Raw genomic sequence first — 98,840 nt, 5'->3', positions numbered from 1 at the left:
CTTGGATCTGTTATTTGTGGTGTTGGATTAACTATTAAAACTAAGTCCACAAACGTCGCACAGTCCGTAGCTATTGTAGTGCTTTCTACGCGTACATATATAACCTGTGTATTGGCTACAATATTATTATATGGACTAACTAATGGGTTTACGTTATTGGTTGCATCACTTGAGGTTTCGTGATAAGTAACGGTTAATCCTGGTGCTCCTCCTGTAATTTCGGCTGTTGCATCACTTAATGTGAATATTCCAAATCCATCACTATCTGGATCACAATACTCTAAAGCTGTTGGTGTAAAAGCAATTGGTGCTTGTACTACGTCTAACTGTAACGTCGTGGTTGTAAAACATCCTGTAGTCACATCTTCTACTCTTACATAAACTATTTGTGGATTAGCGATGTTTGTATAGGGTATAGCTAATGGGTTACTCTCTGTTTCAGCATCTAATTGGGTTAAATAATAACTTACCGCATAGTCTGGGTTACCTCCACTAATCTCATTGTTTTTAAGACTTAAATCTATACTTGTAAATCCGTCTGGTGTACCATCATCACAAACTTCTAGTGGTGTTGGTGTTACTGCTGTAGGCTCTGGAAAAGATGTAACAGACTGGTTAGTAGTTGTTGGACAAGGTCCATTAGTAGTATAGTCAACACTATATGTTGTATTTGGATTACCTCCAGAGATTAAACCTGTAGCCGAATCTAACATAGCACTATCACCTACTGCAGGCGGTGTATTAAATACAAATGTTCCACCTGCCAAACCATCAATTGTTGCAATAGCACCATCACATGTAGGCAAATAACTAAATGAGGAATCATCAGCTGTTAATACATTTAATACTTGTGTACTTGAATTAACACAAGCTCCAGCTGTAGTATATAATATTGTATAACTTGCTCCTGGAGTAGCCAAGGTAACTGTTCCTGTAGCTGCATCAATTACTGCTGTATCTGTTACAGGAGTATCAAAAGCAAATGTTCCACCTGGAGTAGCTACAAAATCAACAGTTCCACCATTACAATCTGCAATTAATGTAAATGCAGGATCGTCTTGGTTTAAAACTGTAATATTTTGGAAACTATTATCTGGACAAGGTCCAGATGTAGTATACTCTACTGTGTAGGTTACACCTGAAACTCCATTAGTTACTTCACCTGTTACTGGATCGATAGACGCGCCATCTGTAACAGCAGGATTAAATGTAAATGTTCCTCCTAAGTCTCCAATAATAGTAGCAGTACCACCATCACAATTTTCAAAGACAGAAAATGTTGCATCTTCTGTTGGATAAACAGTAACATCTTGAGTAGAGCTAGCAGAACAAACTCCTCCTGTAGTGTATTCTACTGTATAAGTTGTTCCCGGAACACCATTAGTAATAGTTCCCGTTGCTGGGTCTATAGTTTCAGTCCCAGTTGGCACTGGGTTGAAAGCAAAAGTTCCTCCTGTTGTCGCTATTGTATCTACCACTGCTCCATCACAAGTTGGCAACATTGTAAACGATGGATCATCTGTTGACAACATTGTTAATGATTGTTCTGAAGACGATGGACAAGCTCCTGCTGTTAGATATTGAATTGTATAATTAGTACCTTCAACACCATTAGTAACTTCCCCTGTAACTGGATCGATTACTGCTCCATCTGCTAAATCTGGATTAAATGAAAACGTTCCACCTGCTGTACTTACTGAAGTGACTGTACCACCATCACAAGTAGGGTCGATAGTAAAAGAAGAATCGTCTACAGCATTAACAATCAAGTTAAAAACTGGTAAAGGCGAAGCTATATAACAAGTATCGTCCCCAATTACTTGTACTCTAACATATATTGGTTGAGGATTAACTGTATTTGTATAGTCGCTAACTAAAGCTGTACTTGCTAAACCAGCATCTGCATCTGCAAATGACAGATAATAAGTAACAACAAAATTAGCAGGTGATTGTGTCCCTAATATAGCTAGATTTTGACTTTCTAAATCAAAAGGTTCAAAACCATCATTTGAAGCATCATCACAAACCTCCATATCTGGAGCTGGATTTATAGTTGGTTGTGTTGTAATGTTTAGTGTAAAAGATTCTACTTCATAACATCCTGAACTCAAATACTCAACTCTTACATATATAGTCTGAGGAACTCCTAACACTGCAGACGAGGTGTAATTAGTTGGTGTTGCTATAGCAGCTGTATCTCCATCCGCATCTGCTAAAGTTTCGTGATAAGTAATAACTAGATCTCCAGGAATAGCTGAAGGACCAGAAATAGCTGGATCATTTTCTGTTAAATCAAAAATATATGGTGGTGCTCCTGGATTACATAAAAATAAATCATTAGGTAAACCATTGTCAATTTCTGGTAAAACATCAATACACACTACTTCTGTATATTCACAACCAAAGTCATCTGTTGTTCTATAAGTATAACAATGCGTTCCAGCTGTTGTTGGCTGAACAGTAATATCATTACCTGATGTGCTTATAATTGATGGATCTGCATCCCAAGCTTCAGTTACTGTTACTGGAGTAAATGATAATTCAGGAGGTTGTAAAGCTGGGTCAAATTCAATTCCCCAAGAAAATATATAACCATTATCAACATTTAAATTATCAATAATTTGAATACACCAATCTCCATTTAATGGACTCCCTAATAAGGTATTTAAAGAGCCTTCAGGAAGATAAGTTCCTGGTGCGTATGATGCTCCTGGAGGATTAGATCCTGCTGTAATTGTAGGAGCGTTTTCCAAAATAACTGTCCCACTTGCAGAAAAACAATAATCTGCTCCAACACCTGGTGTTGTAGAGTTATCATCATTAGCACCTCCAAGATAAGTACCACCTCCACCTGGATATTCTTTTAAAACAGCTATTTGTCCTGTTGGACTAATAATATTAATATCTAAATCTCCTGCAAAAGAGTGTTCCATATTTACACATATAGAAACAATTTGATTTATATCTGTTAAGGTCTGACCTGAATCATAACAATCTACAGTAACACATGTCTGATAAACAGCTCCTCCACCATCTGGTAAAAAAGTTGTGCCACTAATAGGTGGTGTACAATCATTAATAAATTCGGTCGGAGTTACAACTCCATTTAATGTTGTCGAGTCTCCAAAACAAATCACACTATCTACAGCTTGTGTACCTGTAAAATCAGGTTCTGTTCCGACTTGAATAACTTGATTGATTAAATTTGTATTAGAACAACCTGCAGGATCTGGATCTGTGTTTGTATCTGTTACATTTAAATTAACAATGTAAACTCCTGGTGTTGCGTATGAAAAGGTTGCATTTTCACCACTAATAAAGTTACCATCACCTAAATCCCATTCATAAGTAGCTCCTGTACCATCATTTGAAAAAGTTGCACTTCCGTTTAAAGTAATATTTTCACCTGGACATACCCAAATATAACCATCTCCATTTGGAGCTGGCGATGCACTATCAATTTGAGATACAATAGTCTGACAAGGCTCATAACAAGAAACTGTTGCTGCCCAACCGGAAGTATTTGCACTTCCATCTGAGGTAAACTCAATGGTTAAACATCCTGTTGGGTTAGTTGGAGTTGCAGAGAACATTCCAGGATTTGCTGCTGCTCCACCTCCAGAAAAGGTTCCAAAAGCGTTTGCAGTAACATCATCTCCATCATATACCGTTAATTCATCCGCTCCTAATTGCGTACTAAAAGCAGTAAAATCTAATTGTACTTGTTGTCCGGGAGAATCTGGACAAATCGTTAAAATAAAATTTTCTCCATCTGCATAATTTGCAGAAGGTCCTCCTGAATCATAAAAAACGCCACCACATTGACTGACTGTCGTTGTTTGCATCAAAATATCCTGAGAAAAGGATATAAACGAATTTAAAAATAATAGTGCTAGTAAAAATTTTTTCATTGGTATGTGTTTAAAATACAACGTTAAAAAAAAACGTAAATATTATTTTTTAAAGGTTTGAGGTTTTATAATAATAAAGTAATTGGTTCCGTCTATCTTATATATTATTGAGCCCATTCTATAAAACTCTAAATTATATTTTAAAGGATTAAAGGTTGCTTTATTATAAGAAGCGTCTCTTTTTAAATTTTTATTGTAGATATCAAATAATTCTATTTCTGACAATAATGTGTACTTATCATCATCCTTTAGATTTGTAATTTCTTTAATTACAATTCTGTTTCTTAAAAGGTGTTTTAAGTTTTTAACTTTTTGTGGCTTACTTAAAACATATGCCTCCAATTTATCTTGATACACTTCTGTAAGCATTGACAACTCTTGAGCTGTAAATGGTGCATCTACATTTTTACCAAATTTAACTAATTGCGTATTTTGTTTTTTTTGAGTTTGAGCAGTTCCGTTTTGTGTAAACATCACAAATCCAAATAAAAGGGCTAAGAAGATTCTAAGAGTCATTGTTTTTAGGATAAAATTAAGTGGGAAAATTAAGAAAATTTTAATAAAGTAAATGTTAATATAGGCATCTAATTCAGTTTTTTTTGATTTATAATAGTATAACAGTCATAATTAATAAAACCCTACCCTAATTCAAATTTATTTATTGTTTATCTTTGCAAACTATTTTAAACACCATTTACAGACTTTATTTAAATGAAGATTGATAACAATATAGATAATACAGATGCTATTGGAGATAACCATATTAGCACTAATCACGATACGCCTTTAAGAGCTGATGCTTTTGAATTATCAGATACCGATAAAATTAATAGCATTAAAAAAGACGTTACTAATATTATGCAAACATTAGGTTTAGACCTTACAGATGACAGTTTAAAAGGCACTCCTAATCGTGTTGCAAAAATGTTTGTCAACGAAATCTTTGGAGGCTTAAATCCAGACAAAAAGCCAAAAGCTTCAACTTTTGACAATAAATACCAATATGGCGAAATGCTTGTAGAAAAAAACATTACGGTTTATTCTACCTGTGAGCATCACTTACTACCAATAGTTGGACGTGCACACGTAGCATACATTTCTAATGGAACCGTAGTTGGCCTATCTAAAATGAACCGTATTGTTGATTATTATGCAAAACGTCCACAAGTACAAGAGCGTTTAACAATACAGATTGTAAAAGAATTACAAAAAGCTTTAGGTACAGAGGATGTTGCTTGTGTTATAGATGCTAAGCACCTATGTGTAAACTCTAGAGGAATTAGAGATATCGAAAGCAGTACAGTAACTTCAGAATTTGGAGGACAGTTTAAAAAGAAAGCAACAAGACGCGAATTTTTGGATTACATCAATTTAGAAACAAAATTTTAGAACAACAGTAATGGAACTTTACAAACAACAACACATAAAAATATATAATTCGCTTTCTGGCGAAAAGGACAATTTTAAGCCTATTAACGATGGTTATGTTGGTATGTACGTTTGTGGTCCTACTGTTTATAGCAATGTACATTTAGGTAATGTCAGAACGTTTATGTCCTTTGACGTTATTTTTAGATATTTAAAACACTTAGGTTACAAAGTACGCTACGTTAGAAACATTACCGATGCTGGACATTTAGAAAACGATGCAGATGTAGGAGAAGATAGAATTGCAAAAAAAGCAAGACTAGAAGAGATTGAGCCAATGGAAGTCGTACAACGTTACACAGTAGATTTTCATAATATATTAAACACATTCAATTTTCTTCCTCCAAGTATAGAGCCTACAGCAACAGGACATATTATAGAGCAAATAGAACTTATAAAAACCATTATAGACAATGGTTTTGGTTACGAGGTTAATGGATCTGTATATTTTGACGTTCATAAATATAACAAAACCAACAATTACGGAATTTTAAGTAAACGTAAACTAGAGGATTTAATCCATAACACCAGAGAATTAGAAGGACAATCTGACAAGAAAAATCCTCAAGATTTTGCACTATGGAAAAAAGCCGAACCTACTCATATTATGCGTTGGCCCTCTCCTTGGAGTGACGGATTTCCTGGATGGCATTTAGAGTGTACAGCAATGAGCACCAAATATTTAGGAGAACACTTTGATATACATGGTGGTGGAATGGATTTAAAATTTCCACATCACGAATGTGAGATTGCACAAAACCAAGCTGCCAAAGGAAAAACACCTGTTAACTATTGGATGCATGCCAATATGCTAATCATGAATGGTAAAAAAATGGCAAAATCCACTGGTAATTTCATACTACCAACCGAGATTTTTACAGGAGATAACAAAAACATTACCAAAGCTTTTACACCAAGTGTTGCTAGATTTTTTATGTTGCAAGCACATTACAGAAGCATTTTAGACTTTACAAACGATGGCTTACTAGCTAGCGAGAAAGGCTATAACAGATTAATGGAAGCAATAGGTCAATTACAGGATTTAAAAACATCAGAGACCTCTACATTAGACATTCAAGCATGGATACAAAAATGTTACGATGCCATGAATGATGATTTTAATACACCTATCCTAATTGCTAATTTATTTGAAGGTGTTAAATACATCAATCAAATTAAAGAAGGAAGCGAAACTATTTCTTTAAAAGATTTAGAAAATTTCAAAAATACCATCAACGCGTTTGTTTATGATATTTTAGGATTAAAAAACGACAAAACAAATGCTGCAAACGGAACAGATAAATTATCAGGAGCAGTACAATTATTAATAAAACTACGTCAAGAAGCCAGAATTAATAAAGATTTTGCTTTATCTGACCAAATCAGAGACGAGCTAGCAGAAGCTGGTATACAACTTAATGATGGTAAAGAAGGTACAACCTTTTCTACTAATTAAAATTAATTAAGTCCTCTCCATTAGAGAGGACTTTTTTATTATGAAAAAGATACTAATCGCTCCATTTTTATTTTTAATAAAGGTTTATCAAACCTTTATATCACCATTTACACCTGCCACTTGCAGGTACCAACCAACCTGCTCACATTACACCAAAGAAGCCCTACTAAAACACGGTTTATTAAAAGGTCTTAAACTAAGCATAAAACGTATTTTTAGTTGTCATCCTTGGGGAGGAAGCGGTTATGATCCAGTACCATAATTACATTTTTTTTAATTTGGGCGTTTTAACAGGCTGTCCGTTATATCTTTTTTAAGAAAAATAAAAAAGGATGCCACTTCCATCCTTAACGCACTTGCGCCAAGAATTAGCATAAACATTAATTTATTGCTAAACCTTTGTCAAGTAATTCTAATAAATAAAGCATAAATACTATATTTACACTTACAAAAATTAAACTATGTACTTACTTAAATTCGATTGGAATCCTTTAACAGGAATCGATATTATAGGAAATTTTAAAATACACTTTTACAGCGTCATGTGGATTGCAGCATTTGTAATTGGACACGCTATAATGAAACGTATTTTTAAACGCGAAAAAATAAATATAGAATTTTTAGATCCTTTATTTATATACACCGTTTTAGCCACAATGCTTGGTGCACGATTAGGACACGTAATTTTTTACCAACCAGAATTAATTGCTCAAGATCCTTTAAGTGTTATTTTACCATTTAGGTTTTCTGGCGGATTTGAGTTTACAGGATTTCAAGGATTAGCTAGTCATGGTGCAGCAATAGGAATAATTATAGGTATGATTTTGTATCGTAAAAAATACAATTACAAATCATTAATGTGGATATTAGATCGTATAGTAATACCTGTAGCATCTGGAGCAGTATTTATTAGAATAGGTAACTTTATAAATTCTGAAATTATTGGTAAAATAACAGACTCTGATTTGGGTGTTAGATTTGTGCAAGAGTATTATAATAAGTATGAGATTGTACAAAAAACAGGAATTAAAGACGTAAAAAAAGCCTACGCATCTATAACGGATAACCCAAATATGGCACCACTTTTAGAAGCCATACCTTATAGACATGCTGCACAACTTTACGAGTCGTTTTGCTACATTTTTGTGTTTTTAATTTTATGGTTTGTATACACTAAAACGACTAAAAAAGATCAAACTGGATTTTTATTCGGATTGTTTTTAATACTACTTTGGAGTGTTAGATTTTTTGTTGAATTTGTTAAAGAGCCACAAGGAGAAGAATTTATTAATTGGTTTGGTCTTAACACTGGACAGTGGTTAAGCATTCCTTTTATATTAATTGGACTATATTTTATGTTTTTATTTAAGCCAAAAACGACTATTAAATAATGAAAAATTTAAAAAACTACACTACTCTATTTTTAAGCTTATTGCTTGTTTTAAGTATTACTTCTTGTAAAGAAGATAAAGCCATTACACCTGTTAAGGTAGACTTTAAAAAAGAAGGTGAGTTAACTCTTTTTAAAGGTACAACAGACACTATAATTAAAGTATTTAATATAGAAATTGCAAAGACAGATTACGAAATCCAAACTGGGTTAATGTATCGTGATAGCATGAAAGATGACCAAGGAATGTTATTTGTTTTTAATGACGTGCAAATGCGATCGTTTTACATGAAAAACACACGTATTCCATTAGATCTTATCTTTTTTGATCATAACAAACGTATTGTTAGTTTTCAGGAAAACGCCAAGCCTATGGACGAAAACAGCTTACCGTCTAATACTCCTGCTCAATTTGTTTTAGAGGTTAATGCAGGAACTGCACAAAAGCTATTACTGGATGTTGGTGATAAAATGGATTACTTTGAATATTTATTAGAAAAATAAAATACCAACGCTATATTTAATTTAAAAGCTAATTGTAACTATTTGCAATTAGCTTTTTTTTTATGTCCTAAATTAGTTAAAAGCTGCCCTATAACACTAGTGTTACAATAAACCCACTTATCAACTTTACTGTAATCTATTATAGCTTGTCCTTTTTATAACAATACAATAAGACTTAGTTAATTATTAAATAGTACCATTTATTTATTGCGTTGTTTTAAGGTTGAGTTTGCGTTAAGGATTGATGTGGAAATCCTTTTTGTGAGGCACGAGCAAAAAGATTGTAACGGAAAGCCTGACACATTTTTGCTATTAAAAAGCAAAAGTGTGTAACGCCCAAAAAAAATCATATGGATTGATTTAAATAGATTGCTTCGCTATACTGCAATTCTGTAAAACAAAAAAGCCTTTCTAAATTAATAGAAAGGCTTTTTTTTTATTAGATATAGTGTTTGACTACTTAACTACTGTTTCGTCAATTACTTCTTCTTTCTTTTTTAATGCGTCTGCTGCATTTCCTTTTTTAACAAAATCAAACATGATTGGTGTTGCGATAAATAAAGATGAGTATGTACCTACTACTACACCTACAATTAAGGCAAACATAAATCCTCTGATTGACTCTCCACCAAAGATAAAGATTGCTAATAACACCACTAATGTTGTTAAAGACGTATTTAATGTACGACTTAAAGTACTGCTTAATGAGCTATCAATTACTTTGTCAAATGGCCAGTTTGTGTGCTCGTTAAAAAACTCACGAATTCTGTCAAATACTACAACCGTATCATTTAACGAGTATCCAATTACTGTTAGGATTGCTGCAATAAATGCTTGGTCGATTTCCATTGAAAATGGCATAAACTTGTATGTTAAAGAGAATACTCCTAATACGATGATAACATCATGGAATACTGCTGCTACTGCACCAAGTGAGAATTGCCATCTCTTGAAACGGAATAAGATATATAAGAACACAACTACTAATGACCCTAAGACAGCCCAGAATGATGCTTGCTTAATATCGTCTGCAATAGATGGACTTACTTTATATTGATCCATAATACCTACTTGCTTGTTTGCTTTGGATAGGTCTTTAAAATCTTCAAACGATACACCTTTTAAATAAGGTTGTAATGCATCATACATTTTAACTCTTACTTCTTCGTCAATTTCGTTTGCAGTTTCGTTAATTTTATATTTAGTAGATATTTTTAAGTTGTTATCGTCTCCAACAGTTTTTACTGTTGCACTTCCAAAGACATCTTGAGAGGCTAAAAGTCCTTCAATCTCCACTGCGCTTACAGGCTCTGCAAATCTAACTTGCGTTGTACGTCCACCAACAAAATCAATACCTTGATCTAACCCGTTTGTAAATAAAGACCCTAAACTTACTACTAATGCTACTGCAGAAATGATGTAAGCCACTTTACGTTTTTTAAGAAACTCTATATTAATGTTTCTAAATAAGTTTTTAGTTAATCCAGTTGAGAAGTCTAATTTACCACCTTTGTTAGCGTACCAATCTACTAATAATCTTGTAATAAAGATTGCAGTAAATAATGATGTACCAATACCAATTAATAATGTTGTTGCAAATCCTTTAATTGGTCCTGTACCAAAAATAAATAAGATTAAAGCTGTTAAACCAGTGGTGATGTTAGCATCTAAAATTGATGATAATGCATTACTAAATCCATCTTGGATAGCTGATTTTTGATCTTTACCTTTAGATAACTCTTCCCTTATACGTTCAAAGATAAGTACGTTTGCATCCACAGACATACCAATTGTTAAAACAATACCTGCAATACCAGGAAGTGTTAATACTGCGCCAATACCAGATAATACACCAAAGATTAATAAGATGTTAAATAACATAGCGATGTCTGCAAATAATCCAGCCTTACCATAATAAAATGCCATCCAAACTAACACTAAAGCTAAAGCAATACCAAATGACATTGTACCACTATCAATAGCTTCTTGTCCTAAAGATGGTCCAACAATACTACTTTGAATAATCTCTGCACGAGCTGGTAATTTACCTGCACGTAATACGTTTGCTAAATCCGTCGCCTCACTTAATTTAAAGCTTCCTGAAATCTCTGTACTACCACCTGCAATTGGTCCTGAAGACGATGTTGGTGCAGAATATACTGTGTTATCTAAAACAACTGCAATTTGGCTTTGTGTTTTAAAAGCCTCACCAGTCATTTTTTCCCAGATTTTTGCTCCTTTACTATTCATTTGCATGCTAACTACAACCTTGTTTGCTTGGTTGTAAGATTGACGTGCATCTGTAACTACTGCTCCATTTAATGGTGGCTCGTTATCTCTGTTTCCTTTTAAAACAAATAAGTCTACTACTTCACTATCTTCTGCTGGTTTACCAAATAAAAATTTAGTATACTTTAATTCAGATGGTAATAATGCCATTACTTCTGGCATTGATAAGTAACTTAATACTTTGTCTTTATCTTCAATATTAAATTGTGCTAAAGTTGCTCCAAAACCAGGACCTACAATAAGGTCTAATAATGGGTTAACTTCATTTACTGTTTCGTTTTCTTCACCTGTAAGCGCAGCAATTGCTTTCTCTTCATCAGTCATTTCAGTTTCTGCTGCAGGTGTTTCGCTATCTGTAGTTTTAGTTTCTAGCTTAGCTTTTAACAAGTCATTAGCCTGAACTAAAAATTGATTAAACTGCTCTGCTTTTAAACCTTCCCAAAACTCTAATTGAGCTGTAGTAGTAATTAACTCTGTAGCACGTGCTACATCTTTAACACCTGGTAATTCTAATAATACACGTCCTGAGTTACCTAAACGTTGGATATTTGGAGAAGTTACACCAAACTCATCAATACGCTTACGTAATACTTCAAAAGCAGAAACGATTGACTCGTCTACTTTAGTAGCTAATACAGCTTTTGCATCACTGTCTGACATGTTTAAATCAATTTCTCCTACTAAAGATCTGTTTGCAAAAATATCTGGAGAGGCTAATTTTTTGTCTCCTTTGATTGCATCAAATGCAGTGAAAAAATCATCTAGATAGGTATTTTGACTATCTTTTTGCATTTCGTCAGCATCATCTAATGCTTTTCTGAATGTAGGATCTTTACTATCGTTAGATAATCCCATTAATAAATCTCTAACAGAGATTTGAAGTATCGCTTCTAAACCTCCTTTAAGGTCAAGACCTAACTTCATTGCATTTTGCTTAACATCTGCATAAGTGTTTCCTAAAAAAACATTTTCTTTAGATGTTTCTAACGAGTCTAAATACTTAGTAGCAAACTCGCTTACTTGGTTTTTACGGTCATCTGCTGAAGCGTCAATTTTGCTTTCAGCTACTTGTGCTGCATTGTTTTCAATCGCATTATTTTTAAATGTGAAAGACAATTGGTAAATACTTACCAATCCAAACAATACTGCAAATAGTTTTACTAATCCTTTATTTTGCATGGTTTTGTTTATTTAATCAAATTTTTAGTCGCGCAAATATATAGTTTACACGAAGATTTGACAATTATTTTTAATGGTTTAAAATGAATTGTTTAACGCCTAAATAGCAAGTACTATACAGCGAAAAATGTTTTGATATAAAAGATTAAGCTTTTGGTCCTGCTCTACCTTCAGGAATATTGAAACTTCCTTTATCTATACTAATAGAGTTAGTAGTATTTACTTTATGAGTTACATTTGCAGGTAATGTTAATTGTATTATGCTTTCTGTAATTGCAGAAAATGATAATACAATCTGAGATACTCTGGTATATTCTTGTTTTGCTTCAACAATAAACTTACCATCAAATCCAACACCTGACTCTGTGGCTGGTTTAATTTCAAAAACATCTACGTTATAACTGCTATCTAAAGGATTATCATTTTGGGTTCCTTTAGTGTTATTAAAGATTAGTTTTTCGTTTAATAAAATTGATTTTACCTCAGCTATTGCTATATCACTATAATAGCTAATTTTTAAGATTCCGTTTTGCTCAAAAACTTGCGTGTTTTTTACACCTATGTTTTGAAGCTGAGCTTTTATAGCTTGTATTGCTTTTTCTGTTTGAGAAACAGTTGCTTGATTATCGGAAAATTGAAATACTATTTCTTGATTAGGTACAGTGATTTGTTGTTGACTAACAACAAAAAATGTAAGTGCAGTAATTACAATGCCAAAGTACCATTTAGACTTCATGCGTCAAATATAAAAAATAAGACTTTATTTGTATAGTCTTTAAGTAATTAAATAAGTGTTTAGAGCAAAAAAAAGAGTGCCTATAAAAAGGCACTCTTTTAAATATCTAATAAAATGTAAATTTTACATTCCTTCCATTAACTCGTATCCTTCTGGAGGCGTCATAGAAAACTTTTCGTCTGCAACAGTTTCTTTTTTAACTTCTGTTACTTCGTAAGTCATTGACATATCCATACCAGCTTGATTTACATTAATATTCATTAATAACGGAAACCCTTTAAAATCTTCTCCAAACTCAACTGTTTGTTGGTTTGCAGCAACAATAGCTTCTGTAGTATAAACATCCATTTTCATGTCTACACCATCTTGATTCATTACCACGTTGTACTCTTGACACTCATAACCTAAAATAGTCTTAGTCTCGTCACCTTTAGTAATTTTTACACCAGAATTATCAGGAGAATCTGCTATATCTGTTAACGAATACATTTTACCCATCATTGGGTTGTTAAGTAAAGTTAACATCTTTTTTTCTTGAGTATCAATAATAGATACCGTTTCTCCAGACATTGGATTGTTTGTCTCAGATCTTGTTTTGTCTGCTTTAAAATAAGTCACAATAGCAATATCTCCAATCATAGCAAACTGCTCGTTCATTTGCTCGTTGCTACTTGACATTGTCATTTTAGAAGACACTACACCTTCTGTAATCTGCTCTTGCGCAACCATAGATAAACTAAAAGTTGCCACTAATAAGAATACTAATTTTTTCATTTTGTAAAATTTGTTAAGGTTAATTGATTTTTTGTTGTTTTGACTTATTATAGGCAATTACCTTGCCATAACAAATTTTACAACTGGTATAGAAAATTAAAGTTCTAACAATCCATTGGTTGCAGATACTCCTTTTGCACTTTCCTGCATGTGAGCTTTTTCTGCCTCACTAAGGTTTATCTCTACAATTTTTTCGATTCCATTACGACCTAAAATTACTGGAACCCCAATACATAAGTCTTTTAATCCGTATTCACCATCTAATAAAACAGAACAAGGGAACATTTTTTTCTGGTCACACGCAATTGCTTGAACCAATCCACTTACAGCTGCTCCTGGTGCATACCAAGCAGAAGTACCTAATAATTTAGTTAATGTTGCTCCACCTACTTTAGTATCTTCTTTTACTTGATCTAATCTTTCTTCAGATAAAAACTCAGATACTTTAACACTGTTTCTAGTTGCGTGTGCAGTTAATGGTACCATCCCTTTATCAGAGTGCCCACCAATTACCATACCGTCAACATCACTAATAGGTGCTCCTAAAGCCTCTGCTAATCTATATTTAAAACGTGCAGAATCTAAAGCTCCACCCATTCCGATGATTCTATTTTTTGGTAAACCTGTAGTTTTGTGAACTAAATAAGTCATTGTATCCATTGGATTACTAACAACTATAATTATTGTATCTGGCGAGTTTTTTATTAAACTAGCTGATACTGTTTTAACAATTCCTGCATTAATCCCAATTAACTCTTCACGAGTCATCCCTGGTTTTCTTGGAATACCTGAAGTAATAACACAAATATCACTTCCTGCTGTTTGACTATAATCATTAGTCACACCTGTTATTTTTGTATCAAAACCGTTTAAAGATGCTGTTTGCATTAAATCCATTGCTTTACCTTCTGCAAAACCTTCTTTAATGTCTAATAAAACAACTTCTGACGCAAAGTTTTTAATGGCAATATATTCTGCACAACTTGCTCCAACTGCTCCTGCTCCAACTACTGTTACTTTCATATGTATTTTGTATTTAAAAAATTAATTGTGTTTGTTTTAAGTTTTACAAAATTAACATTTTAAAATTACTTTTTATTAAGAAAATAATAATTCTAGAACATGAAATTAATTCCTAGAGATGCTGTGTCAAAATCCGCTAATGTGTAAGAAGCATTTATGCCAAAAAAACCAGCCTTAACATTTGCGCCAAGCGTTGCTGTTACTCCGTTTGCCTTAGAATCTACCGAAAAAGGATCAACAATTTCTTCTGAAAATAAAATACCATCAGACACTCTGTAAGTACCTAACAAATCTGTTTCTGAGGTTGCACTTAAGTAACCAACTGCACCATAAAAATTTAAAACCTTAAAATTTGTACCTGCTATTAACTGAAACAATAAACTGTTAACATTGGTTTGTACTTGTTGATTTTCGCCATCCACTACTTCGGTATTTGTAAAATCATAATTTGCATCTAAATGTGTGTAGGACACTAAACCTGATATGGCTAAAGGAAAATTACTATCCTCTGGTAACCATGTGGTAAATTCTTGCTGTACACCAATACCATATAATCCTATTTTAACGTCTTCAGTTTCTACTTTTGGAAAAAAACGTCCTTTGATTTGTGTGCCTTCAAACAAAGTAAAGCTACCTTGTAAAAAAGCAGTTGGAATTAAATTTACATTTGATGAACCAATTCCGGTTGGTAAAGTTAATTCTACTTCTTGATTACCAAATATTGGATCTTGATACGTAACTAAAACAGTAACCTCTGGGTCATTGTGGCCTAATGCTGTAGCTACATTTTTTGAAGGACTATTGTCCGGAAATCTAATGTTTTCATAATCTGAAACATTTAAATTAAAACTTTTATTTTCATCTTTAATGAAAGAAGTATTACCAATAATAGACAGTTCAAAGCCATACTTTTTTGGTGTTTTTGCATTATTAAACCAGCCTGAGCTTATCCCATAAGCCAAACCATTTGTTGCTGGCAATAAGTAGCCTTCAGAGAATCTTTTTGCATCATTAACACCTGCTGCTAATAAATCGTTTAAGTTTTGCTGAGCAAAATTGCTTTGAGAAAAAAATATAAAACTTATTAGTATGACTAATTTTTTCATTTTAAAAATATTTTTGTTTACTATATTTTACGAAAATTTTGATGAATTGGTTCTAAATAAAATTATAATTTAAACCAACCACAATATTGGAGAAATTTCCAAAGGTCAACATGGAATTTATTGAAAAATTATTTAAGTTGTAATTAACGGACAAATCTGATTTAAAATTTGTTTTACTTTTACTTAACGTTTCTAAACCTGTATTAAGTATATCCAACAATAAATCGCCTTCTCCTCCAACCTTATATTCAAAATTTGATGTTGTCAAACCCAACCCTAATGATACGTCAAAATTATTAAAGGTTTTGGACGATATAAGATTAAACCCATACGATTGACCATCTACTTTTATTGCGTTAATCTTACCAATTATTAAATCTGCTACGTTAAAATCTTCGTCAACTGAGTAATTAGAATATGTCCCTAAAAAAGCAAAATTAAAACTACTATTATTTAACACAGCAAACCATTGATTTAGATTGTGCATTACACCAAAACCTAAAGACTTATAGACAGAGCTATTAATTTTTATACTTGGTGCCAACCTGACAATTACATTTGTTTTTTTCCATAAACCAACGCTTGCTTGGACTTGACCATGTTGTACTGTATTGGCATTTATACCTTCTGGTGCATCAAATTCAAAAACCTCATCGTTTATAGAGCCTTCTAAAACTACAATATTATCGTCTCCTAATGCAGATGGTATTAATGATGAACTAGCATTACCTTGAATTCCTATATTTTGAAGCTGTGCTTCATTTACTAAAAAGGCCTTTTGATTATTCGGAATTAACAAAACGTTATATTGCATTGACAACTCTACATCAAATTTATCTTTAGGTTTGACGCTTGTATACCAACCTCCTGAAGCCTGAAATACTGATGCATTTGCTGCTGGAGTGATGTATTGATCTGTTAAAAATATTAAATCTTCGGCTACAGCTTTAACATCTTCAAACTGAGAAAATACTGAATTACAACATATTACAGACACTATTAATAATAGCTTGTATTTAATCATGCTAAGTCAAGGTTAAGTTAAATTTAGGCATAAAAAAAAGGAAACATTTTAATAATGTTTCCTTTGCAATATAAAATTATATTTAATATTTACGCGTCGATGTTTGCGTAAATAGCATTTTTCTCAATAAAATCACGTCTTGGTGGCACTTCGTCACCCATTAACATAGAGAACACACGATCTGCTTCTACACCATTATCGATTTGGATTTGACGTAGCGTTCTAAATTCAGGATTCATTGTTGTGTCCCAAAGTTGTTCTGCATTCATCTCTCCAAGACCTTTATAACGTTGGATTTTTGCTGACTCTCCAAAATCTTTCATAATAGCAATACGCTCTTCATCTGACCAAGCATATTGTTTTTTAGCACCTTTTTTAACTAAATATAAAGGTGGAGTAGCAATGTAAATGTGCCCATTTTCAATTAACTCTTTCATGAATCTAAAGAAGAACGTCAATATAAGTGTTTCAATGTGCGAACCATCAATATCGGCATCACACATGATTACTATTTTATGGTATCTTAATTTAGAAAGGTTTAACGCCTTACTATCTTCTTCGGTACCTATAGTTACACCTAAAGCTGTAAAGATATTTTTAATCTCTTCGTTTTCAAACACTTTATGTGTCATGGCTTTTTCAACATTCAATATCTTACCACGTAAAGGTAAAATGGCTTGAAATGCACGATCACGACCTTGTTTTGCTGTTCCACCTGCCGAATCTCCCTCGACAAGGTAAACCTCACATTTAGATGGGTCTTGTTCTGAACAATCCGATAATTTTCCAGGTAATCCACCTATACTCATTACTGTTTTACGCTGTACCATTTCACGCGCTTTTTGAGCTGCATGCCTTGCTTGTGCTGCAAGAATTACTTTTTGCACAATGGTTTTAGCGTCTTCTGGATGCTCCTCTAAATAATCTGATAACATTTCTGATACTGCCTGACTTACAGATGCAGACACTTCACGGTTACCTAATTTAGTTTTTGTTTGTCCTTCAAATTGTGGCTCTTGTACTTTTACAGATACAATTGCTGTAAGACCTTCACGGAAGTCATCTCCTGCAATATCAAACTTTAATTTGTCCAACATTCCAGACTCGTCAGCATATTTTTTAAGTGTATGCGTTAATCCACGTCTAAAACCTGAAAGGTGTGTACCTCCTTCGTGAGTATTAATATTATTTACGTAAGAGTGTAAGTTTTCTGCATAACTAGTATTATATACCATTGCAACCTCAACAGGCACTCCATTTTTTTCTCCTTCAAAAGAAATCACATCTTTCATTAAAGGCTCTCTGTTTCCGTCTAGAAACTTGATAAACTCTTTAAGACCTTCTTCACTATGAAACGTTTCTCCTTCAAAAGAACCATCTTCTTTAGTAAATCTTTTATCTACTAAATGGATTGTAATTCCTTTGTTTAAGTATGCCAATTCGCGCATTCTACTAGCTAACGTATCATAATTATACTCTAGCGTTTGTGTAAAAATTGTTGAATCTGGTTTAAAAGTTACTGTAGTACCTCTCTTATCTGTATCACCAATTGCTTTTACAGGATATAAAGACTTACCTCTTTCGTATTCTTGTTCCCATATTTTACCGTCTCTATAAACGGTTGCTGTTAGGTGCTCTGATAATGCATTAACACAACTTACACCAACACCGTGAAGTCCTCCAGAAACCTTATAGGAATCTTTATCAAATTTACCTCCAGCACCAATTTTAGTCATTACAACTTCTAATGCAGAAATACCTTCTTTTTTGTGAAGATCAACAGGAATACCACGTCCATCATCTTCTGTAGTGATTGAGTTATCCTCGTTAATTGTTACTGTGATGTTATCACAATGACCAGCTAAAGCTTCGTCAATCGAGTTATCTACAACTTCATATACTAAATGGTGTAAACCACGTACACCAACATCTCCAATATACATAGAAGGACGCATACGTACGTGCTCCATCCCTTCTAGCGCTTGGATACTATCAGCAGAATAATTGTGTTTGTTAAACTCTTCCTTTTTTTCGCTCATATTTATATTGTTTATGATCTATTTCTGTTATTAAGGCATAAAAAAAGATGCGATTAGGCATCCTTTTGAATACAAACAAATATACACAATTAAAAACGTTTTTCAAGTGTATTTAAGCGCTTAGCTTAAAAATTATTAACATTTGTTAATTATTAAAAAAGTGTCTTAAAAGGCTTAAAAACCACTTTAAAATAGATTTTGACAATTTTAATTGTTTCTTTTAAGACCGAAAAACACAAAACCTCGCCTAAGCGAGGTTTTGAAGCTATTATTATATATACTTTCTGCTAATTTTATGCTTAATTATGAAGTAGCATAAGACTTATCATGGACATTTGCTATTGCACGACCACTTGGCTCATTCATGTTTTTAAAAGCCTCATCCCACTCTAACGCAGTTGCTGTACTACAAGCCACACTTGCTTCTTGAGGCACGCTTAAAGCTGCTGCATCACTTGGGAAGTGTTCTTCAAAAATAGAACGATAGTAAAACTCTTCTTTGTTTTGTGGTGTTTGAATTGGGAATCTAAATTTTGCATTAGCCATTTGATCATCTGTTACCGCTTCATTAACCACTTCTTTTAATGTATCTATCCAGCTGTAGCCAACTCCATCGCTAAATTGTTCTTTTTGTCTCCAGGCTACACTTTCTGGTAACATATCCTCAAATGCTTTACGTACGACCCATTTTTCCATACGTTCTCCATTAATCATTTTATCTTGTGGGTTAATACGCATAGCTACATCCATAAACTCTTTATCCAAAAATGGGACACGTCCTTCAATTCCCCAAGCAGCTAAACTTTTGTTTGCTCTTAAACAATCGTACATATGTAATTTATTAAGCTTGCGCACTGTTTCTTCATGAAATTCTTTTGCATTTGGTGCTTTATGAAAGTATAAGTATCCACCAAAAATTTCATCTGCTCCTTCACCTGATAACACCATTTTAATTCCCATAGATTTAATAACTCTTGCCATTAAATACATTGGTGTTGATGATCGGATTGTTGTAATATCATAAGTTTCGATGTTATAAATTACATCCTTAATAGCATCTAAACCTTCTTGAATTGTAAATTTAATTTCATGGTGAACTGTCCCGATATGATCTGCAACTTTTTGTGCTGCAGCTAAATCTGGAGAGCCTTCTAACCCAACAGAAAAGCTATGTAATTGCGGATACCAAGCATCCGACTGGTCATCTGACTCGATGCGTTTTTGTGCGTATTTTTTTGCAATTGCAGAAGTTACAGAACTATCTAATCCACCTGAAAGCAAAACTCCGTAAGGCACATCACTCATTAACTGTCTATGTACAGCAGCTTCTAAAGCTTCTTTAACCTCTGCAATACTCGTTTCGTTATCTTTTACAGCATCATAATCTGCCCAATCTCTGTTATACCATTTTACAAACTCACCATCTTTGCTAGACATATAATGTCCTGGAGGAAATAATTCAATTTTAGTACAAATACCTTCTAAAGCCTTTAATTCTGAAGCTACATAAAATGTTCCGTTTTGATCCCAGCCAATATATAATGGAATAATTCCCATGTGATCACGAGCGATAAAGTATTCATCTTTTTCTACATCATAAATTGCAAATCCAAAAATCCCGTTCATTTCATCCACAAAATCAACACCTTTTTCTTGATATAATGCTAAGATTACTTCGCAGTCACTTTGTGTTTGAAAATCATATTTCCCTTCAAACTGCTTACGCAAATCTCTGTGATTGTATATTTCGCCATTTGCAGCTAAAACCAATTTATTATCAGGACTAAATAAAGGTTGTTTTCCTGAAGCAGGATCAACAATTGCTAAACGTTCATGTGCTAAAATAGCTTTATCATCACTATAAATACCTGACCAATCTGGTCCACGATGACGAATAGTTTTAGACATTTCTAACACTTGAGGTCTTAAATCTTCACTTTTTTGTTTTAGGTCGAAAGCACATACAATTCCACACATAATTTTATATTTTAAATTCTTTAATTCTAATTGATGAAGCAAATATTAGCTTTATGTTTCATAATTAAAACACTAAACGTATTAATGCTTACATATTTATACAAATAAATAATATTATGTTATAAAATATCATTTTTTAGTTAGTTAAAAGTATTCTTAACTTTACAAACTGATAGTTAACCCCAAACCATAATGAGATTATTTGTCCTTTTTTTTATTTTAATAAGCTTAAAACTTACTGCACAAGCTACTTGGCAACCACTACCCAATATTATTTCTAATCCTAACAACCAACGTTTTGACGATGTGTTTTTTTTAGATGATAATTTAGGTTGGGCTGCAAATGGATTTTACGCAGCTGTATATAAAACCACAGATGGTGGTTTAACTTGGTCAGAACAACTAAATCAAACAGATTTAGGCAGTAGTCATTATTTTAGAAATATTGAATTTTTAAATGAAGATGTAGGATTTTTAGGCACTTTAAATGGTCTGTTTTACAAAACCACAGATGGTGGAGTCACGTGGACATCTGTAACTAATATTACACCAAATCCAGTTGCTATTTGCGGATTAGATGCTGTTGGAACCTCTACAATTTATGGTTGTGGTGCTTACTTTAGTCCTGCTTTTATAATTAAATCTTCAGATAGTGGTAACAACTGGACAATTATAGACATGTCTGCTTTTGCTGATGCTTTAGTCGAAATTTATTTTGTAACCGAAAACCTAGGCTATGCTTCAGGAAAAAGTGCAACAGGTGGTGTTATTTTAAAAACCATGGATGGTGGAACTACTTGGACAGAGATATACAACTCTAACATTATTGGAGATTACGTTTGGAAAATACAAATATTAGAAAGTAATACAAATGTAATTTTTGGAGCTGTGGAGTCCACAGCAACTACATTAGGTCAGTTTATTAAGTCTACAGATAGTGGTGCAACTTGGTTTAGTACCAACGCACCAGAAACCCACTTACAAGCAGTTGGATTTACATCCGAAACTCATGGATGGATTGGAGGACACACAACCGGATTTTATGAAACTATTGATGGAGGTGTAACTTGGACTAACTTAAACATTGGCAATAATTTAAATCGAATATTTGTCACCTCATCAGGTCAAGCTTACGCATCTGGCACTACCCTTTATAAATACACAGATCAAACTTTAAATACCGAAGATTTCTCTATACCATCAAAATCGCCACTACAGATTACATTACTAAAAAATCCAGTTGAAAACAATCTTGAATTTTCAATAGATTTTAAAAGTGATGATAATTTATTAATTGAACTTTATGATTCCAACAGTCGTTTTATAAAACAACTATCCAGAGAAATTATTAAAGCTAGTAGTACAGAAAGACATTATAAGTTTCAGGTTACGGACTTAGCAACTGGAATCTATTTCTTAGATTTTCATAATAATAGTGGACGACAAACAATTAAGTTTATCAAACAATAGTTACACTTTTACATGTCCCCAATTTTCGCCAGTTTTAATACGATGTAATTGCATTTCTGAAACTCCAAATTGTCGCGCTAAAATCTTTAATCTAGTGCGTCTATTTGGATCAAAAAGACGCTTTTTGAGTCTAATCACCTCTGTTTCGGTTAACTTAGAGGTTGTTATCACTTTTTTTCTAGTAAGATAATGCGGATTTTTAAATTGATGGATTTCCTTTTCACGTTTAGTTGCCCATTTTAAATTTTCGACTGCATTATTACTTTTATCGTAATCTAAGTGGATCACAAATTTTGCGTCTTCTGGTTTGTTTAAATGGTGTTGTGCAACTAATTTGTGAATATATCTTGCTGTACGTTTACCGTCTTTTTTTAAAACAGGAACTGTACTATACCCATTAATAGGATATTGTTTTTCTATCAAAACATCTACGCCATCTTCAACTTTTATAAGTCGTCCATAGTTAGATATTTTAAAAATCATTTTATCAGAAACATTGTCATCAAATTGGACAGGTTTCCATTTTTCGTTGTAAAAATTTCTAATCATAATGTAAAGTTTATAAGGATTACTTACGCTATGATTAATAGCTATATCACAAAAATACAACTATTTTACGGAATATTAAGATACTTGTGGGTTTGTAGCGATACTTTCCATTTTGGATTAGCCATTACGTAATCTACAATCATTGGTATCATTGTATCACGCTTGCTCCACTCTGGTTGTAAATATAAAATACAATCTTTGTTTACTTTGGCTGCTTGCGCTTCAGCAAATTTAAAATCATCTTTATTATAAATAATACACTTTAACTCGTGTGCTTTATCATAAACACCTTGAGTAGGCAGTTTCATTTTTTTTGGTGACAAGCAAATCCAATCCCATTGACCAGTTAACTCGTAAGCTCCTGAGGTTTCAATATGAATTTTACAACCTTCAGCTTTAAGCTTATTTGTTAAGGCTGTCATATCCCATGTTAATGGTTCTCCTCCTGTTACAACTACAGTATCGCTATACTTTTTAGCATTAGCAACAATAACATCTGTACTAGTTGGAGGATGTAAATCGGCATTCCAACTTTCTTTAACATCACACCAATGACAACCAACATCGCAACCACCAATTCTTATAAAATAAGCAGCTGTTCCTTTATGATATCCTTCTCCTTGAATGGTGTAAAACTCCTCCATTAAAGGCAACATTAATCCTTTGTTAACTAAATCTTGTGTCTCTTGCTTCATAGCTTGCAAATATAATCTTATCTAACGGAAAATTTAAGCATTTAAAGTTGAAAGTTTTCAATGATTTGCGCTAAGATTAGTATTTTTACATCAAATTTTTTTAGAATGAGTAGACAAGACGAATTTTTCAATCACATCATAGAAGGAAACACTTGTAAAGGCGATTACATCACATTAGGTTCGGCTATGTTAGATGGTCAAACCATAAAAGATGCTTTTGTAAACGTACCATTAAAAACTATGAACAGACATGGTTTAATAGCTGGTGCAACTGGAACAGGAAAAACAAAAACACTTCAAGTGTTGGCAGAAAACCTTAGTGACAAAGGGATTCCGGTCTTGCTTATGGATATAAAAGGAGATTTAAGTGGTATTGCACAACCTAGTCCAGGACATGCTAAAATTGACGAACGTCATGCTAAAATAGGCTTACCGTTTGAAGCCAAAGGATTTCCTGTAGAAATCATGAGCTTATCCGAACAAAATGGTGTAAGATTACGTGCTACTGTTAGCGAGTTTGGCCCTGTATTGTTATCTAGAATTTTGGATCTTACAGACACACAATCTGGCGTTGTAGCAGTAATTTTTAAATATTGTGACGACAACAAATTGCCTTTATTAGATTTAAAAGATTTTAAAAAAATATTACAATACTGCACTAACGAAGGTAAAGAAGAGTTTCAGGACGAGTATGGTCGCATCTCGTCTGCTTCAACAGGAGCAATTTTAAGAAAGGTTATCGAAATTGAGCAACAAGGTGGCGATTTATTTTTTGGCGAAAAAAGTTTTGAGGTAGAAGATTTACTACGCACCACTAGAGATGGTCGTGGTTACATAAACATTATTAGACTTACAGATATACAAGACAGACCAAAATTATTCTCGACATTTATGTTAAGTTTATTGGCCGAAATATATGAGACTTTACCAGAACAAGGTGACTCTGGAAAACCAGAATTAATCATGTTTATAGACGAAGCGCATTTGATTTTTAACGAAGCTTCAAAAGCCTTATTAAATCAAATAGAAAGCATTGTTAAACTAATACGTAGTAAAGGTGTTGGTTTATACTTTGTAACACAAAATCCAACAGATGTACCAGAAGGTGTATTAAGCCAATTAGGGTTAAAAATCCAACATGCTTTACGTGCGTTTACTGCAAAAGACAGAAAAGCTATTAAGCTAACAGCACAAAATTATCCAGACACAGCGTATTATGACACTGCAGATGTATTAACCTCATTAGGTACTGGAGAAGCGTTAGTGTCTGCTTTAGACGAAAAAGGAAGACCAACACCATTAGCTGCCACAATGATGCGTGCACCAATGAGTAGAATGGATGTGTTAACAGACGTCGAGTTGCAAAACCTATTGGACGATTCTAAGTTAGTTTTAAAATATAACGAAACTATAGATCGTGAAAGTGCTTATGAACTTTTAAATAAAAAAATAGAAACTGCTGAAGCGTTACAGCTTGAAGAAGATAAAAAGGCCGAAAAAGAAAAAGCCGAAAAACAATCTAGATCAACAACCACTAGAAGACGTAGCACTGCTCAAAACCCAATTATTAAAGTATTAACAAGTGCTACATTTATTAGAAGCGTTTTTGGAATTTTAAAACGCGTGATGAAATAATCAATTTAAAAACAGAATAACAAACAAAATAATTTCGCTTAAGCGAAAACAAAACCCACATAACCTCAATGAAAAAAACAATAGTAACCTTAGGTCTTTTAGCTGTGCTAGTAACGTCATGTAACAAAGCTGCAGATCCATATTTAGTGCAGAACCAAAATATTGGATTATTAACAGACTCTACTCAAGTCAAAGATTTAAAAACTATCTTTATAAACGACTCAGTAATAAGTCCAATTGCTGGAGACGAGTTTACAGGTGCTTTAAATACTATTGAAATTTATGAAAAAGGAGGCAAACACCTATTAAGCTTAACGCCAAAACAAGCATTAGACTCTACTGCAACAATCGCTAGTATTAAAATAAAAGACTCAAGATTTAAAACAGACAAAGGGATAACTAGCAACAGTACGTTTGGAGATATTAAAGCAAAGTATACAATAACAAGCATTCAGAATTCATTTAAAAGCGCATCTATTTTTGTTAAAGAAACTGATGCCTTTTTCTTAATTGATAAAAATGAATTACCGTCAGAGTTTAGATTTGATATGACCAAAAAAATAGAAGAAGCTAACATACCAGAAACCGCTAAGATTAAACACTTTATTTTAGGTTGGTAGGTTTTAGATAATATGGAGTTCAAGAATATAAAAAAAAGAAAAGCAGATATTTTATCTGCTGTACTTTGGATGGCATTTGGATTGTCTTTCTTTTTAATTGATAATCAGAAAAACCAAACTTTACAACTATTAGCCATACCAATGGTGCTTTTTTATTTGTATTCTTATTTTTTGGATAAAAGAAATTTATATAAAATAGAAAACGATACTATTAAAACCGTTGGTTTATTTGTTAAATCTTTTAATTTAAAAGAATTAAATAGAGTTAATCGAAATGATTTTGGATTAAAATTAGTATCAGATAATCAAAATGATTTTTTAATTGACGGAAGATTATTATCTATTCAGGACTTTAAAACTATTGAAGACATTATAGTTAAATATGAGTCTAAGATTTAAGACATTTATCAAAGTAATAGTAACTGATTAGGCTATTTAAACTATAAATTCAGGTTAATATTTTTGATACTAATCTTAATTATTGCATATTAAATACTTATGCAAAGTAATTTACATAATTTTTTAAAATGAAAAACAAAAAATATAAAATCCAAAACAGCCCATTTGTTGTACCTACAACTGATGGTAAAGTTATTGAAGAACACTTTGGGTTAGCCACAGATGGTAATAAAGATATTAGCATAGCACATATGATTGCTCCAGCAGGTTGGAGTGAGCCTTTTCAAACACCAGCGTTTGATGAGTACACTTATATTATTAAAGGTAAAAAACAGTTTATTATTGAAGGTGAAGAAATAATCCTTGAAGCTGGACAATCCATTAAAATTGAAAAAAATACTCGTGTACAATACTCCAATCCTTTTACAATTGCTTGCGAGTATATTGCAATTTGTACTCCAGCATTTTCAATGGATTTGGTAAACAGAGAAGACTAAAAAAAATGAAAAAGAAAATCGCAAAAGTACTTCCTAAAATAATTGGTAACGGTTTAAATGCGGTTAGTTATGTTGCACCTAAATTTGCTAGCACAAAAGCATTAGACATTTTTGCAACACCTAGACAAGGACGTTTTAAAGACAAACATCAACCGTTTTTAAATACAGCTAACCAAAACACTTTAAACTACCAAGACCACACTATACAAACTTACCATTGGGTAGGTACAAAAAAAACCATCTTACTTGCACATGGTTGGGAAAGCAATACTTTTAGATGGAAAAAATTAGTCGAAGCTTTACAAGATTTAGATTACAATGTGGTGTCTTTAGATGGTCCTGCTCACGGTAAATCTAGTGGTACGCAGTTTAATGCTATTTTGTATTCCGAGTTTTTAAATGTTGTTGCAAAACATTACAAGGCTAACGTAATTGTTGGCCATTCGGTTGGTGGAATGGCATCTGTGTTTTTTCAACATAAATATCAAAATGACGCTTTACAAAAAATGATTTTACTTGGCGCACCTTCAGAGTTTACAAATGTTTTTAAAAACTATGTTAACATGTTAGGATTTAATAAACGCATTGAAAATGGACTAAATCAGCTAGTTTTAGAACGTTTTAATTATATGCCTTCACATTTTTCGGCAGCTAAATTTTCAAAAGAAATTAATTTAGAAGGACTTATCATCCACGATAAAGGTGATAAGATTATACAATATGATGAGGCTGAGCTAATTTCATCTAACTTTAAAAATTCAACATTACTAACTACAGATGGTTTTGGTCATGGATTACGTGACGATAGCGTAAACAAAGCTGTTATTAATTTTATTAAAGCGTAATATATTTTGGAAGAAAAATTAACAAGACTCAATAAATACCTTAGCGAAGCTGGTTTTTGCTCGCGTCGTGAAGGTGATAAATTAATTGACGCTGGACGTGTTACAATTAATGGCGTTGTGCCAGAAATGGGTACAAAAGTAAGTCCAAATGATGTTGTTGCTGTAGATGGTGAAATTATTAAAAACAATACTGACAAGCCAATTTACTTAGCTTTTAACAAACCTGTAGGTATTGTTTGTACTACAGATACCTCTGTTGAAAAAGACAATATTATAGATTACATAAACTATCCCAAACGTATTTTTCCTATTGGTCGTTTAGATAAGTTAAGTGATGGATTAATTTTTATGACTGACGATGGTGATATTGTAAACAAAATTTTACGTGCTAGTAACAATCACGACAAAGAGTATATTGTTACTGTAGACAAACCAATATCACAAACCTTTATAAACAGAATGGCAAGTGGTATTTATCTAGAAGATTTAGATCGTACGACTAAAAAATGTTCGGTTAAAAAAATAGACTCGCATACCTTCAGGATTATTTTGACACAAGGTTTAAATAGGCAGATTAGACGTATGTGCGAATATTTAACTTATGAAGTCACTTCATTAAGACGTGTTAGAATCATGAATATTAAGTTGGATGTTCCTGTTGGAGAATACAGAGAGTTTACAGAAAAAGAGCTAAAAACATTGCACTTGCTTTTAGAGGATTCGACCAAGATACACGAAGCTAAAACAGCAAAAGACAGTCTCTCTAGATCTAGTAAACCTGTTAAAGACACACCAACTAAAGACAGAGTCAAACCAAAAGATCAACCTAATAGAGAATCGTTTAAAGGAGAGCGACCTAATCGTGAGCGACCAATTAGAAACAGACGCAAAGACCATTAAATAATGAGTACAGTATCACCTTTTCATTTAGCCATTCCTGTTTACAACCTAGAGGAGTGTCGTCTGTTTTACAGAGATGTTTTAAACTGCAAAGAAGGAAGAAGTAGCGACCATTGGGTAGACTTTAACTTTTTTGGCCACCAATTAGTAATTCATTATAAAGCTAAAACTAACGACGTTGAAGCTGCTAACCAAGTGGATGGTAAACACGTACCAGTACCACATTTTGGTGTGGTTTTAGATTGGGACGCTTTCGCGGAATTTGAAGCGCATTTAAAAAATAAAAATATTCAGTTTATTATTGAACCTTATGTTAGATTTGAAGGTTTAGTTGGCGAGCAAAAAACAATGTTTTTTAAAGACCCTTCTGGTAATGCTTTAGAGTTTAAAACATTTAGAGATCAGTCACAGTTGTTTGCAAAGTAACTTTCACTGGTTCTAGGCAAACCCAACTAGTATTATAAAATTTAGACCTTACAGATTTTAAAAACTGTGAGGTCTTTTTTTAATTATTGAAGTGGTTAGTATTTTAAGTCCAAACAAAATATTCGATTTTTGTTATAAATCCAGACTCGTTTGTTTCTAAAACAAATGCACAACAATCACCAGACAGTTTAGTGAATATAATAGATTTTGTACCATCATTATTATTTCTAATTTAAAGTGGACTTCCTAAAATAGAATAGTGATTATTTATACTTATGCTAATACTTTTTATTTCAATAGTATCCGTTTTTAAATAGAATAACTCGGGATTAAATTCATCTGAGTTTATATTAGTAAAAACAAATTCTAAATCTGAATTAACTAATACTTTTTTGTTCCTTCTCCATTTGAATCATCATTATTGTCAATAAAAGTAATATTAGGGCCCAATATGTTTGTTAACAACGTCTCATTTCCATTAGTGTTTTTAATATCAGTAAATAATACATCACTAATTTCTATTGATTCAAATTCCTCGATAGTCAGTTCATTGTTTTGTGCTACACCATATTGTGTGCCCATAATCAATAGTTATATAAATAATTTTTCATTTTAAGTAATATTAATATATGTTGTTATTGTTGTTTTCTGTCTTAAAATATTTATTAGACCAAAAAAAAGGTAAGTAAATAAGCAAAAACAATGGTAATAAAGCTAATTGGACTACAATTACATAGTTTGGCCAATCACCCAACAAATCCAGTACTGATCCAGAAAGTGGTTTATTATTTAAATAAGAATAGTTGGCATCCAACAGGTAGTTAATTACCATAATTATTAAAACATAAACCTGCAGTACTACAAAAGATTTAAATACACTTTTAAATTTTGGTCGCATTTTTAAGACCACTATAGCATAGGCTATAATAGTTAAAAGTCCAAGATGAACAATCCAATACCTTATATAATCATAACTAGGAAAACCTACCTCAATATCTGGTGTAATAACGCCTTGAGATGTACCTACTATAGTCCAAAAAAATAAGATTTCGAAGAGTAAAAACCGTCTTGTAAAAGTGAATATAAAAATAAACAAAGCCATAAAGCTACATAAAAACAAGGGTAAATCTGTTTGTAAACTATAACCACCTTGTCCAATTTTATACAAGTGAAAAATAGCCATAAAACCAGACACAAAAATACCTAAGCCTTTAAACACTTTAAACTTTAGATGATCTGATTGTGTTTTGATTAGATAAAATAAAAACCAACACAAAATAATAGCCCCAATTATTGGTAGAAGATGCTCTAAACTTCCAAACTGAACACGAGATAGTATTTGCATAAAAAAACCTGAAATGATTAATTTCAGGTTTAAAAATAAGTAATTAATTTTTATTAGATTTTCTGTGACGTTCTCTAGCTAATAAGGTGTTTTTTAATAACATGGCTATAGTCATTGGTCCTACTCCACCAGGAACAGGTGTGATGTGACTAGCTTTTTTACTAACATTTTCAAAATCAACATCACCAGTAATACGGTAACCTCTTTCTTTAGTGTCGTCAGGTACTCTAGTAATACCTACATCAATAATAACAGCATCATCTTTTACCATTTCTGCTTTTAAAAAGTTTGGTACACCTAACGCAGAAATTATAATGTCTGCTTGACTTGTAATTTGTGTAATATTTTTAGTGTGACTATGTGTTAAGGTTACTGTACTGTTACCAGGAAACCCTTTACGACCCATTAAAATACTCATTGGTCTTCCTACAATATGAGAACGACCAATAACCACTGTGTGCTTACCTTTAGTGTCTACGTTATATCTATCTAATAGCTCTAAAATACCAAATGGTGTTGCTGGAATAAAGGTAGACATGTCTAATGCCATTTTACCAAAATTCATTGGATGAAACCCATCCACATCCTTATCTGGATGCACAGCCATTAATACCTTTTGTGTATCTATTTGGTCTGGTAATGGCAACTGAATAATAAAGCCATCAATATCAGGATTATTATTAAGCTCGTCAATTTTATCTAACAATTCAACTTCACTGGTTGTATTAGACAATCTAACCATTGTAGACTCAAACCCTACACGCTCGCAAGCTCTAACTTTACTACCAACGTAAGTCAAACTTGCACCATCGTTACCTACTATTACAGCAGCAAGATGTGGCACTTTCTCGCCATTAGCTTTCATCTTATCGACTTCAGCTTTGATTTCGTTTTTAATGTCGTTACTAACTTTTTTTCCGTCTAGAATTGTCATTGTTGGTTGCTTTGTGTTTTGAATTTATTGTAAATAAAAAAACATGAGTTACCTCATGTTTTTCATAGCTTGCATCATTGCTTTTCCTTTTCCTCCTTGCATCATTTTCATCATCTTGCTCATCTGATTAAATTGCTTAAGTAATTGGTTTACTTCCTGTACAGAAGTACCTGATCCTTTACCAATTCGTTTTTTACGACTTGCATCGATAATAGAAGGATTTGTTCTTTCTTTTACAGTCATGGAATGGATAATGGCTTCAATACCTTTAAAGGCATCGTCGTCTATATCTATATCTTTCATCATTTTTCCAGCACCAGGAATCATTCCAATAAGGTCTTTCATGTTACCCATTTTCTTGATTTGCTGAATTTGCTTTAAGAAGTCGTCAAAACCAAATTGATTTTTAGCGATTTTCTTTTGTAATTTTCTAGCTTCTACCTCATCAAATTGTTCCTGAGCACGCTCTACTAAAGATACAACATCTCCCATTCCAAGAATACGATCTGCCATACGAGAAGGATAGAATACATCAATCGCTTCCATCTTCTCTCCTGTACCAATAAACTTAATTGGTTTATTTACTACAGATTTAATAGATATTGCTGCTCCACCACGTGTATCACCATCTAATTTGGTTAAAATAACACCATCAAAGTTTAAGACATCATTAAAGGCTTTTGCTGTATTTACAGCATCTTGACCAGTCATAGAGTCTACTACAAATAATGTTTCTTGTGGTTGAATGGCTTTGTGAATGTTAGAAATTTCTTTCATCATCGCTTCATCCACAGCTAAACGACCAGCTGTATCAATTATAACGACGTTATGTCCATTTTGCTTTGCATGTGCAATACCTGCTTGTGCAATAGCTACTGGATCTGTGTTTCCTTTATCACTATAAACATCAACTTTTATTTGATCTCCTACAACATGTAATTGATCAACAGCTGCTGGACGATAAACGTCACAGGCTACTAATAAAGGTTTTTTAGTTTTTTTGGTTTTTAAAAAGTTGGCTAATTTACCTGAAAAAGTAGTTTTACCAGACCCTTGTAAACCAGACATTAATATAATAGTTGGCGTACCAGACATGTTAATGCCTTCTACATCTCCTCCCATTAGCTCAGTTAATTCGTCTTTAACGATTTTAACCATTAATTGTCCTGGTTGTAACGTTGTTAATACGTTTTGACCTAGTGCTTTTTCTTTTACTTTATTAGTAAATTCTTTAGCAATTTTAAAGTTAACATCGGCATCTAAAAGTGCTCTACGTACTTCTTTTAGGGTTTCAGCAACGTTTACTTCTGTAATGCTACCATGTCCTTTTAGTACGTGTAACGCTTTATCTAACTTTTCGCTTAAATTATTAAACATAATTTTTTCTGTTTTTAAGAAGCACAAAAATAGCAATTTGAAGCGTATTTACGAAGTTTCATATATAAATAATTCCATAAAAAAAGGCTACCAAAATTAGCAACCTTTTAAACATGATAATAATTAACTTAACTAAAACTAAATTTTTAATAGTACGACTGTTTAATGACTATCTTATTTTTTTTGATTATTTAATTATGTACAGTCTTCAACCGTTACATCTTTTGTAAATATTTGATATATATCAGGATTACTATACTGCTCAACCCTAACATAAATGGTTTGTGGATTTGTAACATTTGTAAAGGTCGACACCAATGGATTGACGTTGTTAGCAGCATCTTCATAAGATATATGATAACTAACACCAACAATACTTTGATTGCAGTCTTGATAAAATCCGTCTAAATTAAAAGTTACTATTAAATCGTCATCATCATCACAGACTGTGTAAGTCATATCTTCAAAACAACTAAATGGATTTGAATTACAACTTTGGATAAATATCAACACTGAATCATTTTGTTCTAAAACTAATTGTTCTGATTCACATTGTACAACTTCCCATTGTCCATTATAATTGTCCAATCCATTTATGGTAATAAATACATAAACATTACCATCTATAGTCGTAATATCCCAAACACCATTAAATAACAAATCCCCTTCGTATAAAATAGTAATGTTATTGTCTTCCAGAAAATTAAAATGAGTTAAGTAAGGTGAAAATCCATTTATTGTTGGTAATTGGTTACAATCCATTAAATAATTAACTACATCTGTTTGGGTACAATTACTTATATTATTACAGCTATTACCTTCTAGGGTAATACTAGTTTGTAACGCTTGATTAGAATTTACTTCTATTTGTTGCTGATCAGGCAAAACTATTGTGATTGGAAAGTTTAAACTAGCTACAATAGAGGTGTCTAAAGTTTGTAAAAATAAATATAATGCGTCATCATTATTTATAGTTACGACATCTGTTAACTGAAAATCTGCATCATAAATAGAAACAGTCAATGGATATTCAAAATCCAAGCAATTGATGTCTTCATCCAATGCAATTGCGCTAATTAAATTAAACAAAGTAGAATTATATTCTAGTGTTTCACTTTGTTGATCAACGCTATTTACAGTTTCATTTTGACAATTAAAAAACAAGCCAAACACTAGTAATAATCCAAAAAGAGGTTGTTTAATTTTCATTGATATTACATTTTTAATACACTAGTAGTCAGCATATGTTTAACATGGTTTCAAATATAAAACAGTTGTTTATTTAAAATTCCTACCTGATTTTCAAAAAAAATAGTTCTATTTTGTAGTACTTTAAAAAAATTATGTCAAAACAGTTATATAAAAATATTTGTGATAAATCCCGATTCGAGGCATTTTTTAAAAAGCACGCTAAAAGCTTACATAGCTTTTTATATTACAAATTTGGAGACCGTTTAAATCCCGAAGATAAAACCCAAGAAGCTTTTATAAAGCTCTGGGAAAATTGTAAAAAAGTAAGTCCAGATAAAGCTAAAAGTTATGTATTTACAATTGCAAATAACTTAATGCTAAATGAGGTTGCACACCAAAAAGTAGTCCTAAAACACCAACAAACAAAAACGACACATCAGACCAATTTATCTCCAGAATTTTTAATGGAGGAAGATGAATACCGTCAAAAACTAGAACAAGCAATTGCTAATTTAACTGAAGCACAACGGGTTGCCTTTTTAATGAATCGTGTGGAAGGTAAACGCTTTAAAGAAATAGCTACACTTTTGGACATTAGCACTAAAGCTGTAGAAAAACGTATTTATGGTGCTTTAAAAAAATTAAGACAAGACATTGATGAGTTATAAATTTTATTTTATGGACATGTGGGTAGGAATTTTCCGGATAGTCTTGTTATATAATTGAATAAAGGTTATGAATAAAGAAGTACTAATATTAAAATGGTTGGACAACGACCTATCACCTGAAGAACTTGAAGCTTTTAAAGCGCTTGAGGACTATGAGGCTATAATTAAGTTATCTAACTACAGTAAGGGTTTTAAAGCACCAGAGTTTAATACGGACGAGGCTTTACAAACCGTCCTTACTAACATTAAAAAACAACCCAATAGACAAACTAATTGGTTATCTCCATTACTTAAAATAGCAGCTATTTTAGCTATTTGTTTTGGAGCCTATTATTATACCACAACTTTAGACACTACTATCAATACACATTACGCAGAAAAGTCATTAATCCAACTTCCTGACCACTCTGAAGTTAATTTAAATGCGTTATCTAAAATCACCTATAATCCAAAACAATGGACAGACAATACACGCAGTCTTAAATTGGAAGGCGAAGCCTTTTTTAAAGTTAAAAAAGGAAGCACCTTTAATGTTGTTACAACATCAGGAATAGTAACCGTTGTTGGAACAGAATTTAATGTTAAGCAACGTCAAAATTATTTTGAAGTTACCTGCTATGAAGGCATGGTTAATGTGACTTTTAACAGTGCTGAAACCAAATTAAAAGCAGGAGACTCCTTTTTAATAATTAATAATAAGCCTATTGAGCGGTTAACTTTAAGTGCAAAAAAACCAGATTGGTTAAACAATGTAAGTAGTTTTATTAGCGTACCTTTAAGCGAAGTTTTAGATGAGTTTGAAAGACAGTATAATGTAAAGATTGATGCTAAAACGATTAAACAAGACGAATTGTTTTCGGGTAAGTTTACACACAATGACATTAATATTGCATTACAGTCCATAACACAACCACTACAATTACGCTATAAAAAAGTTAACAAAACCATTATTTTAACGCGTGAATAAATCGTTAAAAAAGACCCTATTATTAATTATTGCATTAGCCTTTAGCTTTTCTTTTTATGCCCAAAATAAAAAATTTCCTTTATTAGATGTCCTATCTACAATAGAGTATCAGTATAAAGTTAGTTTTTCTTATGCAGACAAAGTAATTAAGGGTGTTTTTGTGACGTTTGACAGTAAAGATTCTCTGGATGATATGTTATCAAAAATAGAAATCGAAACTGACATAAAATTCAACAAATTAGACGACCATTTTATTACCGTTACAGGCAATATAAATGGTTTTTCTTTTCAAAAATTAGACGAAATTACTATCTCTAATTACTTAACCACTGGTATTGACAAAAACAAATCTGGTCATATAACCATATCACCAAAATCCTTTGAAATTTTACCTGGTTTAATTGAACCTGATATATTACAAACCATTCAAGCCATACCTGGTGTTTTAAGTGTAGATGAAACGGTATCTAACATTAATGTTAGAGGAGGAACGCATGATCAAAACCTTATTTTATATGATGGAATAAAAATGTATCAATCCGGACACTTTTTTGGTCTAATATCTGCCTTTAACCCATATTTAACCAAACATGTAGCTGTTATAAAAAACGGAACAAGCGCACGTTTTGGTGACGGAATTAGCAGCATGATTGACATGAAATTATCGGATAATATAGATGCCGATTTTAGCGCTGGAATAGGCATAAATATGATTACTGCAGATGGTTTTGCTATTATACCCTTAACATCAAAAACACAATTACAATTAGCAACACGTCGTGCTATTACAGACGTATTAAACACACCAACTTACAACCAATATTTTAAACGCGTCTTTCAAGACTCTGAAGTGTCAGACACAGAAAATTCTTTTACAGATAATCAAACTTTTAGGTTTAGTGACATTTCATTAAAACTATTACACGATATTACTGAAAAAGATAAATTACGTTTTACATTACTAAATGTATTTAATCAATTAGATTTTGAAGAGTCCTCTAATACTGATGCTTCACAAAACAATAGCAATCAACTTAAGCAACAAAACAGAGCATCTGCTATACAGTATGAGCGCTTTTGGAATAATAAATTTAATACCACAATTAAAGGGTATTACTCTAATTACGATTTAAGATCCTCGGATTATAATATGGCAAATAACCAACGATTAATACAAGAAAATAAAGTTGTTGACAATGGGTTTAATATTGATGCTAATTATAATTTTAATAACGCCTTTACAATTAATGGAGGTTATCAATTTAATGAAGTTTCGGTAAGCAATTTAGAAGAAACAAATGACCCATTTTTAAATATAAACTTAAAGCGAATCTTAACAGCACATAGTGTATACGCTGAAACGGTATTACAATCCAAAAATAAAAATTCTTTAATCAAACTAGGGTTTCGTCATAATTACTTCAAAAACTTTAAAATAGGTGTTTTAGAACCAAGGTTACATATTAGTCAACGCTTTTTAAAAAATTTTAGAGCCGAACTTTCTGGGGAATACAAAAGTCAAACCACATCACAGTTAATAGATTTACAAAACGACTTTTTAGGTGTAGAAAATCGTCGATGGGTTTTAGCTAACAATAATACCATTCCAATTCAAAAAAGCAAGCAGTTAGGTTTAGGCATAACTTATAATAAAAACAAATTATTATTAAGTATTGAAGGCTATTACAAAACGGTTAATGGAGTAACTACCCGAAGTCAGGGCTTACAAAACCAATACCAATTTATAAATGTTAATGGAGGTTATGATGTTAAGGGTATTGATGTATTAATTAATAAACAAATTAACCAATTTAGTACATGGATAGGTTATAGTTATAGTAATAATAATTATACGTTTAAAGACTTAAACAACAGCAACGCTTTCCCTAGTAATTTTGATATAAAACATCAAATTAATTATGGTAGCACTTATAGTTGGCAACAACTAAAATTAGCTTTTGGTGTCAATTGGCATTCTGGTAAACCCTACACTCAAGTCAATGACAATACGCCAATTATTAATAACACTATTAATTATAATGCTCCAAACAGTAGTAGGTTAAGCTCCTATATTAGAGCAGACTTATCTGCAACTTATCAATTTAAATTAGGCGAAAATAATGCAGTTGTTGGAGCTTCAGTTTGGAATATTCTTAACAGAGAAAATATACTTAACACCTATTATACTATTGATAGTAATCAAGTCAATACAATTGAAAACACTTCATTAGGATTAACACCAAATGTTAGTTTTAGAGTTACATTTTAGTTTGACTTTCTGATAAAAATCCTATAATTTCGTTAACTCTTATAATAGTCTCCATATTATCCTGAGGCTAAACATATTATAAAAACATACAGATATTAAATCAATTATGGAACATTTAAAAAATAGAAAAGCAATAATTACAGGAGGAAGTAAAGGTTTAGGTAAAGCTACAGCAATTGCCTTTGCTAAGGAAGGTATTGATGTTGCTATTACTGGAAGAAATGAAGCTGACTTACAAGAAACCGTAACCCAATTAAAAGCTTTAGGTGTTAATGCAATTTACGCTGTTTTTGACGTAGGTAATTACGAGGCTGTTAAAACCGGAATCAAAACTATTATAGACCAATTAGGAAAAGTAGACATTTTAGTTAACAATGCAGGAATAGCTGCTTTTGGATCTTTAAATGACATGGAGGTTGACCAATGGAGTAAAATTATTCAAACCAACGTTATGGGAATGTATTACGTCACTAAAGAGGTTTTACCATATTTAATAAATCAAAACGAAGGAGATATTATTAATATATCATCAACTGCTGGATTAAATGGTAACGCTAACACGTCTGCCTATTCTGCATCAAAATTTGCTGTGATTGGTATGTCTGAGTCCTTAATGAAAGAGGTTAGAAAAAATAACATTAGAGTTTGTACTTTGACACCAAGTACTATAGCTTCAGACATGTCTATTAACTTAGGCATTGCAGATAAAAACTCTGAAGATAGTGTATTACAACCTGATGATTTTGCCGAATTAATTGTAGCTGGATTAAAATTACCTAGAAGAGCAATGCTTAAAAGTGCTGCGTTATGGTCTACAAATCCATAATATCTATTTTATTAAAAATAAAAAAAGCCTCTTTTAATTAAAGAGGCTTTTTGTTTATAAATATCGTCTTTTAATCCCTAATTAAAGGCATTGTGCTGCATCTTAGTAAACCTTCTTGTTTTGCTATTTCAGCATAAGGTACTTCTTCAACTGTAAACCCTTTTTCTCGCAACCAAGTATTAAGTCTAGTAAAGTTTTTTTCTGAAATTATAACGTCTTCAGAGATACTAAATATGTTACTATTCATGTTAAACATTTCTTCTTTAGTAATTATAAAACAATTCTCTTTTCCGAAGTAATTTAACAACCATTCATACTCAGTTTCATCTCTAAATCCCTCTTTATGTAAAATCGCTTTATTAGTTCCTATAGGCTGGAAACAACAGTCTAAATGCAAGGCATTGTCATATGGATTTGTTTGTGATTTATTTAAATCAAAACTTTTAATTTTTTTATGCGGAAATTGTTGTGTTATATAATCAACACCTGCTTGATTTGTTCTGGCTACGATGTAGTCTGAATAATCATCACCTCTATAAGTCCCAATGAAGATATAGTCGTTGCATAGCATTACGTCTCCTCCTTCAATGTGCACTTCCTCTGGTGGACGTATCACTTTTTTAGGATCTATTGTATCAATTAAATATTGAATAGCATCAAGTTCGTTTTCTCTTTCAGGAAGGATGTTAGCTTTTACAAACACATCATCAATTACAAAAGCAATATCTCTAGCAAAAATCTGATTACAATCCTTTATTAATTCTGGTCTGTAAACTTTAACATCGTATTTTTCAAAAATTTTAGCAACCGACTCCATTTCATTGACCATATCTGCTTCAATTGGGTAAGTACCTGCTTTGATATGTAAATAAGATTTTGGGTCGTATGCTTCTTCTAGTTTTGGTGTTGGACCATTACTAACTGCTGTTCCTAAAACGACTGCTCTTAATCTAGAGGTTTCGTTTTTTACGTTTAGTTTTAACATAAAGTAAAGATATAAAAAAGCTCCATAATAATTTATGAAGCTTTTTTTATATTAATAATTGAAATCTATCTTTCAGAAATTGATTTGAAAGATCTTAAATTTTCTCCAATATATATTTGTCTTGGACGTCCAATTGGCTCCTTACGGTTACGCATTTCTTTCCATTGTGCAATCCAACCTGGTAAACGTCCTAAAGCAAACATTACTGTAAACATCTCTGTTGGGATTCCCATACCTCTATAAATAATACCAGAATAGAAATCTACGTTTGGATATAACTTACGATCTACAAAATATGGATCACTTAAAGCTTCTTCAGCTAATCCTTTAGCAATGTCTAATACAGGATCTTCAATTCCTAAATCTCCTAATACTTCATCAGCAGCTTTTTTAATAATTTTTGCTCTTGGATCAAAGTTTTTGTAAACTCTGTGTCCAAAGCCCATTAAACGGAAAGGATCTTCTTTGTCCTTAGCTTTAGCCATATACTTTTTAGTATCTCCACCATCTTCTTTAATAGCTTCTAGCATTTCTAATACTGCTTGGTTTGCTCCACCATGTAATGGTCCCCAAAGTGCTGAAATACCTGAAGATAAAGAAGCAAATAAACCTGCGTGAGATGATCCTACTATTCTAACTGTAGATGTAGAACAGTTTTGCTCATGATCTGCATGTAAAATTAATAACTTATCTAAAGCATTAACTAAGATTGGGTTTTGAGTATACTCTTGATTAGGTTTTTTAAACATCATTTTTAGGATGTTTTCAACATATCCTAAATTGTCATCTCCATAATCTAATGGTAAACCTTTTTGCTTACGCATTGTCCATGCTACTAACACCGGAAATTTACCCATTATTTTACATACAGTTTTGTACATATCCTCCTCTGAGTCTACGTTTACTGATGATGGGTTAAACGCTGTTAATGCACTTGTTAAAGAAGAAAGAACACCCATTGGATGTGCTGACTTAGGGAATGCATCTAAAATTTTCTTTACATCGTCATCAACAACAGACTGCTCCTTAATATCATTTTCAAATTTATTAAGTTGCTCTTTAGTTGGTAATTCACCAAAAATTAATAAAAACGCTACTTCAAGGAAATCCGCTTTTTCAGCTAATTCTTCAATAGAATAACCTCTGTATCTTAAAATTCCTTTTTCTCCATCTAAAAAAGTAATAGCACTCTCACATGATCCTGTATTTTTGTATCCTGGATCAATAGTTGTCACACCACCTGTAACAGCTCTAAGATTTTTAATATCTATTCCTATTTCATTTTCAGTACCTACAATTAAGGGAAATTCATGTTTTTCTCCATTAATTTCAAGCGTTGCTTTATTTGACATGTATATTGATTTATTGTATGTTTATTTAGAATTGTAAATTTACAAAAACTATAACGATTTAGAAAGGGTATTTATAATGGTTTTAACAATTTTAATATAGGTTTAATTTATATAGATGATTTAAATAAAAAAAGCCTTTCAACTAACGCTGAAAGGCTTTGTATTTGTGATAGTAAAACACCTATCTTTTTATTTTGAATGCTTTATCTTTTGGATAATATGCAACATCTCCTAACTCTTCTTCAATACGAAGTAATTGGTTGTATTTAGCCATACGATCACTACGAGATGCAGATCCTGTTTTAATCTGTCCACAATTAAGTGCTACAGCTAAATCTGCAATTGTATTATCCTCAGTCTCTCCTGATCTATGAGACATTACTGAAGTATAACCTGCGTTATGTGCCATATTTACAGCAGCAATAGTTTCGGTTAATGTACCAATTTGATTTACTTTAATTAAGATAGAATTAGCAATATCTTCTTTAATTCCTCTTGATAATCTTTCTACGTTAGTAACAAATAAATCATCACCTACTAATTGCACTTTATCTCCAACTTGTTCAGTTAAATATTTCCATCCTTCCCAGTCATTTTCATCCATACCATCTTCAATAGAAATAATTGGATAGTTTCTTGATAATTCTGCTAAGTAATCTGCTTGCTCTTTACTTGAACGTACTTTACCAGTTTCGCCTTCAAATTTAGAATAATCGTAGTTTCCGTTTACATAAAATTCTGCAGCAGCACAATCCAATGCAATCATTACGTCATCTCCAAGCGTATATCCTGCATTTTTAACAGCTATAGCTATAGTGTCTAAAGCATCCTCTGTACCATCTAATGTTGGCGCAAATCCACCTTCATCTCCAACAGCTGTACTTAAACCTCTGTCGTGTAATACCTTTTTAAGGTTGTGAAAAATTTCAGTTCCCATTTGTAACGCATGAGAAAAGTTTTTGGCTTTAACTGGCATAACCATAAACTCTTGAAATGCGATTGGTGCATCACTATGTGATCCTCCATTAATAATATTCATCATTGGGACTGGTAATGTATTAGCACTAACACCTCCAATGTATCTATATAATGGCATACCTAATTCTGCAGCAGCAGCTTTAGCCACAGCTAAAGATACTCCTAAAATAGCATTAGCACCTAACTTAGATTTATTAGGTGTTCCGTCTATTTTACACATTAGTGTATCTACATAATTTTGTTCAAAAACATTAACTCCTAAAAGTTCTTCAGCTAGAATATTATTAACGTTATCTACAGCTTTACTAACTCCTTTACCCATGTATTTAGGTCCTCCATCACGTAATTCTACAGCTTCATGTTCTCCTGTTGAAGCTCCAGAAGGGACTGCTGCTCTACCAACATAACCATTTTCTGTTTCAACATCTACTTCTACCGTTGGATTACCTCTGGAATCAAAAATTTGTCTTGCGTGAACATTAATTATAATACTCATATGTGTGTGATTTTAGTTTATTAATTTCAAATTTAATGTTTAATTTTCAGCTATATATAGGTTTTATAACAGAAATACATAAAATTCTATCTATAACGTTTTAGTAAAATAAAAAAGACAACGAAACTTTAAAATCGTTGTCTTTTTAATATTATTTATTTTTTATATTACTTATAAATTGGTCAAATAAATAGGAAGAGTCATGTGGTCCTGGACTTGCTTCTGGGTGATATTGTACAGAGAACACGTTTTTTGATTTCATTTTTAATCCTGCAACAGTGTTATCATTAAGATGTACATGAGTAATCTCAATATCTGGATGTGCTTCTGCTTCTTCTCTATTTACTGCAAATCCATGGTTTTGAGATGTTATTTCACCTTTACCTGTAATTAGGTTTTTTACTGGGTGATTTATACCTCTGTGTCCATTATGCATTTTGTAGGTTGAGATTCCGTTAGCTAAAGCTATAACTTGATGTCCTAAACAAATACCAAATAAAGGTAAATCTCTTTTTATTATTTCTTTAGCTAATGCTTGCGCTTCCACTAATGGTTCTGGATCACCAGGTCCATTAGATAAGAAATATCCATCTGGATTCCATGAATTTAAATCTTCGAATGTTGAATTATAAGGATATACTTTAACGTACGCATCTCTTTTAACTAGATTACGTAAAATATTCTTTTTAATTCCTATGTCTAAAGCTGCTATTTTTATTGGTGCGTTTTCATCTCCAATAAAATATGGCTCTTTAGTAGATACTTTGGATGCTAACTCTAAACCACTCATAGAAGGCACTTCTTCTAATTGTTGCTTTAAGCTGTCAATGTTATCTACGTCTGTCGAAATGATAGCATTCATCACACCATTGTCTCTAATGTAACTAACTAATGCTCTTGTATCCACATCAGATATAGCTAAAAGGTTATGCTTGTTAAGAAAGTCTTCTAATGAACCGTTTGAATCAACTCTTGAAAAATCATAACTAAAATTTTTACAGATTAATCCCGAAATTTTAATCGAGTCCGATTCGTTTTCGTTATCGTTAACACCATAGTTACCAATATGTGCATTGGTAGTTACCATAAGTTGACCAAAATATGAAGGATCGGTGAAAATTTCTTGATATCCAGTCATTCCTGTGTTGAAGCAAATTTCTCCAAATGCTGTTCCTTCTTTTCCTACAGCTTTTCCATGAAAAATGGTGCCATCCTCTAATAAGATCAGAGCTTTTTTTAATCTTTGATATTTCATAATTCTAAAAGTTTCACAAAATTGCATAAAAAAAAGGATAATCTAAAATAGATTACCCTTTTTTAATGTCTTGCATCTTAATTAATGCTATAATAATTAAAAATCTTGACAACATCTGCTTCCTCTTTGTAGGATAGATCATTATCGTCAACAAATTTTTCAATTAACTTTTTCTTATCTTCAAGTAATTTTAATATTGATTTCTTTTTTAATTTAAACTCTTCAGTTGTTACTCCATCTTTAGAAATCGCATAACTATCATTAACAACATATTTATCTGGAGAAGTTTTTTGCTTGGTCATAACATTAATCTGTCCATCTTTAATTATCGCTTCATATCTTTTTAATAGCTTAACTGTTGTATGTGGTGTTAATTCAAAAAAGAATTTGGCTTTGCTATCTTCATCTCTATAAATTTTAGCAACATATTTATCAAATTTAACAGACTCTATTGCTTTTGCATCGAAAACAAAAGAAGAATCTTTAGCGAAATTTGAAACGATTTGGTTTGATTTAGCATTATAATTACCATTTGGCACTTTATATACTTTACCTTCTTTTGAAGTGATTTCAATTGTAGCATCCTCAAAAGCAAATGGCGTCCCTATTACAGCACTTGATTTTCCATTAGCCAAGTAAGCGCCTTGATAATTAACTGCATTAAACATATTTTGCTGGGTATTATCATTTGTTGCAGCTGATAAGTTAGAGCTAAAATTGTTACTTCCTTGTGCAATGGAAAAAGTTGACAATAATAAGGTAAAAATAAATAAGTAGTTTTTCATGTGTGTGTTTTTGAATGAATTTGTGTGTGTGTGTGTGTGTATATTATATTTAATTTAATTTTGAAATAACACTGTAATAATTTAGGATTCTTATAATGTCATATTCTTCTTTGTATGATAAATTTTCTTTTTTAACGAAATCTTGAATCAACTTTTTATGACTTGCTAGAAGTTTTAAAACTGACTTTTTATTTAGTTTAAAATCTGTTACTGTTTTACCATCAATAGTTATGCCATAGCTATCTGATAAACTAAACATATCAGGGGATGTTTTTTGTTTTGTTAAAACATTAATTTGACCATCAATGATTTTAGCTGAATATTTTTTTAATAGTTTAATAGACGCATGTGGCGTTAATTCAAAATAAAAATGGTCTTTATCGTTTATATCTTTATATCGTGTAGCTGTATATTTCTCAAACTTTACACTTTTAATAGTTTTGGATTGAAATACAAAAGAAGAGTCTTTTGCAAAATTAGATACAACTTCATCTGTACTTGCATTATAATTACCGTTTGGTACTTTATATGCTTTACCATCAATAGTGCTAATTATAATTACAGCATCTTCAAATGGAAAAGGAGAACCAGACACATCAGGTAAACTTGCATTAGACAGATAATAACCTTGATAATTAACAGCATTAGAGTTGTCTTGTAAACTTGAATTTAAATCTACCAAAGGAAGATTTGAATGCTTAGCTTGACCTGTAGAAACCTCGTTTTTAATAACTTGTCCAGACATAGAAGTCATGACAAAAAAAGCAAGAAATAGCAAGATAGGTTTCATATAAAAAGTTTGCTTAAATGTAAAAAAAAAGAGATAAACTTATAAAGCTTATCTCTTTTTTAATAATAATTTAACAGCAAATTAAGAAACTATTCTTCTTCATTTGAAGCAACTGGAGGAGTAACAGTAGTGCTACTACCACCTCTACGACTTCTACGTGTAGTTTTCTTAGCTTTTTTATCTGCATTGTAGATTTCGTTGTAATCTACTAATTCAATCATTGCCATATCTGCGTTATCACCTAAACGGTTTCCTAACTTGATAATTCTAGTATATCCACCTGGACGATCACCAATTTTAGCAGCAACATCTCTAAAAAGTTCTGTTACAGCTTCTTTTTGACGTAATCTAGAAAATACAATACGTCTATTATGTGTTGTATCGTCTTTAGCCTTAGTGATTAATGGCTCAATAAACCCTTTTAAAGCTTTCGCTTTAGCTACAGTTGTATTAATACGTTTGTGCTCTATTAAAGAACAACCCATATTTGCTAACATTGATTTTCTGTGAGCAGTTTTTCTACCTAAATGGTTTACTTTTTTTCCGTGTCTCATGACATTTGTTTTTAATCATCATCTTGCTCAAACTCTTTATGAGGAGCAAAATATGATGTATTAGTCTTTATCTAGTTTGTATTTTGAAAGATCCATTCCGAAATTTAATCCTTTAACATTTACAAGCTCTTCTAGCTCTGTTAAAGATTTCTTTCCAAAATTACGGAACTTCATTAAATCATTTTTATTAAAAGACACTAGGTCTCCTAAAGTATCTACCTCTGCTGCTTTTAAACAATTTAAAGCACGAACCGAAAGGTCCATATCTACTAATTTAGTTTTTAACAACTGTCTCATATGAAGTGATTCTTCATCATAAGTTTCAGTTTGAGCAATCTCATCCGCTTCTAATGTGATACGCTCATCAGAGAATAACATGAAGTGGTGAATAAGAGTTTTTGCAGCTTCTGTTAAAGCATCTTGAGGTGTTATAGAACCATCAGTTTGAATTTCGAAAACTAATTTTTCGTAATCCGTTTTTTGTTCTACACGATAATTCTCGATACTGTACTTAACATTTTTAATTGGTGTATAGATTGAATCAGTAAAAATTGTTCCAATTGGTGCTGAAGCTTTTTTGTTTTCTTCTGCTGGAACATATCCTCTACCTTTTTCAACAGTAATTTCCATATTGATGTTTACTTTAGAATCTAAGTTACAAATCACTTGATCTGTATTTAATACTTGGAATCCAGAAATAAACTTTTGGAAATCTCCTGCTACAATTTTATCTTGACCAGAAATTGAAATTGAAATAGATTCGTTATCTACATCTTCAATCTGACGCTTAAAGCGTACTTGCTTTAAGTTTAAAATAATTTCTGTAACGTCTTCAACAACACCTGCTATTGTTGAAAATTCATGATCTACACTTTCTATTCTAACAGATGTTATAGCAAATCCTTCTAATGAAGATAATAAAACTCTTCTTAAAGCATTTCCTACTGTTAGTCCATAACCTGGCTCTAGAGGTCTGAATTCGAATTTACCTTCGAAATCAGTTGAATCAATCATGATTACCTTGTCAGGCTTTTGGAAATTAAATACTGCCATAATTTTTCTTCGTTTGAATTGTTATTTAGTTGCGCGGTTTAAAAGTTTGAAGAAATACTGACAAACCCTTTGGCTAAATACCAATGTTAGTAATTTATTATTTAGAGTATAATTCTACGATGAATTGCTCATTTATATTTTCTGGAATTTGGATTCTAGCAGGAACAGATACATAAGTACCTTCTTTTTTCTCACTATTCCAAGTTATCCATTCATAGACATTGCTAGAATTAGATAAAGATCTATCAATAGTTTCTAATGACTTAGATTTTTCTCTAACAGCAACAACATCACCAGCATTAAGTTGGTAAGATGGAATGTTTACTAACTCACCATTAACGGTAATATGTCTGTGTGATACAAGTTGTCTTGCTCCACTTCTAGAAGGAGAAATTCCCATTCTGTACACTACATTATCTAATCTTGATTCACATAATTGAAGTAAAACTTCACCTGTAATTCCTTGAGCAGCTGTAGCTCTTTTAAACATGTTTCTGAATTGACGTTCTAAAATACCATAAGTATATTTAGCTTTTTGCTTCTCCATTAATTGGATAGCATATTCAGATTTTTTACCACGTCTTCTGTTGTTTCCATGTTGACCTGGTGGGTAATTTCTTTTTTCAAAAGACTTATCGTCTCCGAATATAGCTTCACCAAATTTACGAGCTATTTTAGTTTTAGGACCAGTATATCTTGCCATTTTCTAATTGTTTTAAGAGTGATTATGAATTAAGGTCTAAATCTTATCCTTCGATAATCGTTAATCTCTTTGTTGATACTTGTTTTAAATTTCAGTTTGCAAATTTATACAAAAAATTAATACCATCTGATAAACAGATGATATTAATTTAATTATTGCTTAAGTTAAGTATATTTTAAATACTTATACTCTTCTTCTTTTTGGAGGACGACAACCATTGTGAGGTAAAGGTGTAACATCAATAATTTCTGTTACTTCAATTCCTGCATTATGGATAGATCTTATAGCAGATTCTCTACCATTTCCAGGTCCTTTAACATAAACTTTAACCTTTTTTAATCCAGCTTCTTTAGCTACTTCAGAAGCATCTTCCGCTGCTAATTGTGCTGCATAAGGTGTGTTTTTTTTAGACCCTCTAAATCCCATCTTACCTGCAGAAGACCATGAAATGACATCTCCTTTTTTGTTAGTAAGTGAAATAATGATATTGTTGAAAGAAGCAGTAATGTGAGCTTCTCCAACAGCGTCAATAATAACTTTACGTTTTTTTGTGCTTTTAGCGTTTGTCTTTGCCATACTACTTATTATTTAGTTGCTTTTTTCTTGTTAGCAACTGTTTTTCTTCTTCCTTTTCTTGTTCTAGAGTTATTCTTAGTACGTTGACCTCTTAAAGGTAAACCAACTCTATGACGAATACCTCTGTAACACCCTATATCCATCAAACGTTTAATGTTTAATTGTGTTTCAGAACGTAATTCACCTTCAATAGTATAAGTACCTACAGTTTCACGGATTGCTCCAATTTGATCATCTGTCCAGTCTTGTACTTTGATGTTTTCGTCAACTTTAGCTTCTGCTAAAATTTCTTGAGCTCTACTTCTACCTACTCCATAGATATAAGTTAACGAGATCACTCCTCTTTTTTGTTTTGGTATGTCTACACCTGCGATTCTTGCCATAATTACCCTTGTCTTTGTTTGAATCTAGGATTCTTTTTGTTAATGACGTAAAGTCTACCTTTTCTGCGTACGATTTTACAATCCGCACTTCTTTTTTTAATTGATGCTCTTACTTTCATCGTATTAGTATCTATAGGTTATACGAGCCTTAGTTAAATCGTAAGGACTCATTTCTAATTTAACTTTATCTCCTGGTAACAACTTAATATAATGCATACGCATCTTACCCGAAATATGTGCGGTCACAATATGACCATTTTCTAATTCAACACGAAACATAGCATTTGATAATGCTTCAATGATAGTTCCATCTTGTTCTATTGCTGCTTGTTTTGCCATAGTGAAAATATTAAGCTACTGCTTTTCTGTTTTTACCAGTCTTCATCAAGCCATCATAATGTCTATTTAACAAGTAACTGTTTACTTGTTGCATAGTGTCAATTGCAACTCCAACCATAATTAATAAAGATGTACCTCCGAAAAATAAAGCCCAACCAGATTGAACATTAAGCAACTTAACAATAAACGCTGGGAACACAGCTATTAATGCAAGAAAAATAGAACCTGGTAAAGTTATTTGAGACATAATTTTGTCTAGATATTCAGAAGTTTCTGATCCTGGACGAATACCTGGAATGAATCCACCGCTTCGTTTTAGATCGTCAGCCATTTTATTAGTCGGAACAGTAATTGCTGTATAAAAATATGTAAATATAATTATTAATAGAGCAAATACTAAGTTATACCAAAATCCAAAAATATCAGAAAAATTTGATTGTAGCCATAATCCTGAGGCTGTATCTTTTAGTAAAGACGATCCACCAATTAGACCAGGAACAAACATAATAGCCTGAGCAAATATGATTGGCATTACTCCAGATGCATTAAGCTTTAATGGAATATATTGTCTTGATCCGAATACATTTTTCTCATAACCTCCAGTAGCTGAACGTCTGGCATACTGTACTGCTATCTTACGAACTGCCATTACTAACAAGATTGAAAGTAAAATAATAACAAACCATATAACGATTTCAAATAAAATCATCATAACATTATTACCTCGAGAAGCAGCATTCTGTAAGAAAGATTTTGGAAGAGTTGCAATAATACCTACCATTATTAATAATGAAATACCATTCCCAATACCTTTATCAGTTATTTTCTCTCCTAACCACATTGCGAATATACAACCTGTTACAAGTATAACTATTGATGAGAAATAGAAAACACCACCTTGACCTAATAAAAAGGCTGAATTTGGTATACCAAACATAGGTTGTAAACTAGCCAAATAACCTGGTGCTTGCACTAAACATATTGCTATAGTTAACCAACGCGTTATTTGTGTTATTTTTTTCTGACCACTAGCACCTTCTTTTTGTAGCTTTTGCAAATAAGGAATAGCTATTCCCATTAATTGAACTACAATAGAAGCAGAAATATATGGCATAATTCCAAGTGCAAATACAGAAGCATTAGCAAATGCACCTCCTGTGAAGGCATTTAATATCCCAAAAATACCTTCTGATGTTCCAGTTTGTAGGCTTTCTAATTGGGTTGCGTCAATACCTGGTAATACTACTTGTGCTCCGAAACGATAAACTAATAGTAGACCTAGTGTTACTAGAATTCTATTTCTTAGTTCCTCAATTTTCCAAACATTTTTTAATGTCTCTATAAATTTCATGCGTTCGATTGTTCTTATAAAGTTACAGCTTCTCCTCCTGCAGCTTCAATAGCAGCTTTTGCAGTAGCAGTAAATTTATGAGCTGTTACACTTAATTTTGATTTTAATTCACCTCTTCCAAGAATTTTAACTAGTTCGTTTTTACCAACTAATCCTAAACCTACTAGAGTATCAAAATCTAATGTATCTTTTATTATCTTATCGTCAACTAATTGTTGAATAACATCAAGATTTACACCTTGATATTCTTTACGATTTATGTTAGTAAAGCCAAACTTAGGTACTCTACGTTGAAGTGGCATTTGCCCTCCTTCAAAACCGACCTTCTTAGAATAACCAGATCTAGACTTTGCTCCTTTGTGACCACGTGTTGCAGTACCACCTTTACCAGAACCTTGTCCTCTACCTATTCTTTTACCTTGACTTTTAACTGAACCTTCTGCAGGTTTTAAATTACTTAAATCCATTTTCAGTATTATTATTTAGTTTCCTCTACAGAAACTAAGTGGTTTACTTTTGCTACCATACCTAATATGTTAGGAGTAGCCTCGTGTTCTATAGTTTGTCCAATCTTCTTAAGACCAAGAGCCAATAAAGTTCTTTTTTGTCTTTGAGTTCTGTTGATTGCACTTTTAACTTTTGTTACTTTTATCTTCGACATTGCTGTTGTGATTATCCGTTAAAAACTTTTTCTAAAGAAACACCTCTTTCACGAGCAATCGTTCTAGGGTCTCTTAATTGTAATAAAGCATCAAAAGTAGCCTTAACAACATTATGAGGATTTGATGAACCTTGAGATTTAGATAAAACATCGTGTACACCTACTGCTTCTAAAACTGTTCTTACAGCTCCACCAGCAATAACTCCTGTACCAGGAGCTGCAGGTATAATATTTACTCTTGCACCACCAAATTTTCCTTTTTGTTCATGAGGTAAAGTTCCTTTCATGATAGGAATACGAACTAAGTTTTTCTTAGCATCTTCTATTGCTTTTGCAATTGCACTAGCAACATCTTTTGATTTTCCTAAACCTTGACCTACAACACCAGCTTCATCTCCAACCACTACGATTGCAGAAAAACCGAATGCTCTACCTCCTTTAGTTACCTTAGTAACTCTTTGCACACCAACTAAACGATCTTTAAGATCTAATCCACTTGGTTTTACTAACTCTGCGCTTTTGTATTTTTGATACATAATTTCTTAGAATTTAAGTCCTCCTTCTCTAGCTCCTTCAGCTAATGATTTGATTCTACCATGATATAAATAACCACCTCTATCAAAAGCGATTGTCTCAACACCAGCCTTTAAGGCTTTTTCCGCGATAGACTTACCTACTAATGCAGCTAGTTCTACTTTGTTTCCTTTTGCAGCAATATCTTTATCTCTAGAAGATGAAGCAGCTAATGTTTTACCAGTAACGTCATCTACTAATTGAGCATAAATTTCTTTATTACTTCTAAAAACAGCTAATCTAGGTCTTGCTTCTGTACCAGAAACAACCTTACGGATTCTGTTTTTAATTCTTATTCGTCTTTCGTTTTTTGTTAACGCCATAACTAATTATTATGCTGATTTACCTGCTTTTCTTCTTAATACTTCTCCAACAAACTTAATACCTTTTCCTTTGTATGGTTCTGGTCTTCTAAATCCTCTGATTTTAGCAGCAACTTGTCCTACTAATTGTTTATCATGAGATGTTAATTTTATTATTGGATTTTTTCCTTTATCAGAAACAGTTTCTACTTTAATTTCTGGAGCTAAATCTAAAATGATGTTGTGTGAAAAACCTAAAGCTAGCTCAAGGACGTTACCTTGGTTTGAAGCTCTATAACCTACACCAACTAATTCTAATTCTTTAGTCCATCCTTTAGAAACACCTTCAATCATATTAAAAACTAATGAACGATATAAACCATGCTTAGCTTTTTGATCTTTAGTATCTGTAGAACGTGTTACTAATACATTTCCTTCTTCAACTTTTACTTCAACAGTATCAAATTCTTGAGTTAACTCACCTAATTTTCCTTTTACTGTTATTGTATTATTATCAACTGTTACAGTTACTCCTTCTGGAATGGCAACTGGATTATTTCCTATTCTTGACATTTTCTTCTGGATTTAAAATTAGTAAACGTAACATAAAACTTCACCACCAACGTTTTCTCTTTGTGCTTGCTTTCCAGTCATAACACCATGGGATGTAGAAACGATTGCAATACCTAAACCATTAAGTATACGTGGTAATTCAGTTGAACTAGAGTACTTACGTAAACCAGGCTTACTGATTCTTTGTAATTTTCTAATTACAGGTTCTTTTGTTTCCTTATTGTATTTTAAGGCAATTTTGATTGTACCTTGTACGGTAGAATCATCGAACTTATAACTTAAAATATATCCTTGATCGAATAATATTTTAGTAATGTCCTTTTTTAAATTTGAAGCAGGAATTTCTACAACTCTGTGATTAGCACGCACTGCGTTTCTAATTCTAGTCAAGTAATCTGCTATTGGATCTGTATACATATGTATTTATTTGCGGACTTGGTTTTCGGACTATTCCGAACCTAAGACCAATTAAAATTTTACCAACTTGCTTTTTTAACACCTGGAATTAAACCTTGGTTAGCCATTTCTCTAAACATAACACGAGAAAGTCCAAAGGTACGCATATATCCCTTTGGTCTACCAGTTAATTTACATCTATTATGTTGGCGGATAGGTGATGCATTTTTAGGTAACTTTTGTAACGCTTGATAATCTCCAGCTTCTTTAAGAGCCTTACGTTTTTCAGCATATTTAGCTACTGTCTTTGATCTTTTAACCTCGCGGGCTTTCATTGATTCTTTAGCCATAACTTAGTTTTTTTGAAAAGGTAACCCTAATTCTGTTAATAATGATTTTGCTTCTTTATCTGTTTCGGCAGAAGTTACAAATGTAATATCCATTCCGTCAATTTTATTAACTTTGTCAATATTTATTTCTGGAAAGATAATTTGTTCGGTAACACCTAAATTGTAGTTACCTCTTCCGTCAAAACCTGTAGCTTTTATTCCGTTAAAATCTCTAACACGTGGAAGTGCAGAAGTGATTAAACGATCTAAAAACTCATACATTCTTTCTCCTCTTAACGTAACTTTAGCACCAATTGGCATTCCTTTACGTAATTTGAAAGTTGCAACATCTTTTTTAGATAAAGTAGATACAGCTTTTTGACCAGTAATAGCCGTAAGTTCGTCAACTGCATAGTCAACAAGCTTTTTATCAGCAACAGCTGCTCCAACACCTCTAGATAAAACTATCTTTTCTAGTTTTGGTACTTGCATTACATTACTGTATCCAAATTCTTCTGTAAGAGCAGCAATTACTTTGCTTTTATACTCTTCTTTTAGTCTCGGTGAATATCCCATAACTATATTACTTCATTAGATTTTTTAGAAAATCTGACTTTCTTATCACCTTCCATTCTATAACCTACTCTAGTTTCTTCACCTTTTGAAGTTAATAAAGATAAGTTTGAAATGTTGATAGATGCCTCTTTTTCTACAATACCACCTTGAGGGTTTTGTGCACTTGGTTTAGTATGTTTCTTAACCATGTTTACTCCTTCAACTATAGCTTTGTTCTTCTCAGTAAATACTTTTTGTACTTTACCTTCAGATCCTTTATGATCACCAGCTATAACCTTGACGATATCTCCTGTTTTTATTTTTAGCTTTGTCATTTTTTTATCAATTAAAGCACCTCTGGTGCTAATGATACAATTTTCATGAATTGTTTATCACGAAGTTCTCTAGCTACAGGTCCAAAAACACGTGTACCTCTCATTTCTCCAGTAGGATTTAAAAGGACACAAGCGTTATCATCAAATCTGATATAAGATCCGTCTGGACGTCTAACTTCTTTTTTAGTACGTACAACTACTGCTGTAGACACAGCTCCTTTTTTAATGTTTCCATTAGGAGTCGCATCTTTTACAGTGACAACAATTTTGTCACCTACAGAAGCGTATCTTCTTTTAGTACCACCTAGAACACGGATAGTTAAAACTTCCTTTGCTCCAGTGTTATCTGCTACTCTTAGTCTTGATTCTTGTTGTACCATAATTACTTCGCTCTTTCAATTATTTCAACTAATCTCCAACATTTAGATTTACTTAAAGGTCTTGTTTCCATGATCTTTACAGTATCTCCAATATTACAATCGTTTGTTTCATCGTGTGCAACGTATTTTTTAGTTTTCAACACGAACTTTCCGTACATAGGGTGTTTTACTTTTTTAACTTCAGCAACCACTATTGATTTTTGCATCTTGTTACTAGTAACGATCCCGATACGCTCTTTTCTTAAGTTTCTTTTTTCCATCTTGTAAGCAGAATTATTTTAAATCTCTTTTAGTTAATTCTGTTGCAATTTTTGCAACCGTACGTCTTACTTGACGTAATTGAATTGGATTCTCTAAAGGAGAAACTGCATGAGCCATTTTTAAATCTGAATAGCTCTTCTTTGTTTCACTAAGTTTCTCTTGTAACTCAGCTACAGATAATTCTTTAATTTCTGATTGTTTCATAATATCAAATAAATTATGCTTCGTAATCTCTAGCGATTACAAACTTAGTTTTTACTGGTAATTTTTGAGCTGCAAGTCTTAATGCTTCTTTAGCAACTTCTAAAGGCACTCCTCCAACTTCAAAAAGGATTCTTCCTGGTTTAACAACTGCTGCCCAATATTCTACTGCACCTTTACCTTTACCCATACGTACTTCAAGAGGCTTTTTTGTAATAGGCTTATCTGGAAATATTTTAATCCAAAGTTGACCTTCTCTTTTCATGTAACGTGTAGCGGCAATACGAGCTGCTTCAATTTGACGTGATGTTAAAAAATTAGAATCCAATGATTTTATTCCAAAAGTTCCGTTTGAAAGTAAGTGACCTCTACCAGAGTTCCCTTTCATACGTCCCTTTTGCATTTTTCTAAATTTTGTTCTTTTAGGCTGTAACATTTTTTCTGTTCTTTAAAAAATTACTTTCTACGACGTTGTTGTGGTTTACCACCTCCTTGACGTCCACCTTTTCCTTGCTTCTTAGCTAAGCCAACAAGAGGAGAAAGCTCTCTTTTACCATATACTTCACCTTTCATGATCCATACTTTAACCCCTAATCTACCATATGTAGTATGAGATTCAACTAAAGCATAGTCAATATCGGCTCTAAAAGTTGATAAAGGAATACGACCTTCTTTGTAGTGTTCTGAACGCGCCATTTCAGCTCCATTTAAACGACCACTAATCTGTACTTTTATTCCTTCAGCATTCATACGCATTGTTGCAGCTATAGCCATTTTAATAGCACGTCTGTATGAAATTCTATTTTCAATTTGACGAGCAATACTAGTTGCTACTAAAAACGCATCAAGTTCAGGTCTTTTAATTTCAAAAATATTAATCTGAACTTCTTTACCTGTAATTTTCTTAAGTTCTTCTTTTAACTTGTCTACCTCTTGACCACCTTTTCCGATAATGATACCAGGTCTAGCAGTAGTGATAGTAACGGTTACAAGTTTTAAAGTTCTCTCAATTATTACACGAGATACACTAGCTTTAGATAAACGCGCGTGAACGTATTTTCTGATCTTATCGTCTTCGGCAAGTTTATCACCATAATCGTTTCCTCCGTACCAGTTAGACTCCCATCCTCTGATAATTCCTAAGCGATTTCCGATTGGATTTGTCTTTTGTCCCATATCTATCTTAGCTTTGTGTGTTATTGTTAGCTCCAACCACGATTGTCACGTGGTTTGAGCGTTTTCTTATTCTGTGAGCACGTCCTTGTGGTGCTGGACGTAATCTTTTTAACATAGACCCACCATCTACTCTTATTTCTTGAACAAATAATTCAGCATCTTCGATACTTGCATCTTCATTCTTAGCTTGCCAATTAGCTATCGCCGAAAGTAATAATTTTTCTAAACGATTTGAAGCTTCTTTTTGACTAAACTTTAAAATATTAAGTGCCTTTTCTACGCGTTCACCTCTTACTAAATCGGCTACTAAACGCATTTTTCTTGGTGACGTAGGACAGTTATTAAGTTTAGCAAAAGCGATTTGCTTTTTACCTTCCTTAATAGCGTCTGCCATTTGTTTTTTACGACTTCCCATAGCTTACTTTTTACCTTTATTTTTAGCACCAGCGTGACCTCTAAAAGATCTTGTTGGTGAAAATTCTCCTAACTTATGTCCAACCATGTTTTCTGTAACGTAAACTGGAACAAACTGACGACCGTTATGCACTGCAATTGTTTGCCCAACAAAATCAGGTGTTATCATACTTGCTCTTGACCAAGTTTTAATAACAGTTTTTTTGTTAGCTTCAACATTGTCAGCTACTTTTTTCTCTAATTTATAGTGAACGTAAGGTCCTTTTTTTAATGATCTTGCCATGATTTCTTATTTCTTTCTACGTTCTACAATATATTTATTACTCGCTTTAGTTTTAGAACGTGTTCTATATCCTTTAGCTGGTATACCGTTTCTAGAACGTGGATGTCCACCTGATGACTTACCTTCTCCACCTCCCATTGGGTGATCAACTGGATTCATTACAACTGGTCTTGTTCTTGGTCTTCTACCTAACCATCTACTACGTCCAGCCTTACCTGAGACCAATAATTGGTGATCTGAATTAGACACTGCTCCAATTGTTGCCATACATGTAACTAAAATTAATCTAGTTTCACCTGACGGCAATTTAATTGTTGCAAACTTACCATCTCTTGCCATTAATTGAGCAAATGCTCCAGCACTTCTTGCCATAACAGCACCTTGTCCTGGTCTTAACTCAACACATGAGATAATTGTTCCTAGAGGAATATTAGCTAATGGCATTGCGTTTCCAATTTCTGGAGAAGAACCTTCACCTGAAACGACAGTTTGACCAACTTGTAAACCATTTTGAGCAATAATATAAGCTTTCTCTCCGTCTTGGTAATTTAATAATGCAATAAAAGCGGTTCTGTTTGGATCGTATTGAATTGATGCTACTTCAGCAGGAACACCTACTTTAGTTCTTTTGAAATCAATTAAACGATATCTACGTTTATGACCACCACCTTTATAGCGCATAGTCATACGTCCTTGACTGTTTCTACCACCTGATCGTTTTTTCGGAGCTAATAAGCTTTTTTCCGGCTTGTCAGTAGTAATGGCGTCAAATCCATTAACTACTCTAAATCGCTGACCTGGTGTGATTGGTTTTAATTTTCTTACTGACATTTGTCTTTAATTACATGTTAGTGTATAAATCAATCATTTCACCTTCCGCCAGTTGTACAATTGCTTTTTTCTTAGCATTTGTTTTACCATGTTGAATACCAGTTTTAGTAAACTTGGTACTTCTATCTGGACGGACATTTATAGTACGAACTTTTTCAACAGAAACTCCATAAGCAGCTTCAACTGCTTTTTTGATTTCTACCTTGTTCGCCTTAGTGTTCACAAAGAAACTATAGCAGTTGTTTAACTCGCTATTAGCAGTTGCTTTTTCCGTGATTATAGGTTTAATTAAGATATTCATTTTGTTTCTATTTACTTAAATTCGACTCAATTCCTTCTAAAGAGCTCTCTAAAAGGACAACTTGATTTGCATTTAATATTTTATAAGTACTTAATTCTGAGGCAATTATAACTTCTGAGCCTTTCAAATTACGTGACGACAAATATACATTATTATTCGACGTACCCAACACAAACAGAGATTTTTTATTCTGTAAGTCTAACGCATTCAATACCGCTGTAAAGTTTTTAGTCTTTGGAGCATCAAAATTAAAGTCCTCAAGGACAATAATAGACTTTTCATTTGCCTTGATACTTAAAGCTGATTTACGCGCTAAACGTTTTAAGCTTTTGTTAAGTTTAAATGAATAGTTTCTTGGTCTTGGTCCGAACATACGTCCTCCACCTCTAAAAACTCCTGACTTAATACTACCTGCTCTGGCTGTACCAGTACCCTTTTGTTTTTTAATCTTACGTGTACTACCAATAATCTCAGCACGCTCTTTAGCTTTGTGAGTTCCCTGTCTTTGGTTTGCTAAATATTGCTTAACGTCCAAATATACAGCGTGATTATTAGGTTCAATAGCAAAAACACCGTCAGAAAGGTCTGCCTTTCTACCTGTTTCTTTTCCGTTTATATCTAAAACTGCTACTTTCATTATTTTCTGATAATTACATAAGCGTTTTTATGTCCAGGTACACAACCTTTAACAACTAGTAAATTCTTTTCAGGAACTACTTTTAAAACTCTTAAATTTTCAACTTTAACTGAATCTGTTCCCATTCTTCCTGCCATACGCATTCCTTTGAATACTCTTGCTGGATAAGAAGCTGCTCCAATAGATCCTGGTGCTCTTAAACGGTTATGCTGTCCGTGAGTAGCTTGACCTACACCACCAAACCCATGACGTTTTACAACCCCTTGAAATCCTTTTCCTTTAGATGTACCTGATACATCAACAAATTCACCTTCTACAAAGTGCTCAACAGTGATTGCATCACCTAACTTGTACTCCGCATCAAAACCTTTGAATTCAACGATTTTGCGTTTTACAGAAGTCCCTGCTTTTTTAGCATGACCTAAGTCAGCTTTAGTAGCACTTTTTTCTGTCGCGTCATCGAAACCAAGTTGAACAGCATTATAACCGTCAACTTCTTCAGTTCTGACTTGGGTAACGATACATGGTCCAGCTTCGATTACTGTACATGGTACATTCTTACCATTTTCATCGAAAATGCTGGTCATACCGATTTTTTTTCCAATTAACCCAGACATAATTATTATTTATTTGTTATTACTATTTATTAAAAAATATTCAAGGCCGAAAATACGTTTCAGCCTTGAATTGTATTTTTACCGTTTTTCCTTCGCTCGAAGCTTAGGACATGTTTCGTTTAAAACCTTTAAACGAATTAATTACTTAAACTTTGATTTCTACTTCTACTCCACTTGGTAATTCAAGCTTCATTAAAGCATCAATAGTCTTAGAAGATGAAGAGTAAATATCCAATAATCTCTTGTAAGAGCTTAATTGAAATTGTTCTCTAGACTTCTTATTTACGTGTGGTGAACGTAATACAGTAAATATTTTTTTATGAGTTGGTAATGGAATTGGCCCAGTTACAACAGCTCCTGTACTTTTTACTGTCTTTACAATCTTCTCAGCAGATTTATCTACTAAATTGTGATCGTAAGATTTTAATTTTATTCTGATTTTTTGACTCATTTTCTTTAAGATTTACGATTCAACGCCTTTAGCAGCTTTTATTACTTCTTCTGAAATATTAGAAGGAGTTTCAGCATAATGTGAAAATTCCATTGTAGAAGTAGCTCTACCAGAAGATAACGTTCTTAATGTAGTTACATATCCAAACATTTCTGATAATGGCACGGTTGCTTTTACAGTTTTTGCACCAGCTCTATCTCCCATGTCACTCACTTGACCTCTTCTTCTATTTAAATCTCCAACGATATCACCCATGTTTTCTTCAGGAGTAATTACCTCAAGTTTCATAATAGGCTCCATAATTACAGCTTTTGCAGCTTTAGCACAGTTTTTGAAACCTAACTTAGCAGCTAACTCGAAAGATAATTGATCAGAATCCACGTCGTGGTAAGATCCATCTTTAAGAGTTACTTTCATAGCATCAATTTCATAACCTGCTAATGGTCCATTAACCATAGCCATCTTAAATCCTTTTTCAATTGAAGGAATAAATTCTTTAGGAACGTTACCACCTTTAATTATAGACTCAAATTGAAGTCCAACAACACCTTCGTCTGCTGGCTCAACAGTAAATACAATATCAGCAAATTTACCACGTCCACCAGATTGTTTCTTATAAACTTCTCTGTGATCTGCAGATGCTGTAATAGCTTCTTTGTACTCTACTTGAGGTTGACCTTGATTAACCTCTACTTTAAATTCACGTCTTAAACGATCTACAATTACATCTAAGTGAAGCTCACCCATACCAGAAATAATAGTCTGACCAGAAGCCTCGTCTGAACGTACTGTAAAAGTAGGATCTTCTTCTGCTAGTTTAGCTAATCCAATACCTAATTTATCAACATCAGCCTTAGTTTTAGGCTCTACTGCAATACCAATTACTGGATCAGGAAAGTCCATAGATTCTAATACTATAGGATGCTTCTCGTCTGAAAGTGTATCTCCAGTTTTGATAGATTTAAATCCTACAGCAGCTCCAATATCTCCAGCCTCAATAAAATCAATTGCATTTTGCTTGTTAGCGTGCATTTGATAGATACGTGAGATACGTTCTTTTTTACCAGAACGATTATTTAACACGTACGAACCTGCATCTAAACGACCTGAATAAGCTCTAAAGAATGCTAAACGTCCTACGAAAGGATCTGTAGCAATCTTGAATGCTAAAGCAGCAAAAGGCTCATCAACACTTGGCTTACGTAATTCTTCTTTTTCTGTCTCTGGATTCACACCTTTAATTCCTTCCTTATCCATTGGAGAAGGCAAGTAACGACATACAGCGTCTAATAAGAACTGAACACCTTTGTTTTTAAATGCTGAACCACAAATCATTGGAATGATTGCCATATCCATTACAGCAGCTCTAAGTGCAGCATGCACTTCTTCTTCTGTAATAGAGTTTTCATCTTCCATAAATTTCTCTAAAAGATTCTCATCATAACTTGCTACTTCTTCAATTAAAAGTGCACGATATTTACGAGCTTCTTCCTTCATATCCTCAGGAATTTCGATAACATCGAATGTTGCTCCTTGAGTTTCATCGTGCCATACAATCGCACGGTTTTTCACTAAATCAATGATACCTTTAAAATCCTCTTCGTCACCAATATTTAAAACGATTGGCACCGCATTTGATTTTAACATATCTTTTACTTGTTGACAAACCCCTAAAAAGTCTGATCCTTGACGGTCCATTTTGTTAACGAAACCAATTCTAGGCACTTTATAGTTATCAGCTAATCTCCAGTTAGTCTCTGACTGAGGCTCAACACCATCAACAGCACTAAACAAGAATACTAAACCATCTAATACACGTAAAGATCTATTTACCTCTACAGTAAAATCTACGTGACCAGGAGTATCAATAATATTAAAATGATAATCTTTAGTATCAGGAGTAGGTTCTGCGTTTTCTAAAGGAAACTTCCATGTACAAGTTGTTGCAGCAGATGTAATAGTAATACCACGTTCTTGCTCTTGCTCCATCCAGTCCATTGTTGCAGCACCATCATGTACTTCTCCAATTTTATGTGAAACACCTGTATAATAAAGAACTCGCTCAGTTGTTGTAGTTTTACCTGCATCAATATGAGCAGCAATTCCAATATTTCTTGTGAATTTTAAATCTCTAGCCATGTCTTATTAAAATCTAAAGTGAGAGAATGCTTTGTTTGCCTCTGCCATTTTGTGAGTATCTACACGTTTCTTAACTGCTGCTCCTTCTTCTTTAGCTGCTGCTAAAATTTCTGAAGCTAAACGTAATGCCATAGATTTTTCGTTTCTCTTACGAGAATAACTAATCAACCATTTCATTGCAGTTGAAACCTTACGATCTGCACGTATTGGGTTAGGTATTTGAAACGTTGCTCCACCAACTCTACGACTACGCACTTCTACGTGAGGCATAACGTTAGACAATGCGTCTTTCCAAATTTCTAAAGCTGTTTTTTCTTCGTCTGTCTTTTTAGTATCTACGATGTCAATTGCATCATAAAACACCTTAAAGGCTACAGACTTCTTTCCGTCCCACATCATCATATTAACAAATCTAGTTACTAACTGATCGTTAAAGCGAGGATCTGGTAAAAGCGGTCTTTTTTTCGCTGCTCTTTTTCTCATGTCTTCTTCTTAAGTTTTTTAATTAACTTTTAGGGCGTTTTGCACCATACTTAGATCTACGTTGTGTTCTACCTGCAACACCTGCTGTGTCTAAAGCACCACGAACGATGTGATATCTAACTCCTGGTAAATCTTTTACCCTTCCACCTCTAACCAATACTATCGAGTGCTCTTGTAAATTGTGACCTTCTCCACCGATGTATGCATTTACTTCGTTTCCGTTTGTCAAACGAACCCTTGCTACCTTACGCATTGCTGAGTTAGGTTTTTTAGGTGTCGTTGTATAAACACGAGTACACACACCACGTCTTTGAGGACACGAATCTAAAGCAGCCGATTTACTCTTCTTGGTTATTTTGGCTCTTCCTTTTCGTACTAATTGTGAAATTGTTGGCATATAACTTTAATATAATTTTATGTTACCTCTCTCTAAGAGGGCTGCAAAGGTAGAAATTAAATTTGATTAATCAAACGTTAATTCATTAATTTTCAACAGAATTTAAAAATAAAAGACAACAATACATTAAAAGGGAAGATTTTTACGTTAATTTATAATTTAACCTATAACTATCGCAACTTGAATTATAAATCACCAGCTCTAGTACTTTTTCTTCTTTTATTTAACTTTAGTTTGAGTCAAGAAAAAATCTTAAATATCTCTGGAACGAACATTGAAGACGAAACAATTATCTCTAAATATAAATATGAAAGTAAGCACGAAACATTAAAACAATTAATGGAAGAAGTTTCTAAGTTTCAGCAAAAGCTTAAAACAAGTGGATATATAAATAACAACTTAAAAAACTTAATTAAAGACAGCGACTCAATTTACTTGGCTAAAATTGAACTGAAAAACAAAATAGAAAATTTAATCGTAAAATTAGACAGTAATATTATTAAGCAATATTATTTTTCGAAACTAAATCTAAAAAAAAATAAGGACAACACCATTATAATTCCTTATTCAAAAATTGAAACCGAACTTTTGAGATACAATAAAATTATTGCATCATCAGGCTACCCTTTTTCTTCATTAAAACTAACTGACATAATTAAAACAAACCAAAATACTCTGACAGCCAAATTAATTGTAAGCGTTGATGACATAAAAAGAGGATTAGATAAAATAATAATTAAAGGCTATGAAAAATTTCCTAAATCATTTTTAAAGCGCTTTTTAAAAATAAACACAAATAGCACTTTTAACATAGACGCTATTAATAGGAAAACTAAAGCATTAAAAAACTTAAATTTTGCAAGACAATCAAAAAGTCCTGAAATATTATTTTCAAAAGATTCAACACACCTTTATTTATATCTAGAAAAAATGTCTAGCAATAATTTTGATGGATATATTGGATTTACAACTAACGAAAAAACTGACAAATTAGAGTTTAACGGGTATTTGGATTTGATGCTAAACAACAATTTAAATTACGGGGAAACATTACACTTAAATTATAAAAGTGATGAAAGTGATCAAAAAAACTTTAACCTTACAACAAGTCTTCCATATATATTTTCTTCTCCCATTGGACTTGAGGCAAGCTTACAAATTTTAAAAAGAGACTCCACCTTTATAAACACAAAACAAAAAGCCAATCTATATTATCAAATAAATGATGCTAATCGTGTTTATGCAGGAATTACAGCAACAGAATCCAGTAACCTATCAAATAATGATAACATAACCAACATTACAGACTTTAATAGTAATATTTACACATTAAAATATCAATATCAAACGTTGCAAAACGAAGACAAAATTTTTAAAACAAAAACAAACCTAAACTTAGAAATTGGTGTTGGATCACGGAATACATCAGTAAAAAAAACAAAACAAAGCATCTTAAATTTAACTGGAAATCACATTTTTAATTTAAACCAAACTAATAGCATTTATTTAAAAACAATAATTCAAAGACTTGAATCTGACAACTATTTTGAAAACGAATTATATAGGTTTGGAGGTATAAATACTATAAGAGGATTTACAGAAAACAGTTTAACAGCAAATAGTGTTAACATATTAATATCAGAATATAGATATAGACTAAGTGAAGGTCTATTTGTAAACTCAGTTTTAGACTACGCTAACTTTGAAAACAAACTATTAAATCAAAACGAAAATCTATTTGGTTTTGGGTTTGGTTTTGGAGTACTAACTAATAGCGGATTATTACGATTTATATATGCCAATGGAAAGACTGAAAATGAAAAGGTCAAATTCTCAAATTCTAAGATACACTTGAGTTTAACTGCTAATTTTTAGGTAAAACTTATAGTATTAATGAATATTTCAAAAAAAAATTGAAATTTTAACCAATAAATATTGTTTAATTAACTTTTTATTATGATTTTTGGCATAGACTAATTCAAATAAATTATAAAATGAAAACAAAGTTTAGTGGAATTTTAACGCTATTTCTAGCGTTTGTTGTGCAACTATCGTTCGCACAAGACAAAACAGTTTCAGGAGTTGTTTCTGACGAAAATGGGTTGCCTTTACCTTCGGCAACTATTGTAGTTAAAGGAACTTCTCAAGGAACAACAACAGATTTTGATGGTAATTACTCTATTAGTGTAACAACTGGTGGTGTATTAACATTTAGTTATGTTGGTTACGGTACTAAAGAAGTGAAAGTTGGTGCTAGTAACAGTATTAATGTAAGCCTTGAGCCAGATAATGCTCTTGATGAAGTAGTAATTACCGTTTTAGGTATTGAAAGAAAAGCAGATGAGCTTACTGCAGCTACTGAAACTGTAGATGCAGAAGTGTTGACACAGGCTTCTAACCCTAACGTAATACAGAGTTTAGCTGGTAAAGTATCAGGATTAAAAATTAACACAACAAATAATGGTGTTAATCAATCAACTCGTATTGTATTAAGAGGTAACAGATCGTTAACAGGTAGTAACGAAGCTTTAATTGTAATTGATGGAGCGATTTCATCAGCTAACACTTTAGCTAATTTATCACCAGAGATTATTGCTTCAACTAACGTTATTAAAGGAGCTGGAGGTAGTGCACTATATGGTTCTCAAGGAGCAAATGGTGTAATCATCGTTACTACAAAAAGAGGAACTAGTGATGAAAAAATCAAAATTGATTTCAACAGCTCAATTCAATTTGAGTCAGTTTCTTTCTTACCTAAAAGACAGACTAAATACGGTCAAGGTTGGAATGGTGGTCACGTAGCTTATGAAAACGGAGGATGGGGTCCAGAATTTGATGGATCAATTATGCCTGTAGGTTTAGCTCAAGCTGACGGATCATATATTATGGCACCATATTCTGCTATTGAAGACAATATCAAAGATTTCTTTAAAACTGGTACAATTAAGCAAACAGGAGTTTCTATCTCAGGTGGAGATGCATCTTCTTACGCTTTATTATCTGTAAACAGACAAAACACTGATTTCGTTGTAGATGGAGATGAATTAGGAAGAACAAACATCTTATTTAAAGCTGGAAAAACAATCGGTAAATGGGAATTAGGTGGTAACGTTAACTACGTAAACTCAAAAACAAGTACTACTACTTCTGGTTTATTTACAGAGTTATTACAAACTGCAACAAACATTCCTGTTGGATTATTTTCTCAACCTTTAAACCAATACCACTGGACATCATACTATAGAAGTCCATATTGGATGAGAGACAACATCAGAAACAACAATGAGTCTGATCGTTTTAACGGAATCATCAATTTAAAATACCAAATTAATGATAACATTAACGTAAGTTCTCTTTCAAGTTTAAGAACTTTCAGCAGCAACTTCTTAGGTTACACTAATGGATATACTGACCTTTTAGGTGTTGGTGGTGGAGATCACTCTACTGTATCTAACTTTAGTACAAATAACCAAGAGTCTAAGAACATCTATAACGATATTTTCTTAAACTTTGATTATATGTTAAGTGACGATGTTTCTTTAAAAGCAACATTAGGTAACAACATTCAAGATAACTTATCTACATTAACAAGTGTAGCAGGTAGTAACTTAACAATTCCTGGTTTCTACAACATTGATAACATTACAGGAACACCAACAGTATCTAACAGCTCATTTAGAAGTAGAAGTTATGCTGTATTTGCAAGTGTGGATTTAGGATATAAAGATTTCTTATTTGCTACTTTAACAGGTAGAAATGACTGGACTTCAAGATTAAATAGTGATAACAACTCTTTCTTCTACCCAAGTGCAGGTTTATCTTTCATCCCAACTAAAGCATTCCCAGAATTAAAAGGAGATGTTTTAAACTATGCTAAAATTTCTGCTAACTACGCAAGAGTTGGTAACGACCGTGTAGGAACTTACGAAATTAACAGTACTTACAACCAAGTAGGTGGATTCCCATTTGGAGGTCTTAACTCTTTTGGAGTAGACGCAAGTGTAGCTGACCCTAACTTAGTTAATGAGTTTATTACAAACAAAGAAATAGGTTTAAACTTAGCATTCTTTAAAGGAGACCGTGTAACACTTAACGCATCTTACTATGTAACAAATAACACGGACTTAGTTACTAACGTAACTTCGTCAACTGCTTCAGGATTAACTCAATCTACTATTAACATTGGAGAAACAGAAACTAAAGGTTTTGAAATTGACTTAGGTCTTACTCCATTCAGAACAGATGATTTAAGATGGGACATAAACTTCAACATTGCTTCTGATGAAACAATCGTTAAGAAAGTATCTGATAACACAGATGAAGTTTCTTTAGGAAACGGAAATGCAGATGTAGGTATCTTCGCTACAGTAGGTGAAGCTTTCCCTTTAATTAAAGGTACAGGTTACCAAAGAGATCCTAATGGACGTGTCTTAATTGACCCTTCTACAGGAAACCCATTAAAAACAGCTGAATTTATTAACTTAGGTGTTGCTAACCCTGACTATGTTTTAGGTTTAAGTACTTCATTAACATACAAAGGATTTAGATTAGCAGGTGTATTTGATTACAGAACTGGAGGTCAATTCTGGGCTGGTACTAAAGACTGGTTATCTTGGAGTGGACACTTAGTAGAATCTGCTGAGAACGGAAGAAGAGGATTTATTTTCCCTAACTCTGCTATCGAAACTTCTCCTGGAGTATATGCTGCTAATACAAACGTTATTACAGGAGGTACTACTTACGCAAATTACTTAGATTATTTCTCTAATGAATACAGAGATGTATCAGAAAACTTTGTTTTAGATGCAACTGCTTTTAAAGTAAGAGAGCTTTCATTAAGCTACAGTTTAAACCAAAAGGCTTTAGATGCTATTGGATTTAGCTCTGTAAGAGTTGGTGTAAATGCAAGAAATCCTTTTGTCGTATTACCTAAAGAAAACAGAGGATATGCAGATCCAGAATTCTCTAACACTACAGGAAATGCTCAAGGTTTAAGTGTATCTGGACAATATCCAGCAACTAGAAGTTACGGACTAACAGTTAATTTAACTTTTTAATAAATACAAAAGATGAAAACAAAATTTAATATTATACTATTAGTAATTCTTACGATTACTATGTCATGTAGTAATTATTTGGATATCAACGACAATCCAAATAGTCCATCTGCAGATGTTGTAACGCCTGATTTAGTATTAGCAGGTGCATTAGCATCAACTTATAGACAACAAGCTAGAAGAATGAACATTCTAGGAAACGTAATGATGAACCGTTGGGGAGCAAACGTAAATGCTTTTACAGGAGGTTTCTCTGAAGAGTTCTCATTAGCGATAGATAATGGTTTTTATGATGATATCTATGATGGATTATATCTAACAACTGCAAACTTTCAAGCTATCTTAGACTACCAAGGAGATGACTATAACAACCATAAAGCTATTGCTAAAATCATGAAAGCGTATTACTTTCAATATTTAGTAGATTTATATGGAGATATCCCTTACACTGAAGCTCATAAAGGAATTGCAAACTTAACACCTACTTACGATGATGATGCAACAATTTACAGATCATTAGTATCAGAAGTAGATGATGCTATTGCTTTAATTGCATCTTCAGGATCTTCTGCAGCAGTAGGATCAGAAGATATCGTTTATGGTGGAACAATGTCAAACTGGGTGTTATTTGGAAACACGCTTAAATTAAGATTATTATTAAGACAATCAACTAAGGCTTACACATTAGCAAATGATGCTGAATTAGCGACGTATTTAGATACACAATTTGCAGCTTTAGACGGAAGTTCTTTCATCAATCTTGATGCAACAATTAACCCAGGATATTCAAATGGTCAAGTTGCACAACAAAATCCATTTTATGCTTTAATGTTCTCAAATGATGAGTCTACATCTGTAAGCTATAACTTCTACAGAGGTTCTGATTACGCAATTGAATTCTTAAAAGGAAACTTCCCAGGAGCTGTACCAGATGCAAGATTAGGTCAACTATACGGATTAAACGATGATAACCAATATGTTGGTCATACACAAGGATTTGATGGAACGCAATCTCCTGCAAGTCTTTCTCCAATCGGACCAGGTTTAGTTATAAACTCTGCTCAAGATGGTTATTTAATGACCGCAGCTGAATCTTATTTCCTACAAGCTGAAGCGCAATTATTAGGTAAAATAAGTGGTGATGCTCAAACATCTTTCCAAGCTGGTATCGATGCTTCTTTCAACTTATTTGGTGAAGATTCATCAACTTATAATCCAACAACTCCAACAATTGGATGGGCTGGTACTGATGCTGAAAAAACTGCTGCTATTATGAGACAAAAATGGGTAGCCTTAAATGGAATTAATGGTATTGAATCTTATATCGAGTTTACAAGAACTGGATATCCAGCAGGAATACCTTTAGCTACAACTGCTCAGTCATCAACAAGACCAAAAAGATTATTATATCCTTCGTCTGAGTTAATATCAAACGCTTCTAATGTGCCATCTGTAAGTAGTGCTCAAGCTTTTGCAACTGGACCATTTTGGGCTCAATAAACTATAAAAAAGAAAAAAAATGAAAAATTTAAGAACTTATTTGTTAGCAGTTTTAAGCTGCTCGCTTTTAGCATCATGTATCGTTGATGACGAGATAGATGTAAACGATGAATATTTTAATGGACCTTTAGTGGTTGGATTTAAAACAGACGACAACTTAGGAAACTTTGTTGAAGAGACAGGTGCTCAGTTTGATTTTGATATTCCAGTACATGTAATTGGAGGTGCCTCTGGACAACCAGCTGGATCTACTATTACAATGACTTATGAAATTGGTACATTTGCAGATTTAAAACTCTCTGAAGGAGAGTTAGCTGAACTAGAAACGATGTTAGATATTAATAATACTCCACTTGATCCAAGTGATGATGTTAGAAAATATCCAATAGCTGTTCCTGGAACTCATTTTGACTGGGTTGACACAAATTTAGAAACAACTATACCTGCAAACGCAACGTTTGATTTAATTCCAATTAAAGTTAATAACGATGCTTTAGACAATGCAAAAACAACTGTTTTTGTTATTAATCTAAAAACATTAGTATCAGTTGAAGATGTAGTAATTGCAGAGCAATACGAATCAGCTTTAGTAAGATTACAATTATGTCGTACTGATTTAGCTGGAACATATAGTGTAAACTATGCTACACCTGCTAATCACACCATTACACATTTAGGTGCTGGTAACTATCAGTTAGACTCTATGTTTGGATGGCCAGGAGCTGGATATACATCTTACTTCTATGCTTGTGCTGGTAACTTAATCTTTACTGAATGGAGATTTTCTAACGAAATTATTCAAGGAAGACCAGGTTATGTTGATCAAGCTACGGGACAAATAGTATTCCCAGAATTTGGAATAGGAAGAGCGAGTGGACCTCCAATCTACTCAGGATCTACTTGGGTATTAACTTTACAATAAAAAATAGAAAACGATGAAATACATTAAAAATATACTGTTATCATGCACTGTTGTAGCCCTTACATCTTGTGTTAACGATGATGTAAATTACACTGTAACAGACAAGCCTGTTGTATCTATGACAGGACAAACTGCTAATAGCGTAATGGAAGGAGAAACAATTACGGTTTCTTTAGCAACAAACAAGGCCTACAAGGAAGAAATGGACTTTAAATTGGAACTTGTTTCTGGTGGTTCTAACTCTGACTATTTTGTAAGTGATGCAGACGGATTGCCAGTAGGTGCAACTACTGTCGACGATGGTTTTGGAGACTTTGGTTATAAAGTAGAATTTCCTGCATATGCAGAAACACATACTTTTAACATTACAGCTGTACAAGACGTTTTAAAAGAAGGTACTGAAAATTTAAGATTTAAATTAACTAGTGCAGACAATAAAAACGGATTAGCTGCAGGTGGAGCTATCTATATTGATTTAGAAGTTACTAACTTTGTTAGTGATTTTCCATCAATTGTTGTTGATTGGGATATCCCTGTAACTTACACAACTATCGAGCGAAACATTATAGAAACAGTTTTAGATGATGAAGAAGTTGTTCATACTGAGAGCTTATGTGGACTTGTAGATTTTGACTTTTATTTATCGTCTTATGATGCTTACGCATTTACAGGTGATTGTCCAGAAGTTGTTGATCAAAACACAGTAAATAGTGGTACTATCGGAAACGGTATTTTAGCTGATGGTACTTATGACCTAATAGTTGACTTATGGGATTACGACTTAGCTTTAAGTGCTTCTGTTAATGAAATATTAGCTGCAGATTTTGCTTTCCCTTTCAATGTTGAAATATCTCATATAGGTACTTTTAATACTAGCATTAGCTTCCCTGCTTTATACTTATCATCTTCATCTACTAGCGCATCAGCTGGAGGATCAGGAGAGAGATTAGTTGCTACAATTGAAGTAGTTGGTGGAAAATATAAAGTTTATGACAGCTTAGGCGAACTAGTTGCTGCTGAGTAATACATTAATTTCTATTAATAAACATATTAAAGAGCCTGCAATTTGCAGGCTCTTTTTTTATACCTTTGTGTCATGGATAAAACAACTCAGATATTTGGACTTAGAGCTATTATTGAAGCTTTAAATGCTGGAGAACATGTAGATAAAGTCTTTTTGCAAAAAGGACTTAAAGGCGACTTGTTTCAAGAACTAGAAACGGTACTAAAAGACAAAAGAGTTAACTCGTCTTACGTTCCGGTAGAAAAACTAAATAGATTAACAAAAAATAATCACCAAGGTGCTGTTGCACAAATTGCTCCTGTTAAGTTTTATGACATTGAGGAATTGTTTGACATGGTGTCTAAAAAAAATACAACTCCACTTTTTCTATTGTTAGATCAACTAAGTGATGTTAGAAACTTTGGTGCTATAATACGTACTGCAGAATGTACTGGAGTAGACGGGATAATTATACAAAGTAAAGGTGCTGCACCTGTAAATGGCGACACCATTAAAACAAGTGCTGGTGCTGTATTTAAAGTTCCTATTTGTAGAGTAGACCACATTAAAGATGCTGTATTTTTTCTGCAGGCATCAGATATTAAAGTTATTGCTGCGACAGAGAAAACGGATAATACATTATTTGATGTTTCGTTTAAAGAGCCATGTGCTATTATAATGGGATCTGAAGGTCGTGGTATAAATCCATCTATAATAAAAATAGCTAATGAGAAAGCTAAACTACCTTTACTAGGTGAAATAGAGTCTTTAAATGTTAGTGTAGCTTGTGGCGCTTTTTTATATGAAGCGGTAAGACAACGTCTATAACTCTTTATTTTTTTTATAAGTATAACTAATAGTAACAGGAAGCGTTACTTCTGGAAGATTATTTTCAGGTAACTCCTCCTCTACTATGTTTTCTATAAAATTACCGTTTTCATCAAAATGTTTTAAAAACTCATCGTCCTCTTCGTTGTAATCAGGTTCTTCCCATACATATTTTTTAGGTTTTGCTATTTGTTTTCTAAATAATAAAGCAAAAACTAATCCCACAATTAAACCACTTAAATGACCTTCCCAGGAGATACCTTCTTCTAATGGTATGGTATTCCAGATCATACTTCCATATAAAAAAGCTACTAAAAGGGATAATGCTATTAGTCTATAATGTTTAGCAAAAACACCTTTAAAAAAGATAAAACTTGCCAATACATATATTAATCCACTTGCTCCTATATGATAAGATGGTCTACCAATACACCAAGTTAAAAATCCAGATAGTAAAATACCGTACAAAAGCACTTTAAAAGCGATTGGTCTATAAAAATAGAACAACGCAGTGCTTAATACAAATAAAGGTATGGTATTATGCCATAAATGGGAAATACCAGAATGTATAAACGGACTACATATTACACCTACTAATCCAGTAATTTTTTGAGGATAGATGCCTAAAAAGTTAAGCGAAAACCCAAATCTAATCTCGATAGCAAAAATTAACCACAATAGGATTACAAATGCTATTGGATAGACTAAAACATCTAAGGTGAATGTAAAAGGTTCTTGTTGTTTCATTTGCAATAAATATAGCAAATAGTTATCCAAATTTAATGTATTGCAATAATGTCAGTCAGTTGTTGCGTGAAGGATTACTCATGAATACTATTTTGAAAAAAATCGTGATGACTTCATAATTGAACGGTCTGTTTGAAATCCTTTTTGCCTTAGCAAAAAGATTGAGTAGTGAAAGCCTGACTTTTATGTTAAGAATGCGCAAAAAAGACACGCCTAAACAAAATTTAATTTAATTTTACATTTATGAACACGCCTTTAGCTGAACGATTACGTCCACAAACTTTAGACGACTATATTAGTCAGTCACATTTAGTGGGTCCAAACGGGACTTTAACTAGTCATATTAATCAAGGAATTATACCAAGTATGATACTTTGGGGACCTCCTGGCATTGGAAAAACAACGTTGGCTAATATTATTGCACAAACCTCTAAACGTCCATTTTATACTTTAAGTGCAATAAGCTCTGGTGTAAAGGATGTGCGAGAGGTTATTGAAAAGGCAAAAAATAGTGGTGGGTTGTTTACTGCTAAAAACCCTATTTTGTTTATTGATGAGATTCATCGATTTAGCAAATCGCAACAGGATAGTTTATTGCAAGCTGTAGAAAAGGGTTGGGTCACTTTAATTGGTGCAACGACTGAGAACCCAAGTTTTGAAGTGATTTCTGCATTATTGTCACGCTGTCAGGTATATATTTTAAAAGCGTTTGAAAAAAGCGATTTAGAGGACCTTTTAAAGCGTGCAATAGATAAAGATGAATACATATCTAAAAAAAACATAAAACTTAAAGAAACTAGCGCATTATTACGATTATCTGGTGGTGATGCTAGAAAATTATTAAACATTTTTGAGTTGGTTGTAAATAGTGAGGATAAACCTATTATTACAATTACAGACGCCTTGGTTTTAGATAAGGTCCAAAATAACACTGTGCGTTATGATAAAACTGGCGAACAGCACTACGATATTGTGTCTGCTTTTATAAAATCCATTAGAGGTAGCGACCCTAATGCTGCTGTGTATTATTTGGCTAGAATGGTTGAAGGTGGTGAGGATGTAAAATTTATTGCTAGACGTATGCTTATTTTAGCTAGCGAAGATATTGGTAATGCTAATCCTACTGCATTGGTTATGGCTAATACTACGTTTCAGGCTGTTAGTACTATTGGCTACCCTGAGTCTAGAATTATTTTAAGTCAATGTGCGACATACTTAGCCTGTTCTCCTAAAAGTAATGCTGCCTATATGGCTATTAACCATGCGCAACAATTAGTAAAACAAACTGGCGATTTAAGTGTGCCTTTAAATATTAGAAATGCACCAACAAAATTAATGAAAGAGATTGGTTATGGTGAAGACTACAAGTACAGCCATAATTATGAAAATAATTTTGCCAATCAAGAGTTTTTACCAAAAGAGGTTAGTAACACAAAGCTTTACGAACCTGGTAATAATGCTAGAGAAAAAGCCCAACGCGACTTTTTAAGGTCACGTTGGAAAGAAAAATATGGTTATTAAAAATTAATAGTCATGGCTTTTATCTGTAAGTCATTGTCAACATAATGCGCTAAAACCCATTGATTATTCATTTTGTAAATTAATGCATCTTGCCCTTTTACTATGTAATAATCTTCTTTTCCAGAAAATAGAATGGTATATACTACTTTACCATTAGCGTCTAATAAATTATAACTAAATACCGATCCAGAGATTAATTTTGCGTGTAGGGCATTATCTGCAGGTTTAATCGTTTCTGTTTTAGTTTCTGTTTTTGTTGTTTCTTTTACAGGTGTATCAGTAACTTTAACGACCTCATTTTTAATTGTTGCTTCAGCCTTAATGTTATCTTTATTTGATTGTTCGGCTTTTAAAGTTTCAATTTCTTGTTTTAATGCTGTTACCTCTGTGGTCTGATTGTCTGCTGCAGTAGGTTTGTAAGTATGTATAAAACTTGAAAAGGTATTAAATGCATTACGTGTTGCTTCATTATAGGCTACAATATATTTTTTGTCTCTAGATTCTCCAATATCTGAAGTAAAAACAATCTCTTTTTTACAGTTTTCAAACTGAACATTTATTTTTGTTTTAAATAATGATGAAGAGTTTTTTAAAGTAGCATATAATACTAAACATCCATTATTTATAGCATCGTCTGGTAAAACATCTGTGTTACTAAATACAGTGAAATTTTGTTTTTCTAGTAAAAATTTGGTTAAACCATTTAACCTATATTGATCAGGTTCTGACTGAAAATCAAATTGATTTGCAACTACAACATACTTGTAATTATTTAATTTGTCTTGTGCTTGTAAACTTGTTACCAAACTAAATAACAAGATTAAAACTAACTGTATTTTATTTGAAAATTTCATAATTATAAATATTTTTTAATGTCTAATAAATGATTAACGACTTTAATTTCTGGACTAATTGTTGCTTTATGATAATTAAAACAAATAGCATCTAAACCAATATCCAAAGCACCCAAAATGTCAGCTTCATAGTTATCTCCAATCATGATACTATTAGCTGAATTAGCATTAGCCAAATTTAATGCGAAATTAAAAATTTCTGGATTTGGTTTTTTAACACCTACAACCTCTGCACTTGTAACGGTAGCAAAGTAATGATCCAACTTAGAACCTTTTAATTTATTGTTTTGAGCCTCTTTAAAACCGTTAGTGATTATATGTAAATTATATTTAGTTTTTAGGTAATCTAGCAACTCTACTGTACCATCAAAAACATGATTAAAACTACTTAAGTGAGTTATATAATCTTCAGATAGGATGTTAATCAAATCATCATCAATACTAAATTGTAAAGCATCAAAAGTTTCTTTTAACCTATTGTAACGTAAATTATCTTTGGTTACTTTTTCGTCTCTATATAATTTCCAATATTTAAGATTAATGGGTTCGTAAAATTGCAAAAAATCTTCTAGCTTAGTATTAACCGCATGTTTTTTAAAAAGAAAATCAAAGGTCAAAGCAGAGTTTTTATCAAAATCCCAAAGGGTATGATCTAAATCAAAAAATATGTGTTCTACTTTATTTTTTTTTAACATCTAAAATAATATTAAATAAGGTTTTAAAATGTTTCCAACGCTCTTGTTTATTAAAGGTGTAGTTATGAAACACTGGTACAAAAGTACCATTTACATTTTTTATACTTTTAATTAATCTATTTAAAGATTGCTCTTTATCAAGTAATGAGTGATATTTTAAAAATGCAAAATCTAATGCTTGATAAGGCACTACTTTTAAAGGTGTTTGCACTTCAAAATCCACATCGTAAAATAAAAATGGTGTACACGTTCCTGCTCTAAACCCTAAATGATTAACATAACCCATTGTATAATCTTCTGGGATTTCTAACTCGACTAAATTACGATAAGATTCTGGTAAATTAACTTTTGAAAATGATTGTCTAGAACCTACAATAGCATTATTTATTATGCCTTCCATTCTAGTTTTTTCTTCCTTAAGTAATTCTAAATTATTTAAAGCAAAAAAGGATGTTTTAATCCCTATTTTACAATAATCTGCTATATGTTTAATTAACGAAATAAATTTTTGTTTTTGAGGATTTATATTCCTGTCATAAGGAGAAAAATCGCCCAATAAAAAGAAAAAAACAAATTTATATTTTGAAGCTTTTTGCTTATTAATTATGTACTTGTAATTATCAAAAGGGTCACGTTTAAATCCTGTTAACACAGAATACCTCTCATAAATTCTTCTAAATTTAAAGGTAAAAAAATCTTTAAATGTGCCTCCTACTGTACGCATAATTCCCTTTAATTTATACTCGTAAGCCACAGGAACATCAATAACTGGAATTACAGTATATTTTTGTTCCGGAAATATAAAATCAGGATAATTATCCTTTAAAATTGCCTTAAACTTATAAGCCCAAATATCTACTACTGGTTGGTCTAAAAAGTTGTTTTTATAGGCTAAACTTTCTTCTGCTGTATAGCGTCCAAACTCGTCCTTTACATGTGGTAGATACTCTTCGTATCTACTAATTAAATAAAATGAAGCAGCAAAAATATCAAAAGGTATAGCACTTTTGTCACCAGTTGGAAAAAAGCATTTTGTGTCTTCCCAAGGTAAAACAGTTATATCAATATCTGAAAGACCTTGCTCAAATAGTAACTCATTGCTACGTACAAAAATCTCACCACTTAAAGGTTGTCTGGTATAAGACATTTTTAAGCTATCATGCGCAATAAACTCTTCTATAACAGTAGTAAAACTAACAGGTATTCCTAAAATTCTAGTACAAACTTGTTTAAATACATACTTGATCCTAGGTGTTATTTTATGTGTATAAACTAATAGCATATTACAGTATAGATTGATCTGCAAAGCTAAAATAACTTTGCTCTGTAATGATTAAATGATCTAAAACTTTTATATCTAAACTTTGTGCTGCTATTTTTAATTTTGAAGTCACATCTTTATCCGCTTGACTAGGTTTTAAAGTTCCTGAAGGATGATTGTGTGTTAATATTAAACCTACTGCGCCAACCTCTAAAGCTGTTTTTAAAACTAGTCTGGTATCTACTAATGTACCTGTAATACCTCCTTTGCTTAATTGGTTTTTATGAATAACTTTGTTAGAGTTATTTAAATAAATTATCCAAAATTCTTCATGTGGTAACTCGCCAATAACAGGTTGCATCAACTCAAATACAGATTTACTGGATGTTATCTTCATTTTATCCAGTGCTTCTCCTCCTCTACGTCTTCGTCCTAATTCCAAAGCAGCAATAATGGTTATAGCTTTGGCTTCTCCAATTCCCTTAAATTCCATTAATTGTTTTATGGATAACTTCCCTAGTTCACTTAAATTATTATCAGTAGACGCTAAAATACGCTTACATAAAGCCACTGCACTTTCTTGCCTATTACCAGAACCTATTAAAATGGCCACCAACTCTGCATCACTTAAGGCTACTTTACCTTTATAAAGCAGTTTTTCTCTAGGTTGATCATCCTGAGACCAGTTTTTTATTGAAAATGAAGTACTTTTATCAGACATTTTATAAATCTACATAATATTTGGTAAATTTTAAATGAAATAAAATACTTTGAACTTATAACCTTATAAATCTATTGTATCCACCACCAAAACATCAAGAAAACGATAAAGTACACTTACTAGAAGTGATAAAAACTTATACTTTAGCGACAGTCATTTCTGTTAAAGACAATACGCCTTTAATTACACATTTACCATTAATATATCGTGAAACTGATGGTAAATTAATAGGCCATATTGATATATACAATCCGCAAACCAGTCTTTTAAAGGATGAAAACGAAGTTACCGTAATTTTTTATGGTCCACAATGCTATATATCACCTAACATTTATACGACCACACAATTACCAACTTGGAATTATGTAAGAGTACATTTAACTGGAAAAGTGACTAAAATTGAAAGTACAGCAGCTTTAAAACAGTCGTTAATTACTATGACTGAGTTTTTAGAAGCTCCAGAACACCAATATGTTTTAGAGCCTGACAATCCTAGATTAGATAAAAATTTAAAGTATATTAAAATGTTTGAAATTACCATAGATACTTGGGAAGGTAAGTTTAAATTGTCTCAGGATAAAAAACCAAAGGATAAGGAAAATGCTCGTCAAGCTTTGATAAAAGCTAACCAAGAAAGTATTAAACAATTTTTAGATTCAATTTTTTAAAATAAAACTATGGAGATATTACTTAAATTTATTGTAGGTTTTGTAACTGTTTTACACTTCTACTTTTTATACTTTGAAATGTTTGCTTGGGAAACTACTGGACGTAAAGTTTTTAAAACTTTTCCTAAAGATTTATTTAAACCTACAAAAAGTATGGCTGCCAACCAAGGCTTGTACAATGGGTTTTTAGCAGCAGGATTATTATGGACTTTTTTTATTAGTAACCCTGAATGGCAATCAAATATTAGATTGTTTTTTTTAAGTTGTGTAGCTATTGCTGGTGTTTATGGCGCTTTAAGCGTATCTAAAAAAATATTTTTCATACAAGCTCTTCCAGCTATAATAGGTATAGTTTTAACGCTGTTAGGGACCCTTTAAAAATACTCACTATACTGCATAACCCTAAAATCAAAAGTATTAAAACTTGGGTCTTTAGCCTTTAACTGCTTATATAAGGGATTACTGCCAATTGCGATATTTGCTGCTCCTGACCCAGAGGTTAGCGATACAGTTTTAATTAATCGCTCATTTTTAAAGTTTGTTAAATCCTCTTTGCTATTTTCAACTGTATTTACCGTATTAGGTAATTTAAACTGATGAATTTTAGGCGTGATTTTGGATACTAACTTTAAAGAAATATTATAGTCTTTAATATGTTTTCTGAAAAAATATTCAGGTCCATTTTTACTGTTACCTCCTGTAAATAGTAGGGTGTCAATATTTGGATACTTAAGTAGATAACCTATAAGATCGCGTAACTTAATATTAGTCATACCTATGTCTGAAGCATCTATTTTTTGTCGCTCTGCACTAGCTACAATGTCACAAACACCTATTTTATTTTGTATTAAAAAATGCTTTCGTTGTTGTATGGCTTCTTGAGAATTATCATAACGCAAACCTAAATTATGAATTTTATCAATATATAACCACAAGCTATTATAATAACTTCCATAACAAAAGTCTACATCTTTATCTAATAATTGTCCTGTTGAAAAACGTGGTGGTGGTAAAGTACCGACTATAAGTTTTGTAGTATCTTTTTTAATAAATGGTGGATAGGGATGCGTGTGTTTAAACATCTTATAATTTAATGATAATACAGACTGAAGGCAAACTTTATAACAACTTTAATATTATAACTTTGTTTAAAAATTGTGTATTTACTACCTTATACTATAATTTAAAATATAGAAACTATGGGTAAAGGAGACAAAAAATCTAAACGAGGAAAAATTAACAGAGGTACATTTGGTGCTAGACGTCCACGAATTAAAAAACGTGTAAAACCAGAAACCAAAATTAATGTAGACAAAAAAGATACAGTTAGACCTTAAACTTTTCTCCTATTTTTTTACCAACTACGTAAGCACCATAAATAGCCAAAATAAGCACCACTATAGTACAAAAAATATACAGTGGATATAATATGTAGTTATGCTCAGAATTTAAACATATGGTATCTGTTATACAAATCGTTATCACCTCATCGTATAATTTAGGCAGTATAAAACTAACTAATAATAAGGCACCAATTACTGATAGTAGATAGGTTACATTCTTGTTTTTTTTAGGCTTACCTGTTGCTTTAAACAAGTCGCGTTCTGCTTGGGTACGTTTATTATCTTGTAAAGACCAAGTCTTTTTCGGTTGAGAGGTTTCCATCAAATTGGTAATTATCGTAATTAAATTGTTTTAAGTCCTCTATGGTTTGTGCGTTAGTATCGATAACGTATTTAGCCATTAAACCTCTAGCCTCTTTGGCATAAAACGATATTATTTTAAGTTTACCGTTTTTAAATTCTTTAAAATTTGCTGTTACGACTGGTACTTTAAGTGCTTTTGTATCTATAGCTTTAAAATACTCGTTACTGGCTAAATTAAGAAATACTTCGTTGTCTTCAAGTTCTTCATTTAAGGACTTAACTATATCTTTTTTCCAAAATTCGTATAGATTTTTATTGCTTCCTACTGCTAGTTTTGTTCCCATTTCTAATCTGTAGGGTTGTATTAAGTCTAATGGTTTTAAAACACCATATAATCCTGATAAAATCCTGATAGTATCTTGGGCAAGGTCTAGCCTATCTTCTGCAATATTATAGGCATCTAAGCCTTTATAAACATCTCCATTAAAAGCATACATTGCTGGACGTGCATTATCTTTAGTAAAAGGTAGTATCCAATCTTGATTACGATTGTAATTTAATTGCGCTAAATTATCGCTAATACTCATTAATTGAGATAAATCTTTAGGCTTCTGCTTTTTTAATACCTTATTTAATTTTGTGGATTGCTCTAAAAATAGAGGTTGTGTTGCTTTTACTGTAGGTAATTTGCTTTCAAAATCAAGAGATTTTGCTGGAGATATAACTAGTTTCATTATGTTTTTATTTCTGATATAAAAATACAAATTATATGACCTTTATAAAAGCTGAAACTATAGTAATTTTATATATTAAAATGTGCGTTTACTATCGCTAAGTTTTGCGTTAGCGATAGTAATGACATCCTTTTTTTGCTGCCATATATGGCAAAAAAAGATATAATGGATAGCGCGACCCTTGTGGTAACGCCCAAATTATGTGGTACATCTTATTCCATGTGTTTGGAATAGCCTCTCCACTTTTCTATACATTCTTGAATATCGTCTGGAATGTCAGACTCAAAACTCATAAATTTATTTGTTGTAGGATGCACAAAGCCTAGTGTTTTTGCATGTAGGGCTTGACGTGGTAATACTTTAAAACAGTTGTCTACAAATTGTTTGTACTTGGTAAACGTGGTTCCTTTTAGTATCAGGTTTCCGCCATAACGCTCGTCGTTAAACAAGGTGTGTCCTATATGCTTCATGTGGACACGTATTTGATGTGTACGTCCTGTTTCTAGCTTACAGCTTACTAAAGTAACGTAGCCTAAACGTTCTATTACTTTATAGTGTGTTACTGCTGGTTTACCTTTGTCTGCATCGTCGTCTAAGTAAACTGTGTTTTGCAGTCTGTTTTTTGGATGACGTCCAATGTTACCTTCTATGGTACCTTCTTCCTCATCCATATTACCCCAAACTATTGCTACATATTCACGCTCGCTAGTTTTAGCTTTAAACTGTGCTGACAAATGTGCCATAGCGACTTCTGTTTTTGCTATAACTAATAACCCTGAAGTGTCTTTATCAATCCTATGGACTAGTCCTGGACGATCGCTTGAGTTGTTTGGTAGATTGTCAAAATGAAATATTAATGCATTAATTAACGTCCCAGAATAATTACCATGTCCTGGATGTACAACCATACCTGCTGGTTTATTAACGACTAATAATTGGTCGTCCTCATAGACTATGTCTAATGGTAAATCTTCTCCTACCAATAGGTTTTCATGTGGTGGATGCTCAAAACGTACTGCAATAACGTCTTCCGGTTTAACCTTATAATTAGATTTAACTGGTACGTCGTTTACAAATATACTACCGTTTTTGGCTGCATCTTGTATTTTGTTACGTGTTGCGTTTTCTATTTTGTTCATTAACCATTTATCAATACGTAATGGTTTTTGACCTTTGTCTGCTATAAAAGAATGATGTTCAAATAGTCCATCTGCATCTTCTTCTTGTAATTCTGGTGTGTAGTCCTCCATAATTTAATTGCCTCCTGGACGGTTACCGTTACCCAACACGACATCTATCACTGCTGTTTTAGGCAGTTTTGTGTTAGGTTTTAATGTTTCTCCTTTATGGCGTAACTCTCTAACCATATCTTTTCCAATATGGTCAACATATATTGTTTTTCCTATTTTAAAACCTAAAGCCTCAATAGTTGGTTTTGCTTGTCTATAACTTTTATGACTTAAATCAGGCACTGCTATTTTACGGTATCCTGATGGGTTTAATGTAATGTATATTTTACGATTTTCTTTGACTTTAGCATTTGCTTTTGGATCTTGCTCTATCACTGAAAATTTAGGATAATTAGGATTAAAATTAGCCGAATCTTGAATTTGCATAACCAAGTTGTTTTTTTCCAACTCGATATTTGCAACTTCGATCGATTTTCCTGTCAAATCCGGAACCGTTTCAAACTCGTTATTATTTGTAGTTATATTTAACCACTTAAGCATTAAAAACACTAAAACAACCACAGCAACTACTGCTATTGCTAATTGCTTAAAAAACACTTTACTTTTAAGAAAATTGATGACACTCATTTAACTAATTTTTGTAGGCAAATATATAAAAACTAAAAGGTTTTATCTTCGGAATAAAATAAATGATATTTTTACAAAACGAATATTTTAATGGTTTATTGAATATCTGAAATAATTTAGATTTAAATGAAAAAAAACATTGCCATAATAATGGGAGGTTATTCTAGTGAATATAAAATCTCTCTTACCAGCGGAAACGTGGTATATCAAAATTTAGATAAGACTAAATATAATGCCTATCGCATACATATCTTTAAAGACAAATGGGTGTATGTGGACGATGCAGATCAAGAATTTGCTATTGATAAAAACGATTTTTCTGTAACTATAGACAATAATAAAATTACTTTTGATTGTGTTTTTAATGCTATCCATGGTAGTCCAGGAGAGGATGGTTATATGCAAGGCTATTTTAAATTATTAAACTTACCTCATACTAGTTGTGGCATGTATCAGGCTGCTGTTACTTTTAATAAGAGAGACTGTTTAAGTATTTTAAAACCTTACGGAATTTTAACTGCTGAAAGCTATTACCTAAATTTAGGTGATTCCGTAAATGAAGAGGACATTATCGCCAAAGTTGGATTACCTTGTTTTGTAAAAGCTAATAAAGCCGGAAGTAGTTTTGGTATTACTAAAGTGCATAAAAAAGAAGACCTTCAACAGGCAATTGACCACGCTTTTAAAGAAGATGACGAGATAATTATAGAATCTTTTTTAGATGGTACTGAGGTATCTGTAGGTGTTATTACTTATAAAGGCGAAACTAAAGTATTACCAATTACAGAGATTGTTAGCGAAAATGATTTTTTTGATTACGAAGCTAAATACTTAGGTAAATCTCAAGAAATAACACCTGCAAGATTAACTAAAGTACAAGAAGACAAAGTAAATACGGTTGCAAAAAAGGTATATGAAATTTTAAAAATGACTGGTTTTTCAAGAAGTGAATACATTTTTAAAAATAACGAACCACATTTATTAGAAATGAATACTATTCCTGGTCTTACTAATGCTAGTATATTGCCACAACAAGCACAAGTTGCTGGAATAAGTATGGCAGATTTGTTTAGTAATGCTATAGAAGAAGCTTTAAAATAAATAGTTTATATTTATTAACTAACCAAATCCCCAAACAACATGGTTTTTTACGGAAGTAAAGCTAGTAAACTTAAAGAAGGTCAACTTATTAATGTTAAATGTCCTAATTGTACAGAAGGACAGACCATGCACTATGGTATTTATGGTAAGTATGCCTACGTGTATTGGATACCTTTATTTCCTATTGGTAAAACTTATGTTTTAGAATGCAACCATTGTAAACGCACTTATAACCTAAAAGAATTACCTGAACAAATCAAGCAAAAATTTGAATTAGAAAAAGCAGGCGTAAGGTTTCCGTTATGGTATTTTAGTGGCTTAATACTTATAGCTATTGCAATAACTTTAGCTACGTATTTAAGTAAAAAGGATGCAGAAAACGATAAATTATATATCCAACAACCTATGATTGGAGATGTTTATTCTGTTAAAGCATCACAAACAGGCTACTACACTTCAATGAAGATTACTAAAGTCACTACGGATAGTGTTTATGTTGTTTTTAATGATTACGAAATAGACAGAAAATCCAAAATCTATAAAATAAATAAGACTGAAAATTATACCACAGAAATAGATGGCTACTCTAAGGAAGAAATACAAACCCTTTTTGAACAAGAGTTTATTTATGAAGTGGATAGAGATTAAATACATATAACATGAGACGAGCACTTTTTCCTGGATCTTTTGATCCTATTACACTTGGCCATTTAGACATAATTAAACGAGGTGTCAAACTTTTTGACGAAGTTATAGTTGCCATAGGTGTAAACTCAGAGAAAAAATATATGTTTTCTTTAGAAGACAGAAAACGTTTTTTAGAAGAGACCTTTAAAGACGAACCAAAAGTAAAAATTATGACTTACAAAGGTCTAACTATTGACTTTTGCAAAGAGATTAATGCTCAATTTATTTTACGTGGTTTACGTAATCCTGCTGATTTTGAGTTTGAAAAAGCAATAGCGCATACAAACAGAAAACTTTCAAAAATAGAAACTGTATTTTTATTAACTGCTGCCAGAACATCTTACATAAGCTCTAGTATAGTTAGAGAAGTAATAAGAAACAATGGAGACTACACTGTCTTAGTACCAGATAGTGTTAGGGTTAAATAACCATACATTGCAAAAAAGGCGAGCATAAAATGCTCGCCTTTTTTGTGATTAAAATTTATATTCTGATAACGGTTTTGGAAAATCTTCTGGATTTGCAGCTAAATGATATCTTGGATCATCAATAGCCTCTACAACAACCTCTCTAAATTTAGGACTAGATTTATAAAGCAAGACTTTACAATCGTCGCTTAAATGCTTTAAACGTATTTGCTTACCTTCTGATTCATATTTTTCAACGAGATTAAAAATTGCTTCTAAAGCAGAATGATCACTTATTCTAGATTCAACAAAATCAATTTCTACTTTTTCTGGATCATTTTTAACATCAAATTTTTCATTAAATGCTTGAATACTTCCAAAAAACAATGGTCCCCAAATTTCATAAACTTTAGTACCATCTTCTTTAAAACGTTTTCTAGCTCTAATCTTTTTAGCATTTTCCCATGCAAATACTAAAGCCGAAATTATAACTCCAATAAAAACAGCAACCGCTAAATCCACAAATACTGTTACTAATGACACTGTAATTAATACAACAGCATCAGACATTGGTATTTTTTTTAATATTCTAAAACTAGACCAAGCAAAGGTTTCAACAACCATCATAAACATTACACCAACTAAAGCTGCAATTGGCACCATTTCTATTAACTTATCTGCAAATAAAATAAAAGACAATAAGGTTACAGCCATCATAATACCAGATAATCTACCACGTCCACCAGCGTTAATATTAATAACTGTTTGACCAATCATACCACAACCTCCTGTACCGCCAAATAGACCAGACACAATATTTCCTGCACCTTGCGCAACACATTCTCTGTTTCCGTTTCCTCTAGTTTCTGTTAATTCGTCAACTAAATTCATAGTCATTAAAGACTCAATTAATCCAACAGATGCTGCTAAAAAAGCAGGTAAAGCAATAAACTTTAAAGTATCTAAATTAAATGGTAATTTCTCCCAAAGCTCCATGTTTGGTGTTGGAAACTCTCCTTTCAACCCTGTTCCTCCTCCTTCGACGATATAAGATCCCACTGTAGACACATCCATATTAAAACCAATAACAATTAAACTGGTTACTAAAATAGCGGTTAAAGCTGCAGGTAATTTTTTAGTGATTTTAGGTAATCCCCAAATAATTCCCATAGTTAACAATACCAACCCAATCATGGTATACAACTCAGAGCCTTGCATGTATGTACTTACATATTCGTTTACTCCTGCATCAGACACTTTTAAGGATTTATGAGAAAACATTTTTACCTGAGCCATAAAAATAACGATAGACAAACCGTTTACAAATCCCATCATTACAGGATGCGGAATTAACCTAACAAAACGTCCCAATTTAAAAACACCTGCAAAAATTTGTATAATTCCCATTAAGACCACACAAGCCATCAGATAGAAAAACCCCATGTTTTCAATAGGTGTATCCATTAGCATACCTTTAGTATGTCCATCTGCAATCATGCTTACAAAAATAACTGCAACAGCACCTGCTGCTCCAGATATTAATCCTGGTCTACCTCCAAATATAGCTGTAATTAAACCTATAATAAAAGCACCTGATAATGCCATTAAAGGATCTATTTGCGCAACAAAAGCAAATGCTACTACCTCTGGAATCATCGCTAAAGACACGGTTATTCCTGCTAATACATCATCTTTTGCATTTGGAACTATTTTTCTAATAAACTCTGTCATTTCTTCAATTTTTCAAGCTGCAAAAGTACGTTTAATTAGAACAATCACAAGTCTATAGTATTATATTTGTGTAACCATTATTTAAAAATACAATCAATGAAAAAAATATTAGTCATATTAATATTAGTGGTTTCTTGTAAATCTACTACTAAAAAGGATTTTGATTTTGAAACTGTTTTTGAAAAATCTCAAGGATTAGAAACTGCCACTTACCAACAAACGATTCAGTATTACAAAGATTTAGCAACAGCTTATACGTCAATATCTATCGACTCTATTGGTAGTACAGATTCTGGAAAGCCACTACACTTAGTGACTTTAAATCCAGACGGAAACTTCAATTTTGAAAGTATTAGAAATGATAAGCGAATTTTATTAATCAATAACGGAATACATCCAGGAGAATCTGATGGTATAGATGCCACCATGATGTTATTTAGAGATATGGCTTCTGGTAAAATTGAAGCGCCTAAACATACAGTATTAGCAACTATACCAATTTATAACGTTGGTGGTAGTTTAAACCGAAATACCTCTACAAGAACAAACCAAAATGGTCCTAAAGCCTATGGATTTAGAGGTAACGCAAGAAATTTTGATTTAAATAGAGATTTTATAAAAAGCGATACAAAAAACGCCAAAACCTTTGCTCAAATTTTTCACTTGGTTAAGCCTGATGTTTTTATAGACAATCATGTTAGTAATGGAGCAGATTATCAATATACTTTAACGCATTTATTTACGCAACACAATAAGCTTGGTGGTACTTTAGGTAATTATTTACACACTAAAATGCAACCAAACTTAGAAGCTAAATTAGCAAACAAACAATGGGATATTACGCCATATGTTAATGTCTTTAATAAAGTGCCAGAAGCTGGATTTAGTCAATTTATGGATAGTCCAAGGTACTCCACTGGCTACACAACTTTATTTAACACCTTAGGTATGATGGTTGAGACACATATGCTTAAACCATACAAACAACGTGTAGAAGGCACCTTTGAGTTAATGAAGTCTATGATTGAAATTATAGAAGAAGACCATGAACAAATTAAATCCTTACGTCAAGACTACAACCAACAACTTATTGCTAAAAAGACTTACCCATTACAATGGGAAATTGACACCACAAAAACCACATCATTAAACTTTAAAGGTTTTGAAGGTAACATGATACCTAGCAACATTACAGATGCAGACCGTTTAAAATTTGACAGAAACAAGCCTTTTACAAAGCAAATTACCTACCAAAATTATTTTAAGCCTAGTTTAGAAATCGAAATACCTAAAGCCTATATCATTCCTCAAGGTTGGTGGAATGTAATTGAACTTTTAAAATTGAATGATGTTGACATGACACCTTTAAGTAAAGATTCTACAATAACGGTACAATCCTATAAAATTGACAACTACCAAACAAGATCCCAAGCGTATGAAGGACACTATCAGCATTATAATACAACTATAAAAGTTTCGGAAGAAACCATAACATTCAATAAAGGTGATTTCATTATTAAAACTAATCAAGAGGCCTTTAGATACCTAATCGAAACTTTAGAACCGCAAGCTCCTGATTCATTTTTTAATTGGAATTTTTTCGATACAATACTGCAACAAAAAGAAGGATTTTCGCCTTATGTTTGGGAAGATAAAGCCGAATTAATTTTAAGACAAGACCCTAAATTAAGAATCAATTTTAACCTTAAAAAATCTTACGACAAAGACTTTGCTTCTAACTGGTACGCACAACTTGACTGGCTTCATAAACAGAGTGTTAATTACGAAAAATCACACTTACAATATCCGGTTTATAGATTAAAATAATGTCTGAAAAATAATTTTTAATGTTGAATTTTGGATATGTTTTTATATTACATTTACTTAAAATTTCAAGTAAATAAAAATGAATCCACAAGACATTGAAAATATAGAATTAGCATACCTAACTCTAGATGATTATCAAGAGTTAAAAGAAGCTATGCAAGAAGCATACAAGTCTATGCCTAATCTATATTGGAGAGAAAATCAAATTAAAACTTTAATTGACAAGTTTCCGGAAGGACAAGTTGTAATTAAAATTAATAACCAAATTGCTGGTTGCGCTTTGTCTATAATAGTAGATTATGACAGGATTGAAGCAGAGCATACCTACGAGGATATTACAGGTAATTATACTTTTAATACACACACAAAATCTGGTGATGTATTATATGGTATTGACGTATTTATAAAACCAAAATTTAGAGGTTTACGTTTAGGTAGACGTTTATATGATTACAGAAAAGAGTTATGCGAAAAACTTAACTTAAGAGGTATTGTATTTGGTGGTCGTATTCCTAATTTTCATAATTACCAAAACGAAATGACACCTAAAGAGTACATGGATAAGGTAAAAAGAAAAGAAATTCATGACTCGGTTTTAAATTTTCAAATCTCAAACGACTTTCACCCTCTTAGAGTTTTAAAAGGCTATTTAGAAGGTGATAAAGATTCTGGCGAGTTTGCTGTACTTTTAGAATGGGATAATATTTATTATCAAAAACCATCTAAAAAAGCAGCTACCAAGAAAAAAGTGGTACGATTAGGTCTTATACAGTGGCAAATGCGCTTGTATAAAGATTTAGAAGAATTAATGCAGCAAGCCGAATATTTTGTTGATGCTGTGTCAGGATATCGATCTGACTTTGCTTTATTTCCAGAGTTTTTTAATGCGCCTTTAATGGCTGACAACAACCATTTACCAGAGTCTGAAGCCATTAGAGAACTAGCAAAACACACGGAAGAAATCGTTCAGAAGTTTTCTGAATTAGCAATATCCTACAACATAAACATCATTACTGGAAGTTTTCCAGAAATGAAAGACGACTTATTATATAACGTTGGTTATTTATGCAGACGTGATGGTACTTTAGAGCGTTACGAAAAACTACATGTTACTCCAGACGAAGCTAAAGTTTGGGGAATGCAAGGTGGTAATAAATTGCAAGCTTTTGACACAGATTGTGGTAAAATTGGGATTTTAATTTGTTATGATTCTGAGTTTCCAGAATTAAGTAGATTATTAGCAGACGAAGGTATGGACATCCTATTTGTTCCGTTTTTAACAGACACACAAAATGGGTATTCTAGAGTCCGCAATTGTGCACAAGCAAGAGCGATAGAAAACGAATGCTACGTTGCTATTGCAGGTAGCGTAGGTAACTTACCAAAAGTACATAATATGGACATCCAATATGCACAATCTATGGTATTTACACCTTGTGATTTTGCTTTTCCAGCTAATGGAATAAAAGCTGAAGCAACAACCAATACTGAGATGATATTAATTGCAGATGTTGACATAGATTTACTACGTGAGCTTAATCAATTTGGTAGCGTTAGAAACCTAAGAGACAGACGCAAAGACATTTTTAGCTTAACTAAAAACTAAGCCTAAAATATTTATTGAAAATTTAACTAAACTGGTTTTACAAAATGTAAAACCAGTTTAAAAATAATATAACTTTACTAGAAATTTATATCGCGATTTTCGCATAAAATGAACAAATACATTGTTGTCAATCAACCAGAAAAATGGCATTTTTCGATTGAGAATATTACGGTAATTTCATCGCAAGATTATCTTACCAATCCTAAATTTTCGCTTTTAAAAAAAGCAAGAATATTTAATCTTTGCAAAGATTATAGTTACCAGTCTAAAGGTTACTACGTCTCGCTTTTAGCCGAAGCTAGAGGTCATTTAGCTATCCCAACAGTAAGAAACATTGTAGATTTAAAAACTTTAAAACTGGTTAAAATTGTATCAGACGAGTTTGACGATGTTATCCAACAAAGCTTAAAAAACATTAAATCAAGAGAGTTTACACTTAGCGTATACTTTGGACAAAACGTGGCCCAAAAATACAAAGAGCTTAGTAGTTTGTTTTACAAACATTTTCAAGTTCCATTTTTACGCGTAAAGTTTCATCATAATAATAAATGGAACATACAAAGTATTAAAGCTATTTCAGAATCAGAAATTCCTTTAGACCATCTAGAAAGTGTTAACCTATTTGCTAATCAATATTTTGCAAAAAAACGTTATGATACTCCAAAATTGACTACCTCAGATTTTGACTTAGCAATTTTGGTAAACCCAAACGATCCTGCTCCTCCTAGTAATAGCAAAGCCTTAAAAAAGTTTATTGATATTGCTGAAAAGATGAATATTTACGCTGAAATAATTGAGCCTAAAGATTTAAGTCGCTTATCCTCTTTTGATGCTTTATTTATTAGACAAAGTACAGAAGTTAATAATGAAGCCTATGCATTTGCACGTAAAGCACAGCAAGAAGGCATTGCAATTATTGATTACCCAGAAGCAATTTTAAAATGCTGCAACAAAGTGTACATGGCAGAAGCGTTAAACAATGCTCATATTGCGACTCCAAAAACAGTAATTGTGCACAAAGAAAACAGAGCTTTAGTCTTAGAACAAGTTGGTTTACCTTGTGTATTAAAAGCACCAGATAGCACGTTTTCATTTGGAGTAAAAAAAGCTAAAACAACTAAAGAATATGACACCTTGGTAACAGACATGCTAAAAGAGTCTGATTTAATTATAGCACAAGAGTTTTGTCCTTCGGATTATGATTGGCGTATAGGCATTATAGACGATGTCCCATTTTACGCTTGTAAGTATTATATGGCTAAAGGACATTGGCAAATTTATAATTGGAATGCAGATAAAAAAAATGATCAAGATGGTGACGCTGATTGCTTACCTATAGAGGATGTGCCAAAAGATGTTATAACTATGGCCATTAAATCTGCAAAACTAATGGGTAAAGGCTTGTATGGTATTGATATAAAAGTGGTCAATAACAAACCAATGGTTATTGAAATTAACGACAATCCAAATATAGACTTTGGTGTAGAGGATGCTTATTATGGCGATTTAGTTTACACTAAAATACTACAGGCTTTAAAAACTAGGTTAGAATAATTATGGCTAAAAAATATCACTTATTTGAGGTTTACGGAATAGAACTTGAATACATGTTAGTTAACTCTAATAGTTTTAAAGTTGCTCCAATTGTGGATGTATTACTTACAAAAAAAAATGGTGAATTAACTTCAGATGTAGATAACGGAACCGTTGCTTGGAGTAACGAATTGGTTGCACATGTCATTGAAATAAAAACTAATGGACCAACAAATAATATAAATAATCTAGCAGAAGCATTTCATAAAAATATAACAGAAATTAATGCCTTATTAAAACCATTAAACGCCAAGTTATTACCTACAGCATCTCATCCAACGATGAACCCGTTAAAAGACACTCAACTATGGAAACACAGTTATAGCGAGGTTTACGAGTTATATAACAGGATTTTTGATTGCAAAGGTCATGGATGGAGTAATGTACAAAGTACACACATTAATTTACCTTTTTATGACGATAGAGAGTTTGAAAAACTACATGCAGCCATCAGGATCATTTTACCATTAATCCCTGGTTTATGTGCAAGTTCGCCAATTTTAGATGGTAAAATTACAGGATATAAAGACACTAGATTAGAATATTATAAAACCAATCAAAAAGAAATTCCGGAAATGACTGGATTGGTTATACCAGAGCGTGTTTTTACAAAAGCGGATTACTATGCTACCATTTTTGAACCCATAAAACAAGTCATTAAAAAGTATGATACAAACAATATTTTAGATCATCATTTTTTAAATAGTCGTGGTGCTATTGCAAGGTTTGACCGAAATGCTATTGAAATTAGACTAGTAGATATACAAGAGTGTCCAAAAGCCGACATTGCTATTTGTGTTTTAATAATTGAAGTCTTAAAGCTTTTAGTTAATGAAGATACAACAAGTCTTAAAAAGCAAAAAAAATGGTTGAAACAGGATTTGTATTCTATTTTAAACGCAGTAATCAAAGATGGTGAAGTATATAAAATCTCAAACCTAGACTATCTCGAGTTATTTGGAATAAAGCAGGTCTCTAATGTTAAAAACGTGTGGCATCATCTATACATGCTGGTTAAAGAAAACATTACTGAAGACTACCAAAAGGCTCTAGAAATCATCTTTAATCATGGGACATTATCAACTAGAATTGTCAAGGCTTTAAACCAAGATGTTTCGGTTAAAAACATTGAATTGGTATATAATCAATTAGCTAAATGTTTAGAGGAAAACAAGTTGTTTATTCCTATTAATTAAAATGAAACTAGTTATAACCTGCGAACATGGTGGTAATCAAATTCCATTAGAGTATCAACCGTATTTTACGGATACTTCAGTATTAAATACACATAAAGGCTATGACTTAGGTGCTTTAGATGTATTTAAGTGTTTAAAACCTATTGCTGATTATTCAAATTTTAGTACTATAAGCCGACTTTTAATTGAATTAAATAGGTCTATAAATAATAAAAACTTGTTTTCAGAATTTACTAAACCACTTTTAGTTGAACAAAAACAAACATTAATTGACAACTACTACAACACCTACAGACAAGCTGTTACAGATTATATAGCTTTACAATTAAAACAAAATATAAGCGTCCTACACTTATCCATTCACTCTTTTACTCCTGTCTTAAACTTAGAGGTAAGACAATGCGACATTGGTATTTTATATGATTCCAGACTTGAACAAGAAAAACAGTACGCTACTAAGTTAAAAAGAAATATTATTGCTTTAAACCCTGGCTATCGTGTCAGATATAATTATCCGTATTTAGGAAAAGCAGATGGTTTTACAACTGCTTTAAGGCAACAATTTAAAAAAAACTATATAGGAATTGAAATAGAGATTAATCAATCCTATTCCATCAACGACATAATGCCTAAGAAGCTAAAACAAGTTTTAAAGCATAGTATTGTTAAGTTAAAAGCATAAAAAAACCGTTACTAATTGTAACGGTTTTTTATATGAAAAGTTTTGGATTATTTTCTAACCATAATCTTTTTAGTAAGTTGTCTTACTTCCGAGTTTAACTTAAGGATATAAAAACCTGATGCTAAATTTGATGTATTAATAACATTGCTATTATTTGACAATTGACCTGATAGTATTTGTTTACCATTAACATCAATCATAGCGTAATTAAGGATTTCATTTTTAAGTAAATCCACATTTACATTTAATTGTGTAACTACAGGATTAGGGAATAATCTAATGTCTGCAGACAAGTGTGCTTCAATAGCTTGATTACCTTTAACCTGATCTATAGCTAAATCACTATTTCTGTCAGTAGATCCTGTTACAATTACCATTAATTGACTACCAACAGCATCAAGATCTGCACATATTTGGTTGTTAGCTATTAAATCTAAAATATCATTTGCAGTTGATGTTCCTAAAGTTAAATCGTCTAAATCAAAAGTCGTTGGATTATAAGCCAATGTATGTACTTTATAAAAACCACCTGCTTCTGGCACGTCTAAAACAAGGTTTTCGCTATATCCTTCAATTGTCAAATCATCACCTTTAGTGATTACTGTTGCTAAGCTATAGCCATCAGGCAAAATAGCATCGTTATTTAAGTTAACTGTTACAGTTGAAGTAACCCCTGGAATAACAATAGCTAATCCGCTTGATAAAGTTGAAGTTCCTGCAAAAGTTGCTTCACATACTAATACATCAACTAAAGTAAAGCTAATAGATTGTGTATCACACTGTGTTCCTGATGCATTATCCTCTGAAAATAATTGAGATACAATTTGGTAAGAACCTGCTTCTAAATCCCAAGCTGCTGCTGTTGGATAAGAGTAAGGCAATGTGTTGTCTGTTACTACAACAGAAGTACCAGTTGTCACATTAGTAACTGTTGTAGAAACACTTTGAGAAGCTCCTGTAATTAAAGTTGCTATTGCAAATCCTGTTGGTAAATCTGCAACATTATATGTTTCACCTTCAGTAATTGTTAAATCATCAGATCCATTTGAGAAAGCAAACGCATCAATAGCGCCACATGGCTCTTCGCAATTAATTGTAAACGTTACACATGTGTTATCACATGCTGTTCCACTAGCATAGTTTTCTTGAAAAATACTTGCACAAATTTTAAACGTTCCGCATCCATGTGACCAAACTGAATTAGTTGCACCTGGATAAGTGTATGGTATTGCATTTTCAGTTTTAGTAAACACCTCACCTGTATCTAAGTTGGTTAAAGTAAAAAATGCACTTTCTAAATCTCCAGAGGTTAATAAGTTAATATTAAAGTCTGTCGGAAGATTATCTAAATCATAATCTGCTCCATCTACAATTGCTACAGTAGCATCAGCAAAATTAGAGAATTCATACCCTACAATTTGGCTACACGTTGTTTCACCAATTGTAAAATAGATAACCTCTTCATCACATAAAGTTCCTTGAAAATAATTGTTTTCAAATATTTTACCTGTTAATTTAAAATCTCCAGTTCCATAACACCATGCAGCATTTCCTCCTGGAATTGTATATGGTATATAGTTTTCTCCTACATTAAACGTTTGACCTGTTGTTAAGTTTACTAATGTTAAATTAGCACTCTCAGACGCACCATCAACTAACACATCAACATAAAAATTGTTTGGTAATGCATCTAACGCGTAAGTCTCGTTATTTGTTATTGTCACATTTTGTGATCCATTTGTAAATTCAAATCCAGAAATTTCTCCACAAGTTACCTCTGGTTGACAAGTAATAGCAAATCTAATAGTTTCACTATCACAATAAGACCCACAACTATCGTACTTGTATAGTTTAGCTTTAATTTCAAAATTACCACAACCATAGTTCCATGCGCCATTTCCTCCTGGAAAAGTGTAAGGCAAATGGTTTTCGTTAACTACGTAACATTGTCCAGTATCTAAATTTTTAACATAAAATTTAGCACTTTGTGAGTAACCATTAACTAATAAGTTTACGTAAAAGTTATTTGGAAGATCGTTAATATAATAAGATTGGTTATGACTAATTGCTGTAGTCGTCGTTCCGTTAGAAAATTCAAATCCAGAAATAGAGCCACAATAAGTGTCATCTAAAGCAAATGATTGAAAAGAAAAAGTCATTGCTAATAAAACTAGCAATGCTTTAAAATTAACTATCCGATTAGGTAATTTTGCATACATACTCTGTGAGGGTTTTAAATTAATTACATTTACAAAGGCGAAAATAATTAACTGAATTCTCCTACAACAAAAAAATGGTTTAAGTGTATAAAATTGGGCATGAAAAGACGAAGTACTAAATACTTAGGTCAAAATACACTAATACATTTTTAACATAAAAATTAATAGTTTTAAAACAATAATTTAATATTAGCATAAGATTTTTTTAAAGCCTCAGAAGCTGCTTCTTGATCTAACCATTCCACTTTTGTTATACCTTCATTTAATTGCGGATATAAATTACCTTTAAAAGAAGAATGCATTTCAAACCAATGCGTAATTTTAAGTTTAGACTTACCGTTTCTTTTAAAAATGTGATAAGTAATAGGAAGTGGTTTTATAATTTTTAATTTGGAAACACCAGTTTCTTCAGCAACCTCTCTAATTGCAGTATCCTCTATGGTTTCATTTTTTTCAGTCTTACCTTTTGGCAAGTCCCACTTATCGTTTCTGTAAATAAACAATATTTGTCCTTCATCATTATACACTTTACCTCCTCCTGCAACAACATTGGGTAGTTTTTTCTTAAATGATTTTAATAACTTATCATCATCATGACCAATTAACCTAACAGAATGTATTGATTTTTTAGATAGTGTATGAAGCACCAAATCTAGATCCACATCTTTCAATAAAAAATTCTTAAAATCAGTTTCTTTTTCAACTTTTGTAGTTAAATATATAGGCTTGTCGTTAACAAAAATGCACTGCATAAAATATGGTAGCTAGTTATAATTAGGTAAAAATATTAAAATTAATGACATTGAGTCTTTATGCTAATTTATTTTAAAATTATTTTTAAGTAAAATTAAATAAATCTGTACTTTTGCTGTATGATTTTTAACAAGCAAACTGCCAGACAAACAGCACAGGTTTTATTACAAGTAAATGCAATAAAACTACAACCAACCAATCCTTTTACTTGGGCTTCAGGTTGGAAATCACCAATTTACTGCGATAATCGTGTCGTACTTTCATATCCTCCAATAAGAAATTATATTAGAGAGGAAATGAGTAAGTTTATTGAAGAGCATTACGGTAAACCTGATGTTATTGCAGGAGTTGCAACAGGAGCAATTGGTATAGGCATGCTGGTAGCAGAATATTTAGGCCTACCCTTTATATATGTCAGACCAGAAGCTAAAGGTCATGGTCGTAAAAATCAAATTGAAGGACATATTGAAAGCGGTCAAAACGTAGTAGTCGTGGAAGACTTAATTAGCACAGGAAAAAGCAGCTTAAATGCTGTTAAAGCCTTAAAAGAAGCAAATGTAAATGTCAAAGGTATGATTGCTATTTTTTCTTATGGTTTTGATGTAGCCAAAGAAAATTTTGAAAAAGCAAACATCACACTACACACTTTAAGTAATTACGAAAGCTTACTTACTGAAGCTGCTTCAAGCAATTATATTTCGGAAAAAGAAATTGAAACCTTAAGTCGTTGGAACGCAAATCCAAGTGTTTGGAACGCTAATTGATATTAAATTAATAGCTACAATTATATAACACTATTAATTTTAAACAACTAAAACAAATTATGAAATTAGAAAGCCCTAAAGTAACTTTAGATAAATCTACAGAAGACACCTTTAATTTTTTAAGTGATGTCAAAAACTTTAAAAACTTAATGCCTGAAAACATTAGTAAATTTGAAGTTTTAGGTGAGGATAAATTTTTATTTGCACTTAAAGGAATGCCAGAGATTGTCTTAAAAAAGAAAGAAATGACACCAAACAACAAAATTGTTTTAGGTGCTGCTGGTGGAAAAATAGATTTTTCTTTAACAGGAAACATCATTGAAGTTGAAGCTAACAAAAGTGAAGTACAATTAATTTTTGAAGGCCAGTTTAACGCCATGATGGCAATGATGATTAAAGGTCCAATTAATAAATTTATAGAGACTTTAGCCACCAATATGCCTCAAGCAATTAATACAGAAGCTTAATAGTTTTCAAATCATAGGTTTTTAAAATTTGATCTTCAACTAAGACCTCAAGTAAACCTTGATTAGAAACACCTTTTATAATACCAGAAAACAAACCTTCGGCAGTTTTAAATGTTGAAGGTTTTTCTTTTCTAAATAAATAAGACTCATAGTCTAACTTTATACTATTAATATCTTTACCTAAAAGGTCCAAATGTATCTCCAGCTGCTTTAGGATTAAATGTAATATTTCTTCTAAATTATAATTAATTCCTGTTACACTTTTTAAAGAGCCTGCTTGAGGCAAACCATTAAAATCTAATTGATTTACATTAAGTCCAACTCCAATTATAGAAGACTCTATAACACTTTGTTTTATGACATTTTCAATCAAAACACCACAAATTTTTTGATTAGCTGACAAAATGTCGTTTGGCCACTTTACACTTAATTTTGGAATATTTAACTGCTCTAACGACTTAATAATAGCCAAAGCTACAGACATACTAATATAAAATTGAGACTCAAACGGAAACAAATTTAATTTTTTATAAACACTAAAGGTTAGGTTTTTAAAGGGTTGAGATTGCCAATGGGTACCCATTTGACCACGTCCATTAGTTTGTTGACTAGTCACAATTGTTGTAAAATCTTGTACTGGACTATCCAAACTTAGATTACGAAGAAACCTATTTGTAGAATCGGTGGCATTAAGTTTGATTATACGCATATTAAATAATTATCTTCGTATTATAAAATCTTATGATTTTTTTAGAGTATAAAGAACTTAAAAATAATAACTTTGCACAAATTTAAATTAAATTAATGGCGAAACAACAACCAAATATTGATGCCCTAATCGCTACAGTGATAGAAGGTATTGAAGATGTAAAAGGAAAAGAAATAAATATTCTTGATTTAAGAGAAATTGAAAATACGGTTTGTGACTACTTCGTAATTTGCGAAGGTACTTCTAACACTCAAGTAAACGCTATTGTTAATTCCATACAAAAAAAAGTTAGTAAAACACTTAAGGATAAGCCTTGGCATATAGAAGGAGAAGATAATGCTGAGTGGATACTTATGGATTATGTTAACGTTGTGGTACACGTTTTTCAAAAACATATTAGAGAATATTACGATATAGAAAGTCTTTGGGGTGATGCTAAAGTTACTGTTATCGAAACAAACTATTAAACACAATACATGGCAGATAAAAATAAAAAAGCAGCACCTAAAAAACCTAAATTTAGTCCATACTGGATTTATGGAGGGATTATAATTTTCTTTATTGCCCTACAAATTTTTGGAAGTAGTGCTGGGACAGAAAATAAAACCTCGCCTTCACAGTTTTTTGAATTTTTAAAAGAAGGTGATATAGAAAAGGTAGAAATAGTAAACAATACTATTGCAAAAGTTTACTTAACAAAAGAAGCTGAATCTAAGGAGGAGCACAAAAAATCTAAGCCAACCTCTATTTTTCCAACAACAACTAAGCTTCCAAATTACA

The 98,840-nt window shown here is 32.3% G+C and carries 108 protein-coding genes (1 of these 108 only partly in view); 39 read left to right on the top strand and 69 right to left on the bottom strand.

The annotated features are described in order from the left end of the window. The coding region (locus M890_RS16495; protein ID WP_051437531.1) for an FIDD domain-containing protein at nucleotides 1-3,911 on the bottom strand (3,911 nt) is incomplete at its 3' end. Nucleotides 3,912-3,953: 42 nt separating this feature from the next. Beyond that, the gene (locus M890_RS0112880; RefSeq protein ID WP_143404051.1) at nucleotides 3,954-4,427 is read right to left on the bottom strand and encodes a hypothetical protein; all 474 of its coding nucleotides are present in this window, start codon (nucleotides 4,425-4,427) and stop codon (nucleotides 3,954-3,956) included. A gap of 195 nt (nucleotides 4,428-4,622) precedes the next feature. On the opposite strand from M890_RS0112880, the gene folE reads away from it, so the two are divergent. The 5 genes from folE (at nucleotide 4,623) to M890_RS0112855 (ending at nucleotide 8,689) form a co-directional block, all read left to right on the top strand. Next, entirely contained in the window at nucleotides 4,623-5,300 is a 678-nt protein-coding gene (gene folE, locus M890_RS0112875) for a GTP cyclohydrolase I FolE (RefSeq protein ID WP_028283931.1), read from the top strand. Between the two features lie 10 nt (nucleotides 5,301-5,310). After that, nucleotides 5,311-6,795, top strand: coding sequence for a cysteine--tRNA ligase (gene cysS / locus M890_RS0112870; protein WP_028283930.1), 1,485 nt, complete (start codon nucleotides 5,311-5,313; stop codon nucleotides 6,793-6,795). 40 nt (nucleotides 6,796-6,835) lie between these two features. Next, complete coding sequence (gene yidD, locus M890_RS0112865) at nucleotides 6,836-7,057, top strand: membrane protein insertion efficiency factor YidD (protein WP_028283929.1); 222 nt, start codon at nucleotides 6,836-6,838, stop codon at nucleotides 7,055-7,057. A 199-nt stretch (nucleotides 7,058-7,256) separates the two neighbouring features. Continuing rightward, nucleotides 7,257-8,186 carry a prolipoprotein diacylglyceryl transferase gene (gene lgt / locus M890_RS0112860; RefSeq protein WP_028283928.1) on the top strand — a complete coding sequence of 310 codons (930 nt, stop codon included), beginning with the start codon at nucleotides 7,257-7,259 and terminating at the stop codon, nucleotides 8,184-8,186. Continuing rightward, the gene (locus M890_RS0112855; protein WP_028283927.1) at nucleotides 8,186-8,689 is read left to right on the top strand and encodes a DUF192 domain-containing protein; all 504 of its coding nucleotides are present in this window, start codon (nucleotides 8,186-8,188) and stop codon (nucleotides 8,687-8,689) included. The genes lgt and M890_RS0112855 overlap by 1 nt, the downstream gene beginning before the upstream one ends. A 456-nt stretch (nucleotides 8,690-9,145) precedes the next feature. On the opposite strand, the gene secDF is transcribed toward M890_RS0112855, so the two are convergent. The 8 genes from secDF to asnB form a co-directional block, all read right to left on the bottom strand. Then, the gene (secDF, locus tag M890_RS0112850) at nucleotides 9,146-12,157 is read right to left on the bottom strand and encodes a protein translocase subunit SecDF (RefSeq protein WP_028283926.1); all 3,012 of its coding nucleotides are present in this window, start codon (nucleotides 12,155-12,157) and stop codon (nucleotides 9,146-9,148) included. 145 nt (nucleotides 12,158-12,302) lie between these two features. Further along, complete coding sequence (locus M890_RS0112845; RefSeq protein WP_028283925.1) at nucleotides 12,303-12,893, bottom strand: hypothetical protein; 591 nt, start codon at nucleotides 12,891-12,893, stop codon at nucleotides 12,303-12,305. A gap of 123 nt (nucleotides 12,894-13,016) precedes the next feature. Beyond that, nucleotides 13,017-13,667: a hypothetical protein gene (locus M890_RS0112840; protein ID WP_028283924.1), complete on the bottom strand. Its 651-nt coding sequence runs from the start codon at nucleotides 13,665-13,667 to the stop codon at nucleotides 13,017-13,019. Between the two features lie 96 nt (nucleotides 13,668-13,763). Then, the gene (mdh, locus tag M890_RS0112835) at nucleotides 13,764-14,690 is read right to left on the bottom strand and encodes a malate dehydrogenase (RefSeq protein WP_028283923.1); all 927 of its coding nucleotides are present in this window, start codon (nucleotides 14,688-14,690) and stop codon (nucleotides 13,764-13,766) included. Nucleotides 14,691-14,782: 92 nt separating this feature from the next. Beyond that, entirely contained in the window at nucleotides 14,783-15,796 is a 1,014-nt protein-coding gene (locus M890_RS0112830) for a DUF6588 family protein (RefSeq protein WP_028283922.1), read from the bottom strand. A gap of 52 nt (nucleotides 15,797-15,848) precedes the next feature. After that, nucleotides 15,849-16,820 (bottom strand): DUF6588 family protein, encoded by a 972-nt coding sequence (locus M890_RS0112820; RefSeq protein ID WP_028283921.1) that lies wholly within the window; start codon nucleotides 16,818-16,820, stop codon nucleotides 15,849-15,851. A gap of 89 nt (nucleotides 16,821-16,909) precedes the next feature. Beyond that, nucleotides 16,910-18,859, bottom strand: a complete 1,950-nt coding sequence (gene gyrB / locus M890_RS0112815) for a DNA topoisomerase (ATP-hydrolyzing) subunit B (RefSeq protein ID WP_028283920.1) — start codon at nucleotides 18,857-18,859, stop codon at nucleotides 16,910-16,912. A gap of 303 nt (nucleotides 18,860-19,162) precedes the next feature. Beyond that, nucleotides 19,163-20,836, bottom strand: a complete 1,674-nt coding sequence (gene asnB, locus M890_RS0112810; RefSeq protein ID WP_028283919.1) for an asparagine synthase B — start codon at nucleotides 20,834-20,836, stop codon at nucleotides 19,163-19,165. 192 nt (nucleotides 20,837-21,028) lie between these two features. Here asnB and M890_RS0112805 point away from each other — a divergent pair, with 192 nt between their 5' ends. After that, nucleotides 21,029-22,306 (top strand): YCF48-related protein, encoded by a 1,278-nt coding sequence (locus M890_RS0112805; RefSeq protein ID WP_028283918.1) that lies wholly within the window; start codon nucleotides 21,029-21,031, stop codon nucleotides 22,304-22,306. Here M890_RS0112805 and M890_RS0112800 read toward each other — a convergent pair whose 3' ends face one another. Beyond that, nucleotides 22,307-22,855, bottom strand: a complete 549-nt coding sequence (locus tag M890_RS0112800) for an HNH endonuclease (RefSeq protein WP_028283917.1) — start codon at nucleotides 22,853-22,855, stop codon at nucleotides 22,307-22,309. 65 nt (nucleotides 22,856-22,920) lie between these two features. Then, complete coding sequence (locus M890_RS0112795; RefSeq protein WP_028283916.1) at nucleotides 22,921-23,550, bottom strand: 7-carboxy-7-deazaguanine synthase QueE; 630 nt, start codon at nucleotides 23,548-23,550, stop codon at nucleotides 22,921-22,923. Between the two features lie 105 nt (nucleotides 23,551-23,655). Between M890_RS0112795 and M890_RS0112790 the strand changes: the two genes are divergently transcribed. The 7 genes from M890_RS0112790 to M890_RS0112760 all read left to right on the top strand — a co-directional run bounded on the left by M890_RS0112790 (nucleotide 23,656) and on the right by M890_RS0112760 (nucleotide 28,872). Next, the gene (locus M890_RS0112790) at nucleotides 23,656-25,185 is read left to right on the top strand and encodes a helicase HerA-like domain-containing protein (protein WP_028283915.1); all 1,530 of its coding nucleotides are present in this window, start codon (nucleotides 23,656-23,658) and stop codon (nucleotides 25,183-25,185) included. 68 nt (nucleotides 25,186-25,253) lie between these two features. Beyond that, nucleotides 25,254-25,805 carry a hypothetical protein gene (locus M890_RS0112785; RefSeq protein WP_028283914.1) on the top strand — a complete coding sequence of 184 codons (552 nt, stop codon included), beginning with the start codon at nucleotides 25,254-25,256 and terminating at the stop codon, nucleotides 25,803-25,805. 12 nt (nucleotides 25,806-25,817) lie between these two features. After that, nucleotides 25,818-26,204, top strand: a complete 387-nt coding sequence (locus M890_RS0112780; protein WP_028283913.1) for a hypothetical protein — start codon at nucleotides 25,818-25,820, stop codon at nucleotides 26,202-26,204. 128 nt (nucleotides 26,205-26,332) lie between these two features. Further along, complete coding sequence (locus M890_RS0112775) at nucleotides 26,333-26,701, top strand: cupin domain-containing protein (RefSeq protein ID WP_028283912.1); 369 nt, start codon at nucleotides 26,333-26,335, stop codon at nucleotides 26,699-26,701. 5 nt (nucleotides 26,702-26,706) lie between these two features. After that, complete coding sequence (locus tag M890_RS0112770) at nucleotides 26,707-27,546, top strand: alpha/beta hydrolase (RefSeq protein WP_036597572.1); 840 nt, start codon at nucleotides 26,707-26,709, stop codon at nucleotides 27,544-27,546. Nucleotides 27,547-27,552: 6 nt separating this feature from the next. Continuing rightward, nucleotides 27,553-28,446 (top strand): 23S rRNA pseudouridine(2604) synthase RluF, encoded by an 894-nt coding sequence (gene rluF, locus M890_RS16155; protein ID WP_084553676.1) that lies wholly within the window; start codon nucleotides 27,553-27,555, stop codon nucleotides 28,444-28,446. Between the two features lie 3 nt (nucleotides 28,447-28,449). Beyond that, nucleotides 28,450-28,872, top strand: coding sequence for a VOC family protein (locus M890_RS0112760; protein ID WP_028283910.1), 423 nt, complete (start codon nucleotides 28,450-28,452; stop codon nucleotides 28,870-28,872). Between the two features lie 381 nt (nucleotides 28,873-29,253). Here M890_RS0112760 and M890_RS0112755 read toward each other — a convergent pair whose 3' ends face one another. The 5 genes from M890_RS0112755 to M890_RS0112735 form a co-directional block, all read right to left on the bottom strand. After that, entirely contained in the window at nucleotides 29,254-29,454 is a 201-nt protein-coding gene (locus M890_RS0112755) for a hypothetical protein (RefSeq protein WP_028283909.1), read from the bottom strand. A gap of 40 nt (nucleotides 29,455-29,494) precedes the next feature. Continuing rightward, nucleotides 29,495-30,217: a YwaF family protein gene (locus M890_RS0112750; RefSeq protein ID WP_036597569.1), complete on the bottom strand. Its 723-nt coding sequence runs from the start codon at nucleotides 30,215-30,217 to the stop codon at nucleotides 29,495-29,497. A 43-nt stretch (nucleotides 30,218-30,260) separates the two neighbouring features. After that, the gene (locus M890_RS0112745) at nucleotides 30,261-31,151 is read right to left on the bottom strand and encodes a bifunctional 5,10-methylenetetrahydrofolate dehydrogenase/5,10-methenyltetrahydrofolate cyclohydrolase (RefSeq protein WP_028283907.1); all 891 of its coding nucleotides are present in this window, start codon (nucleotides 31,149-31,151) and stop codon (nucleotides 30,261-30,263) included. 48 nt (nucleotides 31,152-31,199) lie between these two features. Further along, nucleotides 31,200-32,528 (bottom strand): signal recognition particle protein, encoded by a 1,329-nt coding sequence (gene ffh / locus M890_RS0112740; protein WP_028283906.1) that lies wholly within the window; start codon nucleotides 32,526-32,528, stop codon nucleotides 31,200-31,202. A 195-nt stretch (nucleotides 32,529-32,723) separates the two neighbouring features. After that, the gene (locus M890_RS0112735; protein ID WP_028283905.1) at nucleotides 32,724-33,737 is read right to left on the bottom strand and encodes an FIDD domain-containing protein; all 1,014 of its coding nucleotides are present in this window, start codon (nucleotides 33,735-33,737) and stop codon (nucleotides 32,724-32,726) included. Nucleotides 33,738-33,871: 134 nt separating this feature from the next. Here M890_RS0112735 and M890_RS0112730 point away from each other — a divergent pair, with 134 nt between their 5' ends. The 4 genes from M890_RS0112730 to M890_RS0112715 all read left to right on the top strand — a co-directional run bounded on the left by M890_RS0112730 (nucleotide 33,872) and on the right by M890_RS0112715 (nucleotide 38,449). Beyond that, nucleotides 33,872-34,387, top strand: coding sequence for an RNA polymerase sigma factor (locus tag M890_RS0112730; protein ID WP_028283904.1), 516 nt, complete (start codon nucleotides 33,872-33,874; stop codon nucleotides 34,385-34,387). A 67-nt stretch (nucleotides 34,388-34,454) separates the two neighbouring features. Next, complete coding sequence (locus M890_RS0112725) at nucleotides 34,455-35,354, top strand: FecR family protein (protein WP_028283903.1); 900 nt, start codon at nucleotides 34,455-34,457, stop codon at nucleotides 35,352-35,354. Then, nucleotides 35,347-37,623, top strand: coding sequence for a TonB-dependent receptor domain-containing protein (locus M890_RS0112720; RefSeq protein ID WP_028283902.1), 2,277 nt, complete (start codon nucleotides 35,347-35,349; stop codon nucleotides 37,621-37,623). The genes M890_RS0112725 and M890_RS0112720 overlap by 8 nt, the downstream gene beginning before the upstream one ends. 106 nt (nucleotides 37,624-37,729) lie before the next feature. Further along, nucleotides 37,730-38,449: a 3-ketoacyl-ACP reductase gene (locus M890_RS0112715; RefSeq protein ID WP_028283901.1), complete on the top strand. Its 720-nt coding sequence runs from the start codon at nucleotides 37,730-37,732 to the stop codon at nucleotides 38,447-38,449. 70 nt (nucleotides 38,450-38,519) lie between these two features. On the opposite strand, the gene M890_RS0112710 is transcribed toward M890_RS0112715, so the two are convergent. The 38 genes from M890_RS0112710 to rpsL all read right to left on the bottom strand — a co-directional run bounded on the left by M890_RS0112710 (nucleotide 38,520) and on the right by rpsL (nucleotide 62,344). Continuing rightward, the gene (locus M890_RS0112710) at nucleotides 38,520-39,434 is read right to left on the bottom strand and encodes a dimethylarginine dimethylaminohydrolase family protein (protein WP_028283900.1); all 915 of its coding nucleotides are present in this window, start codon (nucleotides 39,432-39,434) and stop codon (nucleotides 38,520-38,522) included. 65 nt (nucleotides 39,435-39,499) lie between these two features. Next, nucleotides 39,500-40,786, bottom strand: a complete 1,287-nt coding sequence (locus M890_RS0112705) for a citrate synthase (protein WP_028283899.1) — start codon at nucleotides 40,784-40,786, stop codon at nucleotides 39,500-39,502. Between the two features lie 181 nt (nucleotides 40,787-40,967). Then, the gene (gene eno, locus M890_RS0112700) at nucleotides 40,968-42,260 is read right to left on the bottom strand and encodes a phosphopyruvate hydratase (protein ID WP_028283898.1); all 1,293 of its coding nucleotides are present in this window, start codon (nucleotides 42,258-42,260) and stop codon (nucleotides 40,968-40,970) included. A gap of 151 nt (nucleotides 42,261-42,411) precedes the next feature. Then, entirely contained in the window at nucleotides 42,412-43,515 is a 1,104-nt protein-coding gene (carA, locus tag M890_RS0112695; protein ID WP_028283897.1) for a glutamine-hydrolyzing carbamoyl-phosphate synthase small subunit, read from the bottom strand. 77 nt (nucleotides 43,516-43,592) lie between these two features. Then, a complete protein-coding gene (locus M890_RS0112690; RefSeq protein WP_028283896.1) occupies nucleotides 43,593-44,300 on the bottom strand; it encodes a hypothetical protein in 708 nt (235 codons plus the stop codon). 49 nt (nucleotides 44,301-44,349) lie between these two features. Next, nucleotides 44,350-45,090, bottom strand: a complete 741-nt coding sequence (locus M890_RS0112685; protein WP_028283895.1) for a hypothetical protein — start codon at nucleotides 45,088-45,090, stop codon at nucleotides 44,350-44,352. 89 nt (nucleotides 45,091-45,179) lie between these two features. Continuing rightward, on the bottom strand, nucleotides 45,180-45,644 hold the full coding sequence (gene rplQ / locus M890_RS0112680) for a 50S ribosomal protein L17 (protein WP_028283894.1): 465 nt from the start codon (nucleotides 45,642-45,644) through the stop codon (nucleotides 45,180-45,182). A gap of 60 nt (nucleotides 45,645-45,704) precedes the next feature. Next, nucleotides 45,705-46,697, bottom strand: a complete 993-nt coding sequence (locus M890_RS0112675; protein ID WP_028283893.1) for a DNA-directed RNA polymerase subunit alpha — start codon at nucleotides 46,695-46,697, stop codon at nucleotides 45,705-45,707. A 97-nt stretch (nucleotides 46,698-46,794) separates the two neighbouring features. Next, entirely contained in the window at nucleotides 46,795-47,400 is a 606-nt protein-coding gene (gene rpsD, locus M890_RS0112670; RefSeq protein WP_028283892.1) for a 30S ribosomal protein S4, read from the bottom strand. Between the two features lie 183 nt (nucleotides 47,401-47,583). Next, nucleotides 47,584-47,976: a 30S ribosomal protein S11 gene (gene rpsK, locus M890_RS0112665; RefSeq protein WP_028283891.1), complete on the bottom strand. Its 393-nt coding sequence runs from the start codon at nucleotides 47,974-47,976 to the stop codon at nucleotides 47,584-47,586. A gap of 8 nt (nucleotides 47,977-47,984) precedes the next feature. Continuing rightward, nucleotides 47,985-48,359 (bottom strand): 30S ribosomal protein S13, encoded by a 375-nt coding sequence (gene rpsM, locus M890_RS0112660; protein ID WP_028283890.1) that lies wholly within the window; start codon nucleotides 48,357-48,359, stop codon nucleotides 47,985-47,987. 2 nt (nucleotides 48,360-48,361) lie between these two features. Next, nucleotides 48,362-48,478: a type B 50S ribosomal protein L36 gene (gene ykgO, locus M890_RS16660; protein WP_010519235.1), complete on the bottom strand. Its 117-nt coding sequence runs from the start codon at nucleotides 48,476-48,478 to the stop codon at nucleotides 48,362-48,364. A gap of 4 nt (nucleotides 48,479-48,482) precedes the next feature. After that, nucleotides 48,483-48,698 carry a translation initiation factor IF-1 gene (gene infA, locus M890_RS0112655; RefSeq protein WP_007094967.1) on the bottom strand — a complete coding sequence of 72 codons (216 nt, stop codon included), beginning with the start codon at nucleotides 48,696-48,698 and terminating at the stop codon, nucleotides 48,483-48,485. Between the two features lie 10 nt (nucleotides 48,699-48,708). After that, the gene (gene secY, locus M890_RS0112650) at nucleotides 48,709-50,049 is read right to left on the bottom strand and encodes a preprotein translocase subunit SecY (protein WP_028283889.1); all 1,341 of its coding nucleotides are present in this window, start codon (nucleotides 50,047-50,049) and stop codon (nucleotides 48,709-48,711) included. Between the two features lie 14 nt (nucleotides 50,050-50,063). After that, nucleotides 50,064-50,516, bottom strand: a complete 453-nt coding sequence (rplO, locus tag M890_RS0112645; protein WP_028283888.1) for a 50S ribosomal protein L15 — start codon at nucleotides 50,514-50,516, stop codon at nucleotides 50,064-50,066. Nucleotides 50,517-50,527: 11 nt separating this feature from the next. Beyond that, the gene (rpmD, locus tag M890_RS0112640; RefSeq protein ID WP_028283887.1) at nucleotides 50,528-50,710 is read right to left on the bottom strand and encodes a 50S ribosomal protein L30; all 183 of its coding nucleotides are present in this window, start codon (nucleotides 50,708-50,710) and stop codon (nucleotides 50,528-50,530) included. Nucleotides 50,711-50,721: 11 nt separating this feature from the next. Beyond that, on the bottom strand, nucleotides 50,722-51,246 hold the full coding sequence (gene rpsE, locus M890_RS0112635) for a 30S ribosomal protein S5 (RefSeq protein WP_028283886.1): 525 nt from the start codon (nucleotides 51,244-51,246) through the stop codon (nucleotides 50,722-50,724). A gap of 6 nt (nucleotides 51,247-51,252) precedes the next feature. Then, nucleotides 51,253-51,606 carry a 50S ribosomal protein L18 gene (gene rplR / locus M890_RS0112630; protein ID WP_028283885.1) on the bottom strand — a complete coding sequence of 118 codons (354 nt, stop codon included), beginning with the start codon at nucleotides 51,604-51,606 and terminating at the stop codon, nucleotides 51,253-51,255. A gap of 9 nt (nucleotides 51,607-51,615) precedes the next feature. Then, nucleotides 51,616-52,158, bottom strand: coding sequence for a 50S ribosomal protein L6 (gene rplF, locus M890_RS0112625; protein ID WP_028283884.1), 543 nt, complete (start codon nucleotides 52,156-52,158; stop codon nucleotides 51,616-51,618). 18 nt (nucleotides 52,159-52,176) lie between these two features. Then, a complete protein-coding gene (gene rpsH / locus M890_RS0112620; protein WP_028283883.1) occupies nucleotides 52,177-52,575 on the bottom strand; it encodes a 30S ribosomal protein S8 in 399 nt (132 codons plus the stop codon). 59 nt (nucleotides 52,576-52,634) lie between these two features. Further along, nucleotides 52,635-52,904 (bottom strand): 30S ribosomal protein S14, encoded by a 270-nt coding sequence (gene rpsN / locus M890_RS0112615; RefSeq protein ID WP_028283882.1) that lies wholly within the window; start codon nucleotides 52,902-52,904, stop codon nucleotides 52,635-52,637. Between the two features lie 3 nt (nucleotides 52,905-52,907). Then, entirely contained in the window at nucleotides 52,908-53,459 is a 552-nt protein-coding gene (gene rplE / locus M890_RS0112610; protein WP_028283881.1) for a 50S ribosomal protein L5, read from the bottom strand. 2 nt (nucleotides 53,460-53,461) lie between these two features. Further along, the gene (rplX, locus tag M890_RS0112605) at nucleotides 53,462-53,773 is read right to left on the bottom strand and encodes a 50S ribosomal protein L24 (protein ID WP_028283880.1); all 312 of its coding nucleotides are present in this window, start codon (nucleotides 53,771-53,773) and stop codon (nucleotides 53,462-53,464) included. A gap of 11 nt (nucleotides 53,774-53,784) precedes the next feature. Continuing rightward, nucleotides 53,785-54,153 (bottom strand): 50S ribosomal protein L14, encoded by a 369-nt coding sequence (rplN, locus tag M890_RS0112600; protein ID WP_028283879.1) that lies wholly within the window; start codon nucleotides 54,151-54,153, stop codon nucleotides 53,785-53,787. A 2-nt stretch (nucleotides 54,154-54,155) separates the two neighbouring features. Next, nucleotides 54,156-54,413, bottom strand: a complete 258-nt coding sequence (gene rpsQ / locus M890_RS0112595) for a 30S ribosomal protein S17 (RefSeq protein WP_028283878.1) — start codon at nucleotides 54,411-54,413, stop codon at nucleotides 54,156-54,158. 13 nt (nucleotides 54,414-54,426) lie between these two features. After that, the gene (gene rpmC / locus M890_RS0112590) at nucleotides 54,427-54,618 is read right to left on the bottom strand and encodes a 50S ribosomal protein L29 (RefSeq protein WP_028283877.1); all 192 of its coding nucleotides are present in this window, start codon (nucleotides 54,616-54,618) and stop codon (nucleotides 54,427-54,429) included. Between the two features lie 13 nt (nucleotides 54,619-54,631). Beyond that, entirely contained in the window at nucleotides 54,632-55,051 is a 420-nt protein-coding gene (gene rplP, locus M890_RS0112585) for a 50S ribosomal protein L16 (protein WP_028283876.1), read from the bottom strand. A gap of 20 nt (nucleotides 55,052-55,071) precedes the next feature. Then, nucleotides 55,072-55,791 (bottom strand): 30S ribosomal protein S3, encoded by a 720-nt coding sequence (gene rpsC / locus M890_RS0112580; protein WP_028283875.1) that lies wholly within the window; start codon nucleotides 55,789-55,791, stop codon nucleotides 55,072-55,074. Nucleotides 55,792-55,798: 7 nt separating this feature from the next. Further along, nucleotides 55,799-56,206: a 50S ribosomal protein L22 gene (rplV, locus tag M890_RS0112575; protein WP_028283874.1), complete on the bottom strand. Its 408-nt coding sequence runs from the start codon at nucleotides 56,204-56,206 to the stop codon at nucleotides 55,799-55,801. Nucleotides 56,207-56,209: 3 nt separating this feature from the next. Then, entirely contained in the window at nucleotides 56,210-56,488 is a 279-nt protein-coding gene (rpsS, locus tag M890_RS0112570; protein ID WP_028283873.1) for a 30S ribosomal protein S19, read from the bottom strand. A 6-nt stretch (nucleotides 56,489-56,494) separates the two neighbouring features. Next, nucleotides 56,495-57,319: a 50S ribosomal protein L2 gene (gene rplB, locus M890_RS0112565; protein WP_028283872.1), complete on the bottom strand. Its 825-nt coding sequence runs from the start codon at nucleotides 57,317-57,319 to the stop codon at nucleotides 56,495-56,497. 10 nt (nucleotides 57,320-57,329) lie between these two features. After that, a complete protein-coding gene (rplW, locus tag M890_RS0112560; RefSeq protein WP_028283871.1) occupies nucleotides 57,330-57,620 on the bottom strand; it encodes a 50S ribosomal protein L23 in 291 nt (96 codons plus the stop codon). Nucleotides 57,621-57,627: 7 nt separating this feature from the next. Continuing rightward, nucleotides 57,628-58,257 (bottom strand): 50S ribosomal protein L4, encoded by a 630-nt coding sequence (rplD, locus tag M890_RS0112555; protein ID WP_028283870.1) that lies wholly within the window; start codon nucleotides 58,255-58,257, stop codon nucleotides 57,628-57,630. Further along, nucleotides 58,257-58,874 carry a 50S ribosomal protein L3 gene (gene rplC / locus M890_RS0112550; RefSeq protein WP_028283869.1) on the bottom strand — a complete coding sequence of 206 codons (618 nt, stop codon included), beginning with the start codon at nucleotides 58,872-58,874 and terminating at the stop codon, nucleotides 58,257-58,259. Before rplC ends, rplD begins: the two co-directional genes overlap by 1 nt. 145 nt (nucleotides 58,875-59,019) lie before the next feature. Next, nucleotides 59,020-59,325, bottom strand: a complete 306-nt coding sequence (gene rpsJ / locus M890_RS0112545; protein ID WP_010181931.1) for a 30S ribosomal protein S10 — start codon at nucleotides 59,323-59,325, stop codon at nucleotides 59,020-59,022. A 12-nt stretch (nucleotides 59,326-59,337) separates the two neighbouring features. Beyond that, a complete protein-coding gene (fusA, locus tag M890_RS0112540) occupies nucleotides 59,338-61,464 on the bottom strand; it encodes an elongation factor G (RefSeq protein WP_028283868.1) in 2,127 nt (708 codons plus the stop codon). Nucleotides 61,465-61,470: 6 nt separating this feature from the next. Then, entirely contained in the window at nucleotides 61,471-61,947 is a 477-nt protein-coding gene (rpsG, locus tag M890_RS0112535) for a 30S ribosomal protein S7 (RefSeq protein ID WP_028283867.1), read from the bottom strand. Between the two features lie 22 nt (nucleotides 61,948-61,969). Beyond that, a complete protein-coding gene (rpsL, locus tag M890_RS0112530) occupies nucleotides 61,970-62,344 on the bottom strand; it encodes a 30S ribosomal protein S12 (RefSeq protein ID WP_028283866.1) in 375 nt (124 codons plus the stop codon). A gap of 234 nt (nucleotides 62,345-62,578) precedes the next feature. Here rpsL and M890_RS0112525 point away from each other — a divergent pair, with 234 nt between their 5' ends. From M890_RS0112525 to rlmB, 6 genes are all read left to right on the top strand, one after another. Next, nucleotides 62,579-64,219, top strand: a complete 1,641-nt coding sequence (locus M890_RS0112525) for a POTRA domain-containing protein (RefSeq protein ID WP_051437530.1) — start codon at nucleotides 62,579-62,581, stop codon at nucleotides 64,217-64,219. Between the two features lie 119 nt (nucleotides 64,220-64,338). Then, a complete protein-coding gene (locus tag M890_RS16150; RefSeq protein ID WP_051437529.1) occupies nucleotides 64,339-67,401 on the top strand; it encodes a SusC/RagA family TonB-linked outer membrane protein in 3,063 nt (1,020 codons plus the stop codon). A 12-nt stretch (nucleotides 67,402-67,413) separates the two neighbouring features. Continuing rightward, on the top strand, nucleotides 67,414-68,901 hold the full coding sequence (locus tag M890_RS0112515; RefSeq protein ID WP_084553675.1) for a SusD/RagB family nutrient-binding outer membrane lipoprotein: 1,488 nt from the start codon (nucleotides 67,414-67,416) through the stop codon (nucleotides 68,899-68,901). A gap of 19 nt (nucleotides 68,902-68,920) precedes the next feature. Continuing rightward, entirely contained in the window at nucleotides 68,921-69,823 is a 903-nt protein-coding gene (locus tag M890_RS0112510; RefSeq protein WP_028283863.1) for a hypothetical protein, read from the top strand. Nucleotides 69,824-69,836: 13 nt separating this feature from the next. Beyond that, nucleotides 69,837-70,847, top strand: a complete 1,011-nt coding sequence (locus M890_RS0112505) for a hypothetical protein (RefSeq protein ID WP_028283862.1) — start codon at nucleotides 69,837-69,839, stop codon at nucleotides 70,845-70,847. 72 nt (nucleotides 70,848-70,919) lie between these two features. Then, nucleotides 70,920-71,654, top strand: coding sequence for a 23S rRNA (guanosine(2251)-2'-O)-methyltransferase RlmB (gene rlmB / locus M890_RS0112500; protein ID WP_028283861.1), 735 nt, complete (start codon nucleotides 70,920-70,922; stop codon nucleotides 71,652-71,654). Here rlmB and M890_RS0112495 read toward each other — a convergent pair. Further along, entirely contained in the window at nucleotides 71,649-72,401 is a 753-nt protein-coding gene (locus M890_RS0112495; RefSeq protein ID WP_028283860.1) for a rhomboid family intramembrane serine protease, read from the bottom strand. The two genes, rlmB and M890_RS0112495, sit on opposite strands and share 6 nt — an antisense overlap. A gap of 243 nt (nucleotides 72,402-72,644) precedes the next feature. Between M890_RS0112495 and M890_RS0112490 the strand changes: the two genes are divergently transcribed. Beyond that, a complete protein-coding gene (locus M890_RS0112490; RefSeq protein ID WP_028283859.1) occupies nucleotides 72,645-73,922 on the top strand; it encodes a replication-associated recombination protein A in 1,278 nt (425 codons plus the stop codon). On the opposite strand, the gene M890_RS16490 is transcribed toward M890_RS0112490, so the two are convergent. From M890_RS16490 to radC, 4 genes are read right to left on the bottom strand one after another with little or no spacing between them, the layout of a single operon-like run. Then, nucleotides 73,919-74,776, bottom strand: a complete 858-nt coding sequence (locus M890_RS16490; RefSeq protein ID WP_051437527.1) for a hypothetical protein — start codon at nucleotides 74,774-74,776, stop codon at nucleotides 73,919-73,921. The two genes, M890_RS0112490 and M890_RS16490, sit on opposite strands and share 4 nt — an antisense overlap. A gap of 2 nt (nucleotides 74,777-74,778) precedes the next feature. Beyond that, a complete protein-coding gene (locus M890_RS0112480) occupies nucleotides 74,779-75,471 on the bottom strand; it encodes a YjjG family noncanonical pyrimidine nucleotidase (RefSeq protein ID WP_028283858.1) in 693 nt (230 codons plus the stop codon). Next, nucleotides 75,455-76,753, bottom strand: a complete 1,299-nt coding sequence (locus M890_RS0112475; protein ID WP_028283857.1) for a polysaccharide deacetylase family protein — start codon at nucleotides 76,751-76,753, stop codon at nucleotides 75,455-75,457. The genes M890_RS0112480 and M890_RS0112475 overlap by 17 nt, the downstream gene beginning before the upstream one ends. Nucleotide 76,754: 1 nt before the next feature. Then, nucleotides 76,755-77,453: a RadC family protein gene (gene radC, locus M890_RS0112470; protein ID WP_028283856.1), complete on the bottom strand. Its 699-nt coding sequence runs from the start codon at nucleotides 77,451-77,453 to the stop codon at nucleotides 76,755-76,757. A gap of 74 nt (nucleotides 77,454-77,527) precedes the next feature. Here radC and M890_RS0112465 point away from each other — a divergent pair, with 74 nt between their 5' ends. Next, nucleotides 77,528-78,121: an FMN-binding negative transcriptional regulator gene (locus M890_RS0112465; protein ID WP_028283855.1), complete on the top strand. Its 594-nt coding sequence runs from the start codon at nucleotides 77,528-77,530 to the stop codon at nucleotides 78,119-78,121. A gap of 9 nt (nucleotides 78,122-78,130) precedes the next feature. Next, the gene (locus M890_RS0112460) at nucleotides 78,131-78,499 is read left to right on the top strand and encodes a DUF1304 domain-containing protein (RefSeq protein WP_028283854.1); all 369 of its coding nucleotides are present in this window, start codon (nucleotides 78,131-78,133) and stop codon (nucleotides 78,497-78,499) included. Here M890_RS0112460 and M890_RS0112455 read toward each other — a convergent pair. Continuing rightward, nucleotides 78,496-79,203 (bottom strand): uracil-DNA glycosylase family protein, encoded by a 708-nt coding sequence (locus M890_RS0112455; protein ID WP_028283853.1) that lies wholly within the window; start codon nucleotides 79,201-79,203, stop codon nucleotides 78,496-78,498. The two genes, M890_RS0112460 and M890_RS0112455, sit on opposite strands and share 4 nt — an antisense overlap. 117 nt (nucleotides 79,204-79,320) lie before the next feature. Here M890_RS0112455 and M890_RS16655 point away from each other — a divergent pair, with 117 nt between their 5' ends. Beyond that, nucleotides 79,321-79,458 (top strand): 30S ribosomal protein THX, encoded by a 138-nt coding sequence (locus M890_RS16655; RefSeq protein WP_084553674.1) that lies wholly within the window; start codon nucleotides 79,321-79,323, stop codon nucleotides 79,456-79,458. Here the strand turns inward: M890_RS16655 and M890_RS0112445 are convergent. From M890_RS0112445 to M890_RS0112430, 4 genes are all read right to left on the bottom strand, one after another. Beyond that, nucleotides 79,448-79,786, bottom strand: coding sequence for a hypothetical protein (locus tag M890_RS0112445; protein WP_028283852.1), 339 nt, complete (start codon nucleotides 79,784-79,786; stop codon nucleotides 79,448-79,450). The genes M890_RS16655 and M890_RS0112445 overlap by 11 nt on opposite strands. Beyond that, nucleotides 79,743-80,501: a peroxide stress protein YaaA gene (gene yaaA, locus M890_RS0112440; RefSeq protein ID WP_028283851.1), complete on the bottom strand. Its 759-nt coding sequence runs from the start codon at nucleotides 80,499-80,501 to the stop codon at nucleotides 79,743-79,745. Before yaaA ends, M890_RS0112445 begins: the two co-directional genes overlap by 44 nt. Before the next feature lie 212 nt (nucleotides 80,502-80,713). Then, complete coding sequence (locus M890_RS0112435; RefSeq protein WP_028283850.1) at nucleotides 80,714-81,751, bottom strand: RluA family pseudouridine synthase; 1,038 nt, start codon at nucleotides 81,749-81,751, stop codon at nucleotides 80,714-80,716. Between the two features lie 3 nt (nucleotides 81,752-81,754). After that, nucleotides 81,755-82,318: a PASTA domain-containing protein gene (locus M890_RS0112430; RefSeq protein WP_028283849.1), complete on the bottom strand. Its 564-nt coding sequence runs from the start codon at nucleotides 82,316-82,318 to the stop codon at nucleotides 81,755-81,757. Nucleotides 82,319-82,444: 126 nt separating this feature from the next. Between M890_RS0112430 and M890_RS0112425 the strand changes: the two genes are divergently transcribed. From M890_RS0112425 to coaD, 3 genes are read left to right on the top strand one after another with little or no spacing between them, the layout of a single operon-like run. Continuing rightward, nucleotides 82,445-83,419 carry a D-alanine--D-alanine ligase gene (locus tag M890_RS0112425; RefSeq protein ID WP_028283848.1) on the top strand — a complete coding sequence of 325 codons (975 nt, stop codon included), beginning with the start codon at nucleotides 82,445-82,447 and terminating at the stop codon, nucleotides 83,417-83,419. A 39-nt stretch (nucleotides 83,420-83,458) separates the two neighbouring features. Further along, the gene (locus M890_RS0112420) at nucleotides 83,459-84,067 is read left to right on the top strand and encodes a zinc ribbon domain-containing protein (RefSeq protein ID WP_028283847.1); all 609 of its coding nucleotides are present in this window, start codon (nucleotides 83,459-83,461) and stop codon (nucleotides 84,065-84,067) included. An 11-nt stretch (nucleotides 84,068-84,078) separates the two neighbouring features. After that, a complete protein-coding gene (gene coaD / locus M890_RS0112415; protein WP_028283846.1) occupies nucleotides 84,079-84,534 on the top strand; it encodes a pantetheine-phosphate adenylyltransferase in 456 nt (151 codons plus the stop codon). Between the two features lie 48 nt (nucleotides 84,535-84,582). Here the strand turns inward: coaD and M890_RS0112410 are convergent, their stop codons facing one another. Beyond that, nucleotides 84,583-86,244: a SulP family inorganic anion transporter gene (locus M890_RS0112410; RefSeq protein WP_028283845.1), complete on the bottom strand. Its 1,662-nt coding sequence runs from the start codon at nucleotides 86,242-86,244 to the stop codon at nucleotides 84,583-84,585. Between the two features lie 96 nt (nucleotides 86,245-86,340). Here M890_RS0112410 and M890_RS0112405 point away from each other — a divergent pair, with 96 nt between their 5' ends. From M890_RS0112405 to M890_RS0112385, 5 genes are all read left to right on the top strand, one after another. Then, a complete protein-coding gene (locus tag M890_RS0112405) occupies nucleotides 86,341-88,071 on the top strand; it encodes a M14 family metallopeptidase (protein WP_028283844.1) in 1,731 nt (576 codons plus the stop codon). Between the two features lie 79 nt (nucleotides 88,072-88,150). Continuing rightward, complete coding sequence (locus M890_RS0112400) at nucleotides 88,151-89,677, top strand: carbon-nitrogen hydrolase family protein (protein WP_028283843.1); 1,527 nt, start codon at nucleotides 88,151-88,153, stop codon at nucleotides 89,675-89,677. Nucleotides 89,678-89,785: 108 nt separating this feature from the next. Then, nucleotides 89,786-91,231: a RimK family ATP-grasp domain-containing protein gene (locus M890_RS0112395; protein ID WP_028283842.1), complete on the top strand. Its 1,446-nt coding sequence runs from the start codon at nucleotides 89,786-89,788 to the stop codon at nucleotides 91,229-91,231. Between the two features lie 2 nt (nucleotides 91,232-91,233). Further along, nucleotides 91,234-92,466 carry a glutamate-cysteine ligase family protein gene (locus M890_RS0112390; RefSeq protein WP_028283841.1) on the top strand — a complete coding sequence of 411 codons (1,233 nt, stop codon included), beginning with the start codon at nucleotides 91,234-91,236 and terminating at the stop codon, nucleotides 92,464-92,466. A 1-nt stretch (nucleotide 92,467) separates the two neighbouring features. Next, nucleotides 92,468-93,148 (top strand): N-formylglutamate amidohydrolase, encoded by a 681-nt coding sequence (locus M890_RS0112385; RefSeq protein WP_028283840.1) that lies wholly within the window; start codon nucleotides 92,468-92,470, stop codon nucleotides 93,146-93,148. 47 nt (nucleotides 93,149-93,195) lie between these two features. Here the strand turns inward: M890_RS0112385 and M890_RS0112380 are convergent, their stop codons facing one another. Both M890_RS0112380 and M890_RS0112375 read right to left on the bottom strand, forming a co-directional pair. After that, nucleotides 93,196-95,367 carry a T9SS type A sorting domain-containing protein gene (locus M890_RS0112380; RefSeq protein WP_028283839.1) on the bottom strand — a complete coding sequence of 724 codons (2,172 nt, stop codon included), beginning with the start codon at nucleotides 95,365-95,367 and terminating at the stop codon, nucleotides 93,196-93,198. Between the two features lie 170 nt (nucleotides 95,368-95,537). Beyond that, nucleotides 95,538-96,119, bottom strand: a complete 582-nt coding sequence (locus M890_RS0112375; RefSeq protein WP_028283838.1) for an NUDIX hydrolase — start codon at nucleotides 96,117-96,119, stop codon at nucleotides 95,538-95,540. A 120-nt stretch (nucleotides 96,120-96,239) separates the two neighbouring features. On the opposite strand from M890_RS0112375, the gene pyrE reads away from it, so the two are divergent. Beyond that, nucleotides 96,240-96,884: an orotate phosphoribosyltransferase gene (gene pyrE, locus M890_RS0112370; protein WP_028283837.1), complete on the top strand. Its 645-nt coding sequence runs from the start codon at nucleotides 96,240-96,242 to the stop codon at nucleotides 96,882-96,884. Between the two features lie 59 nt (nucleotides 96,885-96,943). After that, a complete protein-coding gene (locus M890_RS0112365) occupies nucleotides 96,944-97,351 on the top strand; it encodes a hypothetical protein (RefSeq protein ID WP_028283836.1) in 408 nt (135 codons plus the stop codon). Here the strand turns inward: M890_RS0112365 and M890_RS0112360 are convergent. Next, nucleotides 97,335-98,060, bottom strand: a complete 726-nt coding sequence (locus M890_RS0112360) for a biotin--[acetyl-CoA-carboxylase] ligase (protein ID WP_028283835.1) — start codon at nucleotides 98,058-98,060, stop codon at nucleotides 97,335-97,337. The two genes, M890_RS0112365 and M890_RS0112360, sit on opposite strands and share 17 nt — an antisense overlap. 95 nt (nucleotides 98,061-98,155) lie before the next feature. Between M890_RS0112360 and rsfS the strand changes: the two genes are divergently transcribed. Next, nucleotides 98,156-98,527, top strand: coding sequence for a ribosome silencing factor (gene rsfS / locus M890_RS0112355; RefSeq protein WP_028283834.1), 372 nt, complete (start codon nucleotides 98,156-98,158; stop codon nucleotides 98,525-98,527). Nucleotides 98,528-98,536: 9 nt separating this feature from the next. Continuing rightward, a protein-coding gene (ftsH, locus tag M890_RS0112350) for an ATP-dependent zinc metalloprotease FtsH (protein ID WP_028283833.1) crosses the window boundary here: on the top strand, nucleotides 98,537-98,840 show its beginning. Its footprint extends 1,661 nt past the window's final position; the window shows 304 of its 1,965 coding nt (coding positions 1-304); it begins with the start codon at nucleotides 98,537-98,539; the stop codon falls past the right edge of the window.

Origin of the sequence: Olleya marilimosa CAM030 (assembly GCF_000518485.1) — a bacterium.
Taxonomy (GTDB): Bacteria; Bacteroidota; Bacteroidia; order Flavobacteriales; family Flavobacteriaceae; genus Olleya; species Olleya marilimosa.
The sequence above is the reverse complement of the archived record's forward strand: the minus strand, read 5'-3'. Positions and strand labels throughout refer to the sequence as shown.

What these genes read in the sequence shown, in the direction of transcription:
- M890_RS0112880 (WP_143404051.1), bottom strand. Translation starts at nt 4,427, where the DNA reads ATGACTCTTAGAATCTTCTTAGCCCTTTTATTTGGATTTGTGATGTTT.
- folE (WP_028283931.1), top strand. Translation starts at nt 4,623, where the DNA reads ATGAAGATTGATAACAATATAGATAATACAGATGCTATTGGAGATAAC.
- cysS (WP_028283930.1), top strand. Translation starts at nt 5,311, where the DNA reads ATGGAACTTTACAAACAACAACACATAAAAATATATAATTCGCTTTCT.
- yidD (WP_028283929.1), top strand. Translation starts at nt 6,836, where the DNA reads ATGAAAAAGATACTAATCGCTCCATTTTTATTTTTAATAAAGGTTTAT.
- lgt (WP_028283928.1), top strand. Translation starts at nt 7,257, where the DNA reads ATGTACTTACTTAAATTCGATTGGAATCCTTTAACAGGAATCGATATT.
- M890_RS0112855 (WP_028283927.1), top strand. Translation starts at nt 8,186, where the DNA reads ATGAAAAATTTAAAAAACTACACTACTCTATTTTTAAGCTTATTGCTT.
- secDF (WP_028283926.1), bottom strand. Translation starts at nt 12,157, where the DNA reads ATGCAAAATAAAGGATTAGTAAAACTATTTGCAGTATTGTTTGGATTG.
- M890_RS0112845 (WP_028283925.1), bottom strand. Translation starts at nt 12,893, where the DNA reads ATGAAGTCTAAATGGTACTTTGGCATTGTAATTACTGCACTTACATTT.
- M890_RS0112840 (WP_028283924.1), bottom strand. Translation starts at nt 13,667, where the DNA reads ATGAAAAAATTAGTATTCTTATTAGTGGCAACTTTTAGTTTATCTATG.
- mdh (WP_028283923.1), bottom strand. Translation starts at nt 14,690, where the DNA reads ATGAAAGTAACAGTAGTTGGAGCAGGAGCAGTTGGAGCAAGTTGTGCA.
- M890_RS0112830 (WP_028283922.1), bottom strand. Translation starts at nt 15,796, where the DNA reads ATGAAAAAATTAGTCATACTAATAAGTTTTATATTTTTTTCTCAAAGC.
- M890_RS0112820 (WP_028283921.1), bottom strand. Translation starts at nt 16,820, where the DNA reads ATGATTAAATACAAGCTATTATTAATAGTGTCTGTAATATGTTGTAAT.
- gyrB (WP_028283920.1), bottom strand. Translation starts at nt 18,859, where the DNA reads ATGAGCGAAAAAAAGGAAGAGTTTAACAAACACAATTATTCTGCTGAT.
- asnB (WP_028283919.1), bottom strand. Translation starts at nt 20,836, where the DNA reads ATGTGTGGAATTGTATGTGCTTTCGACCTAAAACAAAAAAGTGAAGAT.
- M890_RS0112805 (WP_028283918.1), top strand. Translation starts at nt 21,029, where the DNA reads ATGAGATTATTTGTCCTTTTTTTTATTTTAATAAGCTTAAAACTTACT.
- M890_RS0112800 (WP_028283917.1), bottom strand. Translation starts at nt 22,855, where the DNA reads ATGATTAGAAATTTTTACAACGAAAAATGGAAACCTGTCCAATTTGAT.
- M890_RS0112795 (WP_028283916.1), bottom strand. Translation starts at nt 23,550, where the DNA reads ATGAAGCAAGAGACACAAGATTTAGTTAACAAAGGATTAATGTTGCCT.
- M890_RS0112790 (WP_028283915.1), top strand. Translation starts at nt 23,656, where the DNA reads ATGAGTAGACAAGACGAATTTTTCAATCACATCATAGAAGGAAACACT.
- M890_RS0112785 (WP_028283914.1), top strand. Translation starts at nt 25,254, where the DNA reads ATGAAAAAAACAATAGTAACCTTAGGTCTTTTAGCTGTGCTAGTAACG.
- M890_RS0112780 (WP_028283913.1), top strand. Translation starts at nt 25,818, where the DNA reads ATGGAGTTCAAGAATATAAAAAAAAGAAAAGCAGATATTTTATCTGCT.
- M890_RS0112775 (WP_028283912.1), top strand. Translation starts at nt 26,333, where the DNA reads ATGAAAAACAAAAAATATAAAATCCAAAACAGCCCATTTGTTGTACCT.
- M890_RS0112770 (WP_036597572.1), top strand. Translation starts at nt 26,707, where the DNA reads ATGAAAAAGAAAATCGCAAAAGTACTTCCTAAAATAATTGGTAACGGT.
- M890_RS0112760 (WP_028283910.1), top strand. Translation starts at nt 28,450, where the DNA reads ATGAGTACAGTATCACCTTTTCATTTAGCCATTCCTGTTTACAACCTA.
- M890_RS0112755 (WP_028283909.1), bottom strand. Translation starts at nt 29,454, where the DNA reads ATGGGCACACAATATGGTGTAGCACAAAACAATGAACTGACTATCGAG.
- M890_RS0112750 (WP_036597569.1), bottom strand. Translation starts at nt 30,217, where the DNA reads ATGCAAATACTATCTCGTGTTCAGTTTGGAAGTTTAGAGCATCTTCTA.
- M890_RS0112745 (WP_028283907.1), bottom strand. Translation starts at nt 31,151, where the DNA reads ATGACAATTCTAGACGGAAAAAAAGTTAGTAACGACATTAAAAACGAA.
- ffh (WP_028283906.1), bottom strand. Translation starts at nt 32,528, where the DNA reads ATGTTTAATAATTTAAGCGAAAAGTTAGATAAAGCGTTACACGTACTA.
- M890_RS0112735 (WP_028283905.1), bottom strand. Translation starts at nt 33,737, where the DNA reads ATGAAAATTAAACAACCTCTTTTTGGATTATTACTAGTGTTTGGCTTG.
- M890_RS0112730 (WP_028283904.1), top strand. Translation starts at nt 33,872, where the DNA reads ATGTCAAAACAGTTATATAAAAATATTTGTGATAAATCCCGATTCGAG.
- M890_RS0112725 (WP_028283903.1), top strand. Translation starts at nt 34,455, where the DNA reads ATGAATAAAGAAGTACTAATATTAAAATGGTTGGACAACGACCTATCA.
- M890_RS0112715 (WP_028283901.1), top strand. Translation starts at nt 37,730, where the DNA reads ATGGAACATTTAAAAAATAGAAAAGCAATAATTACAGGAGGAAGTAAA.
- M890_RS0112710 (WP_028283900.1), bottom strand. Translation starts at nt 39,434, where the DNA reads ATGTTAAAACTAAACGTAAAAAACGAAACCTCTAGATTAAGAGCAGTC.
- M890_RS0112705 (WP_028283899.1), bottom strand. Translation starts at nt 40,786, where the DNA reads ATGTCAAATAAAGCAACGCTTGAAATTAATGGAGAAAAACATGAATTT.
- eno (WP_028283898.1), bottom strand. Translation starts at nt 42,260, where the DNA reads ATGAGTATTATAATTAATGTTCACGCAAGACAAATTTTTGATTCCAGA.
- carA (WP_028283897.1), bottom strand. Translation starts at nt 43,515, where the DNA reads ATGAAATATCAAAGATTAAAAAAAGCTCTGATCTTATTAGAGGATGGC.
- M890_RS0112690 (WP_028283896.1), bottom strand. Translation starts at nt 44,300, where the DNA reads ATGAAAAACTACTTATTTATTTTTACCTTATTATTGTCAACTTTTTCC.
- M890_RS0112685 (WP_028283895.1), bottom strand. Translation starts at nt 45,090, where the DNA reads ATGAAACCTATCTTGCTATTTCTTGCTTTTTTTGTCATGACTTCTATG.
- rplQ (WP_028283894.1), bottom strand. Translation starts at nt 45,644, where the DNA reads ATGAGACACGGAAAAAAAGTAAACCATTTAGGTAGAAAAACTGCTCAC.
- M890_RS0112675 (WP_028283893.1), bottom strand. Translation starts at nt 46,697, where the DNA reads ATGGCAGTATTTAATTTCCAAAAGCCTGACAAGGTAATCATGATTGAT.
- rpsD (WP_028283892.1), bottom strand. Translation starts at nt 47,400, where the DNA reads ATGGCAAGATATACTGGTCCTAAAACTAAAATAGCTCGTAAATTTGGT.
- rpsK (WP_028283891.1), bottom strand. Translation starts at nt 47,976, where the DNA reads ATGGCAAAGACAAACGCTAAAAGCACAAAAAAACGTAAAGTTATTATT.
- rpsM (WP_028283890.1), bottom strand. Translation starts at nt 48,359, where the DNA reads ATGGCAAGAATCGCAGGTGTAGACATACCAAAACAAAAAAGAGGAGTG.
- ykgO (WP_010519235.1), bottom strand. Translation starts at nt 48,478, where the DNA reads ATGAAAGTAAGAGCATCAATTAAAAAAAGAAGTGCGGATTGTAAAATC.
- infA (WP_007094967.1), bottom strand. Translation starts at nt 48,698, where the DNA reads ATGGCAAAACAAGCAGCAATAGAACAAGATGGAACTATCATTGAAGCA.
- secY (WP_028283889.1), bottom strand. Translation starts at nt 50,049, where the DNA reads ATGAAATTTATAGAGACATTAAAAAATGTTTGGAAAATTGAGGAACTA.
- rplO (WP_028283888.1), bottom strand. Translation starts at nt 50,516, where the DNA reads ATGGATTTAAGTAATTTAAAACCTGCAGAAGGTTCAGTTAAAAGTCAA.
- rpmD (WP_028283887.1), bottom strand. Translation starts at nt 50,710, where the DNA reads ATGTCGAAGATAAAAGTAACAAAAGTTAAAAGTGCAATCAACAGAACT.
- rpsE (WP_028283886.1), bottom strand. Translation starts at nt 51,246, where the DNA reads ATGTATCAAAAATACAAAAGCGCAGAGTTAGTAAAACCAAGTGGATTA.
- rplR (WP_028283885.1), bottom strand. Translation starts at nt 51,606, where the DNA reads ATGGCGTTAACAAAAAACGAAAGACGAATAAGAATTAAAAACAGAATC.
- rplF (WP_028283884.1), bottom strand. Translation starts at nt 52,158, where the DNA reads ATGTCAAGAATAGGAAATAATCCAGTTGCCATTCCAGAAGGAGTAACT.
- rpsH (WP_028283883.1), bottom strand. Translation starts at nt 52,575, where the DNA reads ATGTATACAGATCCAATAGCAGATTACTTGACTAGAATTAGAAACGCA.
- rpsN (WP_028283882.1), bottom strand. Translation starts at nt 52,904, where the DNA reads ATGGCTAAAGAATCAATGAAAGCCCGCGAGGTTAAAAGATCAAAGACA.
- rplE (WP_028283881.1), bottom strand. Translation starts at nt 53,459, where the DNA reads ATGGGATATTCACCGAGACTAAAAGAAGAGTATAAAAGCAAAGTAATT.
- rplX (WP_028283880.1), bottom strand. Translation starts at nt 53,773, where the DNA reads ATGACAAAGCTAAAAATAAAAACAGGAGATATCGTCAAGGTTATAGCT.
- rplN (WP_028283879.1), bottom strand. Translation starts at nt 54,153, where the DNA reads ATGGTACAACAAGAATCAAGACTAAGAGTAGCAGATAACACTGGAGCA.
- rpsQ (WP_028283878.1), bottom strand. Translation starts at nt 54,413, where the DNA reads ATGGAAAAAAGAAACTTAAGAAAAGAGCGTATCGGGATCGTTACTAGT.
- rpmC (WP_028283877.1), bottom strand. Translation starts at nt 54,618, where the DNA reads ATGAAACAATCAGAAATTAAAGAATTATCTGTAGCTGAGTTACAAGAG.
- rplP (WP_028283876.1), bottom strand. Translation starts at nt 55,051, where the DNA reads ATGTTACAGCCTAAAAGAACAAAATTTAGAAAAATGCAAAAGGGACGT.
- rpsC (WP_028283875.1), bottom strand. Translation starts at nt 55,791, where the DNA reads ATGGGACAAAAGACAAATCCAATCGGAAATCGCTTAGGAATTATCAGA.
- rplV (WP_028283874.1), bottom strand. Translation starts at nt 56,206, where the DNA reads ATGGGAAGTCGTAAAAAACAAATGGCAGACGCTATTAAGGAAGGTAAA.
- rpsS (WP_028283873.1), bottom strand. Translation starts at nt 56,488, where the DNA reads ATGGCAAGATCATTAAAAAAAGGACCTTACGTTCACTATAAATTAGAG.
- rplB (WP_028283872.1), bottom strand. Translation starts at nt 57,319, where the DNA reads ATGTCAGTAAGAAAATTAAAACCAATCACACCAGGTCAGCGATTTAGA.
- rplW (WP_028283871.1), bottom strand. Translation starts at nt 57,620, where the DNA reads ATGAATATCTTAATTAAACCTATAATCACGGAAAAAGCAACTGCTAAT.
- rplD (WP_028283870.1), bottom strand. Translation starts at nt 58,257, where the DNA reads ATGAAAGTAGCAGTTTTAGATATAAACGGAAAAGAAACAGGTAGAAAG.
- rplC (WP_028283869.1), bottom strand. Translation starts at nt 58,874, where the DNA reads ATGTCTGGGTTAATTGGAAAAAAAATCGGTATGACCAGCATTTTCGAT.
- rpsJ (WP_010181931.1), bottom strand. Translation starts at nt 59,325, where the DNA reads ATGAGTCAAAAAATCAGAATAAAATTAAAATCTTACGATCACAATTTA.
- fusA (WP_028283868.1), bottom strand. Translation starts at nt 61,464, where the DNA reads ATGGCTAGAGATTTAAAATTCACAAGAAATATTGGAATTGCTGCTCAT.
- rpsG (WP_028283867.1), bottom strand. Translation starts at nt 61,947, where the DNA reads ATGAGAAAAAGAGCAGCGAAAAAAAGACCGCTTTTACCAGATCCTCGC.
- rpsL (WP_028283866.1), bottom strand. Translation starts at nt 62,344, where the DNA reads ATGCCAACAATTTCACAATTAGTACGAAAAGGAAGAGCCAAAATAACC.
- M890_RS16150 (WP_051437529.1), top strand. Translation starts at nt 64,339, where the DNA reads ATGAAAACAAAGTTTAGTGGAATTTTAACGCTATTTCTAGCGTTTGTT.
- M890_RS0112515 (WP_084553675.1), top strand. Translation starts at nt 67,414, where the DNA reads ATGAAAACAAAATTTAATATTATACTATTAGTAATTCTTACGATTACT.
- M890_RS0112510 (WP_028283863.1), top strand. Translation starts at nt 68,921, where the DNA reads ATGAAAAATTTAAGAACTTATTTGTTAGCAGTTTTAAGCTGCTCGCTT.
- M890_RS0112505 (WP_028283862.1), top strand. Translation starts at nt 69,837, where the DNA reads ATGAAATACATTAAAAATATACTGTTATCATGCACTGTTGTAGCCCTT.
- rlmB (WP_028283861.1), top strand. Translation starts at nt 70,920, where the DNA reads ATGGATAAAACAACTCAGATATTTGGACTTAGAGCTATTATTGAAGCT.
- M890_RS0112495 (WP_028283860.1), bottom strand. Translation starts at nt 72,401, where the DNA reads ATGAAACAACAAGAACCTTTTACATTCACCTTAGATGTTTTAGTCTAT.
- M890_RS0112490 (WP_028283859.1), top strand. Translation starts at nt 72,645, where the DNA reads ATGAACACGCCTTTAGCTGAACGATTACGTCCACAAACTTTAGACGAC.
- M890_RS16490 (WP_051437527.1), bottom strand. Translation starts at nt 74,776, where the DNA reads ATGAAATTTTCAAATAAAATACAGTTAGTTTTAATCTTGTTATTTAGT.
- M890_RS0112480 (WP_028283858.1), bottom strand. Translation starts at nt 75,471, where the DNA reads ATGTTAAAAAAAAATAAAGTAGAACACATATTTTTTGATTTAGATCAT.
- M890_RS0112475 (WP_028283857.1), bottom strand. Translation starts at nt 76,753, where the DNA reads ATGCTATTAGTTTATACACATAAAATAACACCTAGGATCAAGTATGTA.
- radC (WP_028283856.1), bottom strand. Translation starts at nt 77,453, where the DNA reads ATGTCTGATAAAAGTACTTCATTTTCAATAAAAAACTGGTCTCAGGAT.
- M890_RS0112460 (WP_028283854.1), top strand. Translation starts at nt 78,131, where the DNA reads ATGGAGATATTACTTAAATTTATTGTAGGTTTTGTAACTGTTTTACAC.
- M890_RS0112455 (WP_028283853.1), bottom strand. Translation starts at nt 79,203, where the DNA reads ATGTTTAAACACACGCATCCCTATCCACCATTTATTAAAAAAGATACT.
- M890_RS16655 (WP_084553674.1), top strand. Translation starts at nt 79,321, where the DNA reads ATGGGTAAAGGAGACAAAAAATCTAAACGAGGAAAAATTAACAGAGGT.
- M890_RS0112445 (WP_028283852.1), bottom strand. Translation starts at nt 79,786, where the DNA reads ATGGAAACCTCTCAACCGAAAAAGACTTGGTCTTTACAAGATAATAAA.
- yaaA (WP_028283851.1), bottom strand. Translation starts at nt 80,501, where the DNA reads ATGAAACTAGTTATATCTCCAGCAAAATCTCTTGATTTTGAAAGCAAA.
- M890_RS0112435 (WP_028283850.1), bottom strand. Translation starts at nt 81,751, where the DNA reads ATGGAGGACTACACACCAGAATTACAAGAAGAAGATGCAGATGGACTA.
- M890_RS0112430 (WP_028283849.1), bottom strand. Translation starts at nt 82,318, where the DNA reads ATGAGTGTCATCAATTTTCTTAAAAGTAAAGTGTTTTTTAAGCAATTA.
- M890_RS0112425 (WP_028283848.1), top strand. Translation starts at nt 82,445, where the DNA reads ATGAAAAAAAACATTGCCATAATAATGGGAGGTTATTCTAGTGAATAT.
- M890_RS0112420 (WP_028283847.1), top strand. Translation starts at nt 83,459, where the DNA reads ATGGTTTTTTACGGAAGTAAAGCTAGTAAACTTAAAGAAGGTCAACTT.
- coaD (WP_028283846.1), top strand. Translation starts at nt 84,079, where the DNA reads ATGAGACGAGCACTTTTTCCTGGATCTTTTGATCCTATTACACTTGGC.
- M890_RS0112410 (WP_028283845.1), bottom strand. Translation starts at nt 86,244, where the DNA reads ATGACAGAGTTTATTAGAAAAATAGTTCCAAATGCAAAAGATGATGTA.
- M890_RS0112405 (WP_028283844.1), top strand. Translation starts at nt 86,341, where the DNA reads ATGAAAAAAATATTAGTCATATTAATATTAGTGGTTTCTTGTAAATCT.
- M890_RS0112400 (WP_028283843.1), top strand. Translation starts at nt 88,151, where the DNA reads ATGAATCCACAAGACATTGAAAATATAGAATTAGCATACCTAACTCTA.
- M890_RS0112395 (WP_028283842.1), top strand. Translation starts at nt 89,786, where the DNA reads ATGAACAAATACATTGTTGTCAATCAACCAGAAAAATGGCATTTTTCG.
- M890_RS0112390 (WP_028283841.1), top strand. Translation starts at nt 91,234, where the DNA reads ATGGCTAAAAAATATCACTTATTTGAGGTTTACGGAATAGAACTTGAA.
- M890_RS0112385 (WP_028283840.1), top strand. Translation starts at nt 92,468, where the DNA reads ATGAAACTAGTTATAACCTGCGAACATGGTGGTAATCAAATTCCATTA.
- M890_RS0112380 (WP_028283839.1), bottom strand. Translation starts at nt 95,367, where the DNA reads ATGTATGCAAAATTACCTAATCGGATAGTTAATTTTAAAGCATTGCTA.
- M890_RS0112375 (WP_028283838.1), bottom strand. Translation starts at nt 96,119, where the DNA reads ATGCAGTGCATTTTTGTTAACGACAAGCCTATATATTTAACTACAAAA.
- pyrE (WP_028283837.1), top strand. Translation starts at nt 96,240, where the DNA reads ATGATTTTTAACAAGCAAACTGCCAGACAAACAGCACAGGTTTTATTA.
- M890_RS0112365 (WP_028283836.1), top strand. Translation starts at nt 96,944, where the DNA reads ATGAAATTAGAAAGCCCTAAAGTAACTTTAGATAAATCTACAGAAGAC.
- M890_RS0112360 (WP_028283835.1), bottom strand. Translation starts at nt 98,060, where the DNA reads ATGCGTATAATCAAACTTAATGCCACCGATTCTACAAATAGGTTTCTT.
- rsfS (WP_028283834.1), top strand. Translation starts at nt 98,156, where the DNA reads ATGGCGAAACAACAACCAAATATTGATGCCCTAATCGCTACAGTGATA.